Genomic DNA, 111,191 nt, shown 5'->3' with positions numbered 1-111,191 from the left:
GCGGCGTTCACCGGGCGCGGCACCCGGACCAGCAGGACGCCGAGCAGCATGAAGACGGCGTACGTCAGGCCGTGCACCAGGAACGCCATGGCGATCCCGGAGCTGTCGGTGCCGAAGGACTCCAGCATCTGCGCCGACCACGGGGAGGCGATGAGGGCGCCGCCGCCGAAGCCCATGATGGCGATGCCGGTGGCCATGCCGGGCCGGTCCGGGAACCATTTGATCAGGGTGGACACCGGTGAGATGTAGCCGATGCCGAGGCCGATCCCGCCGAGGAAGCCGTAGCCGAGGACGATCAGCCAGTACTGCTCGACGGCGGCGCCGAGCGCGGCGAGCAGGAAGCCGGAGGAGAAGCAGACCAGGGCGACCGTCATCGCCCAGCGCGGCCCGTTGCGCTCCACCAGCGTGCCGCCGAACGCGGCGGACAGGCCGAGCATGACGATACCGAGCTGGAAGGGCAGCGCGCTCTGGGTGCCGCTGAGGCCGAGGGCCGACTCCAGCGGGGGTTTGAACACGCTCCAGGCGTAGGCCTGGCCGATGGACAGATGGACCGAGAGTGCGGCGGGCGGAACCAGCCAGCGGCTCCATCCCGCGGGTGCCATGGGGGGACTCATGATCCCGCACGGTAGGCAGCGCCGGGGTGGTTGAGAAGTCAACGGGTCGACCGTATGCGGTGAACGGTGTCCGGGACGCGACGAACGGTCGGTCGGCCGCGCGCCGTTGGGGACGAGAGCCACGCGGCGTCGGCGACGAAGGGCGTGCGCGCACTCTTGCTGACCCCCTATCCATACTGTAGACAATATTCAGTCGACGAGCTTCGATTCGTCCCCTCCCGTTTCTTCAGCACAGCCACCTCCGCGGTACTCCCTCGACCGAACGGAGCGTTCCGAAGTGAAAGTTGCAGTCCTCGGCGCCGGTGCCATCGGCGCCTACGTCGGAGCCGCGCTGCATCGCGCGGGTGCCGACGTGCACCTGATCGCCCGTGGACCGCACCTCGCGGCCATGAGGCAGCACGGGGTGCGGGTGCTCAGCCCGCGCGGCGACTTCACCGCCCGCGCCCACGCCACCGACGACCCGGCCGAGGTCGGCCCGGTCGACTACGTCTTCCTGGGCCTGAAGGCCAACGCGTACGCGGCGTGCGGGCCGCTGATCGCGCCGCTGCTGCACGAGCGCACGGCGGTCGTGGCCGCCCAGAACGGCATCCCCTGGTGGTACTTCCACCGGCACGGCGGCCCCTACGACGGGCACCGCCTCGAAAGCGTGGACCCGGGCGGCGCGGTCAGCGCCGTGCTCGCGCCCGAACGGGCCGTCGGCTGCGTCGTGTACGCCGCCACCGAACTCGAAGGACCCGGCGTCGTACGGCACTTGGAGGGCACCCGGTTCTCCGTCGGCGAGCCCGACCGGAGCGTGTCCCGGCGCTGTCTCGCCTTCAGCGAGGCCATGGTCGCCGGCGGCCTGAAGTGCCCGGTCGAACCCGACCTGCGCAACGACATCTGGCTCAAGCTGCTCGGCAACATCTCCTTCAACCCGATCAGCGCGCTCGCCCGCGCCACCATGCGGCAGATGTGCCTGCACGGCGGCACCCGCAAGGTCATCGAGACCATGATGACCGAGACGCTGGCCGTCGCCACGGCCCTGGGCTGCGAGGTCGGCGTCTCCATCGAGCGCCGGCTCGCGGGCGCCGAGAGGGTCGGCGACCACCGCACCTCCACGCTCCAGGACCTGGAGCGCGGCAAGCCGCTCGAACTCGACGTCCTCCTCGCGGCGGTCGTCGAACTGGCGGAGATCACCGGCGTGCAGGTGCCCACCCTGCGCACCGTGCACGCCATCTCGGACCTGCTCGCGCTGAGGAGCGCCGCATGAACGAACGCCGTAAGAAGGACCGGGGCCGCAGGAACTACACCCGGCTGACCCACCCCCTGGTGCGCGACTCCCGGGACGAGCCGTTCCGGCGGGCGACCTGGGACGAGGCCCTCGACCGGGCGGCCCGCGGCATCGAGCGCAACCGGGGCGCGTTCGGCATGTTCTCCTGCGCCCGCGCCACCAACGAGATGAACTACGTGGCGCAGAAGTTCGCCCGCGTCGTCATGGGCACCAACAACGTCGACTCCTGCAACCGCACCTGTCACGCGCCCAGCGTGGCGGGCCTGTCGGCGGCCTTCGGGTCGGGCGGCGGCACTTCCTCGTACGAGGAGATCGAGCACACCGACGTCATCGTGATGTGGGGCTCCAACGCCCGCTTCGCGCACCCGATCTTCTTCCAGCACGTGCTGAAGGGCATCCGCAACGGCGCCCGGATGTACGCGCTCGACCCGCGCCGCACCTCCACCGCCGAGTGGGCGGAGAGCTGGCTCGGCCTGAACGTCGGCACCGACATCCCGATGGCCCACGCGATCGGCCGCGAGATCATCCACGCGGGCCTCGCCAACGAGGCGTTCATCGCCCGGGCGACGACCGGCTTCGAGGAGTACAAGGCGCTCGTCGAACCGTGGACGCTGTCCCTCGCGGAGAAGGTGACGGGCGTCCCGGCCGCCGCCATCCGGCAGGTCGCGCACGCCTACGCCCGCGCCGAACGCGCCCAGCTGTGCTGGACGCTCGGCATCACCGAGCACCACAACGGCACCGACAACGTCCGCGCGTTGATCAACCTGTCCCTGCTCACCGGGCACGTCGGCCGCTACGGCAGCGGACTCCAGCCGCTGCGCGGGCAGAACAACGTGCAGGGCGGCGGCGACATGGGCGCCATCCCCAACCGGCTGCCCGGCTTCCAGGACATCCTCGACCCCGGCACCCGCGCGAAGTTCGAGTCCGCCTGGGACACCGTGATCCAGCCCCACTACGGCCTGAACCTCACCGAGATGTTCGAGGCGATGGAGGACGGTGGGCTGCGGGCCGTCTACTGCGTCGGCGAGAACCCCGCCCAGTCCGAGGCCGACAGCGAGCAGGCCGTACGGCGGCTGCGGCAGCTGGACTTCCTCGTCGTCCAGGACATCTTCCTGACGCGGACGGCCGAGCTGGCGGACGTCGTCCTCCCCGCCACCGCCGGGTGGGCCGAGACCGAGGGCACCACCACCAACAGCGAGCGCCGGGTCCAGCGGGTGCGCCGGGCCGTCACCCCGCCCGGGGAGGCCCGCGAGGACATCGACATCATCTGCGACCTCGCGGGCCGGCTCGGCCACGACTGGAAGTACGCCGACTCCGAGGCCGTCTGGAACGAGCTGCGGTCCGTGTCGCCGGACCACCACGGGATGACGTACGGGCGGCTGGAGGAGCACCAGGGCATCCAGTGGCCCTGCCCCAGCACCGACGGACTCGAACCGCCGTATCTGCACGGCCGGTTGTGGGCGGACGACCCGGCGGCGCGCGGCGCTCCGGCGCCGTTCGGGATCGTCCAGCACGATCCGCCGGTCGACCTGACCGACGAGCGGTACCCGATCCGGCTCACCACCGGGCGCCGGCTCGACTCCTACAACACCGGGGTGCAGAGCGGCAGTTTCGCCTCCCCGCTGCGGCGCGGCGAGTTCGTGGAGATCAGCCCGGAGGACGCCGAGCGGTACGGGGTCGTCGTCGGGGAGAAGGTCCAGGTGACCTCGCGGCGCGGCAGCGTCGTCGCGCCGGTGTGGGTGGACCCGGCACTGCGGCCCGGCCTGGCCTTCATGACCATGCACTTCCCCGACGAGGTGGACACCAACCAGCTGACGATCGAGGCGAACTGCCCGATCGCGGGGACGGCGGAGTTCAAGGCGTCGGCGATCCGGATCGAGAAGCTCCCCGTCGCGACCATCGTGAGGTGACGTAAGTGGACCTGCACTTCGGCGACAGCAAACCCACGGACGACGAACGGGCGGCCGTGGACGCCCTCCTCGGCCCTCCGGAGTCCTCGTGGGAGGGCGCCGACCGTTCCGACGCCGACCTGAGGTGGGCGCGCGGCGGCCGCGCCGCCCGGGACCGCCGTGACCTGCTGCTGCCGGGGCTGCACGCCCTCAACGACCGGATCGGCTGGATCAGCGAGGGCGCCCTCGACTACCTGTGCCGGCGGCTGACGGTGCCGCCGGCGGAGGCGTACGGCGTCGCCACCTTCTACGCCCTGTTCTCCGTCAGGCCGCGCCCCGCCACCGTGCTGCACGTGTGCACGGACCTGGCGTGCGCGGCGGCCGGCGCGGGCGGGCTGTGCGCCGGGATCGAGGGGCGGCTCAGGCCGGGCAGCGGCGTGAGCGTGCAGCGCAGCCCCTGCCTCGGCCTGTGCGAACGGGCCCCCGCCGCCCTCGCGGTGAAGGCCGGCGATCCGGTGCGTACGGCGGTGTCGGCACCGGCGACCGTGGAGGACGCCGTGCTCGCCGCGAGCGCGCCGGACTCGGCTCCCGCGGAGCCGCCCGCGGCGATGGCGGTCCCGCAGGCCGGGGACCCCTCGCTGACGCTGCTGCGGCGCGTCGGCGTCGTCGACCCGTCCTCGCTGGACGACTACCGGGTCCACGGCGGGTACACCGCGCTGCGCCGGGCCTTCGAGCTCGGCCCCGCCGGGGTGATCCGCGAGGTCACCGACTCCGGCCTGGTCGGCCGCGGCGGCGCCGCCTTCCCCACCGGCCGCAAATGGCAGGCCACGGCGTCCCAGCCCGACCATCCGCACTACCTGGTCTGCAACGCCGACGAGTCCGAGCCCGGCACCTTCAAGGACCGGGTGCTGATGGAGGGCGACCCGTACGCGCTGGTCGAGGCCATGACGATCGCCGGGTACGCGACGGGCGCCCACCGGGGCTACCTGTATCTGCGCGGCGAGTACCCGCGCGCGCTGCGTCGGCTGGAGCACGCGATCGCGCAGGCCCGGGCGCGCGGCTTCCTCGGCGACGACGTCCTCGGCCAGGGGTACGCCTTCGACATCGAGATCCGGCGGGGCGCGGGCGCCTACATCTGCGGCGAGGAGACCGCGCTGTTCAACTCCATCGAGGGCTACCGGGGCGAGCCGCGCTCCAAGCCGCCGTTCCCCGTGGAGAAGGGGCTGTTCGGCAAGCCGACGGTGGAGAACAACGTCGAGACGCTGGTCAACGTCCTGCCGATCCTGACGATGGGCGCCCCGGCGTACGCGGCCGTCGGCACCGCGCGGTCCACCGGGCCCAAGCTGTACTGCGTGTCCGGCAGCGTGGACCGTCCCGGCGTCTACGAGCTCCCCTTCGGCGCGACCCTCGGCGAGCTGCTTCGGCTGGCGGGCGTCCGGGACGGGCTGCGGGCGGTGCTGCTGGGCGGCGCGGCGGGCGGTTTCGTCCGGGCCGACGAGATGGACATCCCGCTCACCTTCGAGGGCACCCGCGAGGCCGGCACCACGCTCGGCTCGGGGGTGGTCCTGGCCTTCGACGGCACGGTGCCGCTGCCCCGGCTGCTGCTGCGCATCGCCGAGTTCTTCCGCGACGAGTCGTGCGGGCAGTGCGTGCCCTGCCGGGTCGGGACGGTCCGGCAGGAGGAGGCGCTGCACCGGATCGCCGAGCGTACCGGCGCGGCGGCGGCCGACGACATCGCCCTGCTCCGGGAGGTCGGCCGCGCCATGCGGGACGCCTCCATCTGCGGTCTGGGGCAGACCGCGTGGAACGCCGTGGAATCCGCGATCGACCGACTGGGGGCCTACGCATGACCGCGATACCGCTGGGAGTGCCGCGCCGGCTGGTGGAGTTCACCCTGGACGGGCGGGAGGCCCGGGTGCCGGAGGGCTCCACGATCCTCGACGCCTGCCGGGCCGCCGGGAAGGACATCCCGACCCTGTGCGAGGGCGACACGCTGCGGCCCAAGAACGCCTGCCGGGTGTGCGTCGTGGAGGTCGAGGGGTCCAGGACCCTGGTGCCGGCCTGCTCCCGCACGGCCGAGCCGGGCATGGAGGTCCGCACCGGCACCGAGCGCGCCCGGCACAGCCGCAAGGTCGTCCTGGAGCTGCTCGCCTCGTCCGTGGACCTGTCGACCACACCGCGCGTCGCCGGATGGCTCAAGGAGTACGAGGCGAAACCGGACCGGTTCGGCCCGGAGGCCGCCCGGCTGAACGAGGAGCCGAGGGTCGACAACGAGCTCTATGTGCGCGACTACGACAAATGCATCCTCTGCTACAAGTGCGTGGACGCCTGTGGCGACCAGTGGCAGAACACCTTCGCGATCTCCGTCGCCGGACGCGGCTTCGACGCGCGGATCGCCGTCGAGCACGACGCCCCGCTCACCGACTCGGCGTGCGTGTACTGCGGCAACTGCATCGAGGTGTGCCCGACGGGTGCCCTGTCGTTCAAGTCGGAGTTCGACATGCGCGCGGCGGGTACCTGGGACGAGTCGGCTCAGACCGAGACGACCACCGTGTGCGCGTACTGCGGTGTGGGCTGCAACCTCACGCTCCATGTGCAGGACAATGAGATCGTGAAGGTCACCTCGCCGTACGACAACCCGGTGACCCACGGCAACCTGTGCATCAAGGGCCGCTTCGGCTACCAGCACGTCCAGAACCGGGACTGACGGGACTGATCGAGACATGGGACGAGTCACGGAACGACGCAAGGTGATCCGGATCAGGGACGGGGCGGTCTCCACCCGGCCGGACACCCTCGTCGCGGAGGAGCCGCTGGAGATCCGGCTGAACGGCAAGCCGCTCGCCATCACCATGCGCACCCCCGGCGACGACTTCGCGCTGGCCGCCGGGTTCCTGGTGAGCGAGGGCGTCCTCGCCGAGCAGGCGGACCTGCGGAACATCGTGTACTGCGCGGGCGCGACCGCGGACGGGTCCAACACGTACAACGTGGTGGACGTGCAGACCGCGCCGGACGTGACCGTCCCCGACATCACCCTCGAACGGAACGTCTACACCACCTCGTCCTGCGGGCTGTGCGGCAAGGCGAGCCTGGACGCGGTCCGTACGACGGCCCGCTGGCCCATCGCCGACACTCCCCCGGTCCGCGTCGACCCCGATCTGCTCGCGGGCCTCCCCGACCGGCTCCGCGCGGCCCAGCGGGTCTTCGACCGGACCGGGGGTCTGCACGCGGCGGCCCTGTTCTCCGAGGAGGGCGAACTGCTCGACGTCCGTGAGGACGTGGGCCGGCACAACGCGGTCGACAAGCTCGTCGGCCGGGCCCTGCAGAACGGGGACCTGCCGCTGTCCCGGGCGATCCTGCTGGTGTCCGGGCGGGCCAGCTTCGAGCTGGCGCAGAAGGCCGTGATGGCGGGCATCCCCGTCCTCGCGGCGGTCTCGGCGCCGTCGTCGCTCGCGGTCGATCTGGCCGCGGAGACCGGGCTGACCCTGGTGGGCTTCCTGCGGGGCAGCTCGATGAACGTGTACGCGGGGGACCACCGGCTCGCCCTGCGGACCGCGGCCGCCCGAGGCTGACCGGCCCCCGCGACACGGCGGCGGGGCCCCGGCCGGCGGGGAGCGCCCCCTGCGCCGTCCCCGGGGCCCCGCCGTGGACCGCACCCCGTGGGCCGGGGCGCCCCGGCCCACTCCCGGCTCAGCCCTGACGTGTCCCGGTACCGACCGCGGTGCGTGACGCCCCGGCCGGCCCGTGCCCGCCGACCGGGCCGCCGTCGCCGGCCGCGTCCTCGGCCTCCGGGTCGTGGGAGCGGCGCTTGGCGATGACCGCGCACACCATCAGCTGCATCTGGTGGAAGAGCATCAGCGGCAGCACGGCCAGGGAGGCGTGCGCGCCGAACAGGACGCTGGCCATCGGCAGCCCGGAGGCCAGGGACTTCTTGGAGCCGGCGAACTGGATGGCGATACGGTCCGCGCGGCCGAAGCCCAGCGCCTTGGCGCCGTACCAGGTCAGGGCGAGCATCACGGCCAGCAGCACGGCCTCGACGGCGAGCAGGCCGGCCAGCCGGCCGGGGCTGACCTGGTGCCAGATGCCCTGGACCATGCCCTCGCTGAAGGCGGTGTAGACGACGAGCAGTATGGAGCCGCGGTCGACGAGCCCGAGGACCTTGCGGTGCCGGGCGACGAAGCCGCCGATCCAGCGGCGCAGCAGCTGTCCGGCGACGAACGGCACGAGCAGTTGCAGCACGATCTTGACCACCGAGTCGGCGGAGAAGCCGCCGCCGTCGCCGCCGAGCACGGCCGCCGCGAGCAGCGGGGTGACGACGATGCCCACCAGCGAGGAGAAGGAGCCCGCGCAGATCGCCGCCGGGACGTTGCCGCGGGCCATCGAGGTGAAGGCGATGGACGACTGGATGGTGGACGGGACCAGGGTGAGGAAGAGCAGCCCCTGGTAGAGCGGGTCGGTGAGGATCACCGGGACGAGTCCGCGGGCCGCCAGCCCCAGCAGCGGGAAGACCACGAACGTGCAGGCGAGGACGGTGACGTGGAGCCGCCAGTGCTTGAGTCCGTCGAGGGCCTCACGGGTGGACAGCCGGGCGCCGTAGAGGAAGAACAGGAAGGCGATGGCGGCCGTGGAGGCGCCCGAGGCCACATCCGCGGCCGTCCCGCGCGCCGGGAGCAGGGCGGCGATGCCGACCGTCCCGAGCAGCAGCAGGATGTACGGGTCGATCGGCATCCACCGCGGCCAGTGCAGGCGTTTCACTGTGCTCCACTACTTCGCTCGTCGCTTCGCCGTACGTCGTGTACGTCGTGTTCCCGGCACGGACGTGCCCTCTCCATCGTCCTCCGGCACGCTGCGATCGGGAATCCGGTACACCGCTCTGACTGTCATCACGATCCGCGATGACCGGACTAGGCTGGGCAGCGTGTACGACCCCTCCCAGCTGCGTACGTTCCTCGCGGTGGCGCAGACGCTGAGTTTCACGCGGGCGGCCCGCCGGCTCGGGCTGCGCCAGTCGACCGTCAGCCAGCACGTACGGCGGCTGGAGGCCGCGACGGGGCGGCCGCTGTTCGTCCGGGACACGCACTCGGTGGAGCTGACCGAGGACGGCGAGGCGATGCTCGGCTTCGCGCGGCGCATCCTCGCGGTGCACGAGCAGGCGACGGCGTTCTTCACCGGGACGCGGCTGCGCGGGCGGCTGCGCTTCGGGGCGTCCGAGGACTTCGTCCTGACCCGGCTGCCGGAGATCCTGGAGGGCTTCCGCTACGAGCACCCCGAGGTCGATCTGGAGCTGACGGTCGAGCTGTCGGGGACGCTGCACGAGCAGCTGGCCGCGGGGAAGCTGGACCTGGTGCTGGCCAAGCGGCGGCCGGAGGGCCCGCGCGGCGAGACCGTCTGGCACGACCGGCTGGTGTGGATCGGCGCGGAGCGGCTGCGGCTGGAGCCGGACCGGCCGGTGCCGCTGATCGTGTACCCGCCGCCCGGGATCAGCCGGGCGATGGCGCTGGAGGCCCTGGAGCGGCAGGGCCGGCAGTGGCGGATCGTGTGCACGAGCGGCAGCCTCAACGGCCTGATCGCGGCGGCCCGGGCCGGGCTCGGGGTGATGGCGCACTCCCGCGGCCTGATCCCGCCGGGTCTGGTGCGGGTGCCCGAGCGGGCCGGTCTGCCCGAGCTGGGCCGGGTGGACTTCGTCCTGATGCACGGGCCGCGGCGGACGGCGGCCCAGTCGGCGGCGGACGCGCTGGCGGGCGCGATCCTGGCGGGTGGGGACCGGCTGCACCGGCGCTGAGCGCCGCGTGGGGGTGACGGGTTCGGGGCCGTGTGCGCTGAGGGGAGAGAGAGGACGTCCGGCGGGCACCGCCTCAAGATCGACTGGGCCTTCGCCCGGTAAGTGAGTCGGTCGGATTTGGTGGAGATTACGGGCCCGGAACTTACTCAACCGTCAGTTTTGTGTCCGCCGCTGTCCGATGTGAGCGCATTTTCCGTCGCTGACCTGTGCAAACTTGAGCACCCGTCGATTTTCGGCCCCCTCCCGCCCGCATGACGGGTGGGGTAGCTTTCACGCCCTGTGCAGAGCGTCAGCCGATGCATTCGGAGCTTGGAGCGGGGTTTGCGCGAGTTCACCAACCCTCCGTTGGCGTTGGCACCGCCGGTGGGCGGCCTGGCCGACGTCGTCTTCGAGCATGCCCAGGAGGATCCCCTGTACGTGGTCCTCGGCCGCAAGGACGAGGACGGTCGGTGGCAGGACGTCACCGCCGCCGACTTCCGTGACGAGGTGCTGGCCCTCGCCAAGGGGCTGCTCGCCCGCGGCATCCGCTTCGGCGACCGCGTCGCGATCATGTCCCGCACCCGCTACGAGTGGACCCTGTTCGACTTCGCGCTGTGGACCATCGGCGCCCAGGTCGTCCCGATCTATCCGACCTCCTCGGCCGAGCAGTGCTTCTGGATGCTGTACGACGCCGAGTGCACGGCGGCGATCGTGGAGCACGAGGACCACGCGATGACGATCGCCACCGTCATCGGCCGCCTGCCCCGGCTGCACGAGATGTGGCAGCTCGACGCGGGAGCCGTGCAGGAGCTGTACGACGCGGGCGCCCACCTCGACGACGAGGTCGTGCACCGGCACCGGCAGGCGGTCACCCCCGAGTCCATCGCGACGGTGATCTACACGTCCGGCACGACGGGCCGCCCCAAGGGCTGCGTCATCTCGCACGGCAACCTGATGTACGAGGCCGACACGGTCATCGAGCGCTGGGAGCCGGTGTTCCACTCGAAGAAGGGCGACGAGGCGGCGACCCTGCTGTTCCTGCCGCTCGCGCACGTCTTCGGGCGGATGGTGGAGGTCGCCGCGATCCGCGGCCGGGTGCGGTTCGGGCACCAGCCGCAGATGCACGCGGCGGCGCTGCTGCCCGACCTCGCCGCGTTCAGGCCCACGTTCTTCCTCGCCGTGCCGTACATCTTCGAGAAGGTCTTCAACGCCGCCCGGCGCAAGGCCGAGAAGGAGGGCAAGGCCGGCGCCTTCGAGAAGGCCGTCGACGTGGCCGTGAAGTACGCCGACGCCGTCGAGGCGAAGGCGTGGGGCGTCGGGCCGGGGCCCTCGGCGGGCCTGCGCGTCCAGCACCAGCTCTTCGACAAGCTCGCGTACTCCAAGATGCGGGCGGCGATGGGCGGACGCATCCGGCACGCCATGTCGGGCGGCTCGGCGATGGACCGGCGGCTCGGGCTGTTCTTCGCGGGCGCGGGCATCCAGATCTACGAGGGCTACGGCCTCACCGAGTCCACGGCGGCCGCCACCGCCAACCCGCCCGGACGCACCCGGTACGGCACGGTCGGCCAGCCCATCCCGGGCGTCACCGTGCACATCGCCGACGACGGCGAGATCTGGCTGAACGGCGGCAACGTCTTCCTCGGCTACCTCAACAACCAGAAGGCCACCGACCAGACGCTGCACGACGGCTGGCTCGCCACCGGCGACCTGGGCACCCTCGACGAGGACGGCTACCTCACCATCACCGGCCGCAAGAAGGAGATCCTGGTGACCTCCGGCGGCAAGAGCGTCTCGCCGGGCGTCCTGGAGGAGCGGGTGCGCGACCACCCGCTCGTCGCGCAGTGCATCGTCGTCGGCAACGACCGCCCGTACGTCGCCGCGCTGGTCACCCTCGACCAGGAGGCCGTCGAGCACTGGCTGACGATGCGCGGCAAGCGCCCGATGGCACCGGCGGAGCTGGTCCGCGACCCGGATCTGGAGACCGAGGTGCGGCGCGCGGTCGTCGCCGCGAACACGCTGGTCTCCCAGGCCGAGTCGATCCGCACGTTCCGGATACTCGCCCAGCCGTTCACCGAGGAGCACGGGCTGCTCACCCCGTCGCTGAAGCTGAAGCGCAAGGCGATCGAGGGCGCGTACGCCAACGAGGTGGAGGCGCTGTACCAGGCGTGAGCGCCGGGTTTTTCTCCGGTCAGGAATGCGTGACGGCCCGTGATCGTTGACGATGGGAGTCCAACCTGTCGGCAACCGTAAGGATCAAGAGCTCGTGAGCAGCAAGGTCCCCCCGATCATCCTCAACAACGGCGTCGAGATGCCCCAGCTGGGCTTCGGCGTCTGGCAGGTGCCGGACGACGAGGCCGAGCGGGCGGTCGCGGTCGCGCTGGAGGCCGGGTACCGCAGCATCGACACAGCGGCGATCTACGGCAACGAGACGGGCACCGGCAAGGCCGTCGCCGCCTCCGGCATCCCCCGCGAGGACGTCTTCGTCACCACCAAGGTGTGGAACAGCGACCACGGCTACGACTCCACCCTGCGCGCCTTCGACGCGTCGCTGGAGAAGCTGGGCCTGGACTACGTCGACCTGTACCTCATCCACTGGCCCACGCCGGCGCGCGGGACGTACGTGGACACCTACAAGGCGTTCGAGAAGCTGCTCGCCGACCAGCGGGTCCGCGCGATCGGCGTGTCCAACTTCCTCCCGGAGCACCTGGAGCGGCTGCTCGAGGAGACCTCGGTCGTCCCCGCGGTCAACCAGATCGAGCTGCACCCGCATCTTCAGCAGCACGCCGCGCGCGCGTTCCACGCCGAGCACGGCATCGCCACGGAGGCGTGGTCGCCGCTCGGTTCGGGCAAGGGGCTGCTGGAGGTCCCGGCGATCGTCGCGATCGCGCAGAAGCACGGCCGGACCCCGGCCCAGGTCGTGCTGCGCTGGCATCTGCAGCTCGGCAACGTGGTGATCCCGAAGTCCGTGACGCCGTCGCGGATCAAGGAGAACATCGAGGTGTTCGACTTCAGCCTCGACGACGAGGACCTCGCCGCGATCAGCGCGCTGAACGAGGACCGGCGGCTCGGCCCGGACCCGGCCGAGTTCAACGCCGCCTGAGGCGCCCGCCGCCCGGGGCTTCACCGTGGACGGCCCGGCCGCCGCTCGCCCGTCGCGAGCGGTGGCCGGGCCGTTCCGCGTTCCCTGTCAGGTCAGTTGGGCTGCCCCAGCGGCCGGACGACGACGGTGTTGACGTCCACGCCCTCGGGCTGCCGGACGGCCCACACCACCGAGTCCGCGATCTGGTCCGCGGTCAGCAGGTGCCCCGGCGGCAGACTGCCGAGGCCGTCCCAGAACGGCGTCTCGACGCGGCCCGGCGCGACGAGCGTGACACCGACCCCCCATTCGGTGACCTCGCGCCGGGTGTTCTCGGCGAGCCCGGTGACCGCCCACTTCGTCGCGCCGTACAGGTTGCCGGCCGTCGGCACGAACCCGGCGACGCTGCCGACCAGCACGATCCGGCCCCGGCTCTCCTTGAGGGCGTCGATCGAGGCGCGGATCAGCAGGGCCGGGCCGAGGACGTTGGTCAGCACCATCTCGGGCCAGCCGGCCGGGTCGCCCTGGGCGACCGAGTCGTGCGTGGCGAAACCGGCGTTGGCGACGACCGTGTCCAGCCGGCCGAACGCCTTGAGCGTGGCGTCCACGGCGGCCTGGACGTCCTCGTAGCGGGCGGAGTCGCCGACGAGGGTCAGCAGGTGATCGGGCCGCCCCACCTCGTCGGCGAACCGCCGCAGGCGCTCCTCCCCGCGGCCGGTGACGGCGACCCGGTGCCCGGCGTCCAGCAGACGGCGTGCGACGGCGGCGCCGATGCCGCTGCCGCCGCCGGTGATCAGTGCGGCCGGAGAGTCGGTCATGGTGGTCCCCCTGGAAGTCGGTGCGTGGACGAGGGGGAGTCCATCACTTGAAGCGCTCTCGAAGTCAAGTAGCCACTCCCGAAGGAGACTTCACGGCACGCGGACAGCCGTGAACACGGTCTGCGCCGCCAGCACGAACACATCCGGGCGGTGGTGGACGCTTGCCTCGTCCCCGGGGTCGAGGAGCCGGTCGAGGGTGGCGCGGTCGTCGGCGTCCAGCCGGTCGCCCAGGACCTCGCGGGTGCGGGTGAGGGTGTCGACGGCGTACGCGCGGGCGCGGTCCGTGGTCGGCGCGGGCAGGTCCAGGAGGAAGGTGCGGGTGCCGCTGGGGCGCAGTCCGGCGGCGGAAAGCAGCGCCGTCCAGTCCTCCGTCTCGGCGACGGAACCGGGCAGCTCGGCCCGCATCCGCGCGAACCACTCCGCCTCCACCACGTCGAGGCGCGCCTGGAGCCCGGGGCGCCCGAACCCGATGTCGCGCGGCAGGAACCGGGTGGGCAGACCGCCCTCCTGCAGGGCCAGGGTGCCGCCGAAGGAGAGCCGCTCGGCGAAGGCGGCCAGCGCGGCCCGCTGGTCACCCAGATGATGCAGACTGCGCCCCGCCCACAGCAGATCGGCCGGATAGTCCAAGTCGCCCAGCACTCCCGGGAGTTCCCCGGTCAGCGTGTCGAAGCGATCGGCGACCCCGAACCGCTCGGCCCTCTCCCGCGCCCGGTCCAGCAGGGGCCGCGAGGCGTCGACCGCGACGATCCGGGCGCCCGGGAAGGTGTCGGCCAGCAGACAGGACACGACCCCCGGCCCACTGCCCGCGTCGACGACGAGCCCCGGCTCGGTCTGCCGCTTGGCGAGCCACGCCAGGGCGTGCTCGTACAGAGGCGTGAACAACTCGGCCTGGGCCTCCAGCCGCGGCCCCATCTCGCCCCAGTCGATCTCGGTGTGCTCGTGATGATGCGCCATGCCCCTCAGCCTCCCCTGTCCACCCCCACGAGCGCGCGCGGACGCACCGCCCCCGCGCGACAGCCCTCGGGGTGCCGGCCGGAAGGGCTCACCCCGGTCTGCGGAACGCCGCGATCGTGAAGACCGGGTCCGGCCGGGGGTGGTCCTGGTCGGGGAGGGCGGCGAGGCGGGCGGCGAAGGTGTCGGAGAGGGGGTCGCCGGGCGGGAGGGTGCCGAACCAGCCGCGGCGCAGGTCGGCCACCGTGCGGCGGGGGCTGCGGCCCTGGCCGTGGCCGGTGAAGCGGGACCGGCCGGCGGGGAGCAGGCCGTGGTCGAGGGCGTAGGAGGACACCTGGTCGGCGGCGTCCATGGCCGGGCGGTGGGGGCGGGAGGCGAGGACGGCGTCGATGTCGCTGCCCACGTTGTGCGCGGCGGCCTTGTCGACGGTGGTGACGTACACCCCGCCCGGCCGCAGGACGCGGGCGCACTCGCCGACCAGGGTGCGGACGTCCTCGAGGGTCGCCGCCAGGTGTAACAGCCACACGCTGCTGACGGCGTCGAAGGCGCCGTCCCGGAACGGCAGTCTGCGGGCGTCGGCGAGGAGTATCGAGCCGGGCAGCCGGGCCGCGGCCCGCCGCGCCATGCCGAGGGTCAGGTCGACCCCGGTCACCGCGAGGCCGTCCGCGGCCGCGAGCCGCCGGGTGACGATGCCGGTGCCGCAGGCCACGTCGAGCAGCCGCCGGGTGCCCTCGGGGAGGAAGCCCAGCACGGCTTCGGCCGCCGCCGCGGCCCGGGCCTCACCGCCGCGCGAGGCGTCGTAGCGCTCCGCTTCCTTGTCGTAGTCGAGCACGGCCGTCACTGCGCGCCGTGGACGGCGGCCAGGGTCTCGATCCGGCGGGCGAGCGTGAAGTCCTTCTCGGTCACGCCGCCGACGGTGTGGGTGTTCACGGTGAGCGACACCTTGTTGTAGCCGAGGGTCAGGTCGGAGTGGTGGTCCAGCTCCTCCTGCACCTGGGCGATGTGCACGACCATCGCGGTGGCGGCGAAGTGCGAGGCCAGCCGGTAGGACCGGGCGATGCGGTCGCCGTCCCGGGACCAGCCGGGCAGCTCGGAGAGCCGGTCCTCGATCTCCTTCTGCGACAGCGGTTCGGCAGCCATGGCCTCGCTCCTTCCAGCGCACGGGAGGGTTCGCCCTCAGCCTGCCACAGCGCGGGGCGGTCGGTCCTGGTCACCGGCGGGCCCGCCTCGGCTACGGTCGTGCCATGACCACCCTCCCGTCCGGCCCGGCCGCCCCCGCCGACCGGGGCGTGGGCCCCCTGCTGCGGGCCTGGCGCGAGCGGCGCCGGGTCACCCAGCTGGAGTTGGCGCTGCGCGCCGGCTCCTCGGCACGGCACATCAGCTTCGTCGAGACGGGCCGCTCCCGGCCCAGCGAGGAGATGGTGCTGCGGCTCGCCGAGCACCTGGACGTGCCGGTGCGCGAGCGCAACGCGCTGCTGCTGGCCGCCGGCTACGCCCCCCGCTATCCGGAGACCCCGCTGGACGACCCGGCCCTGGACGCGCTGCGCGCCGGCTTGGAGCGCCTGATCCAGGGCTACGAGCCCTACCCGGCGCTCGTGGTGGACGCGCTGTACGACGTGCACGCGGCCAACCGGGGGGTGCTGATGCTCCTCGACGGCGTCCCCGGGCACCTGCTGGAGCCCCCTCTGAACGCGATGCGGCTGACCCTGCACCCCGAGGGTCTGGCGCCGCGCATCGTCAATCTGCCCGAGTGGCGGGGGCACCTCCTCGCGCAGATGGAACGGCAGATCGCGCTGCGCCGCTCCGAGCCGCTGCGCCGGCTGTACGAGGAGGTCGCCGCGTACCCGGTGCCCGAGGGGCCGCCCGGGGAACAGGCTCCGGCGGACCCGGTGGCGTACTTCGCGCTGCCGATGCGGATCGCGCACGAGGGCCGCGTGCTGTCGTTCACGTCCTCCATCGCCACCTTCAACACCCCGATGGACGTGACCGTCGCCGAGCTGGCCATCGAGACGCTGCTCCCGGCCGACCCGGCGACGGTCAAGTACCTTCAGTCGCTCGCCTCCTGACGCAGCCTCAGCGCCGCGTACTGCAGCGCGGCGAACCCGGCGACGACGGCCGCCTGGAGCACGGTCCACACGGCGCCCGCGGTGGTCGGCGTCAGCCACAGCGCGAGGGCGGCGACGCTGAGCACCGCCCAGGCGAGGTTGGCCTCGACGACGGCCCGGACCCCGAGGGCGGCCGGGCGGGCCCGCGCGGCGAGCAGCGCCACCCCGCCCGCGTACACCGTGAGGAGGGCGCCGAGGGCGAGCAGCAGCCCCTGGCCGACGCCGAGGAGACGGCCGAGGGGGCCGGAGGCCATGAGGTAGGCGAGCCCGTTCGCGCCGGTCACCACGGCGTCCAGGGCCAGGAAGCGGCGCAGGGCGGTGTGCGGGTGGGAGGTCCGGGCGAGCGCGGTGAGCGAGGTGGCGGACATGACGAGATCACCCTCCGTCGGGTCGAGTGGCACTGCGGGGTCCGGGTCCCGGGCCGGAGTGCGCCGGCCCGGAACCCGGTGCCCCCACGGTCCCGCGCGGCGCCCGGCCCGTCGATTACCTGCCGGGTCATGGCGTCCCGTACCTGCCGGGTCACGGCGTCCGGCGGCCGAACCCCCGCGCCGCGCCCGCTCGTGGCAGACTGCACCCGTTGATTCCGGCGCGTGGGGAGGCGTGGCGTGAGTGAGCGGCGTCCCGCTCCGACCGTGGGCCAGGTGGTGCTCGGCAAACGCCTTCAGGAGTTGCGGGAGGCGGCCGGACTCGGCCGTGACGAGGCGGCGCGGTCCCTGCGGGTGGCGGCGGCGACCGTCCGCCGGATGGAGACCGCCGAGGTCGCGCTGAAGATCCCGTACGTGCAGGTGCTCCTGGAGACGTACGGCGTGCCCGAGGACGAGGCCGCCGCGTTCCTGTCGCTGGCCGAGGAGGCCAACGAGCCCGGCTGGTGGCAGCGGTTCCACGACGTGCTGCCGGACTGGTTCAGCCTGTACGTGAGCCTGGAGGGCGCCGCCCGCATCATCCGCTCCTACGAGCCGCACTTCGTGCCGGGCCTGCTGCAGACCGAGGCGTACGCGCGTGACGTGATGATGAACGGGACGATCGCGCAGAAGGGCCCCGAGGCCATCGAACGGCATGTGTCGCTGCGGATGGAGCGGCAGCGGCTGCTGGAGCGCCCCGACCCGCCCCACCTGTGGGTGATCATGGACGAGACGGTGCTGCAGCGGCCGGTCGGCGACACCTCCGAGGTGATGCGCGACCAGGTCGACAAGCTGCTGGAGTTCGCCGAGCGCGACCGGGTGACCCTGCAGATCGCCGAGTTCGCGTCGGGCCCGCACCCCGGGACGTACGCGCCGTTCTCGCTGTTCCGCTTCGCTGAGCCGGAGCTGCCGGACATGGTCACCACCGAGTACCTGTCCGGCGCGCTCTACCTGGACTCACGAGAAGAGGTCGCCGCGCACCTGGAGGTCCTCGACCACATGTCCACGACCGCCGCGTCGGCCGAGCGCACCAAGAAACTCCTGCGGAACTTCCGCGAGGAGTACTGAGGGACATCCGAGAGACAGAGGTCGTCTTCCCCGTCCGTCGAGCGTCCGAGGAGAGCACCGCATGTCCGCACCCGAGTCCGCGCCCACCCGCGTCGACACCAGCCGGCCGCATCCGGCCCGCGTCTACGACTGGTGGCTGGGCGGCAAGGACAACTACCCGGTCGACGAGGAACTGGCCCGCCGGATCCTCGCCGTGGATCCCACGGTCGTCCGGGGCGCCCGCGCCAACCGCCGCTTCATGCACCGGGCGGTGCGCACGGTCGCGGAGGCCGGGGTGCGCCAGTTCCTGGACGTCGGCACCGGCATACCGACCGAGCCGAACCTGCACCAGGTGGCGCAGGGCGTCGCCCCCGACGCCCGGGTGGTGTACGCGGACAACGACCCGATCGTGCTGCGGCACGCGGAGGCCCTGCTGCACGGCTCGCCGCAGGGTGCCACGGCCTACGTCCACGCGGACGTCCGTGACGTCGACACCCTGCTGGCCCGCGCGGACGAGACCCTGGACCTGACCGCGCCGGTCGCGCTGTCGCTGGTCGCGCTCACCCACTACCTGGACGACGACCCGGCGGGCGACGACGTGTACGGCCTGCTGGAGCGGTACGTCGCCGCGCTCGCCCCCGGCAGCCATCTGATCCTGTCCCAGGTCACCGCCGACCTCAGCCCGCAGGCCGTCGGGCAGGCGGCGGAGAACTTCCGGCGCGGCGGCCAGCCCTTCCACCCGCGCCCCCTCGCCGCGTTCCTCCGCTTCTTCGACGGTCTGGACCTGCTCGGCCCCGGCGTCGTCCCCGTCCACGGCTGGCGTCCCGAGCCGCAGGACGTGGCCGCGCAGGCGGAGGGGATCGTGCCGGTGTACGCGGGGGTCGCCCGCAAGCCCTGACCCGTACGGGCGCCGTGAACAGGTGCGCTCCCCCGCCCCGCCCTAGGTTCGTACACCAGGGCAAGCAAGGGAGCGCCTGTGACCGACACCGCGATATCGCCCGCGCCGTCCGGGGCGCCGGGACCGGCACCGCCGCCGGACGGCCGGCTCCGGGACCCGTATGTGCGCGGCGTGCTCCTGGAGCGGTACCGGGAGGCCAGGCGGCGGCTGCGGGATCCGGTGTTCGCCTGGGCGGACGTCCAGGGCGACCCGGAGCGCCGCCGCCGGTACCAGCGGGCGCGCGGCACGGGCGGGCTGGTGCGGGTGGAGTGGGACGAGGCCGTCGAGCTGGTCGCGGCGGCGTACGTCCACACCCTCGGGGCGTACGGCCCCGACCGGATCGCCGGGCTGTTCCCGGCCGACGCGCCGGGCGCCCGCCTCCACACGCTGATCGGCGCCCCGGTGCTGGTGTCCGAGGAGCCCGCGCGGGGGGACGACTGGGCGGACGCGGCGTATCTGCTGGTGTGGGGCGGGGACCTGCCGGTGGCCCGGGCCGGGGACGCGCGGCGGCTGGCGCGGGCCCGCTACCGGGGGCAGAAGGTCGTGGCCGTCGGCCCCGACGCGCGGGCGGGCGGCACACGGCTCGCCGACGAGGTGCTGCACCCGCACCCCGGCACGGACGGCGCGCTGGCCCTGGCGATGGGCCATGTCGTCCTCAAGGAGTTCTTCGCCGACCGCGCGTCGCCGTTCTTCGCGGAGCACGCGCGCCGTTCCACGGATCTGCCGTTCCTGGTCACGCTGGAGGAGCGCGCCGACGGGACGTACGCGCCCGGCACCTTCCTGCGCGCGGCCGACCTGGGACGCCGGGGCGAGCACGCCGGGAGCCGGGCGGTCGTACTGGACGAGGCCACCGGCCGCGCGGCCGTCCCGGAACCGGGGTTCACCGCCCCGGTGTTGAGCCTGTACGGCCGTGAAGTGGCGGCCGGGGCCGAGGTCCTGCTCCCCCACTTCGACGCCGTCGGCCGAGCGGGGGCCGTCCGCCGGGGTGTCCCGGTGACGCGGCTCGGCGGTGCGAGCGGGCCGCTGGTGACGACCGTGTTCGACCTGCTCCTCGCCCGCTACGGCGTGGCCCGCCCCGAACTGCCGGGCCACTGGCCGCAGTCGTACGCCGACGCGGACACCCCGGGCACACCCGCCTGGCAGGAGACGCACACGTCGGTACCGGCCGCCACGTGTGTGCGGGTCGCCCGCGAGTTCGCGCGCACGGCGGAACGGTCGCGGGGCCGCTGCGCGATCCTGACGGGTGACGGTACCCGCCGCCCGTTCCACGCGGACACCCTCCACCGCACGCTCCGCGCCCTGCTCGCCCTCACCGGCTGCCCGGACGCCTCACCGGCACCCTCGGAGGGGTCACCGCCGGTGCGCCGGATGGACCCGGCGACGTACTGGTACCTGCACACCGGCCGCCGGCGGCACGAGTCCCGCCCGACCGACGTCCTCGCCTCCCCCCTCGGCCGGGGCCGGCTCACCGGCCTGACGGGCGTGGACTGCCTCGCACTGGCGGCACGGACGGGCTGGGCACCGGTGTACCCGTCCTTCGACCGCAACCCCCTGGACCTCGGCGGCACGTTCGGCGACGCGGTGTCCCGAGCGGTCGCCGACCTCCGCACCGGCGCCCTGGGTCTCGCCTGCGAGAACCCGGACGCCCCGGAGAACTGGCCGCGGGTGCTGACGCTGGCCGGCTCCGAGTCGCTGGGTCCGGTGGGCGAGGACGGAATCCGGTGCCTGCTGGGGACCGGGGCGGGGGCGGCCGAGGGGATACGCCCGCGGGACGTGACCCGGTGCGAGCCCGCGCCCGAGGGCAAGCTCGATCTGCTGGTGTCCCTGGGTGGCGCCGAGAGCGCGGACTCCTGTCCGGCGGACGTCGTGCTGCCCACCGTCGGGGGGCAACCGGGCCGGGACCGCGCCGAGTTCGACACGTACACCGCGCTGGCCGAGCGGATCGGCGCCCTGGCCGTCGGGCACCTCGGCGTCCGCGAGGACCTGGTGGCGACCCCGCTCCCGCACGGCGACGCCACCGCGCCGCCCGGGACCGTCCTGGACTGGCGGCACGGCGCCTGCACACCGGTACCGGGGCGGACCATGCCCCAACTGACCGTCGTGACACGGGACTACACGGCGGTCGGCACCGAGTTCGCCGCGCCCGCACCCGATGGCGAGCCCTCCCGCATCGGCCTGCGGCACCTCTTCCTGGACCACGACTGGGCCCATGAGCTGGGCGAGTCCCTGCCCGTGTACCGGCCTCCCCTGGACGTGCACGGCCTGCTCGGCACCGCGCGGCTCGGTCCCGGCGGGCAGCCGGAGGTACCGGTCCGCCGTCTCACGCCGCACGAGCTGTGGTCCGTCCACTCCGCCCACCCGGACGACCTGTTCCTGCCGGCCCTGATGAGCGGCGGCGGACACCTGTGGCTGTCCCCCGAGGACGCCGAGGCGATCGGCGTCACCGACGGTGACCTGGTGGAGGCCGTCGGCCCCGAGGGCGTGACCTCGGCGCGGGCGGCCGTCTCGTCCCGGATGCCGGCGGGGACCGTCTACACGCGCCGCGCGTCACACACCGGCGCCCCAGGGAGCCGGGCGGCCGCCGGTCACCTCCTCAAGCCGACCCGCCTCCTCGGCGGCCACGGCGGCCTCGGCGGCCTCGCAGGAGGTACGGGCGACGAGGTGACCGTCGTCCGCCGCCCCGGTCAGGAGGTCGAGTAGCGATGCGCCCCATGGCAAGGATCGCGACGGTCATCAACCTCGACACCTGTCCCGGCTGCCCCGCCTGCGCGGCGTCCCACCCGCCCGTGGAGGCCGTCCGGCACGGCGGCTGGGAGCTGACCCGGCGCGGCAGACTCCGGCTGCGCAACGGCGGCGGACGGCTGCGCGAACTCACCGGCGCCTTCCCCCGCCCCGCCGAACTCCCGCCTCACCGGCGCCCCGACCGGTCGCGGACGTACGGCGACCACCCGGTGGCCATGGCACGCCTCGCGTTCGAGCAGACGTTCCGGGCCTCTCTCCGCCCGTCCTGCGTGGACTGCCTCAACCCGCCCTGCGGCGAGGCGTGTTCGCCGGACGGGACCGGGTGCGCGTACGCCTCGGAGACCTGCGTGGGCGGAGTGCCGTACCGCGGGGTGATGCTGTACGACGCCGACAAGGTGCGGGCCGCGGCATCGACGGCTCGCGAACAGGACGTGTATCAGGCCCAGTTGGGCCTGTTCCTCGATCCTGAGGACGCGCGGGTGCGCGTGGCCTGCGAGCGGACCGGAGTCACGGCCGACTGGCTCGAGGCGGCGCGCCGCTCCCCCGTACGCGCGTTGATCAGCACCTACCGGGTGGCTCTCCCGCCGCACCCGGAGGACCGGACGCTGCCGATGGTCTGGTACGTCCCGCCGCTGTCGCCCGTCGTCGACGCCCTCGCGAAGAGCGGCCCGGACGGCTGCGGCCAGGTGCGGAGCCCCTTCGGTGCCGTCGACGGGCTGCGCATCCCGCTGGAGCGACTGGCGGACGTGTTCACCGCCGGTGACGTCGGCCCCGTCCGGTCGGCGCTGCGGCGGCTCACCGCGATGCGGTCCCATATGCGGGCGGTCGGCCTCGGGGAGGAACCGGACCCGTCGGTGCCGGCCTCCGTGGGCCTGGGCGCCTACGCGCTGGAGGAGCTGTACCGGCTGCTCGCGACCGCCACGGACGACGAACGGACCGTGGTACCGGGGGCGCAGTCCCCCGCCGTCATCCGCACGACCCGCACACCCGAGGCCGAGGAGATCTGATGTCCTCCTACGAGGTGCTGTACCAGGCGGCCGCGCTCTGCCTGACCTACCCGGACGACGACTTCCGGGCACGGCTGCCCCTCTTGCGTGAAGCCGCCCCGCAGCTGCGCGCGTTCACCGACCACGCGGCGGTCACGCCGCCACGGGAGCTGGCCGCGCACTACGTCGACGTGTTCGACCTGGAGCACGGGCACAGCCTCTATCTGACGTGGTGGCGCGACGGGGACGCCCGGCGGCGCGGCATCTCGCTGGAGCGCCTGAAGGAGCTCTACCACGCCAACGGGCTGGAGTTCACCGGCGAGGAGCTGCCGGACTTCCTGCCCGCCGTGCTGGAGTTCTCGTCCCGCACCGGCACCGACGACCTCCTGCGGGAGCACCGGGACTGCCTGGAGCGGCTGCGCGCCCGGCTCACCGAGGCCGGCACGCCGTACGCGACCGTCCTGGACGCGGTCTGCGCCACCCTGCCGACCGCGCCGACCGCCGGCCGTCCCTAGGACGGACCCTTCCCGTCCCTGTCATCGTCGACGATCTCCGCGTCGACCACGCCGTCGTCCTCCTGCGGCGGGCTCTGGTCCGCGCCGGGGCCGGGGGTGCCGTGGGCGGACGTCTGCGCGGACTGGGCGTACATCGCCTGGCCCATCTTCTGGCTGACCGTGGCGAGTCTCTCGACGCCGGTGCGCAGGGCGTTCGTGTCGGCGTTCCGCTCCAGCAGCTCCTTGACCTCGGTGATGGCCGGTTCGACCTCCGCGCGGATCTCGGCGGGGATCCGGTCCTCGTTCTCCCGCAGGAACTTCTCGGTCTGGTAGACGAGTTGCTCGGCCTGGTTCCTGGTCTCGGCCGCTTCCCGGCGTCTGCGGTCCTCCTCCGCGTACTGCTCGGCCTCCCGCATCATGCGGTCGATGTCGTCCTTGGGCAGCGCCGAGCCGCCGGTCACGGTCATCTTCTGTTCGCGGCCCGTCGCCAGGTCCTTGGCGGAGACGTGCATGATGCCGTTGGCGTCGATGTCGAAGGCCACCTCGATCTGTGGGACGCCGCGCGGGGCCGGGGGGAGCCCGGTGAGGTCGAAGACGCCGAGCTTCTTGTTGTAGGCGGCGATCTCGCGTTCGCCCTGGTAGACCTGGATGCCGACGGACGGCTGGTTGTCGGCGGCGGTGGTGAAGATCTCCGAACGCCGGGTCGGGATCGTCGTGTTGCGTTCGATGAGCTTCGTCATGATGCCGCCCTTGGTCTCGATGCCCAGGGACAGCGGGGTGACGTCGAGCAGCAGGACGTCCTTGACGTCGCCGCGGATGACGCCGGCCTGGAGGGCCGCGCCGACGGCGACGACCTCGTCGGGGTTGACGCCCTTGTGCGGGTCCTTGCCGGTGAGGTCCCTGACCAGGTCGGTGACGGCCGGCATCCGGGTGGAGCCGCCGACGAGGATGACGTGGTCGACGGCGGACAGCTTGATGCCGGCGTCCTTGACGGCCTGGTGGAAGGGGGTCTTGCAGCGGTCCAGGAGGTCCGCGGTGAGCTCCTGGAACTGGGCGCGGGTCAGTTTTTCGTCGAGGTGCAGGGGGCCGTCGGCGGTCGCGGTGACGTACGGCAGGTTGATCGTCGTCTCGGTGGAGCTGGACAGTTCGATCTTGGCTTTCTCGGCGCCCTCGCGCAGCCGCTGGACGGCCATCTTGTCGCCGCCGAGGTCGATGCCGTTCTCGCTCTTGAACTTCTTCACCAGGTACTCGACGATCCGCTGGTCCCAGTCGTCGCCGCCGAGGTGGGTGTCGCCGTTGGTGGCCTTGACCTCGATGACGCCGTCGCCGATCTCCAGGAGGGAGACGTCGAAGGTGCCGCCGCCGAGGTCGAAGACCAGGACGGTCTGCTCCTCGCCCCGGTCGAGGCCGTAGGCGAGGGCGGCGGCTGTCGGCTCGTTGATGATCCGCAGGACGTTCAGGCCGGCGATCTCCCCGGCCTCCTTGGTGGCCTGCCGCTGGGAGTCGTCGAAGTAGGCGGGCACGGTGATCACCGCGTCGGTGACGTCCTCGCCGAGGTAGGACTCGGCGTCCCGCTTCAGTTTCTGCAGGACGCGGGCGGACAGCTCCTGCGCCCGGTACCGGGTGCCGTCGATGTCGCCGTGCTCGGGGAAGCGCCAGGCGGTGTCGCCCATGTGCCGCTTCACGGAGCGGGCGGTGCGGTCGACGTTGGTCACCGCCTGCCGTTTGGCCACCTCGCCGACGAGGACGTCGCCGTTCTTGGCGAAGGCCACGACCGAGGGAGTGGTACGGGCCCCCTCGGCGTTGGCGACGACCGTGGGTTCGCCGCCCTCCAGGACGGCGACCACCGAGTTCGTGGTCCCGAGATCGATCCCGACCGCGCGTGCCATCGCTGTCCCCTTCCGCCCGGAAGCCCCCTGAACTCCAGCACAGGACGCGAGCGGGTCCTTGTCAATGGGACGGGGACCCGGGCGGAAGGGCGCCGCACAGCACTGAGCGGGCGCTCAGCGCGGGGTCAGGCGAGCTTGGCGGACAGCGTGATCGTCGTGCCGGTCAGCGCCTGGCTCACCGGGCAGTTGGCCTTGGCATCCTCGGCGGCGGCGACGAAGGCGTCGTTGTCGATGCCCGGCACGGTGCCCTCGACGGTGAGGTGGATGCCGGTGATGCCCTCACCGGGCTGGAAGCTGACGTCCGCCGAGGTGACGAGCTTGGTGGGCGGGGTGCCCGCACCGTTCAGGGCGTGCGAGAGGGCCATCGAGAAGCAGCTGGAGTGAGCGGCGGCGATCAGCTCCTCCGGGCTGGTCTTGCCGTTCGCGTCCTGCGAGCGGGAGGCCCACGTGACCGGCTGCGCCGCGATGGCACCGGAGGAGTCGAAGTTGACGACACCGCTGCCCTCGGTCAGGTTGCCTTCCCAGACGGTGTGTGCGGAGCGCGTGGTAGCCACGGTTCTTCCTTTCGCGTGTGGGCCCGTTCTCGCAGGGCCCGTGCCCCCCATCCGATCACACTCCGGCTCAACTCACCCGGAAGACCGGCCCACGTGGGGTGAACGGCAGCCGACGCCCCGGCGGGATCAGGTACGCGTGCTCGCGCCGCACCCGCAGCACGTCGCAGTCGGCGTCGGTGATGACGAGCACGGGGGCGCCGGGCGGGAAGTCGTCGGCGCGCTCCAGCAGGTCGACGCCGGGCTGCAGGACCGTGCCGCCCCGGCCGCGCACCCGGACCCGTCCCGCGATGTCGGTCACCGCGAGGTAGCCGGCGTCGTACGGACCGGCGTCGCAGAAGACGACCCGTGCCGCGGGGACGTCCCGCGCCTCGGCGTACGAGGCGATCGCGCCCAGCGCCTTGCCGAGCAGCCCGGCACTCATGGAGCCGGAGGTGTCGAGGACGACGCCGAAGGTGCAGCGGGCGACCTCCTCGGGCGGGAACCAGCGCCCCGCGCGCGGGATGTCCGGGGTGGACGCCTGCCGGCGGGCGGGGCGGGCGTAGCTGCGCAGCGGCTCCGGACGGGGCACGAACTCGTCGAACCAGCGGGCGAGCCGGGCGTCCCAGGGCAGCGGCGGGTGGCTGAGGGCGCGGATCTCCTGGACGAGGTCGCCGGGCAGGAAGCCGCGTTCCTGGCGCTGGTGCAGGTCGAGGCCCTGGGCGAGGCCCCGCCGGTAGAACTCGTCGAGGTCGCAGTACGCGCCGGGCGGGCCGAGCGGGGCGCCGAGCACATCGCCGGCGCCCTTGCCGCGCAGGGTGGCCAGCCGGCGCGTCCGGCGCGGGTCACCGGCGATCCGGTCGTACACCTCCTCGGCGGACAGGCCGGTGAACCGGGCGTCGTACAGCAGCCCTTCGGGCATCTGGCCGACCTGCATGTCGCGCAGCCAGCCGTTGACGACGTAGTCGCAGGCGACGTTGAACAGGTACGGGTCGCGGGGGCCGCAGCGCTCGCCGTGGCGCAGCGCGGCGTGCAGCATCTCGTGGGCGAGGATGAACCGCCACTCCTCGTCCTCGAACGTCCGCAGCGGGTTGACGTAGATCTCGCCGGCCTCGGCGTTGACGGCGGCGACGGAGACGCCGTGCGCGCGGGCGAGTTCGGCGTCGGCGACCAGCTTGATGCCGGCCGCGAGGCCGCCGAGCAGCGGGTAGGAGCTGATGAACCACTCCAGGGCCCACTGCCAGGGCCGCTTCTTCACGGGTTCGCCGGCCATGGAGTCGCGGCGGCCGCCCGCCATGTCCATCGCGGTGGACACGGTCCGGGTCAGGGCGGTCGCGAAGGCGAGCTGGTGGTCGGGGGGCGAGCCGAGCCAGCCCTTCCACTCCAGGAGGAGCAGGTCGGGTTCGGGGCCCGCCGTGCCGCAGCGTTCGAAGGCGGGCGGGACGCCGTCGCGGCGCCAGCGGGCGGCCAGCTGCTCCTCGTCGCCGTCGGGGTAGGCCGCCGGAAGGTGCTCGGGCGCGGTGCCGACGGGGAAGCTGAGCAGGAACCGGTTGACGACGACGCAGCGGGCGGCCAGGTCGGCGCGGTCGGGCTGCACCGGTGGGCCCGTCTTCGACGGGACGTGCCCGAAGCCGAGGTGCAGGACGGCGTGCGCGATCGCCCAGGCCCACGCGGCGGGTTCGGCGAACCGGTGCGGGTGGGCGTGCAGAGTGCCGTCGGAGTCGACGCGGACGAGCCCGTCCCGGGGTGCCGGCTCGCACTTCTCTTGACGGCACACCGTGAACTGGACGGCGGCGAGCGCCGGGTTGGCCCGCACCAGACGCAGGCCCTCGGCGAACGCCTCGGCGGCGAGGTCCCGCTTCTTCTCCTTCTGCCTGTCCTGCCGGCGGCTCATCGCCGGGCCTCCACGAGCCGGGGCATGTCCCGGGCGGCCTCCACGAGGAACCAGGACGGCAGGACGGGGTTGCCGTCGGCGTCGGAGGCGATGACGCTCTGGGCGACCTCGACGGAGATCTCGGCGAGCTGCACCAGCAGCGCCTTGGCACGGTAGGCAGTCTGGCGGCCGGCGGCCGGCATGTGGTCCTTGCCGGCGGGCAGTTCCTTGATCAGCCGGCCGCGGAAGGACTCGGCGAGGTAGTAGAGCAGGTCGCGGTCCTGCATCCGGTGCGGCCAGCGGGCGTCGCCCTTGATGATGGCCTCGATGCCGTACTGGCTGCGCACGATCTTGACGTAGCCGCAGAACGCGGTGGCGTGTGTGGGCGTCAGGGTGCCGTGCGCGAGGACCTTCAGGGTCTCCTCGTCGAGGTCGCGCCCGAAGGAGTGCAGGGCGTCGGAGAGCATGTGCCAGGAGCGGGGCGTGGAGAACGGCTCCTCGGTCTTCGGCGGCTTCGACCACAGGTGGTCGGGGCGGTCGGTGAGGTGGTCGAGGATCCACGGGTGGATGCCGTTGCCCGCGGCCCAGGTCAGCCAGTCCTTCGCGGACGCCTCCAGGTGCACATGGGTGAGGCGGTTGACCAGGGCGGACGCGATGGGCCGGGCGAGCGCGTTGTCGGTGGCCCGGTTGCCGGCGCCGATGACGATGGACCCGGCGGGCAGCTCGTAGTCGCCGATACGGCGGTCCAGGATCAGCGAGTAGAACGCCTTCTGCACGTCCGGGGTGGCCGCGTTCAGCTCGTCCAGGAACAGGCAGTACGGCTCGTCGCGGGCGATCGCCTCGGGCGGGCAGAACACCGAGCGCCCGTTACGGATCTGCGGCACGCCGATCAGGTCCTCCGGCGCCAGCTGGGTGCCCAGCAGGCTCACGCACTCCAGGCCGAGGGACTCGGCGAACTCCCTGACCAGGGAGGACTTTCCGATGCCGGGGGCGCCCCAGAGGAAGACGGGCCGCACGGTGGCGAGGCCGAGGAGGAGGTCAGGGATACGGGAGGGCGTGACGGTGACGGCTGCCTGCAAGGCAGGGACTCCTGGGGGGTTCGAGGGATGCGACTCGAACAGTGTGTGGCCGGGCGCCGCCGCACGCAGCCGGTTTTTCAGGCGGCCCGCTCCTGCGGCCGGGTCGCCACCGGCACTTGCGGCCCGTCCGCCTCGCTCAGCCAGCGCCGCAGCACCCGGTGCACGGACTCGGCGCCGACGAGGTCCGTGCCATCCTCGGCGGGCGCGGAGAAGGCGAGCGGCGACAGCAGGAAGGGCTCGCCCTGCGCGCCGCCGAGCCCGCCGTGCGAGCCGATCTGCTCCTCGAAGGCGAGGACCTCGCCGTCGGCCGGGTCGTAGGCGGAGTTGACCATGATGTCGGCGGTGTTCGGGAAGGAGTGCGTGCGGCGCACGGCGTCGGCGGCGTGCGGTCCGAAGACCTCCAGCGGGCCGGGCTCCTCGTCCAGCCGGTCCAGCGGGATCTCGGCGCCGTACGCGCCGAGCACGACGCCGCCGTGCCGCTCGCTGCGCACCAGCAGGAAGCCGACGCCCGGGTGGTTGGCGAGGGTGGTCAGCAGCGCCGGGTGGCGGGCGTCGATCTCCTCCTTGGTCATGCGGTGCGGCACGTCCGGGAAGGAGACCAGGCCGAGGTTGCCGGAGGCCAGCACGATCGGTTCGGAGCGGCGGGGCGGGCGGTGCTGCCCGGCGCCCTCCTCGACGGGTCTGCGGAGCGCGGCGCGTACGGCGGCGCGGGCCTCGGCGCCGCTGTGGGTGCGCCGGGCCCGGCGCGGCACGGGCAGCCCGCAGCCGGCCCGCACCAGGTCGGCGAGGCCGAGGCCGTACCGGGAGCGGAAGGTCTCGCCGGGGCTCTGCCCGTGGTCGGACAGCACGACGATCCGGTACGGGCGCGGGGCGTGCTCGGCGACGCTCTCCAGGAGGGCGAGGGAGCGGTCGAGGCGGGCGAGGACCTTCTCGGCGTCGCCGCTGTGCGGTCCGGAGTGGTGGGCGACCTCGTCGTAGGCGACGAGGTCGGCGTACACGGCGGTGCGGCCGGCGAGCATGTCGCCCATGACGGCGGCGACGACGACGTCCCGTTCGACGACGGTCGCGAAGGCGCGGATGAGCGGGTAGAGGCCGCCGCGGCCGACGCGCGGGCGTTCCTTGCGGACGCGGGACCGGGTGGACTGCCCGATCTCGCGCCCGACCTCGGCGACGAACGACAGGGCGGTGCGCACGGCGTTGGCCGGGTCGGAGAAGTACGCGAAGTAGCCGGAGCGGGAGCGGTTCTCGCGGCTGCGGCGGCGGGTGGCGATGGACAGCACGAGGGCCTGTTCGCCGGCGCCGCCGCTGAACAGGTTGCCGCGGCTGGCGCCGTCGGCGGCGAGCAGGCCGGGGTCGCCGGTGCGGTCGACGGCGCGGCGCTGCAGTTCGGCGGCGCTGGTGGGGCGGTTGCAGACCATGACCTCGCGGCCGGCCTTCTCGTACCAGCGGAACGCGGGGACGTCGAAGGTGCTGCCGTGCAGGATGCCGAGCTGGCTGGCGCCGGTCTGGCTGGACCAGTCGGTGCGCCAGCGGGTGAGCCGGTGGGAGGTGTGGGCGCCGCCCAGCCAGCGGGCGACGGTGGGCATCAGGCCCTTGTCGACGGCCGCGCGCAGCACGTCGTGGCCGACGCCGTCGAGCTGCACGAAGACGGTGCCGGGGCTGGACGGGCCGGGCGGCAGGGTGCGTCTGCGGCGGTCGGCCAGCCGGTACAGGCGCCGCCGGTAGGCGTCGTCGTCCCGGACGGCCAGGGCGGCGCCGGTCGCGGAGGCCACCGCGGACATGACGGCGGCGACGATGACGGCGGTCTCGGGGGCGGCCTCGCTGTCCCCGGAGGGCACCAGGCGCAGGGCGACGCTCAGCAGGACGCCGTTGAGGACGAAGACGAGCAGGCCGAGCACGAGGGCGGGCACGAGCAGCAGGAGGCGGACGAGGAGCGGCCAGAACACGGCCGAGAGGACACCGAAGGCGCCGGCGCCGAGGGCCGCGGTGACCGCGATGTCGGTGGCGCTGTCTCCGTCGGGCGACTGGAGCTGGAAGTCGGGCAGGATGCCGGCGAGCACGAGCATGGTGACGGTGGAGACCGCCCATACGGCGACGCTCCGCCCGATCTGACTGGCGATCCGCCGCCAGCGCCCACCACGCACGTCCAGTCCACCTCACGTCCGGCCCGCCCTGGGCCCCAGACTGACACAACGGCCGTACGGCCTCGGGAGTTCCCAGGTCAGCGCCGGTGCGCGGGCTCAGCGCCCGTCGTAGCCGGCGGTCGGCATGGAGAGTCTGCGGTGCACGCGGGCCTTCATCTGGGCGTCGTACGACGGCTCCGCGCCGCCGACCGTCTCCACCCGGACCCCGCGCCGGGCGCACTCGGCGGTGAACTCCTCGACGGAGGACAGGGCGCTCTCCAGGACACGGCGGCTGGGCGCCACGAACAGGTCGAGGCCGGGGCGCACGCCCTCCCAGAGCACGCTGTGGTCGGTGCGGAGCCGGCGGACCAGCAGCTCGCGCGCCACGACGTAGCCGTGCTGGGCGGCCCAGTGGGCGCACATGGCGTGCTGGCTGCGGGAGTCCACCAGGAAGGGGTCGGCGTCCAGCTCCTCGAGCGGCGTCAGACTGGCGATCGCCGTGACCCGCACCGCGGTCGACCCCATGGGCGTCCCCCCTCACCTCCGGGTTTCGCCGCCGACCCTACTCCAGCCCGTACGCTTCGGGGAGGCGCACGAAGGAGGCAAAGAGGTGCCGGTGGAGATCACGTGGTGGGGGCACGCCACCTGCACGGTCGAGGACGCGAACATACGCGTGCTCACCGACCCTCTGTTCGCACGCCGGCTCGCGCATCTGCGCAGGCGCCGGGGCGCGCTGCCGCCGCCGGGCGCCTGGCGCGCGGACCTCGCGCTGGTCTCCCATCTGCACGCCGACCACCTCCATCTGCCGTCGCTGTCCCGGCTGGCGCCCGGCACCCGGGTGCTCGTGCCCCGGGGCGCCCCCCGTGCGGTGCCCGGTCTGCGCCGGCTCCGGCATCTGCGGCTGACCGAGATGGCCCCCGGGGACGTGACGGGCGTCGGTGCCCTGGCCGTACGGGCGGTGTCCGCGCGGCACGACGGGCGGCGGCTGCCGGTCGGCCCGCACCGCTCGCCGGCCCTCGGCTATGTCGTCGAGGGTGAGGCGCGGACGTACTTCGCCGGGGACACCGGGCTGTTCGAGACGATGGCGAAGGAGGTCGGCCCGGTCGACGTGGCGCTGCTGCCGGTCGGCGGGTGGGGGCCGTTCCTGGGCGACGGGCATCTGGACGCCGGGCGCGCGGCCGAGGCCCTGGCGCTGCTCGGGCCGCGCAGCGCGGTCCCGGTGCACTACGGCACGTACTGGCCGATCGGCATGGACGCCGTGCGCCCCCACGAGTTCCACACGCCGGGTGAGGAGTTCGCGCGGCTCGCGGCGGAGCGCGCGCCCGGCGTATCGGTGCACCGGCTGGCGCACGGCGAGAGCGTGCGCCCGGAGGTGTCCCGGTGACGTTCCTGGGCGCTGTCACGACGACCGTGGCACCCGGCTCGGCGCAGCAGGCGCTGGGCTATCCCTCCCTGTTCCTGCTCGTGCTGGTCGGGGCGCTGGTGCCGGTCGTGCCGACGGGCGCGCTGGTGAGTTCGGCGGCCGTGGTGGCGTTCCACCAGGCGTCGCCGGTGTCGCTGGCCCTGGTGTTCGTGACGGCGTCGACGGCGGCGTTCCTCGGGGACGCGACGCTGTACTGGCTGGGGCGGCGCGGCATGGGCTCGAAGAACGGCTCGCGCTGGCTGGAGGCGATCCGTTCGCGGGCCCCGGAGGACCGGCTGGAGCAGTCCCAGCGCAAGCTCGCCGAGCACGACGTGGCGGTGCTGGTGCTGTCCCGGCTGGTGCCGGCGGGCCGGCTGCCGGTGATGCTGGCGTGCCTGCTCGCCGAGTGGCCGATCCGGCGGTTCGCGCGCGGCAACCTCCCGGCGTGCGTGGCCTGGGCGGTGACGTACCAGCTCATCGGGATCCTCGGCGGTTCGCTGTTCCCCGAGCCGTGGGAGGGCGTGGTCGCGGCGGTCGCGCTGACCCTGCTGATCAGCGCGGCGCCCAGTGTCTGGAAGCGGCTGCGGTCGGCGGGCTGAGGTCGCGCCTGCCGGCCGCCCCGGTCGCCTCACCCGTGGGACTCGCCGTGCGCCTCGGCCGTACGCCGTCCGGCGGGCTGCCGCTCCAGGACGCGTGAGCCTCCCACCGGCAGGTCCCACAGGTCCGCCCGGTCCCGGCCGGCCCGCTCCCAGGCGGCACGCACGCGCGTGAGCGGCTCAAGGACGGGCTCCGCCGACAGCACGAACGTGCCCCAGTGCATCGGCGCCATCCGGCGGGCGCCCAGGTCCTCGGCGGCGCGGACCGCCTCCTCGGGGTCGCAGTGCACGTCGCTCAGCCACCAGCGCGGCTCATAGGCGCCGATCGGGAGGAGGGCGAGGTCGATGCCGGGGTAGCGCTCACCGATGCGGCCGAACCAGTGCCCGTAGCCGGTGTCCCCGGCGAAGTACACGCGCTGACCGTCGGGCGCGGTGAGCACCCAGCCGCCCCACAGGCTGCGGCAGGTGTCGAGCAGGGTCCGCTTGGACCAGTGGTGGGCGGGCACGAAGTCGAGGCGGACGCCGGACAGTTCGGCCGCCTCCCACCAGTCCAGTTCGGTGACCCGGGTGAACCGGCGGCGCCGGAACCAGGGGCCGAGCCCGGCCGGTACGAACACGGGGGTGTCGCGCGGGAGACGGCGCAGGGTGGGGGCGTCCAGGTGGTCGTAGTGGTTGTGGCTGATGACGACCGCGTCGACGCGCGGAAGCGTGTCCCAGGGGATGCCGACGGGGGTGACGCGGGCCGGGGTGCCGAGGATGCGGCGCGACCAGACCGGGTCGGTCAGGACGGTCAGGCCGCCGATCCGTACGACCCAACTGGCGTGCCCCGCCCAGGAGACGGCGACCGTGCGGGCGTCGACGCGGGGCAGCGGGGCCGGGGCGTAGGGCAGCCGGGGCACGTCGGCGAGGCCGTCCCGTCCGGGCCGGATCGCGCCCTCGCGGGCGAAGCGGGCGAAGGCCCGCAGGCCGGGCAGGGGGGCGGTGAGCCGGTCGTGGAAGGTGCGGGGCCACACCCGGCGCTCGGCGAGCGGGCGGGGCGCGGCCGGCCGGAGAAATGGGGAGGCGGCGGGGGAGGCTTGGGCGGCGGGCGGAGCCGGGGCGGTGGACCGCTTCAGGGGCGTACGCGAGGGGGTGGGGGTGGCCGAGTCGGACTGCTGCGTCATCGAGGGGTCTCCCATCGCTCGGCGTCGTCACGGAGTTCGTCGAAGACCGACTTCAGGTGGGTCAACGCGCTTCGCACGTGCGGCAGTTCCAACGGCGCGGGGGACGTGAGGCATTCCGCGCGCTCCTCGTCGGTGCCGTCGAGGAGCGCTCCCGTGGACAGCCGGACGCGCAGTTCGCCGAGGTCGTCGCCGAAGCGGTGGCCGCCGGGCGCGGGCATGCCGAGCCGGCCGGCGAGGAAGTCCTCCAGGTCCTGCGCGTCCCCCACGTCGTGCCCGGACAGCCCGGCGCGCAGCGGCCCGAGGTCGACGTAGAGGTGCCGTCCTGCCTGCGGGGGGCGGGCGACGGCACCGGCGTCCACGGCGGCCGCGTACGCGGCGGAGGCGAGCCGCGCGTGCAGCCGTACGGTCGCGGTGACGCGGGCGGTGACCGGCTCGGGCTCGGCCAGGGCGTACCCGGCGGCGAGCGCGACCGGGGCCGCCACGCGGGCGCCGAGGGCGGTGAGCACGTCGAGCACACGCGCGTGCAGGCCGTCACCGGCGGCGCCGGCCGGGAAGCGGGCGACGGCCGCGGGCCAGCCGGTGGGGAGGTGGGCGCCGGCCAGGTCGGTGACGACGGTGACCTGCTCGGGGAGCATCTCGGCGGGGCTGAGCAGCACGGTCTCGTGGGGGGCGTGCACGGTGTCGCGCCAGGTCTCGTCGCTGACCAGGTGCAGCCCCTCGCCTGCGGCTGCCTCCAGGGTCTCGTGCAGCACCTCGGGCGGGGCGACGGTGGCGGCCGGGTCGTCGGCGGGCGACAGCACCAGCAGCCGGGGGTCCCCGCCCTCCGCGCGGACCCGGCGGACGGTCTCCAGGAGGGCGTACGGGTCGGGGACGCCGCCGGACTCGGCGGGGGTCGGCACATGGAAGACGGGCCGGCCCAGCAGGCGTGCGTACGGCGCCCACCAGGCCGCGCAGGGCCGGGGCACCAGGACGTCACCGCCGAGCGCGGCGGTCAGCGCCAGCAGCAGGGCGGGGGCACCGGGGGCGGCGACGGCCTGCTCGGGGGCGGTCGGGAGACCCCGCCGGTCCCAGTAGCCGCAGGCGGCCTCCAGGAGCGCGGCACCGCCGCCCACGGGCTCGCTCGCGGTCCGGCCCGCCGCGGCGGCGAGCACACCGGCCAGTTCGGGCAGGACGGGCAGCCCGTCGTCGGGCAGGGGCGGCCCGAAGCGGACGGGGCCGTGGCCCTCCATGTCCGTCCGGCGCATCCGTACCTCCGTGCTGTGCCAGCCGCCGTATGAGCCGCACGGTGTGTCGTGTACCCGTCGCGCTCTGCGTACCCATCGTCATCCGTTCCATGACCGCCGGCGGGCGTCGTTCGTGTCACCGGCGGCCTCGGGTGACCGCGGGGTCACGGCCGCGGTCCGGCCGGTGTCCTGCGGCGCAGCCGGTACACCGCGCCGCCGGCGGCACCGGCGATGAGGACGCCGCCGCAGACCAGGGCGGGCACGGAGTCGGTGAAGACCCCGCCCTGCCCGGCCTTCACCCCGCCCGGGACGGCCGGGTCGACGGGGAGGGCGGACGTCTCACAGGGCGAGGGCTCGGGCGGCCGGGTCTTGCCGCCTTTGTCACCCTTGTCGCCCTTCCACTCGCCGGAGGCCTCGGCCCGCGGCCGGCTCTGCGACCCCCCGCCGTCCCCCCACTGCCCGGAGCCACCGCCCCAGGACGGCTCGGTACACCCGCCGCCCTTGCCGCCCTTGCCGGTCTCGCGAGGCGCGACGAGCGTGGAGGCGGCGTCGCCCTCCCCCTCGCTCCCCGCCGCCAGGGTGTCGGCCTCGGCCACGCCGGCCACGGTGAGGGGCGCGCTCCACTCGGCCCCCGCGGCCCCGGCCGCCGCCGGGCAGGTGCCGTCGACGGTCCAGCCGGACTCGGGCCCGTCCGCGTCCGGGTCGTCCTCGAAGTTCTCGGCCGGGGAGACCTGCGCGGCCCCCCGGTAGACGGGCCCGCCGCCCCCGCCCTTTGCCTCACCGACCTTCTGGAGCTGCACGGTGCCGTCCTCGAACGCCTGGGACACGGCGTCGAGCGTGGCGGGCGCGACGCCCTCGACGGGATCGCAGGTGACCGACACGGTGACGGACTCGCCGGGCGTGACGGAGGCGGGCCCGACCTCCGCCGTCGGATCCGCGACGGCGGCCTGGGCCCCGGCGCCCAGTGCGGCACCGGCCAGTGCGGCGACGGACAGGGCGCGGACGGTGCGGCGCATGGGGTGGACTCCTTCGGCCGACGACTGCGGGCTACGGGCACGCATGCCCTTCAGCCATGACAGCCCGCCCCTCCCACGGCCGCGCGCGGCCGGACCCCATTCGCGGGACGGGGGGCGGCCGAGCGGGTGATGTGACGGGAATGGGGGTGGGGAGGGGGTAGAGCCCGGCTGGCGAGGACACCTAGAACGCTTCTTGCGTATCGATGGCGGAAGGGGGGACCTCTGCGGGCAGGGTGAGAGTCCCCGGCATACGCAGCACCACGAGGAACCCGTAGTCAGCACGGGCGAGCGTATGGAGTACGTGGTGGTCGAACCGTGCGGCGCCTCGGCCCTCTTCCAAGCCGCCGATGTCCGCTCTCGGACCCCTCAAATCGGTGCCGCCGACCTGGCGGAACGTCTGGGGACCGACCTTCCTGATCTCCTTGCCGCCATTACGCCCGCGAGACGCCCGGTGCCTACGGCGGTGTCCTCCGGAGCGGCTTCCAGCTGGCCTGACATGTTCCAGCGCGGGCCGTTTCCAGATGATCCAGAAGAAACGCCCTGGACGTCTGGACCGTCCTACCGGGTCGGTCGTGTTTCGACATAGGCGATAGGTACACCGGCCCGGTCGGAGAACTCCAGCCTGCCTGGTTGTGTGTTAGGCACGCTCAGCACCGTGGTACCACGCACGAACTGGCCTGGTTGGGGATCCGGCACGCTGCTCAGGTCATCAGCGTTGAGCCCGAGATTTTCGCACTCAACTCCGACCGTGATGGCGAGGCTCTTCACCTCCCCGTCCTCCCCGAGCCAGTCCGGCTGGGAGAACGGGTACGTGTCAAGCTCTGACGAACCCGTGTTCTTGATCTTGAACTCCAAGCACACGAACTGCTCGCCTGGGTCCGCTGTGACAGTGCCCGTGTTCGGATCGGTAACCGAGGTGGCCGCCTCAAGGCCAGCCAGAGTGACCTCTGCGGAGCCTGACGGAATGTCCAGCACCTCACTGGCACTCAACTCCACAGATATTGTCTCTCCCGGCACAAGTGAGGGCGTTGAAGACGCCGGCTGTGGCGTCGCCACGGGCGACTGCTCACCCGCTTGCCGCCGGCCTTCGTCGCTTCCCCCGCTTTCACCGTCGCTGCAGCTGGCAATAGACGCCGTCACCATGCAGCACGCGAGAAGGCAACCGGCAGAGCGTCTCCCCCTGGCAATACGCTTCTTCATGGCCCACTCCCTATCCGCGAGCAGCACCCTTCCTCAGAATGCACCCTCACCAGCAAGGGCGCCCGCTCACTCGAACGTGTAGCCGCGAGCAGGACGCCGGGGCAACGGATGCTGAAGTAGACGCGATGTGAGGCGCCAACCAGGCCAGAGAACCAGAGGTGTGGAAGGGACCTGCGGGTGCTGGCATGCGTGCTGCTCAGGACGCGGCCGGGCGCGGCGTGCGGGTGCCGCCAAGGTTCGGGGATGTGGGGTCCCCGGGGGCTGGGTCAGAAGTCGTCGTCGTTCAGGACCTGGTCGCGGACGCGGGTGCAGCAGCGGGTGATCAGGCGGGAGACGTGCATCTGGGAGATGCCGAGTTGTTCGGCGATGCGGCTCTGGGTCATGTCGCCGAAGAACCGCATGTAGAGGATCGCCCGTTCCCGCTCGGGGAGGGCCGCCAGGCGGGGGGCGACGGCCTCGCGGTCCACGACCGTGTCGAGGGCGGGGTCGACGGAGCCCAGCGCGTCGCTGAGGGAGTAGCCGTCGTCGCTGCCGGGCAGCTCGGCGTCCAGGGACAGCGCGGTGAAGCTCTCCAGCGCCTCCAGGCCGGCGCGGACGTCGGCCTCGCTCAGGTCGGCGTGCGCGGCGATCTCGGCGACGCTCGGGCGGTGGCCGGAGACGGTCTGCAGGTCCTGTACGGCGAACCGGACGCGGTTGCGCAGGTCCTGCACGCGGCGCGGCACGTGCAGCGTCCACATGTGGTCGCGGAAGTGCCGCTTGATCTCACCGGTGATGGTGGGCACGGCGTAGCTCTCGAAGGCGTTGCCGAGCTCGGGGTCGTACCGGTCGACGGCCTTGACCAGGCCGAGCGCGGCGACCTGGCGCAGGTCGTCCTGGCTCTCGCCGCGGCTGCGGAAGCGGCCGGCCAGCCGGTCGGCCATGGGCAGCCACGCCTCCACGATCCGCCCGCGCAGCGCGTCGCGCTCCGGGCCGTCGGGCAGCGCGGCCAGCGTGCGGAAGTCGGCGGCGGTGTCGGGTGCGTCGTCGTGCGGGTGCTTCCGGGATTTCACTGTGGGCATGACGCCTGGCAACTCCCTCGGTCAGGTGCTCGGATGGGACGGTCACCGCGGGAGAACGCCGAGCGCTCCGGTCTGGGGCACACCCGTCCGGGACGCACCGGTCCCGCGGACGTGCCTCCTGTCCGAAGCACTGTTCGTCCGCCTGCCCTCCATCGGGGTGCCCAAACTCCCGGCGCAGGTTTTCCGCCCGGGTCCGGGGTCACCCGTAGCGGAGCCGCGTCGTCCCCGGAGTCCCCTGGAGGTCCCGCATGAGCACCACCGTCGCCGACCACATCCTCGAGCGTCTGCGTGCCTGGGGGGTGGAGCATGTCTTCGGCTATCCCGGCGACGGCATCAACGGCCTGCTCGCCGCCTGGGGCCGCGCCGAGAACCGGCCGCGGTTCGTGCAGTCCCGGCACGAGGAGATGTCCGCGTTCCAGGCGGTCGGCTACGCCAAGTTCAGCGGCCGGGTCGGTGTCTGCGCGGCGACGTCCGGGCCGGGCGCGATCCATCTCCTGAACGGCCTGTACGACGCCAAGCTGGACCATGTGCCGGTCGTGGCCATCGTCGGCCAGACGCACCGCACCGCGATGGGCGGGTCGTACCAGCAGGAGGTCGATCTGCACACGCTGTTCAAGGACGTCGCCTCGGACTTCGTGGAGACGGTGACGGTCCCGGAGCAGTTGCCGAACGTCCTGGACCGGGCGATCCGCACGGCGTACGCGCGCCGCGCCCCCACCGCGATCATCATCCCCGGGGACGTCCAGGAGCTCGAATACTCCGCTCCCACGCACGCGTTCAAGATGGTGCCGTCCAGCCTGGAGTCCGGTTCCTGGACGACCGTCCCCTCCGAGGACTCCGTCCGGCAGGCGGCCGAGATCCTCAACTCCGGTGACAAGGTGGCCATCCTGGTCGGCCAGGGCGCGGCGGGCGCGCGGGCCGAGGTGGAGCGGATGGCGGAGCTGCTGGGCGCCGGCGTCGCGAAGGCGCTGCTCGGCAAGGACGTCCTGAGCGACGAACTGCCGTACGTCACCGGCTCGATCGGCCTGCTGGGCACGCGTCCGTCGTACGAGCTGATGCGGGACTGCGACACGCTGCTGACGATCGGTTCGTCCTTCCCGTACTCGCAGTTCCTGCCGGAGTTCGGCAAGGCGCGGGGCGTGCAGATCGACATCGACCCGCACATGGTCGGGATGCGTTACCCGTACGAGGTGAACCTGATCGGTGACGCGAAGGCCACGCTGGAGCGGCTGATCCCGCTGATCCGGTCGGAGGAGCGCGGCCGCGAGTGGTTCGAGACGGTGTGCGACAACGTGACGCGCTGGCACGAGGTGATGGAGCGGCGGGCCGCGCTGTCGGCCGACCCGGTCAACCCGGAGTACGTCACCCGCGCGCTGGACCCGCTGCTGCCCGCCGACGCGATCGTCACCTCGGACTCGGGTTCGACGTCCAACTGGTACGCCCGGCACCTGACGTTCCGGCCGGGGATGCGGGGTTCGCTGTCGGGGACGCTGGCGACGATGGGCTGCGGGGTGCCGTACGCGATCGGCGCCAAGTTCGCCCACCCCGACCGCCCGGCGATCGCGCTCGTCGGGGACGGGGCGATGCAGATGAACGGGCTCTCGGAGCTGATCACGGCCGCGAAGTACCGGGACCTGTGGGAGGACCCGCGGCTGGTGGTGGCCGTCTACAACAACCGGGACCTGAACCAGGTGACCTGGGAGATGCGCGCGATGGGCGGCGCCCCGTCCTTCCTGCCGTCCCAGGAACTGCCCGACGTGCGGTACGCCGACTTCGCGCGCTCCCTCGGTCTGACGGGCGTCCGCGTGGAGAAGCCCGAGGACGTCGAGCCGGCCTGGCGTGCCGCGCTGGCCGCGGACGGCCCCGCGGTCGTGGAGTTCGTGACGGACCCGGCCGTACCGCCGATCCCGCCGCACGCCACGTGGGAGCAGATGGAGGCGACGGCGTCGGCGATCCTCAAGGGCGACGCGGACCGCGGCGCGATGGTGAAGCAGGGCTTCAAGGCGAAGCTGCAGGAGTTCCTGCCGGGGCGGGAACGCGAGGACAAGGGCGACTGACGCCCGCGACGGCCGGTCCCGGTCAGTCCCCGGGGGTGGCCGCCCGTTCCGTGACCAGGCCCCGGGCCTCCGACGGGAGGGGTTCGGGGTCCTCCGGCAGGAGCAGGTCCTCGTAGCGTCCGAGCGCCAGCATCACGCAGAGCATCAGGATCGGCAGCAGCACGGCGAGCAGTGCCATGACAGGGTCCTTCCCCAGAACGTCGCGCGGGGGGTGACTCGGGGGGTGAGACGTCCGAGTCACCCCGGTTCCGGTCCGCAAACCCCTGTGTCGGCCTCCGGCGGACGGGTACGCGGTGCGCAGCCCCGAAGGATGTGGAGGGAGTCATGCAGCGAGGCAGCGACCGGCTGAGCGTTCACCGTGACGACGAGATGAAGCACGAACTACAGGGGTTGCTGCGGTCCGGGCACCCCACCCGGGCCGAGGAGTGGCACGACCCGGAACCGTCCGCCGAGGACGATCCGCTGGTCGCGGGCGGCCCGGTGACCCCGGGGTCCTCGGCGGCGTCCCTGGAGACCGTCCGGCTGGAGCTGGCGCGGATCCTCGGCCGGCATTCCTTCCCGGCCGGCCCGCGGGAGCTGGCGGGCGAGCTGCGGCGCTCCCACGCGCCGGACGCCCTGGCCGACCCCGTGGAACGCCTGCCGCGCTCCGAGCGGTACGCCAACGTGCAGCAACTGGCCGAGGCGCTGACGGGCGGCGGACGCGGCGGGGGACGTTAGGGCGTGTCCGCAGGCCGGCGCTGAGATCCCGCGCCGCCGGCCGCCCGTGCCGCGGCCCGGGTGGCCCGGGCACGTGTGCGCACCGCGTCCGCGTCCGGTGGCCGTGGGACCGCACGACCGCGCCCCCGCGCAGCGCTCGCCCGCCGGCATCGGCAGAGCCGCCCCGAACGAGTGAACGACATTCGAGAACGTGGAGACATCATGCGGATCGCATTTCTCACGGCCCCCGAGGGCGTCGAGCAGGTCGAGCTGACCGAACCCTGGCAGGCCGCGAAGGACGCCGGTCATGAGCCGGTGCTCGTGTCGACCGAGTCCGGCGAGGTCCAGGCCTTCAACCATCTCGACAAGGCGGACACGTTCCCCGTGCAGGAGGTCGTCGGGGACACGTCGGCCGGTGACTTCGGCGGGCTCGTCCTGCCCGGCGGGGTCGCCAACCCGGACTTCCTGCGGATGGACGAGAAGGCCGTCGCCTTCGTCAAGGACTTCTTCGACCGGGGCCTGCCGGTCGCCGCGATCTGTCACGCCCCGTGGACGCTGGTGGAGGCGGACGTCGTACGCGGCCGCGTCCTGACGTCGTGGCCGAGCCTGAAGACGGACATCCGCAACGCGGGCGGGACCTGGGTCGACGAGCAGGTGCAGGTCTGCGACCACGCGCCGAGCAAGCTGGTCACCAGCCGGAAGCCGGACGACCTGAAGGCGTTCTGCCAGACGTACCTCGAGGTGTTCGCCACCGAGGCGAAGCAGGCCGCCTAGATGTAGTGACCTGCGGACGCGCCGGGCCGGGACCACACGTCCTGGCCCGGCGCGTCCGTGTGCTCAGCCGCTCCCGGCGGCGCCGGACGCCTCCGGCGAGCCGCTGGCGGCGTCCCGGTCACGGGCGCCCTCACGGGTCCGGCCGGCCGCCACGAGACGGCCGGGATTGCGGCGCAGGTACTCGCCCTCCAGCTGTGCCATGCGTTCGTTGTGGGCCCGCAGCGCGTCGTTCGAGCCGTACAGCAGCGTGTCGTGGCGCGTCCGGTGGATGTTCTCCAGCTCCTTCATGAGCTGCTGATCGTCCAGCCGGCCGGGGTCGACTCCGGTCATCGTGGTGCCCCGCTCGTCGTGTTCAACCATGCCGTCCGGGTACCCGCCCGCAGAGCACACAGCCCCCGAGAGGCGCACGGGAGACAGTCATGGACCTCGCCTTTCTGCATCCACTGTACGAAGCCCCCGGCCCCTGGGCCTCCGTGTACGTCGGCACGTCCCGGCATACGGAGGACACGCCGCACGAACGCCGGCTGACGGCACAGGCCCTGGCCGCCGAGCTGGAGGAGCAGGGCTGCGACCCCCCGACCTGCGCGGCCGTACGCGGTGCGCTGGAGGCGCTGGAGCACTCGTCGGAGCCGAACGGCCGGGCGATCTTCGCCCACGCGGGTGAGGTGGTGCTGCAGCCGTCGCTGGCCCGGCCGCCGCGGCGCGACAGCGCCCACTGGGCGCCGCTGCCGCACACCGCTCCCCTGCTGGAGCTGGCCGGCGAGGACCCGGTCTGCGTGGTCGCCTACGTCGACCGCAAGGGCGCGGACTTCGAGCTGCGGGACGCCCTGGGCGGACGGGACGCCGGCTCGGTGACGGGCCGCGAGCACCCCATCCACCGGACCGCGTCGTCCGACTGGTCCGAGCGGCACTTCCAGCTGAAGGTGGAGAACACCTGGGAGCACAACGCGGCCGAGGTCGCCGACGCGCTCTTCGTCTGCCAGGAGGAGACCGGCGCCGACCTGGTGATCCTCGTAGGGGACGACCGGGAGCGGCGGGCCGTGCACGAGCGGATGCCGCAGCGGCTGCGGGACGCGGTCGTCGAGGCCCCGCACGGCTCCGGCAGCCGGCTGCTCGGGGAGGACGTGGCGCGGATCCGCGAGGAGCACGTTCGCGGCCGGGCGGACACCGAGATGGACCGCTTCCTGGCGGCCCGCACCCCGGACGGCGAGGGCCGCGCCGGGGCGGTGGAAGGCGTGCCCGCGCTGGTCGAGGCCGCCCGCGAGCACCGGATCGACGAACTGCTGATCCGTCCGGACGGGCCGGACGGGCACCGCGAGGTGTGGATCGGCGAGGACCCCGACCAGGTGGCGGTGCGCCGCACGGAGCTGAGGATCCTCGGCGAGCAGAACTCCTGGCCGGCCCGCGCCGACGACGCGCTAATCCGTTCCGCGGTCGCCACGGGCGCCGCCGCCGTGTCGGTCGCGCCGGCCGACGGCGCGGCGCGGGAGGAGGCCCCGGCGGGCGGGCTCGGCGCCCTGCTCCGCTGGGCCTGAGACCTCCAGGCGGGCCCGCTCCGGGGGGCGACCTCGGGCAGCGAACCCGCTCCCCCAGGCCGCCCTCGGCTAGCGGACCCGCTCCACGCGGCGCTCGTCCCAGACCGGTTCCGGTGTCTCGCGGACGCGTCCGTCGCTGCCGAAGACCAGGTAGCGGTCGAAGGAGCGGGCGAACCAGCGGTCATGGGTGACCGCCAGCACGGTGCCCTCGAACGCCTCCAGCCCCTCCTGGAGCGCCTCGGCGGACTCCAGGTCGAGGTTGTCGGTGGGCTCGTCGAGCAGCAGGGCCGTGACTCCCTCCAGCTCCAGCAGCAGGATCTGGAAGCGGGCCTGCTGGCCGCCGGAGAGCCGGTCGAAGGTCTGCTCGGCCTGCTGGGTCAGCTCGTAGCGGCGCAGCCGGGACATGGCGGCGCCCCGGTCCTGGGCGTGCTCCTTCCACAGGATGTCGAGCAGGGTGCGGCCCATCAGCTCGGGGTGGGCGTGGGTCTGGGCGAAGTGCCCGGGGACCACGCGCGCGCCGAGCTTCCAGCTTCCGGTGTGGGCGACCCCCTCCCCCGCCAGCAGGCGCAGGAAGTGGGACTTGCCGGAGCCGTTCGAGCCGAGGACGGCGACGCGTTCGCCGTAGAACACCTCCAGCGAGAACGGCTTCATCAGGCCGGTCAGTTCCAGGTTCTCGCAGGTGACGGCACGGACACCGGTGCGGCCGCCCTTGAGGCGCATCCGGATGTCCTGTTCGCGGGGCGGCTCGGGCGGCGGTCCGGCCTCCTCGAACTTGCGCAGCCGGGTCTGCGCGGCCCGGTAGCGGGACGCCATGTCGGGGCTGTTCTCGGCGGCCTGACGGAGGGTCAGCACCAGCTTCTTCAGCTGGGCGTGCTTCTCGTCCCAGCGTTTGCGCAGCTCCTCGAAGCGGGCGAAGCGCCGGCGGCGGGCCTCGTGGTAGGTCGCGAAGCCGCCGCCGTGCACCCAGGCGTCCGCGCCGGCCGGGGAGGGCTCCACCGAGACGATCTTCTCGGCGGCGCGGGCGAGCAGTTCACGGTCGTGGGAGACGAACAGGACCGTCTTGCGGGTCTCCTTCAGCCGCTCCTCCAGCCAGCGCTTGCCGGGCACGTCGAGGTAGTTGTCCGGCTCGTCCAGCAGCAGGACCTCGTCGGTGCCGCGCAGCAGCGCCTCCAGCACGAGTCGCTTCTGCTCACCGCCGGACAGGGTCCGCACCTGCCGCCACTGCGCCTTCTCGTACGGCACGCCGAGCGCGGCCATGGTGCACATGTCCCACAGGGTCTCGGCCTCGTAGCCGCGGGCCTCCGCCCAGTCCGACAGCGCCTGGGCGTACCGGAGCTGTGCGGCCTCGTCGTCGACCGTCATGATCGCGTGCTCGGCCGCGTCGACGGCCCGCGCGGCCTCCCGGATCCGGGGCGGCGCCACCGAGACCAGCAGGTCGCGTACGGTCGTCTCGTCGCGTACGGAGCCGACGAACTGGCGCATCACGCCGAGCCCGCCGCTCACGGTGACGGTGCCCCCGTGCGGTTTCAGCTCGCCGGAGATCAGCCGGAGCAGGGTGGTCTTGCCGGCGCCGTTCGGCCCGACCAGCGCCACGGCGGCGCCCTCTCCCACCCGGAACGAGACGTCGCCGAGCAGCGTCCTCCCGTCGGGGAGGTGGTACTCGAGGTGCGCGGCTTCCAGATGTCCCATGAGGCCGCATTCTGCGGGGCGGCCGGGAGCGCGGGCAAACGCTTATCGCGTGGTCCGGCGCCGGGACCCCTACGGCTCCTCGTCGACGGGATGTGCCGTGGGCCCGCCCTCGCCGGCCGGGGCCACGACCGCGCCCGCCCAGGACAGCGCCTTCCAGCCCTCGTCGGGGGCGCCCTCGAGGATCACGACGCCGGTGTTCCGCAGCGGGTGGGCCGCGGCGAAGGCGACGTCGACGTTGGCGGCGCGGGCCGCGATCCACATGCGGATGGCGGCGCCGTGGCTGACCATGGCGACCGTGCCGGCCCCGCTCTCCGCGGCCTCGGCGATCACCGCGTCGTAGCGTCCGAGCGCCTCGTCGCCGCTCTCGCCGCCCGGCATCCGCAGGGACGTCTCCCCGGCGGCCCACGCGAACACGGTCCGCATGTACGGCTCGGCCTCCTCGGAGTGCCCGTCCAGCAGCTCCAGGTCGCCGGCGGACACCTCGCGGATGCCGTCGCGCACCCGGACCTCCAGGCCCCGGGCGGCGGCGAGCGGCGCGGCGGTGGCCTGGGTGCGGATCAGGGTGGAGGCGTAGACCGCCTCGATGTCCTCGCCGGCCAGCGCGTCGGGCAGGGCGGCCGCCTGCTGTTCGCCGAGCGCCGTCAGCGACGCGCCCGGGGGTGCCGTGTCGAGGAGGAAGTCCACGTTGGCGGTGGTCTGGCCGTGGCGGACGAGCAGCAGGCGCATGGACGGGTTCCTTCGTGTGTCGCTCCGCGTGGGCCGGACAGCCTGGGGCCGGTTCAGGGTACCCAGGGCTGTATGAAGCCAGACGTCGACCTCACCGTCCCCCTGCCCGGCCGGCACGCGCTGCGCGACCGGTTCCTCGCGCTCGACTCCCGGCTGTTCGAGTTCGCGGCCGAGCGGAACTGGCCGTTCGCCGAGCCCGTCCTGCCGAGACTGAGCCGGAGCGCCAACCACGGGGTGCTGTGGTTCGCGGCGGCCGCCGCCCTCGCCGCCTCCCGTTCGCCCCGGGGCCGCCGGGCCGCGGCGCGCGGACTCGCCTCGCTGGGACTGGCGTCGCTGACCATCAACACGCTCGGCAAGCGGTCGGTGCGCCGGCCCAGGCCGAAGCTGGACGCGGTGCCGCGGGTGCGGCGGCTGAAGCGGCAGCCGATCACCACGTCGTTCCCGTCGGGCCACGCGGCGTCGGCGGCGGCGTTCGCGACGGGGGTCGCCCTGGAGTCGCCGAAGTGGGGTCTGGCCGTGGCGCCGGTGGCCTGGTCGGTGGCGTTGTCCCGGGTCTACACGGGCGTGCACTTCCCGAGCGACGTGCTGGTGGGCGCGGCGTTCGGGGCGGGCGCCGCGTTCGCCGTACGGGGGCTGGTGCCGGCCCGTGAGCCGCGCGTCCCGCCGGCCCGGCCGCGCGCGGACGTGCCCGCGCTGGTGGAGGGGGACGGCCTGGTGATGGTCGTCAACAAGGGCTCGGGCACCCCGGACCGGGCGCGCGCGCTGCTGGACCTGCTGCCGCGCGCCGAGGTCGTGGAGTGCGAACCGCGCGACCTGGGCGCCGAGTTGGAGCGGGCCGCCGGGCACGCCCGGGTGCTCGGGGTGTGCGGGGGCGACGGGTCGGTGAACGCGGCGGCCGAGGTGGCGCTGCGGCACGGACTGCCGCTGGCGGTGCTGCCCGGCGGCACCCTGAACCACTTCGCGCTGGACCTGGGCGTGGAGGACGAGGCCGATCTGGGCCGGGCCGTGCTGCGCGGCGAGGCGGTGCGGGTGGACGTGGGACGGTTCCGGACGCCGGGGCGGCAGGGGGTGTTCCTCAACACGTGCAGCCTGGGCGTGTACCCGGAACTGGTGCGGGAGCGGGACCGGTTCGCGCCCGCGGTCGGCGACTGGCCCGCCGGGGTGCTCGCGGCGGCCCGTGTGCTGCGCCGGGACCGGCACCCGCTGCGGGCGCGGGCGGCGGGCGGTGCTCACCCGCTGTGGCTGCTGTTCGCCGGGAACGGCACGTACCACCGGGTGGGCCTCGCGCCGGCGCGCCGCGTGGACCTGGCCGACGGCGTCCTCGATGTCCGGGTCGTGCACGGCGGACGCCGTCCGGCGCTGCGGCTGCTCGCCGCCGCCGTCGCCGGCCCGCTGAGCCGCTCCCCGGTCCACGCGGCCGTCCAGGTCGGCCGGCTGCGGCTGTCCGGTCTGGAGCCGGGCACGCTGCTGGCGTACGACGGTGAAGTCACCGAGGTGGAGGGCGAGCTGACGCTGGAGAAGCTGCCGGAGGCGCTGACGGTGTACCGCCCGCTGCCGGGATCCTGAACCCCCTCCGCCGATCACCCCTCGTCCCGCATGGTGATACATGGATATCACCATGCGGGACGACGGCGTACGGTGACGCGTACCGACCGGCGCGGCGGTGCGCCGCCCCGGTACGCCGACACGAGGGGACCAGCCATGCCCGAGAGCCCGTCACGGACGCGGGAGACCGCCGTCTACACCCATGGACATCACGAGTCCGTCCTGCGCTCGCACACCTGGCGCACGGCCGCCAACTCGGCGGCCTATCTGCTCGGGCACCTGAAGCCGCACATGCGGATCCTGGACATCGGCTGCGGCCCGGGCACGATCACCGCCGACCTGGCGGCCCTGGTCCCGGACGGGCAGGTCACCGGGGTCGACCGGGAGCCGGGCGTCCTGGAGCAGGCGCGCGCCACCGCCGCCGAACGGGGCCTGCAGAACGTGGAGTTCGCGGTCGGGGACGTGCACGCCCTGGACTTCCCGGACGACACGTTCTGCGTGGTCCACGCGCACCAGGTGCTCCAGCACGTGGGCGACCCGGTGGCGGCCCTGCGCGAGATGCGGCGGGTCACCCGGCCGAACGGCCTCATCGCGGTACGGGACTCCGACTACGCGGCGATGACCTGGTACCCGGCGTCCGCCGGCATGGACGCCTGGCTGGACCTGTACCGCAGGGTCGCCCGCGCCAACGGCGGCGAGCCCGACGCCGGGCGCCGGCTGAAGGCCTGGGCGCGGACCGCCGGGCTCACGGACGTCACCTGCACGTCGGGCACGTGGACGTTCGCCACGCCCGAGGAGCGGGCCTGGTGGAGCGGGCTGTGGGCGGACCGCACGGTGGCCTCCGCCTACGCGGACCGCGCCACCGGGGGCGGCCACGCGACGGCGGACGAGCTGCGGGAGGTCGCGGAGGCCTGGCGGGAGTGGGGGCGTCAGGAGGACGGCTGGTTCAGCGTCCTGCACGGGGAGATCCTGTGCCGGAAGGACGCCTGAGGTCCGCCTGAGCCTGCGGGAACCCCCGGAACGGCTCACTCCCGGGGCAGCAGGGGCCCCAGCGGCCCGAGGTCCAGGTTGAGGTCCTCGGGCCGCAGTCCGTAGCGGTCCCGCAGCTCGGCCATGCGGTCCTCCAGGAGCATCAGCGTCAGGCCGATGCGCTCCTCCTGCTCCTCGCTGAGGCCGCCCTCGTCGAAGCGGCGCACCGCCTGCCGTTCCATGAGCTGGCGCAGCAACTCCACGACGGTCAGCACGAGTTTGACCAGGTCGCGTTCGACGGTGTCGGGTTCGAGGTCGAGCCGGTTGCGTCGTTCGGTCATGGCGAGTCCCCCCAGGGCGACGGGACCTGCTCGTTGACGGAGCTGATCAGCGCGTTCAGGTCGATGCGGACGAGGTCGACGTCGGCGATGCGCAGCGTGATGTCCCCCTTGACGACGACACCGCCGGCGAGCAGCCGGTCGAGCAGGTCCACGAGGGCGATCTCCCGCCGTTCGACGACGGTCACGACTGCACCCCCGGATCCTCGGAGAACTCCCCGGCGAAGGAGTAGGCCGCCCAGGGCCCGGTGAGTTCGACCCGGATGCCGGGCACGTCGTCCTTCTCCCGGTCCACCAGCTCCACGAACTCCTCCGAGGCGGCGCGGGTCACCAGATAGGCGGCGTTGAGCACGTTCTGGCCGCTGGCGCCGGACAGCGCCGCGTTCTGCGGGGCGTGCATCCGGGAGTCCTCGGCGAACGCCGAGAGCGTCGCGTGCAGCCGGTCGGAGAACTCCGAGGCCCTCTGCCACACGTCGTCGTGCGCGCGGGTCTGGTCGCGGCGGCGGCGCAGATAGTCGCGCCCCGACACGGGCTTCGCGGCGGGCCGGCCGGCCTCGGTGTCGTCGGCGGACTCGGGCGGCTTCTCGACGTACACCTTCACGCCCCACTCCACCCGGCCCGACAGCCGGTCCAGGACCCGTCGCAGCTCCTCCTCGCGGGCCTCGATCATGCTGCGGACGCCGCTGTCGTCCCGGAAGACGGTCGCCAGGCGCAGCGGCAGCGGGCTGGTGACGGCCGTGAGGGCGTCGATGACCTGCTGGTGCGCGCGGGCGGTCGCCGTGAGCCAGTCGAGGTCCTCCAGGTTGGCGCGCAGCGCCTCCTCGGTGAACTCGTGCTCGGGCACGGTGCTGACGACGGCGACCAGCCCGTGGTGGGTGAGCCGCTTCGGCGGAGCCCCCGAGACCCCCGACAGCTGGCGCTGCAGGGGGGACTCGTAGGGGTGGCAGACGGCGTACACATAGCGCAGACCGCTCATGGGGCCTCCTCCCGCTGGGGCCTGGCCGGCTCCAGCTGGGCCAGTCGCTCACGCAACTCGGCGTTCTCACGGGCGAGTTCGTTGTGCCGGGCGCGGGAGGACAACGCGGGGTCGTCCTCCCACCAGTCGATGCCCATCTCCTTGGCCTTGTCGACGGAGGCGACGATCAGCCGCAGCTTGATCGTGAGCAGCTCGATGTCGAGCAGGTTGATCCGGATGTCGCCCGCGATCACCACACCCTTGTCGAGCACCCGCTCGAGGATGTCCGCGAGGTTGGCTCCGCCGCCCTGGCCGTACGGGTCGGGGAGCCGGCTCGGCGTGGTCATCGCCGGCTCCTGCCGGCCGCGGGCTCTTCCTCGTCCTCGAACTCTTCCTCGTCCTCCGGCTCGGCCTCCTCGTCGTACTCGGCCTCCGGCTCCTCCTCGTCCTCGTAGCCGTCCTTGGGCTCGTCCTCGTCCTCGTAGGCGTCCTCGGGCTCGTCGTCGTCCTCGGGAGCCTCGTCGTCCTCGGGCTGGTCCTCGTACTCGGCCTCCGGCTCCTCCTCGTCGGCCGGCTCGCCGTCCTCGGAGTCCTCGGAGTCCTCGTCGTACGCCTCGGGCTCGTCGCCCTCGCCCTCGGACTCGTCGCGGGCCTCGTCGTCCTCGCGCTCCTGCTCCTCCTCCTCGACCGCGTCCTCATGGCTGCGGACGACCTCGCCGTCGCGGATCTCACCGCGCCAGCCGTCCTCCGCCTCACCCTTGAGGGTGATGAAGCGGACGTAGTTCTTCAGGTCGAGCCGGACCCGGCGGCCCTGGGCGCGCCAGATGTTGCCGGTCTTCTCGAAGAACCCGGAGGGGTAGTACTCGATCACCAGCAGGACGCGGGTGAGGTTCTCGCCGAGCTCGTGGAAGGAGACGACGCCCCGGGTGGTGCCCTTGGCGCCCTCCGAGCTCCAGGAGATCTTCTGGTCCGGCACCTGCTCGGTGGTCTGCGCCTTCCAGCTGCGGCTGGACCACCAGATCTTCGCCTGCCAGTCGGAGGTGGTGTCGTCGGCGCGGTTCGCGCTCTTGACGCCCTTCGCGAAGGTGCTGAAGTCCTGGTACTGGGTCCACTGGTCGTAGGCGGTCCGCAGCGGCACACCGACGTCGACGTACTCGATGATGACGGTGGGCTTGTTGCCGGCCTTCTTGCCCTTGCCCTTGCCGCCCTTGCTGCCGAGGTTCTTGAACGCGCCGACCACGCTGTCCTTGGCGCGGCCCGCGCCGAGCTCCAGCGCGCTGCGGACGGGGCCCTTGCCCTCGGCGAGCTTCTTGCCGCCGTCCAGGGCCAGTTTGGCGAAGCCGGGGCTGTTGCCCTCGGCGATGTCGTTGAGCTTGCCGGTGGCCTCGCCGAGCTTGCGGCCGGTGCCGGCGAGCAGGCGCTGGGCCTGGGCGGCGAGGTAGTCCTGCACCTCGCTCTTGAGCCGGTCGGCGGCCTCGCTGTGCGCGAGGTCGGACAGCGGCTGCTTCTTCGCCGCCCCGCCGGCCGCGGAGCCGAGTGTCTCGGTCATGCTCCGTCACCACCCTGGGACCGTCGCGAGCCGCCCGTCGCCCTGCGGGACGCGGACCGCGCGGAGCCGGTCTTCTTCGCCGCCGTCTTCTTCGCGGGGGCGGTCTTCTTGGCCGCCGTCTTCTTGGCGGGGGCCTTCTTCGCCGTCTTCTTCGCCGGGGCCTTCTTCGCCGCCTTCCCGGCCGGGGCCCGCTCCTCGCGGTCCCCGCCGCCGGAGTCCTCGGCGTCGTCGGCGTCGTCGTCGGCGCGCGGCTCGTCGTCCTCGGGCGCCTCGTCCTCGTCCTCGTCGTAGGCGTCCTCGTCACGCGCGTCGTCGGACCCGCCGCCCGCCAGCTGTTCGCGCACCTCTGCGGTCCGGCCGTGCAGCCGGTCGGCGAGCGCCGCGATCTGCCGCTCGACGAGAGCCCCTGAGGCGGCCTTGCCGACCCCGCTCAGATCCTGCCGCAGCTGGTCGCCGAGCTCCTTGAACTGCGGATTGCCCGCCAGTTGCGTGGTGACCAGCTCGGCCAGCGCCTTCGGCGTGAGGTTCAGCTTCTTGCCGGCGACGAGACCGCCCACCGCCAAGGCCATCTTGGCCTTCTTCGTCCGTCCTAGGACGTATCCGGCCCCTATCGCGAGGCCCAGTCCAACTCGGTTCATCATGCCGTCCTGTCACCGTTCCCGTAGCCTGCGCGCATTCCCGTGTCGAGCCGGTCGAGCAGCTCGTCCTCGCGGCGGTCGAACTCCTCCTCGTCGATCTCGCCGGCGGTCAACTGCTCCTCCAGCCGCGCCAGTTCGGCGCGCACGGCACTGGGGTCGTAGTAGAGGCGCTCGGCCTCCTCCAGCACCTTCTTGATGACCCAGCCGCTGCCGCGCGCCGGGGCGAACGGCAGCAGCAGGATCTCTCCGAGCAGTCCCATGACTCACTCCCTGGCGACCTCGCCGGCCGCGCCGCTGCCGGCGGTCTCCGCGAGACCGGAGTCGCCCGGACCCGGCTCGACGAAGCTGTACGGCGGCAGCGGGCCGTTGAGCCGCACCTCGAGGTGCGGATGGCCCTTGCGCAGCTGCTCCACGGCGGCCAGGAACGCGTCCGCCTCGTCGCGGGCGACCAGGAACGACACGTTGGCGAGCCAGCCCGAGGAGTCGGCGCCCACGCTGACGTCGGCGGCGGCCGGCTCCAGCGTGTGCCGGACGTCGGTGGCGTCCTGGGCCTCCTGCGCCTTGACGGCCGCGGCGACCATCTCGCCGAGCCGCAGCCGGTCGTCGTAACTTCCGCCGCCCGCCTTCCGGTTGGCCTCCGTCATGGCCCGCAGCTCGGGGTTCTCCGACAGGACGCGGTGCAGGACCGCGTCCTCCACGTGGTTGGCCTTGACGTTGTACTCGTCCTTGCCCTCCAGGGCCGCCAGCCGCTCCGCGTAGTGGTCGGCGCGGTCGGCGAGCACGGACAGGACCGTGTCGTCGTCGGGCGAGACGCTGCCGAACCGCATCGGCAGCACACACCCCGCGGCGCCCGCCTCGGCGAGCACGTTGGAGTGCGCGAGCAGCTCCCGGCGCTTGGGACGCAGCCCCTCCGGGGCGTCGCTGACGAGGGCGGCGATACGGCCCTGCGTCAGGACGCGCACGGGGCGCGCCGGGTCGCCGACACCGCCCATGTCCTCGGGGAGGGCGGGGTGCGAGCTCGCGGTGATGCCGTAGACGTACGTGCTCACTCCTGCTCCTCCTTCCGGCGCGAGGAGGCCGTGGACTTGCGCGTGCGCCGCGGGCGCTCCTCGTCGCTGTCCTCCCGCGCCTGCTTGAAGGCGTCGGAGATGGTCTCGGCGGCTCCGGAGAGCGCGCCCTTGGACTTGCCCCGCGCGCCGGACTCGGTGACCTCACCGACGATCTCCGGCAGTCCGGGGCTCTTGTTCGGGCCCGACTCCAGGTCGAGCCGGTTGCACGCCTCGGCGAAGCGCAGGTACGTGTCGACGCTGGCCACGACGACACGCACGTCGATCTTCAGGATCTCGATGCCGACCAGGGATACCCGGATGAACGCGTCGATGACGAGTCCCCTGTCCAGAACAAGCTCAAGTACGTCATAGAGGCCGCTGCTGCCGCCTCCGCCGCCGGTCTGCTGTGCCGGGACAACGGTCATGCGGAACGTTCCTCCTTGTCTCGGGGACGGTGTGCCGGGTGTGGGGGCGCGGGCCTAGCGGCCGCGCCGGGCGTCGGAACGCCCCCGCTCGTACCGGCCCAGACGCCGGTATCCGGTGAGCTGCCCCTCGGAGTCCAGTTCGACCTGGTAGCTCGCCATGAGGCTCATCGTGTCGGGGACGCGGGACAGTTCCAGGACCTCGACCTCGAGGGTCCAGCCGTCCTCCGTGCGATCGAAGGACGTCACGGTCTCCGCTTCCATGCCGGTGAGCTCGGCGAGCTGGGCCCGCGCCTCGCGCAGGATCTCCATAGGGGTCGGTCCCTTGCCGGTCCCGTCCGTCTGTCGTCTGGATGACTTGGATGTGTTCTGTGAATCATTCATGGGCGCCTCCTACGCCGTGTGGCCCGGAAAGCGCCCCGTAAACCGCCGACTTGCGTCCGGTGACGGGTGGCGTCCGTTCAGTCGCGCAGGGTCGCGAGGCGGCGGCGGGCCGGCCCGAGGGCGCGGGCCCGGCCGAGTCCCGCCCAGGGGTCCGTCGCGGCCTGCTCGACGGCGTCGGCGATGCTCCAGCGGCGTGCGTGCAGCTCCGGGTCGTCGACGGCGTCCCAGGTCACCGGGGTGGCGACGGGGGCGCCGGGCAGGGCGCGGACGGTGTAGGGGGCGACGGCGGTCTGGGCGTAGGCGTTGCGCTGGACGTCCAGGTAGAGGCGGTCGCCGCGGTCCTTCTTGCGGGCGGCGGTGGTCAGCCGGTCCGGGTGGGCCTCGGCCAGCGTCCCGGCGACCTCGTGCGCGAAGTCCCGGACGGCGTCGAAGTCGTCCCGGCCGTCGAGGGGGACGACGACGTGCAGGCCGCGCGAGCCGGTCGTCATGGGCGCCGACGGGAGTTCCAGTTCGTCCAGGAGTTCATGGAGCCGCCGCGCGGCCTCTCTGACGTGTTCGAAGTCGTCCCCCGCCGGGTCGAGGTCGAAGACCAGCCGGTCCGGGTGGTCGAGGCCGCCCGTCGTGCCGGTGCGGGACAGCCAGCGGTGCAGGGTCAGACACGCCTGGTCGGCGAGGAACACGAGGGTGGCCGTGTCGTCGCAGACGGTGTGCGTGACGGTGCCGTCCTCCTTGGGGACCTCGACCCGGGTGATCCAGTCCGGGTAGTGCTCCGGGGTGTTCTTCTGCATGAACGTGGGGCCGTCGAGGCCGTCGGGGTGCCGCTCCAGCATCAGCGGGCGGCCGCGCAGGTGCGGCAGCATGTGGGGCGCGATCGCCCGGTGGTAGTCGACGAGGTCGCCCTTGGTGTACTCCTTCGCTCGCCCGCCGCCGGGGAAGAGCACCTTGCCGACCCGCTTGACCTGGACGGTGCGGCGGCCCGCGCGGACCGTCGTGGCGCCGTCGCCGCCGGTCACCGTACGACCGCCTCCTCGACGAGCAGCTTGACGGCGGAGGCGATGGACGCGGCGTCGATGCCGGCGGCGTGCAGCTGCTCGTCGGGGGAGGCCGAGCCCGGCATCATCCGCACGGCCAGGCGCACCAGCCGGGGCACGGGGCGCCCGTCGGTGAAGGCGTCGAGGACGGCGTCGCCGAGCCCGCCCTCCTCGTGGTGGTCCTCCACGGTGACCAGGCAGCCGGTCTCCTCGGCCGCCCGGCGCAGGGTCTCGCGGTCGACGGGCTTGACCGAGTACAGGTCGACGACCCGGACGTCGATGCCGTCGCGGGCCAGTGCGTCGGCGGCGGCGAGCGCCTCGTGGACGGTGACACCGGCCGCGACCAGGGTCAGCCTGTCCTGCTCGCCGGAGCGCAGCACCTTGCTGCCGCCGACCGGGAACTCCTCGTCGGGGCCGTACAGGACGGGGTCGGCGCCGCGCGAGGTGCGCAGGTAGCGCACGCCGTCGAGGTCCGCCATGGCCGCGACGAGTTTGGCGGTCTGGTTGGCGTCGCAGGGGTACAGCACGGTCGAGCCGTACACGGACCGCATCATCGCCAGGTCCTCCAGGCCCATCTGGCTCGGGCCGTCCTGCCCGATGGCGACGCCCGCGTGGGAGCCGGCCAGGTTGATCCCGGCGCCGCTGACCGCGGCCATGCGCACGAAGTCGTGGGCGCGGGTCAGGAAGGCCGCGAACGTCGACGCGTACGGCACCCAGCCGCGGGTCGAGAGGCCCACGGCGGCGGCGACGAGCTGCTGTTCGGCGATGTAGCACTCGAAGAACCGCTCGGGGTGTTCCTTGGCGAAGAACTCGGCGCGCGTGGAGTCGCTGACCTCGCCGTCGAGGGCGACGACGTCGCCGCGGCCGGAGCCGAGCGCGGCGAGGGCGTGGCCGTAGGCGTCGCGGGTGGCGACCTTCTCGCCCCGGTCCCAGCGGGGCAGGTCGGCGTCCCCGGACGGCACGGGGCGCGGCTGGCCGGAGGTGAGCGGTTCGTGGACGTGGAAGGTGCGGTCGCGGCGGCCGCCGAGCTCGGCGATGGCCTCGTCGGCCTCCGGGAGCGGCTTGCCGTGCAGGCCCTCGCGGTCCTGGACGGACGCGACGCCCTTGCCCTTGAGGGTGCGGGCGAGGACGACGGTGGGCTGTCCGGTGGTGGAGCGGGCCTCGCCGTAGGCGCGGTCGATGGCGTCCACGTCGTGGCCGTCGATCTCGATGGTGTGCCAGCCGAACGCCTGGAAGCGGCGGGCGTAGGCGTCGAGGTCGTGGCCGTGCCGGGTGGGGCCGCGCTGCCCGAGCCGGTTCACGTCGACGATCGCGGTGAGGTTGTCCAGGCCCTCGAAGGCGGCGTGCTCGGCGGCCTCCCACACGGAACCCTCGGCGAGTTCGCTGTCGCCGCACAGCACCCAGACGCGGTAGCCGGTGCGGTCCAGGCGCCGTCCCGCGAGGGCGACGCCGACGCCGATCGGCAGGCCCTGCCCGAGCGATCCGGTGGCGGTCTCCACGTAGGGCAGCCGGCGCGGCGTGGGGTGTCCTTCGAGGCGGCTGCCGAGCTTGCGGAACGTGAGGAGTTCCCCGTCCTCGATGGCCCCGGCGGCCTTGTAGGCGGAGTACAGCAGCGGCGACGCGTGGCCCTTGGACAGGATGAAGCGGTCGTTGCCGGGGTGTTCGGGCCGGTCCATGTCGTAGCGCAGGTGGTTGGCGAACAGGACGGCCACCAGGTCGGCCGCGGACATCGACGACGTCGGATGCCCCGAGCCCGCGGCGGCGGAGGCGCGCACGCTGTCCACGCGCAACTGCTGGCCGAGCTCGACGAGTTCATCGGTGTTCATGGGTCCCCTTCCGGGAGGTCGAGGCGGTGGACTTCTTGCGGTGCTGCGCCTTCTCCTCGCGCTGCTCCGGGCGTTCGGGGCGCTTCACCGGGCCCGGGGGTTCGGGGTGCCGGACGGCGTCGGGATCCCGCATGGGGTCGGACTCCCCGGACGTCTCCTTCGCCGGTTCGTCGCGGTCCGGCGCCTTCACCCCGTCCGGGCCGCCGGGCATGCGGACCAGCTCCGGTGAGGCGGTGTCGAGCGGCACCGACCACGAGCGCACGAGGCCCAACTGCACGGCCTGGCGCGGCAGTACGGCGTCCAGCACCCAGTCGGCGGCGACCCGCACCCGGTTGCCGGGCATCGCGGCGAGGTGGTATCCGCGGGTGACGGCGCCCGCCACCGGCCCGGACAGGTGCACGCCGAGCGGGTTGGCGGCCGCCTTCACACCGCCGAGGTCGACGACGAAGCCCAGGTCGCGGTGGCGGTAGGCGCGCTGCTCCCCCATACCGAGGGACGCGGCGACGTTGTGGGCGACGGTCCTGCCCTGCCGCCAGGCGTGCTGCGCGGTCATCGGCGTGTACGAGCCGGGCTTCTCCAGGTCGGGTACGGCGGCCGCGTCCCCGGCGGCGAACAGCTCGGCGCGGCCCGGCACCTGGAGGTGCGGGTCGACGAGCAGCCGGCCGCGTTCCAGGGGCAGTTCGAGGGCGGCGGCGAGGGGGTCGGGCCGTACGCCGACGCACCAGACCAGGGAGCGGGTGGGCACGAACTCGCCGTCGGTCAGCAGGACCCCGTCGTGGGTGGCCTCCTTGACGGAGGTGCCCATCCGCACGTCGACGCCGCGTTGCCGCAGCACCTCGTCGGCGGTGCGGGCGAGCCGTTCGTCCAGCTCCGGCAGGACGCGGTCGGCGATGTCGAGCAGCATCCAGCGCGGGCGCATCCCGGCGCGCAGCGGGTGCTTGCGCACCTGGGCGTCGGTGAACAGCTGGCCGTGCGCGGCGACCTCGGTGCCGGTGTATCCGGCGCCGACCACGACGAAGGTGCAGCGGGCCTGGCAGCGCGCGGGGTCGTCGCCCGCGGCGGCGAGTTCCATCTGCCGGGTGACGTGGTCGCGCAGGTACAGCGCCTCGGGCAGGCTGCGGAAGCCGTGGGCGTGCTCGGCGACGCCCGGGATGGGCAGCAGCTTGTTGACGCTGCCCGCGGCGAGCACGAGCCGGTCGTAGGAGAGGGTGCCGGCCCCGCCCTCCGGATCGGTGTAGCGCACGGTGCGGCCGTCGAGGTCGATGCCGTCGGCCTCGCCGAGCACCAGCCGGACGTGCGGCAGGGTGCCGGAGAGGGAGACGGTGACCCGGCGGGGCTCCAGGATGCCGGCGGCGACCTGGGGCAGCAGGGGCAGGTACAGGAAGTAGTCGGTCGGGTTGAGCAGGGTGATGTCGGCCTGGTGCCGGGTGAGCCGGGACAGAGTGCGGGCGGCACGGTACCCGGCGAATCCGGCGCCGACGATCACGATGCGGGGTCGACTCACGGTGGGCCTCCGGCCTTGTCGATCGCGTGTCGCATACCTCGGGAGCCTTCCGCGTCCCCCTGCCCCGTGCCCCCAAACGTCGGCACCGACTCACCCGGCCGGGCGGCTACCGGTGCTCGTGGGGGGCGGCCGGTGCCTGGCCGGCGGTGGGCGGGGCGGACGGCTTCGGCGGGTACGGCGTGCCGTCCATGGCGGTCCCCCGGGCCGCGGTCGTGTCGCCGTGCCCCCGGGACGGGCGGGCCGCCGCGCGCAGGGCGTAGGCCACCGCGCCGAGGACCACCGCGGTGATCAGCGCGGCGGCCCAGCCGGGCAGCCCGGCGGCGAGGCCGAGGCCCAGGGCCAGCGCGAGGGCCGCTCCGGCGTACAGCGCGGCGGCGCCCGATCCTGCGTAGAGCGCGGCGCGGCGGCGCTGCCGGCGCGTCTGCTCGCGCAGTTCGTCGCGCACGGTCTCCCGTGCCACCTGCGCCAGTTCGTCGACCAGGTGCTTGTCCAGATGCTCAAGATGATCCAAGCGGTCCATGGCCGGCGGGTACCCGGACGGACCGTCGGGTAACGGGGAGTGAGGGGATCGCGTGAAGCGATCACCGGCGGAGGGGGCTCCCCACTAGGCTTTTCGGCATGGAGATTCTGGGAGCCACGCTGCGCGTGTGCGTCGACGACCTGGAGGCCGCGGTCCCCTTCTACGAACGCCTCGCCGGCGGCACGGCCCTGCGCTTCGAGCGCGGCGGTGTGCAGGTGGCCGCGGTCGGGTGCTTCCTCCTGATGAGCGGGCCGCGGGCGGAGCTGGAGGTGCTGCGCAAGGTCGCGGCGACGATCGCGGTCTCCGACGTCGAGGAGGCCCAGAAGGTGCTGAGCGAGATGGGCGCGCACATCGTGGCGGGCCCGGTCCCCACGCCGGTGGGCCGCAACCTCATCGCGATGCACCCGGACGGGGCGATCTACGAGTACGCGGACCGCAGGACCTGAGCGGGCCGCGCGGCACGGTCAGCGCGGGCCGCGCATCTCCGTGGTGATCGCCCAGCGTTCGTGGTCCCGCCACGCGCCGTCGATGAAGAGCATGTCCGGCGAGTAGCCCTCCAGCCGGAACCCGCAGGCGCGGGCGAGCCCGATGGAGGCGGCGTTGCCGGGCTGCACGTTGATCTCCAGCCGGTGCAGGCCCATCATCCCAAAGGCGTGGTCGACGACGAGGTCCAGGCCCTCCCGCATGAGGCCGCGCCCGGCGGCGTGCGCGAAGGCGCCGTAGCCGAGGGCGCCGCTGCAGAAGGCGCCCTGCACGATGTTGTTGATGTTGATGTAGCCGGCGAGGGCGCCGCCGTCGTCCTTGGCGCAGACCAGGAAGCCGGCCTTGGTGCGGTCCTCGATCAGCCGTCCCGCGTACGCGGTGTACGCGGCGGCGGTGTCGGGCGGGAAGAGCCAGGGCCGGTGCAGTTCCCTGCTCTCGCGGGCGCGCGCGGTGAACTCGGCGCCGTCCTCGTAGGTGAAGTGGCGTATGCCCACACGGGGGCCCTCGGCGAGGTAGGGGGAGGCGGGGTGGTGCGGCATCCGGTCAGCCTACGTCCCGTCAACGGCGCCGGCGTGCCAGTGAGAGGGCGCCGACGAGCGCGCCGAGGACGCCCATGCCGAGCAGGGCGACCCACAGGGGCATGGTCACCACGGGGACCAGCAGCCGGATCTCGGTGTCCTCGGTGTTCTCGAAGATGAAGACGAGGGCGAGGGCGAGCAGCACCAGCGCGGCGATCCGGCGGGGGGTCAGCGCTCCCGCCAGGCCGCCCCGCCGGTCGTCCGCGCTCGGTGCGCGGCGGGACGTCTTCGGGGCCATGCCTCCAGCATGCTCCCGGGCCCGGGTCCCCGCACGACGAGCGGCCGCGGCGTACAGGTGCGGTCACACGCCGTGACCGGCGGTCAGCGCAGCGCGGGTTCGTCCAGCGTCAAGGTGCCCGCGTCGGCGTCGAGTTCGGCGCCGAGCCCGAAGGGGATGGTGAGCGCGCCCGCGCCGTGCCCGAACCCGAACTCCTCCGCGACGGGCACGCCGAGCCCGCCCAGCCGGTCCTCCAGCACGGCGCGCACCTCCTCGTAGGGCCCGCACTCCTCCCACGAACCGAGCAGGATGCCGCGCACCCCGTCGAGCAGGCCCGCGCGCAGGAGTTGGGTGAGGGCCCGGTCGAGCCGGTACGGCTCCTCCCCGACGTCCTCCAGGCAGAGCAGGCCGCCGTCCGCCGAGGTACGGGCGTGCGGGGTGCCCAGTTCGGAGGTGAGCAGGGTGAGGCAGCCGCCGAGGGTGACGCCGTGGGCCCGGCCCGGTACGAGCGCGGAGCCGCCGGAGGCGATGACCCGCACCGTCTCGGGTGCGAAGAGGGTGGCCCGCAGATGGTCCCGGGCCCGGGCGTGCTGGATGAAGTCGACGCCGGCGGCCATCGGGCCGTGCAGGGTGGCGAGTCCCAGCCGCACGGCGAACGCCTCGTGGAGCGCGGTGATGTCGCTGAACCCGACGAACACCTTCGGTCCGGCCGCCGCCATGGCGTCCCAGTCGAGCAGGTCGACCATGCGCTGGGCGCCGTACCCGCCGCGCGCGCAGAGCACGGCGTCGACGGACGGGTCGCACCAGGCGCGCTGGAGGTCGGCGGCCCGGTCGGCGTCGGTGGCCGCGAGATAGCCGAACCGCTCGTGCCGGCCGCGAACGTACGGGGCCACCACCGGGTCGAGGTCCCAGCCGCGCAGCACGTCGAGGCCGGCCTCGATCCGCTCGTCGGGCACCGGCCCGCTGGGCGCGACGACGGCCACGCGGGCACCGGCGGCGAGCCGGGCCGGCCGGCGCAACGGCTTCAGGGGCGGGGTCACTTGCCGAGCTCCAGGGTGGGGACGCCGGGCGGGTCGAAGCCGAAGACCTGGGCGTACAGGGACAGTTCGGCTTCCAGGGCCCGGACCATGGTGTCCGCGCGGCGGAACCCGTGGCCCTCCCCCTCGAAGGCGAGGTAGGCGTGCGGCACGTCCCGGCCCTCCAGCCGGGCGAGGAACCGTTCGCACTGGGCGGGCGGGCAGATGACGTCGTCCAGGCCCTGGAGCAGCAGGAAGGGCGCGGTGAGCCGGTCGGCGCGGGTGACGGGTGAGCGGTCCTCGTACCGGCCGGGCACCTCGGCGAGCGGTCCGACGAGGCTCTCCAGGTACTGCGACTCGAAGTCGTGGGTCTCCCCGGTTCCCCAGCCGGTCAGGTCGAGGATCGGGTAGATGATCGTGCCGCAGGCGTAGACGTCGGTGCTCGTCAGCGACGCGGCCGTGGTCCAGCCGCCCGCGCTGCCGCCGCGGATGGCGAGCCGGTCGCGGTCGGCGGTGCCCTCGTCGGCGAGGGCGAGCGCGACGGCCGCGCAGTCCTCGACGTCGACGACGCCCCACTGCTCGCGGAGCCGTTCGCGGTAGGCCCGGCCGTACCCGGTGGAGCCGCCGTAGTTGACCTCGGCGACGCCGATGCCGCGCGAGGTGAAGTAGGCGACGGTCAGGTCGAGGACGAGGGGCGAGCGGGAGGTGGGGCCGCCGTGCGCCCAGACGACGTACGGCGGCAGCGTGCCGTCGGGGGCCGCGCAGTCCGGGTGCCGGGGCGGGTAGACGTGCGCGTGGATGTCCTCGCCGGAGGGGCCGGTGAAGGTGCGGACTTGCGGTTCCGGGTAGTGGGCGGGGTCCACGGCGTCCCGGTGGGCGGCGCCGATCACCCGGCAGTGGCCGGTGCGGGTGTCCAGTTCGACGACCTCGTGCGCGGTGAGCGGGCCGGCGCCGACGGCCACGATCCGCTCGCCGTGGACGGCGAGGGTCGGCGCGAACTCGGTCCAGGGGCCGGGCGCGTCGACGATCTCGCCGGTCTCCGGGTCCAGGACGCCCAGGCGCAGGGCGCCGCGGCCGTGCAGGACGGCGACGAGGCCGCTGTCGAGCGGGGCGGACCAGCGCAGGCCGAGCTGCCACAGCGGCCCGCCGAACTCCTCCTCGCGCGGGCACAGGGGTTCGCCGTCGCGGTACAGGTTCCACCAGCCGCCGGCGTCGCTGGTGTGCAGCAGCCGGCCGTCGGGCGTCCAGTCGGCCTGGGCGACGGACTCCTCGGGGCCGCCCGCGACGCTCCGGGTGTTCTCGAACGTCCCGTCGGCGGTGATGTCCGCGACGAGCAGTTCCGTGCCGTCCCAGGGCATCCGGGGGTGGTCCCAGGCCAGCCAGGCGGCCCGCCGTCCGTCCGGTGAGATCCGCGCCCCGGTGACGAACCGGTGCCGCCCGTCGGTGAGTTCGCGTACGGCGTCCCGGTCGTCCGCCGCGGAGCCGTCGAGCGGGACGGCGGCCAGGACGCGCCGCACATCGGTGGGCGCCTCCCCGGTGAACTCCTCCAGCACGCACCACACTTCGCCGAGGTCGGCCCGCACCAGCGGCTCCGCCCAGCGCAGTCCGCCGCCCACCGGGGACACCGGGGTGAGCGGGCGCGGCTCGGCGCCCTCCTCGTACCGGTAGAGCCGCTGGTCGGCGAAGTTCACGAAGACGACGAGCGGCCCGCCGTCGGTGCTCACGCCGGCCCACGGCTGCCCGCCGTACTCCATGACGCGGCTGCGCACGTTCCACGGCGGGGGCAGCACCGACTCCTCGTGCCCGTCGGCGCGGCGGCGCACGAGGGTGCGCCGGCCGCCCTCGGCGGGCCGCGGTTCCGTCCACCAGGCCTCGTCACCGACGAAGCCCACGAAGTCGGGCCGCCCGTCGTGCGCGGCGGCGAGGCCCGCGTCGATCGGCGAGGGCCATGATCCGTACGCCAGAGTCCGCACTGTCTCCCCCAGATCGTCTAAGCCGTGCGCAGGAACCGGTCGAGCACCCGGACGCCGAAGTGCAGGGCCTCGACGGGCACCCGTTCGTCGACGCCGTGGAACATGGCCGAGTAATCGAAGCCCTCCGGCAGCTTCAGCGGCGAGAAACCGTAGCCGGTGATGCCGAGCCGGGAGAACTGCTTGGCGTCCGTGCCGCCCGCCATGCAGTACGGCACGGTGTGCCCCTCGGGCGCGAACTCCTCGACGGTGGCCCGCATCAGGGCGTACGTCGGCGAGTCCAGGGGGGACTGGAGGGCGACCTCCCGGTGGTGGAACTCCCAGTCCACGTCGGGTCCGGTGAGTTCGTCGAGGGTGGCGCGGAACTCGTCCTCGTGGCCCGGCAGGAACCGTCCGTCCACGAACGCCGTGGCCTGGCCCGGGATGACGTTGACCTTGTAACCGGCCTCCAGCATCGTCGGGTTGGCGCTGTTGCGGACGGTCGCCTCGACGAGCTTGGCGGCGGGGCCGAGCTTCTCCAGCAGGCCGTCCACGTCGTCCAGGCTCGTGTCCAGGCCGTACAGCTCCGCGAGTTCGGTGAGGGCGCCGCGCACGGTCGGGGTCAGCCGCACCGGCCACTCGTGGTCGCCGATCCGGGTGATGGCGGCGGCGAGCCGGGTCACCGCGTTCTCCCGGTTGACCCGGGAGCCGTGGCCGGCCCGGCCGTGGGCGGTGAGCCGCAGCCAGCCGGTGCCGCGCTCGCCGGCCGAGATCGGGTAGATCTGGCGGCCCGAGCCGTCGTGGAAGGTGAACGCGCCGGACTCGCTGATGCCCTCGGTGCAGCCCTCGAACAGGGCGGCGTGCCGGTCGGCGAGGAAGCCGGAGCCGTCCTCGGCGCTGGCCTCCTCGTCGGCGGTGAACGCGATCACGATGTCCCGGCGGGGCCGCACGCCCTGGCGCGCCCAGGCCCGTACGACGGACAGGATCATCGCGTCCATGTTCTTCATGTCGACGGCGCCCCGGCCCCAGACGACACCGTCGCGGACCTCGCCGGAGAACGGGTGCACGCTCCACTCGGAGGCCTCGGCGGGCACGACGTCCAGGTGCCCGTGGACGAGCAGGGCGTCCGCCGAGGGGTCGGTGCCCTCGATACGGGCGACCACGTTCGTGCGGCCGGGCGTGCGCTCCAGCAGCGTGGTCTCCAGGCCCGCCTCCGCGAGCCGGGCCGCCGCGTACTCGGCGGCGGGCCGCTCCTGGCAGTCGCCGCCGCCCCGGTTGGTGGTGTCGACGCGGATGAGGTCGGACGTGAACGCCACCACCTCCTCGAGTGCCTGCTCGTCAGCCATACTGCTCCTCCACCGCGGCCGAGACGATCGTGGTGACCGCCTTGAAGGTCCGGATTGCCTCGTACATGCGCTCGCTGGTGTACGCCACCTTGCGCTCCCCGATCCGTGCGACGCCGGGGACGACGGTCGCCGCCATCGCCAGGTGCTCGGCGTCGAACTCGACGGCCACCGTGTGCGGCCCGGCCTGCACGGGCTCCCCGCGGACCGCGAGGGCGGCGGCGTCCCTGGCCGCCGCGCGGATGTCGGCGGCGGTCCTGGCCGGAGTGCGGCACACGGCCGCGTACCGGGAGACGTGGTCCTTGACGGCGACCTTCAGCGCCTCGGGCGCGTAGCCGAGGGCGTCCTCGCAGGCCAGGTCGTCGCCGGTGACGAGGACGACGGGGACGCCGTACTCGGCGACGACGTGCGCGTTCAGCAGACCCTCGCTCGCCCGGACGTCGTCCAGCCAGACCCCGGTGATCTGGTTGGCGAGGTAGGTGTGGGCGAGGACGCCCTCCATGCCGGCGCCCGTGTGGTAGCCGATGAACGCGATCCCGTCGACGTCCCCGTGCTGGACGCCCTCCACCATCGACAGCGCCTTGTGCCGTCCGGTCAGCATCTCGGCCCGTTCATCGAGCCGTTCGAGCAGCAGGTTGCGCATGCTCCAGTGGGCCTCGTTGACGAGGACGGAGTCGGCACCGCCGTCGAAGAAGCCGCGCACGGCCGCGTCCACGTCCGAGGTGAACATCCCCCGGCACCGCTCCCACTGCGGTGTCCCCGGCAGAACGTCCCCCGGCCAGGTCACGCCGGTCGCGCCCTCCATGTCGGCGCTGATGAGGATCTTCATGGGGCGCCACGTTACGCGCCCCTGTCAGAACCCGCCACGACCGGTCCCACGCCCTGCGCGCACCCCCGGCGCGGGCGGCGGCTGGGCACACGGGTGAGACATCGCGCGCGAGTCCGGCAAAGACCGGGCGGGCCCGGCCGTTCCCTGTTTCATGAGGTCAGGCACGACCGAAGTGAGGCAGCATGGCCGAAGCCAGTACGGGCACCCCGCAGCCGGACTCGTTGAAGCCCGACGCGATCGGGTTCCTCGACGCGCTCGTCATCGGGCTCAACGCGACGTCGCCCGCGTACTCGCTGGCCGCGGTGATCGGCCCGATCGTGGCGCTGGTGGGGGTGTACGCGCCCGGCGTGATGCTGGCGGCGTTCGTGCCGATGCTGCTGATCGCGTCGGCGTTCTACTACCTCAACAAGGTCGACCAGGACTGCGGCACGACCTTCTCCTGGGTGACCCGCGCGATGGGGCCGTGGGCGGGCTGGCTCGGCGGCTGGGCCATCACCATGACCGGTGTCCTGGTCGTCGGCTCGCTGGCGGACGTGGCGGTGACGTTCGCGCTGCTCGCCTTCGGCCTGGACAGCTGGGCCGACAACGAGTGGGTGCGGCAGATCCTCACCGTGGTGCTCATCCTGGTGATGACGGCGGTGTGCGTCATCGGCACCGAGGTGTCGGCGCGGGTGCAGAACGCGCTGATCCTCGCCCAGGTCGCCTGCCTCCTCGCGTTCGCGGTCGTGGCGCTCTACCGGGTGTACGCCGGCACCGGGGACCTCGACGCGGTGAAGCCCGCGATCCACTGGCTGGACCCGTTCGGCGCGGGCGGCGCGCCGCTGACGGCGGGGCTGCTGCTGGGCGTGTTCATCTACTGGGGCTGGGAGTCGGCGGTGAACCTCACCGAGGAGACCGAGAACTCGGCGACCGCCCCCGGTCAGGCGGCCGTGTGGTCGACGGTCATCCTGCTGGTCACGTATGTGGCGGTGGCCATCGCGGTCGTGGCCTACGCCGGTCCGGCGTTCCTGTCGGAGAACGCCGACGAGGAGGAGTTCATCTTCGCCCTCCTCGCGGGCAAGGTGATGGGCGGCTGGGACTGGGTGGTGCTGCTGGCGGTGTCCACGTCCGGTCTGGCGTCCACGCAGACCACGATCATCCCGGCCTCGCGCACCGCGCTGTCCATGGCCCGCCGGTACGCCCTGCCGGCCCACTTCGGGCACATCCACCACCGGTTCCGCACGCCCGACGTGAGCACCTGGTGGGTGGCGGGCATCGCCATCGCCTGGTACCTGGTGGTCCGGCAGATCAGCGAGAACGCCCTGTTCGACTCGCTCACCGCGCTGTCCCTGCTGATCGCCTTCTACTACGCGCTCACCGGCCTCGCGTGCGCCGTCTACTACCGGCGTCACCTCACCGAGAGCGTCCGCAACTTCCTGCTGATCGGCTTCGGCCCGGTCGTCGGCGCCGGGCTGCTGGCCTGGCTGCTCGTCGAGTCGGTCGCCGACATGTCCGACCCCGCCAACTCCTACAGCGGCGTCTCCTGGTTCGGGCTCGGCCCGCCGCTGGTCATCGGCATCGGCATCACCCTCGCGGGCGTGGTGCTGATGGTGGTGTGGCGGCTGATGGCCCCGGCGTTCTGGGAGGAGCGCCCCGACGTGGCCGACCCCGACCTCGTGCACGGCAAGGAGTCCTGACATGCCCGTGGTGTGCGGTTACGACGAGTCCCCGGGCGCGGTCCGCGCGCTCTCCGTCGCCGTGGAGGTGGCGGCCGCGTTCGGCGACACCCTCGTGCTGGTCTACGGGGCGGCGGCGCCGGGTTCGCTCGGCGAGGAGTACGCCGCGCACCGGGACGCCCTGCGGGAGACCGGCCGGACGGCCCTGGAGCACGCCGTCGACGTCGCCGGGAAGGCGGGGGTGGCGGCGACCGTGGAGGTCATCGACCAGAAGCCGGCGGAGGCGCTGCTCGACGCCGCGTCCCGGCACGGGGCACGCTGCATCGTCGTGGGCACCTGGGGCGAGAGCCCGCTGCGGGGCGCCCTGCTGGGCTCCACCCCGCACAAGCTCCTGCACCTGTCGTACCTTCCGGTGCTCTGCGTGCCGACGGCTGCCTAAGGCCGTCGCCCCGCCACGATCCACGTCGACGGCAGTTCGATCCGGGTGCCGTCGGGGCCGTGTTCGGTGGTGGCCAGCGGCAGCGTGCCGCTCGCGAGCACGTCGAGGCCGGCCGAGCGCAGATACCCGGTCAGCGCGTCGTCGCTCACCTCGCCCGGGGCGATGCCGTGCCGCAGGACGGGGGCCAGCTTGGGCGGCGGCCCGGCGGGGCCCTGTGCCAGGCCCATGAGGACGCGCTTGGCGGCCTCGGAGGGTTCGACGAGGAGGACCCGGCCGCGCTCACCGGCCAGCGTGGCGAGCGCGTCCGCCATCGCCTGCCGGTCGCCGGGCTCGGCCTGGTGCAGGACACCGCGCACATAGAGGTTGGCGTCGCCGAACTCGGCGTGCAGCGTCTGGACCTCCGCCTTGTCCACGACGTCGAGCAGCCGGTACGCCGCCTGCCCGGCCGGGTCGGCCCGGCGGGCGTGGTCGAGGGCCGCGGCGGAGAGGTCGGCGCCGACGACGCGCGGGAAGCGGTCGGCGAGGAAACGGGTCTGGGTGCCGTTGCCGCAGCCCAGGTCGATCATCACCAGGTCGGGTGCGGTCAGGTGCGGTTCCAGCAGGGGCAGATGGCGGGCCGCGGTCAGCGCGGGCTCCGCGTCCCAGAACACGGCGCCCCGCTCCTCGGGCGCCTCGCTCCAGAAGCCCTCCCAGGCGTCCCGGTACCGACTCGTCACGCTCATGACCGACTCCCCCTGGAACACGACCGGCGACCACCTAAGGGCGGATCCGGTCTATCGCGGCCGGGCCGGTGCCGACAAGCGCCCGGCGCACACCTTCACGCGTCTCGTCCGCAACCTCCGCCGGACGTCAGCGGCCGGGGAGCGTCAGCTCGAACCAGACGGTCTTGCCGGTGCCCGTACGGCTCGCTCCCCAGGCGCGGGCGAGCGCGCTCACGACGAGCAGCCCTCGCCCGGCGTCGTCCTCGGGGCCGGTGTCCAGCAGGGTGGGCAGCTCGTGGCCGTCGTCGTCCACCTCGCACAGCAGCGTCTCGCCCCGGACGAGCCGCAGTTCCACGGGGCGGTCGCGGGAGTGCCGCACGGCGTTGGTGACGAGTTCGCTCACCAGCAGTTCGGCGGTTCCGGCGAGCCGGGTCAGGCCCCAGGCGCGCAGTCGCTCGCGCACGAGGGCGCGGGCGCGGCCCGCCTCGGCCGGGTCACGGGCGAGGCGGTGCACGGCGACGTCGGCGGGGGCGATGCCGTTGAGGCGGGCCATGAGCAGGGCGACGTCGTCCTTACGGCCGTCGCGGGGGTTGAGGGCGCGGATGATCGTGTCGCACGCCTCGTCCATGGACGCGGCCGGGTGGGCGGCGGATGCGCACAGGACGGCGAGCCTGACACCGATGTCTTCGCCGCGCAGCTCGACCAGGCCGTCGGTGCACATGACGATCCGGTCGCCGGGCTCGACGCGTACGCGGACCTCCTCGAAGGGCACGCCGCCGACGCCGATCGGCGCGCCCGTGGGCAGGTCGAGCAGTTCGCCGTGCCCGCTGTCGGCGCGGACCAGGACGGGCGGGATGTGACCGGCGTTGGCGAGGAGCAGCTCACCCGCGAGGGGGTCGTAGACGACGTACAGGCAGGTCGCGAGGTAGTTGTCGCCGAGGCGCTGGGCGAGGTCGTCGAGGTTGCGCAGCAGCTGGGCGGGCGGCAGGTCCAGGGCGGCCATGGTCTGTACGGCCGTGCGCAACTGGCCCATCATGGCGGCGGAGTTGAGGCCGTGGCCCATGACGTCGCCGACGACGAGGGCGGTCCGGGCGCCGGGCAGCTTGACCGAGTCGAACCAGTCGCCGCCGACCCGTCCGAGCAGCGTGCCCGGCAGATACCGGGTGGTGATGTCGCAGCCCGCCATGCGCCGGGGGATCTGCGGCAGCATGCTGTCCTGGAGGGTCTCGGCGACGCTCTCCTGGTAGGTGTACATACGGGCGTTGTCGAGTACGAGGCCCGCTCGGGCGGCGAGTTCGGCGCCGGTGACGCGGTCCATGTCGTTGAACTCGACGCGCTCGGGGTGGCGCAGCAGGATCATGAAGCCGAGGACGACGTTGCGGGCCTTGAGCGGGACGACCAGCATCGAGCGGCCGGTGATCAGCGGGCGGATGTCGCGCTTCTCGAACTGGGACGCGATGGCGTGGCCCATCTCGGGGCTGATCCGCGGGACGAGCACGGGCTCGCCGGTGGTCATGCACTGGAAGAACGGGGTGTGGGCCGGAAAGGGCATGGCCTCGCCGACCGGGACGACGTCGTCCCAGCGGCCGGGTTCGTCGGTGTGTTCGAGGGCGACGCGGTGCCACATCGTGGTGGTGTCGGGCACCCCGTCGGGGAACCCCTCGCCGGCGACGACCTGTTCGCGCAGATAGGTGCCGGCGACGTCGGTGAACCGGGGTACGACGGCCTTGCTGACCTCGACGATGGTGCGCGCCAGGTCGAGGGAGGTGCCGATGCGTCCGCTGACCTCGTTGAGGAACTCCAGGCGCTCGCGTACGGCGGCGTACTCCAGGTCCTCACCTTCGTCGGGGTCGTCGGCCGGCGCCGGTAAGCCGTGGGCGGCGGCCCGGGCGGCCCGCTCCCGGCGGGCGCGGCGCTCCACCCGCCGGGGCACGCCCCAGTCGGGGGTGACGGGGACCCGGTCGTGCTGGCTGAACTCCAGGACGGGGTAGCCGAGTTCGAGGATCTGGCCGACGATCCGGGCGCTCTCGTCGACGCTCATGCTGGGCAGGATCTCGGGGAGCTTGGAGGCGAGCTCCTCGGCGCCGGGGAAGTCGGTGTGCAGGGCGAAGGCGGGCGCGACCCGGTCGAAGCCGGGGTCCTCTCCCCCGGCTTCCCGCTGGAGCCGGCCGACGTCGGCGCCGAGGACGAGCAGCCGCTCGGGGCCGGGACCCACCAGCGGGTAGGCCCACCACAGGACGTCGACGCGGTCCCGCTCGGGCACGGTCAGCCGGGCCCGGCCCGCGGCGGGGTAGTACAGCCGTCCGTCGAGGGACGTCTCCAGGTCGTGCCCCGGGTCGTCGTAGGCGCCGTACGGCCCGTACGGCGAGAGGTCGTCGTCCTCGGGCAGGGCCCCCGACACCGGCAGGAGATCGACGGCGGGGTGCCCGATCGCCTCCTCCTTGGTGGCGCCGAACAGGCGGCGCGCGCCGGAGCTCCAGTGGGAGACGAGCCCCGCGCGGTCGACCACCACCACGGCGAGCGGGATGCGTCCGGTCGCGGCGTGCTCCGTCGCCGTGCCGTCCCTTTCGGTGCCACGGTCCATGGCCCAGGCCCTCTCTCCCCACGGTCCGCAAGATCTGCGCGCCCCCACCACCGTACGGGTCCCCGCCTCGGGGATGTGTGGCAATAGGGGAATTGATGTACCGGGTTCACAACGGCGCGCGCGGGGGCGGAAAGATCCGGCCGCGCCCCTTTCCCGCAGGACAGCGCCGGGTCGTGCGGCGGGGTCAGTCCTCGTGCCCGAGCTGGAGGTCGCGTTCCGTGCGCCCGCCGCGGGCGACCTGGAGCACGGTGGCGACCGGCGGGTAACCGGCGGCGATGACCGTGTACTCGCCGGAGGAGAGGTCGGTGAACCGGAAGGTGCCGTCGGGTCCGGTGGTGAGGGTGTCGACGACGTTCCCGGCCGCGTCGAGGAGGGTGACGCGGGCGTCCTCCACGGGGCGTCCGCCGCCCGCCCGGACGGTGCCGCGCAGGGCGGCGCCGCCCGCGAGTTCGATGTCCTGCCGGGTCTCGCGGGCCGCCTTGACGGTGACCGGGACGGCGGCGGGCCGGAACGCGGTCGAACTGGCGGCGAGGGTGTACTCCCCGGCGATCAGTTCGGTGATGACGTAGCCGCTGTCGCGTTCGCTGCGGGTGGTGGCGACGACCTCGCCGCGGACGTCGGTGAGGGTGACGGTGGCGTCCACGGGGGTGCCGTCGGGGCTGAGCACGCGTCCGGCGAGGCGCCCCGCGCCGCCGAGCAGGATGTCGAGGTCGACGGGGCGCTCGCCGACGGTGACGGAGACGGCCTGCGGCTGGTGCCCGCCGGCGGCGGCGATCATCACGTACGCCCCGGGGCCGGGGGCGGCGAGCGCGAACCGTCCGTCCTCCGCGCTGGTGGCGCGGCCGACCTGTTGTCCGGCGACGTCGATGAGGGTCAGCGCGGCGCGGGGCACGACGGTGCCGTCGGCGTGCTGGACGGCTCCGCGGACGGCGAGCGGCGTGCCGTGCGGCGAGCGGGCCTGCGGGACGGAGGCGGGCGGGGCGGTGGTGCCGGTCTCCTCGGTGGGGGCGTTGTGGGTCACCAGGGGTTTCTCCTTGAGGAAGAAGGCGATGAGCAGGCCCAGCACGAGCACCGGGACGAGGTACAGGAAGATCCTCGGCATGGCGTCGGCGTACGCCTGGATGTAGGCGTCGCGCAGCGCCGGGGGCAGGGTGTGGACGAGCTGCGGGGTGATGGCCTCGGCGTCGGGCAGGTCCGTGGAGGCGGGGAGCCGGTCGGCGAGGGCGTCGGTGAGCCGGCCGGCGAAGAGGGTGCCGAAGACGGCGGCGCCGACGCTGCCGCCGATCTGCCGGAAGTAGTTGTTGGCGCTGGTGGCCGTGCCGAGGTCGGCCGGGCGCACGGAGTTCTGCACGGCGAGGACGAGGACCGGCATCACCATGCCGATGCCGGCGCCGAGCACGGCCATCCAGACGCTGTAGTGCAGCCGGGGCGTGTCGGTCTCCAGCCGGGACAGCAGCCACATGCCGGCGGCCGCGAGGGCGCTGCCGAGGAGGGGGTAGATCCGGTAGCGGCCGGTGCGGGTGATGAGCTGGCCGCAGACGATGGAGGCGCCGACGATGCCGCCCATCATGGGCAGCATGAGCAGCCCGGACTCGGTGGCGGTGGCGCCGTCGACCATCTGCAGGAAGGTCGGCAGGTAGCTGGCGGCGCCGAACAGCGCGACGCCGATCACGAGGCCCACCAGGGCGGTGACGTTGAAGACGGAGTCCCGGAACAGCCGTAGCGGGATGAGGGGTTCGGCGGCGAAGCGCTCGGCGACGAGGAACAGGAGCGAGGCGAGTGCCGCTCCGGCGCCGAGGCCGAGGATGACGCGGGAGTCCCAGGCGTGTTCGGTGCCGCCCCAGCTGGTCAGCAGGACCAGGCAGGTGGAGGCGGCGGCGAGCAGCAGGGCGCCGACGACGTCGAGCCGGGCCCGGCCCCGGGGCTTGGGGAGCTTCAGCACGACGGCGACGACGGCGAGGGTGACCAGGCCGAAGGGGACGTTGATGTAGAAGCACCAGCGCCAGGAGAGGTGGTCGGTGAAGTAGCCGCCGAGCAGCGGTCCGGCGACGGAGGCGAGGCCGAACGCGGCGCCGATCAGGCCCATGAAGCGGCCCCGCTCCCGGGCGGGCACGATGTCGGCGATGATCGCCTGGACGCCGATCATGAGTCCGCCGGCGCCGACGCCCTGGATGGCCCGGTAGGCGATCAGCTGGTCCATGGTGCCGGCCCGGCCGGCGAGCGCGGAGCCGATGACGAAGACGACGATGGCGAACTGGAAGACGCCCTTGCGGCCGAACAGGTCGCCGAGCTTGCCGTAGATCGGCAGGCCGACGGTGGCGGTGAGCAGGTAGGCGGTGATCGCCCAGGACATCCGGTCGAGGCCGTGCAGCTCGCCGACGATCTTCGGCAGGGCGGTGGCGACGATCATCTGCTCCAGCGCGGCCAGCAGCAGCGCGAGCATCAGGGCGAAGAACACCAACCGCACCCGGCGCGGCGGCAGTTCGCCGGTGGCGCCGGAGGCGGGAGGCGGGACGTCCGGGGGTGCGGCGACCGGTTCGTCCTGTACCAGAGTGCTCCCGCCCACGTACCCGCTCCCCTCGTCGCACTGCCGCACCATGTCCGCGTGAGCGAACAACTACGGGCAAGCGCGACGAGTTACGGAACCAGGTCGGTCGCGGAAGAGAACCACTCGATCCGGTGAGGACGGCAACGGCCGCCGGGCTCCGGTGGGTTGAAGCGCCCGGGTGCTACCGGATTTCATCGGCAGTGCATCGGCGTTCACGCCGGTGGTGAAGCCGATCTCGTGGCTGCGGCGCGGAGTGCCGCGGTGTCGTTCCGGCGGAGCCGGACTGTGCTGTGGCGGTGAGTTGGAGAACGGGTGTTCCCAGCGACGGCACGTGTGATCGTTCGTACGGTCACCGTATGCAGCTTCGGTACGCCTTCAGGTTGTACCCGGAGTCCGGCCAGCGCACCGCGCTGGCACGGGCGTTCGGGTGCGCCCGTGTCGTGTTCAACGACGCGGTACGCGCCCGTGAGCAGGCCCGCGCGGCCAGGGAACCGTCCCGACCGCGGCCGCCCTGTCCCGGCAACTGATCACCCAGGCCAAGGACACCCCCCAGCGTTCCTGGCTGGGCGAGGTCTCTGCGGTCGTCCTGCAGCAGTCCCTGCGGGATGCCGAGGCCGCGTACAGGAACTTCTTCGCTTCTCTCAAGGGCGAGCGCAAGGGCAAGAAGGCGGGTGCGCCCCGGTTCAAGTCCCGCAAGGACGCGCGGCAGGCGATCCGGTTCACCGCGAACGCCCGCTGGAAGATCACCGGCCGGGGGCGGCTGTCGCTGCCGAAGATCGGGGAGATCAAGGTCAAGTGGTCGCGGGAGTTGCCCGTGACGCCGTCGAGCGTGACGGTGATCAAGGACGCGGCCGGAAGGTACTTCGCCAGCTTCGTCATCGGCACCGGCCCCAAAACCGACCAGGAGCGCTGGGACGAGCCGGAGCCGGATGCCGCGATCGGCATCGACCTGGGCCTGACCCACTTCGCGGTCCTCTCGAACGGCACGAAGATCGTTTCCCCGCGGTTTTTGCGCCGGGCGGAGAAGAAGCTGAAGAAGGCGCAGCGGGAGTTGTCGCGTAAGCAGAGGGGATCGAGGAACCGGGAGAAGGCCCGTCTGAAGGTTGCCCGTGCCCATGCCGATGTGGCCGATCCGCGCAAGGAGTTTCACCACCAGCTCTCCACGAAGCTGATCCGCGAGAACCAAACGGTCGCGGTGGAGGACCTGGCGGTGTGTGGGCTCGCGCGCGGCAGACTGGCCAAGAGCCTGCACGATGCGGGCTGGTCCCAGTTCGTGTCCATGCTCGAGTACAAGGCACAGCGGTATGGGCGCACCTTCGTGAAGGTCGGCCGGTTCGAGCCGACCAGTCAGGTGTGCTCCGCCTGCGGCCACCGGGACGGGCCCAAGCCGTTGGACGTACGGGAGTGGGCCTGTCCCTCCTGCGGCACCTGGCACGATCGGGACCACAACGCCGCGAAGAACGTGAAAGCGGCCGCCGGACTGGCGGTATCAGCCTGCGGAGCGCAGGTAAGACCAGACCCTGTTCTGGCACAGCGCGATGAAACAGGAAGTCACGGAATCCCGCCCGAGACCTGTGCCGCGTAGCGGCGCAGCAACGGGCGGGACGGCCCGAATCTCCCTCTTCAGAAGGGAGTACAAGTCAATTCTCCACCTCGGCGGCGAGGTTGGCGAGCAGCGCGTCGTAGATCCGGCCGAGGCCCTTGGGCGCGAAGGTGCGCTCGAAGAAGCCGCCGATGCCGCCGGCGCCCTGCCAGGTGCTGGTGACGACGACCCGGGAGCGTCCCTCGCCGGCCGGGGTGACCCGCCAGGTGGTGACCATGGAGGAGTTGCGGTCCTTCTCGACGAGCTCGCCGTCGGTGGGCTCGGTGACGTCCAGGAGGCAGTCGCGGACGCGCTTGCTGGTGGCCTGGAGCTTCCAGTGGACGAGGGTGCCCTCGCCGTCGCCGCCCTCGCGCACCTCGTACTCGCTGAAGTGCTCGGGCAGCAGCTTGCGCCGGGTGCCGGTGTAGTCGGCGAGGGCGTCGAACACCTTCTCCGCGTCCGCCGCGACGACCCGCTCCGTAGTGGCCTCGACCTGCGCCATCGACTTCCTCCAGGACCTGAGTTCTCGGGGTTGGGGCAAGCCAACCACCCCGGTGGCACCCCGCCCAAATCGGGGTGCCGAACGGCTCACGGAACCGGTCGCGAGGCGATCGGAAACGAAGAACGGCGGGGGGTAGCACGATCAAGGGAACATGTGTTCTATTCTGGGGGCAGTGCTACCGAGGAGGCACCATGCGCTGGGAGAACCTCGCCCTGGAGACGGACCACAGCCGGGCCGACACCGGTCTGTTCGGCGCGGACGCCGTGGTCACCCGCACCTTCGACACGCCCGAGTTCGCCGGGATCACGTTCCACGAGATCCGGGCCCGCTCGATCGTGAACCGGGTGCCGGGCGCCTCGCGCATGCCCTTCGAGTGGACGGTGAACCCGTACCGGGGCTGCTCGCACGCGTGCGTGTACTGCTTCGCCCGCAAGACCCACAGCTATCTCGACCTGGACACGGGACTCGGCTTCGACTCCCAGATCGTGGTGAAGGTGAACGCGCCGGAGCTGGTGCGCCGGCAGCTGGCCTCCCGCCGCTGGCAGGGCGACCACATAGCGATGGGCACCAACGTCGACTGCTACCAGCGGGCCGAGGGCCGCTACCGCCTGATGCCGGGCATCCTGGCGGCCCTGCGCGACCACGCCAACCCCTACTCGATCCTGACCAAGGGGACGTTGATCCTGCGCGACCTCGACCTGCTGAGGCAGTCCGCCGAGGTCACGGACGTGGGCGTGTCCGTCTCCGTCGGCTTCGTCGACCGCGAGCTGTGGCGGACCGTGGAGCCGGGCACGCCCGCTCCCGAGCGGCGGCTGGACGTCGTACGGACGCTGACCGAGCACGGGCTGGGGTGCGGGGTGCTGATGGCGCCGGTCATCCCGTTCCTCGGCGACCAGCCGGCGCAGCTGCGGGCCACCGTGCGGGCGATCGCCGCGTCCGGCGCCACCTCGGTCACGCCGCTGGTGCTGCATCTGCGGCCCGGGGCGCGCGAGTGGTTCATGGCGTGGCTCGGCCGCGAGCACCCGCATCTGGTGCGCCGCTACGAGCGGCTGTACGCGGACGGCGCCTACGCGCCGAAGTGGTACCAGCGCCGGATCACCCGTCAGGTGCACGAGCTGGCCCAGGAGTACGGCATCGGGCCCGCCCGCCCCGGGATGCCCCGCCGTATCCCCGAACCCGTTCCCGAGCCGGAGCCCGGACCCACCCAGCTCACGCTGCTGTAGAGGATTCCGGCGGCATCGGAGGGCATCTCGCGACCCGATCGGGTCACATCCGGGCAGAACCCGTTCCTCCGGGCGCCCGTTCCGGGACGGATGCGGCACGGGCCGTGGCACGCGCGGCCCGTGCCGCATCCGTCCTGGGAGGACCCCTTGGGAAAACGCGCAACCGTACTGTGCGGCGCCGCACTCGTCGTGGCCGGGACCATCACCGCCGTCCCCGCCGAGGCGAGCGCCCCGCCCGCCGCCGCGAAGGCCGCTCCCCTCGCCTGGAAGAAGTGCGGCACCGCCAAGTACCCGACGCTCCAGTGCGCCTCGCTGAAGGTGCCGCTGGACCACGCGGCCCCGAAGGGCCGCACGATCACGCTGGCGCTGTCCCGCGTCCCGCACACCGCGAAGACGTACCAGGGCCCGCTGCTGGTCAACCCCGGCGGGCCGGGCGGCAGCGGACTCGCGCTGGCCGGCTACGTCGCCTCGGCCCTGCCCAAGGCGGTGGCGGCTCAGTACGACGTCATCGGCTTCGACCCGCGCGGCGTCGGCATGAGCCGCCCGGCGCTGGACTGCCGCCCCACGCACTTCGCGCCCGTGCGCCCGGACTCCGTGCCGAGCACACCGTGGGGGGAGCGGGCCAACCTGCTGCGCGCCAAGGAGTTCGCCCTGGCGTGCGGTGAGAAGTACGGCGACGTGCTGCCGTACATCGACACGGTCAGCGCCGCGCGCGACCTGGACCTGATCCGCGCCGCCCTGGGCGCGCCCCGCGTCAGCTACTTCGGTTACTCGTACGGCACCTACCTCGGCGCGGTCTACGCCAAGCTGTTCCCGCAGCGGGTGCGGCGGGCGGTGCTGGACTCCGTCGTGGACCCCACCGGTGTCTGGTACGACGACAACCTCGCCCAGGACATCGCCTTCGACGACCGGCACCGCGCCTTCCTGGCCTGGGTCGCCCGGCACGACGGGACGTACCGGCTCGGTACGGACCCGGCCCGCGTCGAGCAACGCTGGTACGCCCTGCGGACGGCGCTGGCGCGGACCCCGGCCGGCGGCACAGTGGGCCCGTCCGAACTGGAGGACACCTTCCTGCCCGGCGGCTACTACGACGGCTACTGGCCGCAGCTCGCCCAGGCGTTCGCGGCGTACGTGAACGACCGGGACGACGGCCCGCTCGTCGAGGCGTACCGGCGGTTCGGCGCGCCGGACGAGGGCTCCGGGAACGGCTACAGCGTCTACGCGGCCGTGCAGTGCCGTGACGCCGCCTGGCCGCGCGACTGGCACCGCTGGCGGGCGGACAACTGGGCCGCGCACGCCAAGGCACCGTTCATGACATGGAACAACGCCTGGTACAACGCGCCGTGCGCGTTCTGGCCGACGAAGACGCTGAAGCCGGTGGACGTGACCAACGCGAAGGCGCCGCCCGTGCTGCTCTTCCAGGCGACCGGCGACGCGGCCACCCCGTACCAGGGGGCCGTCACCGTCCACCGGCGGCTGACCGGCTCCCGTCTGGTCGTCGAGCAGGGCGGCGGCAACCACGCCGTCACCCTCGGCGGCAACAGCTGTCTGGACCGGCACCTGGCCGCCTACCTGGCCGACGGCACCCTGCCGCGCGGCTCCGGTGACGTCGCCGCGACGTGCGCGGCGTCCCCCGCCCCGAAGCCGGCGACCGCCAAGACGACGAAGTCGACGGCCCGCGGCACCGAACTGCACGACCTGGTCGGCTTCCGCCCCTGACCCCTGGGGCCCCCGGATTAATGGGAGGCCGGGCGGGCCGGCCGGTGCCTAGAGTGCCGGGCATGGACGATCACCGCTTGACCATCCGGCCCATGGCCCCGGACGACTGCGACCGGGTCGCCGAGATCCGGGTGGGCGGCTGGCGCGCCGCCTACCCGGGGATGGTGCCGCAGACCTACCTGGACGCCATGGACGTGGCCCGGGAGGCCGAGCGGCGCCGCGCCCATCTAGCGGGCGCAGGCGAGGCGGTGGTGAACCTGGTGGCGGAGGAGGACGGCCGGGTCGTCGGCTGGGGCTGCCACGGCCCCTACCGCGACCACGACGGCACCCGCCCCGAGGCCGCCGAGCTGTACGCGCTGTACGTGGACCCGGCCCGGATCGGCACCGGGGCGGGCCGCGCCCTCCTCGCGGAGTCGGTACGCCGGTGCGCGCTCGACGGGCACCGGCGCATGCTGCTGTGGGTGCTGAGGGACAACGCCCGGGCCCGGCGCTTCTACGCGCGGGCGGGGTTCGCGCCGGACGGTGCCGAGGAGCCCTTCGAGGTGGGCGGGGTGATGATGCCCGAGGTGCGGTACGCCCGCGCGCTCACGCCCGGCTGACGGCCGGCCGCACGGTCACCGCCGGCGCGGGATGCGGCCCAGGGCCCGCACCGCCGCCTCCGCCAGGGCCGGGTGGGCCAGCGCCTCGTTCAGGACACGCCGGGCCCGGTCGTCGCCGAGCGCGCCCAGCCCGTCGACGCAGGCGAGGGCCACCCGGCGGTACGGGTCGTGCGGGCGCAGCCGCCGCTCCAGCGTGGTGATGAGGGCGGGCACCGCCTCGGGGGCGCGCAGCTCGACCAGCAGCCGGACCGGGTGCAGCGCGTAGGCGACCCGCAGCTCGTTGGTGGCGAGGGCGGCCGCGGCGCGGGCGGTACGGGGGTCGCCGAGCCGGGCGAGGGCGTGCGCGGCGGAGGCGCAGCGCTGCGGGTCCCGGTGGTTCAGCAGCAGCACGAGGGATTCGAACGCCCGCCGGTCCCCGGCGAGTCCGAGCCGGAACGCGGCCAACTCCCGTGCCCACAGCGGCTGCCCGGGCGCGGTCAGCACCTCCGCCAGTTCGTCGAGGTCGCCGGTGGCCACGAGGCGGTCGTACGCGGGTGTCGCTCCGGACTCCTGCCGTAAGCGCTCCGTGAGTGATCGCAACTCTTCGCTCATGGGAAGAGGTTAGGGGCGCGGGCGGGGGCGCGGGACCTACATCACAAACCCGGGGGGTGGCGCGCTCGTTACCCGCGGGTTAATCTCAGACGAGCGAGTTACCCACTCGCACCCCCTCGCGGCGGCCTGGTGACGCAGCCCTCGCGAGAGCAGTCGGTTCGGTACCCAGGTACCTCAGTACGACTCGGCCACGGGACAGGGCCGGTCGGTCATCACCGCTCCTCGGACGTGTGCACGTCCGCAGCGACGGCCCCGGGCGTGTGCGCTCGCAGCCCGGCAACACCCGCACTCCTTCCGCATCCGGTGCGTCCGGACGCGTCTCCCAGTCGTCACCCTCATTCCTGGAGTCCCGCGATGGCCACTCCCCTGTCCGACACCTCCCTGTCCCCCCTCAAGACCGTCGCCGTGGTCGGCCTCGGCACGATGGGCACCGGCATCACCGAAGTCCTCGCCAAGGCGGGCCGCCAGGTCGTCGGCATCGACATCAGCGAGGCCGCGGCCGCCCAGGCCGTCACCGCCCTGGAGTCCTCCACCGCCCGTGCCGTGGAGCGGGGCCGGCTGACCGAGCAGGAGCGCGCGGCCGCCCTCGCCCGCGTCCGCACCTCCACCGACCTGCGGGCCGCGGCCGACGCGGACCTGGTCATCGAGGTCGCCCCGGAGTCGTACGAGATCAAGCACCAGATCTTCCGGGAGCTGGACGGCATCGTCCGCCCGGAGACGATCCTCGCGACCGGCACCAACGCCCTGTCGGTGACCCGGCTCGCGGCCGACTCGGCCCGCCCCGAGCGCGTCCTCGGCCTGCACTTCTTCAACCCGGCGCCGGCCATGAAGCTCGTCGAGGTGGTCTCCTCGGTGCTGACCGCGCCGACCGCCGTCTCCGCGGTCACCAACCTCGCCCTGGACCTCGGCAAGGAGCCCGTCGCCGTCGGCGACCGGCCCGGATTCGTCGCCGACGGCCTGCTGTTCGGCTACCTCAACCAGGCCGCCGCGATGTACGAGGCGAAGTACGCCTCCCGCGAGGACATCGACGCCGCGATGCGGCTGGGCTGCGGGCTGCCCATGGGGCCGCTCGCCCTGCTCGACCTCATCGGCATCGACACCGCCCGCACGGTCCTGGACGCCATGTACGCCGAGTCCCGCGACCGGCTGCACGCCCCCGCCCCGATCCTCAAGCAGCTCAGCGAGGCGGGCCTGACGGGCCGTAAGTCGGGCCGCGGCTTCTACACGTACGAGGCCCCCGGCAGCGCCACCGTCGTGCGGGACGCGCTGACGCCGCTGGACGGCGCCTCCCTGACGCCGGGCCGGACGGTCCGTTCCGTCGGCGTGGCCGGCTCCGGCACCATGGCGTCCGGCATCGCCGAGGTCTTCGCCAAGGCCGGGTACGACGTCGTCCTCGCCGCCCGCAGCGAGGAGAAGGCGCAGGCCGCGAAGGCCCGTATCGGCAAGTCGCTGTCGCGGTCCGTGGACAAGGGCCGGCTGACCGCCGAGGCGGCCGCGGGGACCCTGGACCGGATCACCGCGGCCGGCAGCTACGACGCGTTCGCCGACGTCGACCTGGCCGTGGAGGCCGTCGCCGAGGACCTGGACGTCAAGCGGCAGCTGTTCGCGACGCTGGACAAGGTCTGCAAGCCGGGCGCGGTGCTCGCCACCACGACCTCCTCGCTGCCCGTCGTCGCCTGCGCCCGGGCCACCTCGCGTCCGCAGGACGTGATCGGCATGCACTTCTTCAACCCCGCGCCGGCCATGAAGCTGGTCGAGGTCGTCCGCACGGTCCTGACCGGCGACGACGTGCACGCCACGGTCCGCGAGGTCTGCGCGAAGATCAGGAAGCACGCCGTGGACTGCGGCGACCGGGCCGGGTTCATCGTGAACGCCCTGCTGTTCCCGTACCTCAACAACGCGATCAAGATGGTGCAGGAGCACTACGCGTCCCTGGACGACATCGACGCCGCGATGAAGCTGGGCGGCGGCTACCCGATGGGCCCGTTCGAGCTGCTGGACGTCGTCGGGCTGGACGTCTCGCTGGCCATCGAGAAGGTCCTGCACCGCGAGTTCCGCGACCCGGGCCTCGCTCCGGCGCCCCTGCTGGAGCACCTGGTGGCCGCGGGCTGCCTCGGCCGCAAGACCGGCCGCGGCTTCCGCGAATATGCCCGCCGCTGACGGCATCGGCGACTGGTTCCGAGGCGACCGCGACTGGGGCGGACTGCTCGATCCGGCCGGAGGACCCCCGCCCGCCCAGAGCGGGGGAAACCCCGTACACGCGCATCGAGCTGCGGACATGCAGTACGTTCGGGTCATGTCCCAGCCCGCCAGGTCCTCACGTACACCAGCCACGCCCGACGCGCCGGAGAGTGCCGCGGGCGGCCGCGCGGCCGCCCAACGGCTCAAGATGCGCCGCGAACTGGCGGCCGCGGCCATGGAGCTGTTCGCGACCAAGGGATACGAGGCGACCACGGTCGACGAGATCGCGGCCGCGGCCGGGGTCGCCCGCCGCACCTTCTTCCGCCACTTCCGCTCCAAGGAAGAGGCGATCTTCCCGGACCACGACGACACCCTGGTCCGCGCCGAGGCGGTACTGAACGCCGCCCCGCCGCACGAGCACCCGCTCGACACGGTGTGCCGGGGCATCAAGGAGGTCATGCGGATGTACGCGGCCCGGCCGGAGATCTCGGTCGCCCGCTACAAGCTGACCCGCGAGGTGCCCACCCTGCGGGAGGCGGAGATCGCCTCGGTGGCCCGCTACGAGCGCCTGTTCACCCGCTACCTCCTCGGCCACTTCGACGAGCACGCGCACGACGACGACGCCAACGACGACCCGCTGCTCGCGGAGGTCGCGGCGTCGGCGGTGGTCACCGCCCACAACCACGTGCTGCGGCGCTGGCTGCGGGCCGGCGGGCAGGGCGACGTGGAGGCGCAGCTCGACCACGCCTTCGCGATCGTGCGCCGCACGTTCGGCACGGGGATCGGCGCGGGCCGGGACACCACCCCGCGCACCACGACCGCCTCGGTGGCCACCGAGGGCGAGGTCCTGGTGACGGTGGCGCGGACCGACGCGCCGCTGGACGAGGTCATGCGCACCATCGAACAGGCCCTCAAGGAGCGCTGAGGCACCTGACGGGAGTGGGTTCGGCCACTCCCCCGCTGTGACGACGGCCACCCGCCCGGGTGGCCGTTTTGGCATGTCAGGGGCCCTTTTCGAAGGGCTTGCCGACCCCGTTCGATCGATCATCGCTCATTTGTTACGTAAAGATTTCATCTGAGGGCAACTTCTGGCACGCAGTGCCTTGCCGGATGACACGGCGTGCCATACGTTGAAGGAGTCCGGGCGGCCGGCGTGCAGAGACCATGCGTACGCCGGCTGTCCCCGCAAGCCCCTCCCGGGGCCTGCGCGCCCGGCGCCTGCGTCACAGGCAACCTCCCGCGCCACCATGCGCTGCCGAACAGCACCACCGGCCGAACCGACGGCACCCCCGAAAAAAACCCTCAGCAGCACCGACGTAACCCTCAGCGCCCCTCCCTCAGGGCGCTCACCGCCGGAGGCAACACCGTGACCACGAAGGACATCCTGGCCGCGATCCAGTCGCCCGACTCCACGTCGGAGGACTTCGCCGCCCTCCCGCTCCCCGACTCGTACCGCGCGATCACCGTGCACAAGGACGAGACGGAGATGTTCGCCGGCCTGACGACCCGCGACAAGGACCCGCGCAAGTCGCTCCACCTCGACGAGGTGCCCCTGCCCGAGCTCGGCCCGGGCGAGGCCCTGGTGGCCGTCATGGCCTCGTCGGTCAACTACAACTCGGTGTGGACGTCGATCTTCGAGCCGCTGTCCACCTTCGGCTTCCTGGAGCGCTACGGCCGCACCAGCGACCTGGCCAAGCGCCACGACCTGCCGTACCACATCATCGGCTCCGACCTCGCGGGCGTCGTGCTGCGCACCGGCCCGGGCGTCAACTCCTGGAAGCCCGGCGACGAGGTCGTCGCGCACTGCCTCTCCGTCGAGCTGGAGTCGTCCGACGGGCACAACGACACGATGCTCGACCCCGAGCAGCGCATCTGGGGCTTCGAGACGAACTTCGGCGGCCTCGCCGAGATCGCCCTCGTCAAGTCCAACCAGCTCATGCCCAAGCCGGACCACCTCAGCTGGGAGGAGGCCGCCGCCCCGGGCCTGGTGAACTCCACCGCCTACCGCCAGCTGGTCTCCCGCAACGGCGCCGGCATGAAGCAGGGCGACAACGTCCTGATCTGGGGCGCGAGCGGCGGACTCGGCTCGTACGCCACGCAGTTCGCCCTCGCCGGCGGCGCCAACCCGATCTGTGTCGTCTCCTCGCCGCAGAAGGCGGAGATCTGCCGCTCGATGGGCGCCGAGGCGATCATCGACCGCAACGCCGAGGGCTACAAGTTCTGGAAGGACGAGAACACCCAGGACCCCAAGGAGTGGAAGCGCTTCGGCAAGCGCATCCGCGAGCTCACCGGCGGCGAGGACATCGACATCGTCTTCGAGCACCCCGGCCGTGAGACCTTCGGCGCCTCGGTCTTCGTCACCCGCAAGGGCGGCACCATCACCACCTGCGCCTCCACCTCGGGCTATATGCACCAGTACGACAACCGCTACCTGTGGATGTCGCTGAAGCGCATCATCGGCTCGCACTTCGCCAACTACCGCGAGGCCTGGGAGGCCAACCGGCTCATCGCGAAGGGCAAGATCCACCCGACCCTGTCGAAGGTGTACTCCCTGGAGGACACCGGCCAGGCCGCTTACGACGTGCACCGCAACCTGCACCAGGGCAAGGTCGGCGTGCTGTGCCTCGCCCCCGAGGAGGGCCTGGGCGTGCGCGACCAGGAGCTGCGCGCCAAGCACCTCGACTCCATCAACCGCTTCCGGAACATCTGAGGGCCGGGGGATGACAGAGCGTCAGAAGGACCGTCCGTGGCTCATGCGGACGTACGCCGGCCACTCGACGGCCGAGGCGTCCAACGAGCTGTACCGGCGCAACCTCGCCAAGGGGCAGACCGGTCTGTCGGTCGCGTTCGACCTGCCCACGCAGACCGGGTACGACTCCGACCACATCCTCGCCCGCGGCGAGGTCGGCCGGGTCGGCGTGCCGATCGCGCACCTCGGTGACATGCGCCGGCTGTTCCAGGACATCCCCCTGGAGCAGATGAACACCTCGATGACGATCAACGCCACCGCCATGTGGCTGCTGGCGCTCTACCAGGTCGTCGCCGAGGAGCAGGGCGCGGACATCACCAGGCTCCAGGGCACGACCCAGAACGACATCGTCAAGGAGTACCTGTCCCGGGGGACGCACGTCTTCCCACCGGGGCCCTCGCTCCGCCTGACGACGGACATGATCGCGTACACGGTCTCCCACATCCCGAAGTGGAACCCGATCAACATCTGCAGCTACCACCTGCAGGAGGCGGGCGCCACGCCGGTCCAGGAGATCGCGTACGCGATGTCCACCGCCATCGCCGTCCTCGACGCCGTGCGCGACTCGGGGCAGGTCCCCGAGGAGAAGTTCGGGGACGTCGTGGCCCGGATCTCCTTCTTCGTGAACGCGGGCGTCCGCTTCATCGAGGAGATGTGCAAGATGCGGGCGTTCGGCCGCATCTGGGACCGGATCACCCGCGAGCGGTACGGGATCGAGAACCCCAAGCAGCGGCGCTTCCGCTACGGCGTCCAGGTCAACTCCCTGGGGCTGACGGAGGCGCAGCCGGAGAACAACGTCCAGCGGATCGTGCTGGAGATGCTGGCCGTCACCCTCTCCAAGGACGCCCGCGCGCGTGCCGTGCAGCTGCCCGCCTGGAACGAGGCCCTCGGCCTGCCCCGCCCCTGGGACCAGCAGTGGTCGCTGCGCATCCAGCAGGTCCTCGCCCACGAGAGCGACCTGCTGGAGTACGAGGACATCTTCGAGGGCTCGCACGTCATCGAGGCGAAGGTCGCCGCGCTGGTCGAGGAGTCGTTCGCCGAGATCGAGCGGATCCAGGAGATGGGCGGCGCGATGGCGGCCGTCGAGTCCGGCTACCTGAAGTCGCAGCTCGTGGCCTCGCACGCCGAGCGCCGGGGCCGGATCGAGTCCGGCCAGGAGAAGATCGTCGGCGTCAACATCTTCGAGACGACCGAGCCGAACCCGCTCACCGCCGACCTGGACACCGCGATCCAGACGGTCGACCCGGCCGTCGAGGCCCGTGTCATCGCCTCCCTCCAGCACTGGCGGGACACGCGGTACCAGCCGCCCTTCAACCACCCGCGCCCCTGCAAGGCGCTGGAGCGGCTGAAGGAGGCCGCGAAGGGCACCGACAACCTCATGGAGGCCACCCTGGAGTGCGCCCGCGCCGGCGTCACGACCGGCGAGTGGGCCGGGGCGCTGCGCGAGGTGTTCGGTGAGTTCCGCGCCCCGACCGGGGTCTCCTCGGCGCCGGTCGCGATCCCGGCCGAGGAGGGCTCGGCCCTGTCCCAGGTGCGCCGCAAGGTGGAGCTGACGGCGAAGGACATGGGCGTGGGCAAGCTGCGCTTCCTGGTCGGCAAGCCCGGCCTGGACGGGCACTCCAACGGCGCCGAGCAGATCGCCGTGCGCGCCCGCGACGCCGGCTTCGAGGTGGTGTACCAGGGCATCCGGCTGACGCCGGAGCAGATCGTGGACGCGGCGCTCGCCGAGGACGTGCACGCGGTGGGCCTGTCGATCCTGTCCGGCTCGCACGCGCAGCTGGTCCCGGACGTCCTGGAACGCCTCCGTGTGGCCGGTGCCACAGATATACCCGTGATCGCCGGTGGCATCATCCCGAATGGTGACGCCGAGCAGCTGAAGGAAGCCGGAGTGGCCGCCGTCTTCACCCCGAAGGACTTCGACATCACCGGGATCATCGGCCGCATCGTCGACGAGATCCGGAAAGCGAACAAGCTCGACCCCCTGGAGGTCCCCGCATGACGACCGTCAACCGCCTTCGCCCCCGCCGCTCCTGTCTGGCGGTACCGGGAAGCAACCCGCGCTTCCTGGAGAAGGCGCAGGGCCTCCCCGCCGACCAGGTCTTCCTGGACCTCGAGGACGCCTGCGCGCCGCTCGCCAAGCCCGAGGCACGGCACACCATCGTCAAGTTCCTCAACGAGGGCGACTGGACGGGCAAGACGCGCGTCGTCCGCGTCAACGACTGGACGACCGAGTGGACGTACCGGGACGTCGTCACGGTCGTCGAGGGCGCCGGCCAGAACCTCGACTGCATCATGCTGCCGAAGGTGCAGACGGCCCAGCAGGTCGTCGCGCTGGACCTCCTCCTCACCCAGATCGAGAAGACCATGGGCTTCGAGGTCGGCAAGATCGGCATCGAGGCGCAGATCGAGAACGCGCAGGGCCTGAACAACGTCAACGAGATCGCCCAGGCCTCGCAGCGCCTGGAGACCATCATCTTCGGCCCGGCCGACTTCATGGCGTCCATCAACATGAAGTCCCTCGTCGTGGGCGAGCAGCCGCCCGGCTACCCGGCGGACGCCTACCACTACATCCTGATGAAGATCCTGATGGCCGCCCGCGCCAACGACCTCCAGGCGATCGACGGCCCCTACCTGCAGATCCGCAACGTCGATGGCTACCGCGAGGTCGCCCAGCGCGCCGCCGCGCTCGGCTTCGACGGCAAGTGGGTGCTGCACCCGGGCCAGGTCGAGGCGTCCAACGAGATCTTCTCGCCCTCGCAGGAGGACTACGACCACGCCGAGCTGATCCTGGACGCGTACGACTACTACACGTCCGAGGCGGGCGGCAAGAAGGGCTCCGCGATGCTCGGCGACGAGATGATCGACGAGGCCAGCCGCAAGATGGCCCTGGTCATCGCGGGCAAGGGACGCGCCGCCGGCATGGAGCGCACGTCGAAGTTCGAGATCCCGGAGGCCTGACCGTCATGCAGTTCGGACGCACCTACGAGGAGTTCGAGGTCGGGGCGACGTACAAGCACTGGCCGGGGAAGACGGTCACGGAGTACGACGACCACCTGTTCTGTCTCCTCACGATGAACCACCACCCGCTCCACATGGACACGAACTATGCGGAGAAGACGACGGACTTCGGCAGGAACGTCGTCGTAGGCAACTACATCTACTCCCTGCTGCTCGGCATGTCGGTGCCGGACATCTCCGGCAAGGCGATCGCCAACCTGGAGATCGAGTCGCTGAAGCACGTGGCGCCGACCTTCCACGGCGACACCATCTACGGCCAGACGACCGTGCTCGACAAGTGGCCGTCGAAGTCGAAGAACGACCGCGGCATCGTCCACGTCGAGACCCGGGGCTACAAGCAGGACGGCACGCTGGTCTGCGTGTTCCGCCGCAAGGTGATGGTGCCGACCGAGACGTACATCAAGGAGCGCGGCGGCGAGCAGCCGGGCCGCCCCGAGCTGAAGGAACAGGGGAAGTAAGCGATGGCCCGTCTCGCCCAGACCGCCGGTCTGACCGACGTCCAGCAGGAGATCCTCTCCACCGTCCGCGACTTCGTGGACAAGGAGATCATCCCGGTCGCCACCGAGCTGGAGCACCGTGACGAGTACCCGCAGCAGATCGTCGACGGTCTGAAGGAGCTCGGCCTCTTCGGCCTGATGATCCCCGAGGAGTACGGGGGTCTGGGCGAGTCGCTCCTGACGTACGCGCTGTGCGTGGAGGAGATCGCCCGCGGCTGGATGTCGGTGTCCGGCATCATCAACACGCACTTCATCGTGGCGTACATGCTGAAGCAGCACGGCACGCAGGAGCAGAAGGAGCACTTCCTTCCGCGCATGGCGGCCGGCGACATCCGCGGCGCCTTCTCGATGTCGGAGCCGGGCCTCGGCTCCGATGTGTCCGCGATCACGTCGAAGGCGGTGAAGGACGGCGACGAGTACGTCCTCAACGGCCAGAAGATGTGGCTGACGAACGGCGGGACGTCGTCTCTGGTCGCCGTGCTGGTCCGAAGTGACGAAGGACACCCCGAGGGCACCGCGCCCCACAAGTCGATGACGACGTTCCTCGTGGAGAAGGAGCCCGGCTTCGGCGAGGTCCGCCCGGGACTCACCATCCCCGGCAAGATCGACAAGATGGGCTACAAGGGCGTCGACACGACCGAGCTCATCATGGACGGCCTGCGCATTCCGGCCGATCGGGTGCTCGGCGGCGTCACCGGCCGAGGTTTTTACCAAATGATGGACGGCGTCGAGGTCGGCCGCGTCAATGTGGCCGCGCGTGGCTGCGGTGTCGCTCAGCGTGCCTTCGAACTGGGCGTCCAGTACGCCCAGCAGCGTCACACTTTCGGCAAGCCGATCGCCCAGCACCAGGCCATCCAGTTCAAGCTGGCCGAGATGGCTACCAAGGTGGAGGCCGCGCATGCCATGATGGTGAACGCGGCACGCAAAAAGGACTCCGGCGAGCGAAACGACCTCGAAGCAGGGATGGCGAAGTACCTCGCCTCCGAGTACTGCAAGGAAGTCGTGGAGGACGCCTTCCGGATCCACGGCGGCTACGGCTTCTCCAAGGAGTACGAGATCGAGCGCCTCTACCGTGAGGCCCCGATGCTGCTCATCGGTGAAGGTACCGCCGAGATCCAGAAAATGATCATCGGTCGCAGGCTGCTCGAAGAGTATCGGTTCCAGGGATAGATTGTCCGAGTTCGGGGTGTTTTCTTCGAGAAGAAGATCACACCCCGTGCATACTCTTCAGCCGCCGACTCGGCTTCCTGGCTTGCCCAGTTGTGGGCCGCGACCGGTACGATCCCCGGAAAGCCGCCGTCCCCCGTTGAAGCGCGGCATCATCCGCTACGAAGGTCATCCATGCCCCACAGCCAAACCTCTGCACCACGCGACAGCCGGGCCGGCGTACGCCTCGCGCGCGGAGCATCGCCGTGGCTTCTCCCGACCGTCGCCACCGCAGCCCTCAGCCTGGCCCGCGCACGCCGCTCCGGCGCCGCCAAGGCCGTGGCCGTACCCGCCACCGCTCTGGCGGCGGGCATGCTGTGGTTCTTCCGCGACCCCGAGCGCGAGATCGCCCAGGGCCGGGTCATCTCCCCGGCCGACGGTGTGGTGCAGAGCATCATGCCGTGGAAGGACGGCCGCACCCGCGTCGCGATCTTCATGAGCCCGCTCAACGTCCACGTCAACCGGGCGCCGCTCTCCGGCACGGTGACGTCAGTCGAGCACATCCCGGGCGGGTTCGTGCCGGCGTTCAACAAGGAGAGCGAGAACAACGAGCGCGTAGTCTGGCATTTCGACACCGAACTCGGCGACATCGAGATGATCCAGATCGCCGGCGCCGTGGCCCGTCGCATCGTCCCCTACATCCCGCAGGGCACGAAGGTCGAGCAGGGCGACCGCATCGGTCTGATCCGCTTCGGCTCCCGTGTCGACATCTACCTGCCGGAAGGCGTGGAGGTCGCGGTCGAGGTCGGGCAGAAGACCGTGGCTGGGGTGACTCGCATTGACCGTGATTGATCCAGAGACACAGCCGGGCTGGGTGCCGGGCGCGGACGAGGTCGACGAAGAGGAGGAGATGCCGCTCTCCCTCCGCCTGTCGATAGCGGACACCCTCACCCTCGGCAACGCGACGTGCGGCTTCATGGCGGTGTACTTCACCACCACCGGCATCCTGATCCCGCACCTCACGGGCAGCCAGGAGTCCGGCATGGCCCGCCACAGCGCGGCCACGGCGGTCATCCTGATGCTCTGCGCGGCGGTCTTCGACCTGTTCGACGGACTGGTCGCCCGCAAGCTCCGCTCGTCCCCGATGGGCGCCGAGCTGGACAACCTGTCCGACCTGATCAGCTTCGGCCTGGCCCCGGCGTACTTCGTCCTGGTCTACGGCATGGTCGCCGACGACGCGCACCAGAGAGTGGCCGCGGTCGGGGCGATCGTGGTCCTGCTGGCGGTCGTGCTGCGGCTGGCGCGCTTCTCCTGCGTCTCCGTCCCCAACGGGATGTTCCAGGGGATGCCGTCGCCGTTCGGCGCGCTGACGGTGGTCTCGATCGTCCTGCTGGAGCTGCCCTTCGTGGCGACGCTCCTGGCGATCCTGGGCACGGCCTGGCTGATGGTGAGCCGGGTCGAGTACCCGAAGCCGCGCGGCCGCCTCGCGATCGCGATGCTGTCCTGGATCGTGGTGTCCATGGGTCTGCTCGCCGCCTGGGCGTTCGACGCCCCGAGCGGTCAGCTGCTCCTCCAGACGGGCTGCGCGCTCCAGCTGGTGACCGGCGCGGTGATCCCGCTGTTCGCCACGGCCCGCCGGGTGAACAACTTCCGCGACAACCGGCGCGAGGCACGCGCGGCCCAGCTGCCGTAGCGATCCGCCTCCTGTGACGGAAAGGGCCCCGGACCGACCGGTCCGGGGCCCTTTCGCGTGCCCGGGGGCTCGCCTCGGGATCGGTCAGGTCAGGAAGTCCCGTCCGATGCGTTCCGCGACCCGCTCCAGGATCGGCCCGGCGTCCGCGACGCACACCGCCACGTCCGGCTCCTCCTCCGTCAGCGGGTACGCCCGCCGGATGCCGGCCCGGCCCAGCGCCTCGGGCGCGAGCGCGAGACGCCCGCACACGGCGACCACCTCCTTGCCGGCCGCGCGGGCCGCCGACGCGACCCCGGCCGGGGCCTTGCCGTGCAGGGTCTGCTCGTCCAGGGAGCCCTCGCCGGTGATCACCAGGTCGGCGCGCTCCACGGCGGGCACGAAGCCCAGGACGTCGAGCATGACCTCGATGCCGGCCCGGAAGCGGGCTCCGAGCAGCAGGGCGCCGTACCCGATGCCGCCGGCGGCTCCGGCGCCCGGCGCCGAGGCGTGCCGGGCGGCCCGGGGGCCGACGGCGCTCTCCAGGACCTTGGCGTAGTGCGTGAGGGCCGCGTCCAGCGCGGCCACGTCGTCCGGGGACGCGCCCTTCTGCGGGCCGTACACCGCCGGGGCGCCCTTCGGGCCGGTCAGCGGGTTGTCCACGTCGCTGGCGAGTACCAGGTCGACCTCGGCGAGGCGGGGGTCCAGCCCCGACAGGTCGGCGGTGGCCAGTTCGGCGAGGCCGCCCCCGCCGGGTGCCACCGGCTCACCGTCCGCGTCGAGCAGACGGGCGCCGAGCGCGCTCAGCATCCCGGCCCCGCCGTCCGTGGTGGCGCTGCCGCCGACGCCGAAGACGAGGGTGCGGGCACCGGCGTCGAGGGCCGCCCGCAGCAGCTCGCCGGAGCCGTACGTGGACGCCGTGAGCGGGGCGAGGACGCCCGCGGGCAGCCGCTGCAGGCCGCTGGCCTCCGCCATCTCCACGACCGCGGTGTCGCCGCGCAGCGCGAACGCCGCCGTCACCTCGTCGCCAAGCGGCCCGGAGACCCGTACCTCGCGGCGCTCGAAACCGGCCGCGACCGCCGCGTCGACGGTGCCGTCACCGCCGTCGGCGACCGGCATCGCCTCGACCTCCACACCCGGGGCGGCCCGGCGCAGACCGGCGGTGACCCGCTCGGCGACCTCCACGGCCGTGAGCGACCCCTTGAACTTGTCCGCGGCGATGAGCACGCGCTGTGTCACCTGTATCCCCTTGCTCTCCGGGCCCCGCACACGTCGGGGCCAGTCGCGCCGCTGCGACCTTAACCGGCGGCACCCCGGACCCGCCATGCCCCGCCCGGGGCGTGGGACGGCCCGGCGCGTGCGGGCGCGTGGGCGCGTGGGCCGCCGGAATCGGGTACACCGGTCCTATGACCCTTGTGGGCACGGATGCCGAGCTCGCCGACCGCGTCCTCGGCGGCTGGCTGGGCCGGATCGCGGGCAACATGCTCGGCAAGCCGGTCGAGCAGGGCGACCTGTGGACGCGCGACCGGATCGACCGCTATCTGCGCAGGGCCGCGGCCCTGCCGCTCACCGACTATCTGCCCGAGCCGGCCGACGAGGAGGACGGGCGCTCGCTGCGCCCCGAGTGGCGCGACTGCGTGCGCGGCCGGATCCACGGCAGCTGCCGCGACGACGACGTCGACTACGCGATCCTCGGCCTCGACCTGCTGGAGCGGCACGGCTTCGGGTTCAGCACCGAGCAGGTCGGCGACCTGTGGCTGCTGCGGCTGCCGTATCTGCAGACGTTCACGGCGGAGCGGGCCGCGTACCGCAATCTGGCGAACGGTCTCAAGCCGCCGCTCACCGCCACCTTCGACAACCCCCACCAGGAGTGGATCGGCGCCCTCATCCGCGCCGACGTCTACGGCTGGACCTCCCCGGGCGTCCCCGCGCGTGCCGCGTCCCTCGCCCGCCGGGACGCGGTGCTCTCGCACACCGGGAACGGGGTGTACGGGGCGATGTGGGCGGCGGCCCTGATCGCGGCGGCGTTCACGGCGTCCACGATCCGCGAGGCCGTCGACCGGGCGCTCACCGTGATCCCGGCGAGCAGCCGGCTCGCGCGGACCGTGCGCCGGGTGGCGACCCTCCACGAGACACGGATGTCCTGGGAGGACACGCTGAGCACCGTGATGGAGGAGACGGCGGGCCTGGGCTGGATCCACACGGTCCCGAACGCGGCCGTCCTCACGGCGGGGCTGCTGTACGGCGACGGCGACTTCACCCGCACGATCACGCTCACCGTGCGCGGGGGCCTGGACACCGACTCCAACGGGGCGACGGCCGGGTCGGTGGCGGGGGTGCTGAGCGGTGCCGCGGCGATCCCGGCGCAGTGGACGGAGCCGCTGGAGGACACGGTGCGCAGCGCGGTCTTCGGGTTCGACGGCGCCCGGATCAGCGAGCTGGCGGAGCGGACGGTGCGGCTGGCGGAGCTGGGGGCGTAGCCGGGTGCGCGTTCGACGGCCGCCCGGCTGGTTACCCTGCATGGATGACCTCGACGCCCGACTTCGCCGCGTACATCGCGAGTCTCCCCCGCATCCTCGCGGGCGCCGCCGCCCTCTTCCGTGACGCCGCGGGACGGGTGCTGCTCGTGGAGCCGAACTACCGCGAGGGCTGGGCGCTGCCCGGCGGCACGATCGAGTCCGACGACGGCGAGACGCCCCGCCAGGGCGCGCGGCGCGAGACGCTCGAGGAGATCGGCCTGGACCGCACGCTCGGCCGGCTGCTCGCGGTGGACTGGGTGCACGGCGCGGGACGTCCGCCGCTGGTGGCGTACCTGTTCGACGGCGGTGTGCTCACCGAGGACGAGCTGAAGGCGATCCGGTTGCAGGAAGAGGAGCTGCTCTCCTGGCGGCTGGTCCCCCGCGAGGAGCTGACCGGTCTTCTGCCGGGCTCCCTGGGCCGCCGGGTGCTGGCCGCGCTGGACGCCCTGGCGGAGGGCACGGGTCCGGTGGAGCTGGAGAACGGGCACCCGGTGACCTGACCCGGCCGGGGTCAGCCCTCGAAGTGACGGGGCCTGGGTCCGGCGGGTCAGCCCTCGACGTCCCGGGGCCGGACGTCCACCTCGCGCAGCGCCTCGTCGCGCTCGGCGACCCGCGCCTCGGTGCGGTGACCGCGCTGGACGTAGTCGCGCAGCACGAGTTCCACGGCGTCCTTGGGGCTGCCGACGCCCGCGAGGACCATGGCCTCCACGACGAGTTCGGCATCGAGCGAGACGGTGACCTTGGCCATGCGGGCACGCTAGCACCGGGCGGCCCGGCGTACGCGATGCTTGCTCGAATATCCATTCGCCGCGCTCCCGCCGCCCGTCCTACCCTCGGCCGCATGACCAAGCCCCTCGTGGCCCTGCTCAGCGGTGCCGGCATCTCGACCGACTCGGGCATCCCCGACTACCGCGGGCCGAACGGCCTGTGGCGGCGCGACCCGGACGCCGAGAAGCTCGTGACGTACGAGTACTACATGGCGGACCCGGACGTCCGGCGCCGGTCCTGGCTGCTGCGGCGGGAGAACCACGCGCGGCGCCCCGAGCCCAACGCGGCGCACCACGCGGTCGCCGAGCTGGAGCGCTCGGGGGTGCCGGTGCGGGTGCTCACACAGAACGTGGACGGGCTGCACCAGCAGGCCGGCCTGCCCGCCCGCAAGGTCCTGGAGCTGCACGGCACGGAACGGCAGGTGGTGTGCACCAAGTGCCACGCCCGCTCCCCCATGGCGGACGCCCTGGCCCGGGTCGACGCCGGCGAGGACGACCCGCCGTGCCTGGAGTGCGGCGGCGTCCTGAAGTCCGCGACGGTGATGTTCGGCGAACGGCTCGACCCGGAGGTCCTCGGCCAGGCGGTCGCGATCACCAAGGCCTGCCAGGTCTTCATCGCGGTCGGCTCCAGCCTCCAGGTCCAGCCCGCCGCCGGCCTGGCAGGCGTCGCCGCGGACCACGGCGCCCGCCTGATCATCGTCAACGCCGAACCGACCCCGTACGACGACCTGGCCGACGAGGTCGTCCGCGAACCGATCGGGACGGCGTTGCCGGAGCTGCTGCGGCGGATCGGCAAGGACGCCTGAGGCACGCCCTCAGAACAGGGCCGCCCCGCTCTCGAACGCCAGGAGGCGCTGCTTGCGGGGGAGGCCGCCGCCGTAGCCGGTGAGGGATCCGGAGGCGCCCACCACTCGGTGGCAGGGGACGATGATGCCGATCGGGTTTCTGCCGTTGGCGAGGCCGACGGCTCGGGAGGCGCCCGGCTTGCCCAGGGCGTCGGCGAGTTGGCCGTAGGTGCGGGTCTCGCCGTAGGGGATGGTGCGCAGGGCGTCCCAGACGCTGCGCTGGAACGGGGTGCCCGCCAGGCGCAGGGGGAGGGTGAACTCCCGCAGCGTGCCCGCGAAGTACGCCTCGAGTTGTTCCTCGGCCCGGGCGAAGGGGGTCGCGTCGCGGGGGCCGAAGGTCTCCTCGGCGGGGCGGTGGCGCTGGTCGGTCATGTAGAGGCCGCACAGGACGCCGTCGTCGGCGACGAGGGTGAGCGGGCCGTACGGGCTGTCGATGACGGTGTGCTGTCGCACCGGTTTCTCCTTATGCGGGGAGGACGTTGATGGGGTGGCTGTCCGTCGCCCACAGGTACTGGACGGCGTAGGCCCGCCAGGGGCGCCAGGCGGTGGCGCGGGCGGTGAGGGCCGCCGGGGTGGACGGCAGGCCCAGTTCGCGGGCGGCGCGGCGGACGCCGAGGTCGGTGGGGAGGAAGGCGTCGGGGTCGCCGAGGGCGCGCATCGCGATGACGTCGGCCGTCCAGGGGCCGAAGCCCGGCAGGGACAGCAGCTTCGCCCGCGTCTCGGGCCGGTCGCTGTCGGGGCCGAGGCGGAGGTCACCGTCGGCGAGCCGGTGGACCAGGGTCGTCAGCGTGGTGCGGCGGCTGCGGGGCATCGCCAGGGCCTCGGGGTCCACCGAGGCCAGGGCCGCGGGCTCCGGGAAGAGGTGGGTGAGACCGCCCTCGGGGTCGTCCACCGGTTCGCCGTGCGCGGTGACCAGGCGGGCCGCGTGGGTGCGGGCGGCCGCCGTGGAGACCTGCTGCCCGAGCACGGCCCGTACGGCGAACTCGGCCTCGTCGACCGTGCGCGGGACCCGGCGTCCGGGGGCCTTGTCGACCAGCGGCGCGAGCACCGGGTCGGTGCGCAGCTGGTCGTCGACGGCGACCGGGTCGGCGTCGAGGTCGAGCAGCCGCCGGCACCGGCTGGTCGCGACGGTGAGATCGCGCAGGTCACTGAGGGTGAGACGGCAGGCGATGTGGTCGGGGCGCGGGCTCAGCGCCACGATGCCGTGCCCGTACGGCAGCCGGAGCGTGCGCCGGTACGCGCCGTCCCGCCACTCCTCGACGCCGGGCACGGCGGTCGCCGCGAGATGCCCGAAGAGGTTGTCGGGGTTGAGAGGGGCGCGGAACGGCAGGCGCAGGGTGAGGGCGCCCGCGGTGCCGCTCTCGGCGGAACGGGGTGCCCGGGCACGCAGGTCGGTCGGGGCGAGGGCGAAGACCTCGCGGACGGTGTCGTTGAAGGTGCGCACGGAGGCGAAGCCGGCCGCGAAGGCGATGTCCGCCATGGGCAGGGAGGTGGTCTCGATGAGGAGCCGCGCGGTCTGGGCGCGCTGGGCGCGGGCCAGGGCGAGCGGGCCGGCGCCGAGCTCGGCGAGGAGCTGGCGTTCGATCTGCCGGGTGCTGTAGCCGAGGCGCGCGGCGAGGCCGGGGACGCCCTCGCGGTCCACCACCCCGTCGGCGATCAGCCGCATCGCGCGGGCCACGACGTCGGCGCGCTGGTTCCACTCGGGGGAACCAGGACTGGTGTCGGGGCGGCACCGCTTGCAGGCGCGGAAGCCGGCCTGCTGGCAGGCGGCGGCACTCGGGAAGAAGCGCATGTTCGCGGGCCTGGGCGGGACCGCGGGGCAGCTGGGCCGGCAGTAGATCCCGGTCGTGACGACCGCCGTGAAGAACCATCCGTCGAAGCGGGCGTCCTTCGACCGTACGGCGCGCACGCAGCGCTCGACGTCGGTGTGCATCCCCTGGCTCATGCGTCCAGCATCGGGGACCGGGCCGGGTGAGCGCTGGCGAGAATCCGACGCGGACGTCGGCCGGCCTGGGCGGCGGCGGATCGCCTCGCGGCTCAGCGTGCCTCAGGGGGACGCGGGGGCGGCGCTCGGGCCGATGCCGCTCAGGCGCTCGATGCGGCCGCCCAGCCGGGGCCGCAGCCGCTCCAGCACGGCCGGCTCGGCGCTGACCACCCACCGGGTGCCGACCAGATACGTGCCGCCGTAGACGGCGGCCGCGTCCAGCCAGTCCCGCTTCAGCTTCTCCTTCGGGAACGTCGTGACGAGGTAGTCGCCGTGCTTCGTCCGGCAGACGCCCTCGCGCAGCTCGTCGGCCTCGGTCCTGATCTTCACCTGGCACCCGGTGAGGCCGGCGATCACCTCGACCTTCGCCGGGGCCACCACCCCGGCCTCGGCGGCGGAGATCTTCGGCGGGCCGCTCGACGCGGCGGCGGGACCGGTGCCGCCGCCGCACGCGGTCGTCAGGAGCAGGGGGGCCGCCAGTCCGGCGACGATCGCGGCCCGGCGGCGCGCACCGGCTCCCCGGGTGCCGCCTCCTCGGTTCCTCACGGGTGCCTGGTGTGCCTGGTGCGTCTCCACGGCAGGGGGTACGGATCAGCCGCGGACGGTGTTCACGCCTCCAGCCGCCGGGCGAACACCTCGTACGCGGCCGTGTCGAACAGCACGAACCGCACTTCCTCGACGGCGGTCTCCGCCGCCCTGACGGTCTCCAGCGCGATCCGCGCGCCGTCGTCCATGGGCCAGCCGTAGACGCCGGTGGAGATGGCGGGGAAGGCGACGGTGCGGGCGCCGAGTTCGTCGGCGACGCGCAGCGACTCGCGGTAGCAGGAGGCCAGCAGGCCGGAGCGGTCCTCGCCGGACGACCAGACCGGGCCGACCGTGTGGATCACCCAGCGCGCCGGGAGCTTCCCCGCCGTGGTGGCGACCGCCTGCCCGGTGCGCAGGCCCTTGCCGTACCGGGACGCCCGCAGCGCGCGGCACTCGGCGAGGATCTCGGGGCCGCCGCGCCGGTGGATGGCGCCGTCCACGCCGCCTCCGCCGAGCAGGGAGGAGTTCGCGGCGTTGACGATCGCGTCGGCCTCCTCGCGGGTGATGTCGCCCTGTACGAGTCCGATGGCGGGCATGCTCTGTTCCTCACAGACGTGCTGGTCAGGGCTCCTGGCGCAGGCGGCGCCAGACCGCCTTGGCCGCGTTGTGCCCCGCCATGCCGTGTACGCCCGGGCCGGGCGGGGTCGCGGACGAGCACAGGTAGATCGCGGGGTGCGGGGTGCGGTACGGGAACAGCGACAGCTTGGGGCGCAGCAGGAGCTGGAGTCCGGAGGCGGCGCCGGTGCCGATGTCGCCGCCGACGTAGTTGGCGTTGCGGGCGGCGAGTTCGGCGGGGCCGGCCGTGGCGCGGGCGAGGACCCGGTCGCGGAACCCGGGGGCGTAGCGCTCCAGTTGGCGTTCCAGGGCGTCCGTGAGGTCGCCGGTCCAGCCGTTGGGGACATGGCCGTACGCCCAGAAGACGTGCTTGCCGTCGGGGGCGCGGGTGGGGTCGGCGACGCTGGGCTGCACGGTGATCAGGAACGGGCGGTCGGGCGCGTGTCCCTCGCGTGACGCGGCCCGCAGCGCCGCCCCGATCTCCGCGCTGTCCGCGCCGATCTGCACGGTGCCGGCCCGCCGGGCCTCCGGGGCGGTCCAGGGCACCGGGCCGTCCAGCGCGTAGTCGATCTTGAAGACGCCGGAGCCGTACCGGTAGTCGTCGTAGTAGCCGCCGAAGCCGGCGATCCGGGCCAGCGCGGTCGGCGAGGTGTCGAAGACGTACGCCCGCGCGGGCGGCAGGTCGTCGAGCCGCTTCACCTCGTAGTCGGTGTGCACGGCGCCGCCGAGGTCCTTCAGGTAGGCGGTGAGGGCGTCGGAGATCGCCTGGGAGCCGCCCCGGGCGACGGGCCAGCCGCGGGCGTGCGCGGCGAGGGCGAAGACCAGGCCGATGGCGCCGGTCGCGAAGCCGCTCAGCGGGGCCATCACATGCGCCACCAGGCCGGAGAACAGGGCGCGCGCCCGCTCGTCGCGGAAGCGGCGCATCAGCCAGGTCGACGGGGGCAGCCCGGTCAGGCCGAACCGGGCGAGGGTCACCGGGTCGCGGGGCAGCGCGGTGAGGGGCAGCGACATGAAGTCCCGTGCCAGCGTGTCCCACTTGGACAGGAACGGGGCGACCAGCCGGCGGTACGTCCCCGCGTCGCGCGGCCCGAAGGAGGCGGCCGTCTCGGCGACGGACCGGGACAGCACGGCGGCGGTGCCGTCGGCGAAGGGGTGGGCCATCGGCAGGTCCGCGTGCAGCCACTCGAGGCCGTGGCGGTCGAGCGGCATCGCCCGGAAGGCGGGCGAGTTGATGCCGAGGGGGTGCGCGGCGGAGCACGGGTCGTGCCGGAAGCCGGGCAGCGTCAGCTCCTCCGTGCGGGCCCCGCCGCCGACGGTGTCCCGGGCCTCGAACACGGCCACGGAGAAGCCGCGGCGGGCCAGCTCCACGGCGGCGGTCAGGCCGTTCGGTCCCGCACCCACCACGACTGCGTCGAGCATCGACGGCACCTTCGGACCCCTTCGTCAGGCGGCGGCCTAGAGGGATCAGGATAAGCCGGGCCTTCGCGGCCCCACCTCCGCTCCCCCACGTCCCCCACGTCCCCCACGGCGGACTCTATTCCTACGCCTCTTGCGCCTCCTACCCCTCTTGCGCCTCTTGCGCGTCCTATGCCGCGCTGCGCGCTTCGCCGGACAGGAGTCCCGCGACCCGCCGGGCGGTGGCCTCGTCGCGGGCCGCCGTGAACGGCAGGGCGTTGCCCCCGGTGATACGGAACGGCTCGCCCGTGTGGCTCAGGTGGGCGCCGCCCGCCTCCTGTACGAGCAGCAGTCCGGCCGCGTGGTCCCAGGCCGCCTCCCATCCGAAGGCGACGGCGTCCAAGTCGCCCCGGGCGACCGCAAGATACTCCAGGCCCGCCGATCCGCACGGGCGCGGGGCGACGCCGTCGGTCCACAGTCCGAGGAGGGACCGCTTCTGCTCGTCGGTGGTGAAGTCGGGGTGGGAGGTGGCGACCCGCAGGTCGCGGGCGGGGTCCGGGGACCCGGCGCGCAGCCGCTCGCCGTCGAGGAAGGCGCCCCGGCCGCGGACGGCGGTGGCCAGCCGGTCGAGGGCGGGCGCGTACGTCCAGGAGGCGAGCACCTCGCCGCGTACGGCGAGGGCGACCAGGGTGCAGAAGCCGGTGTCGCCGTGCACGAACTGGCGGGTTCCGTCGACGGGGTCGACGATCCACACCGGGGCGTCGCCGCGGATCGCCTCGTACACGGACGGGTCGGCGTGCACCGCCTCCTCGCCGACGACGACCGAGCCGGGCAGGAGGGCGCCGAGGGCGTCCGTGAGGTACCGCTCGGCGAGCCGGTCGGCGTCGGTCACCAGGTCGTGCGGCCCGCTCTTGCGGTCGACCTCGTGGTCGGCGAGCCGGCGGAAACGGGGCATGATCTCGGCGGCCGCCGCCTTGCGGACGGCGTCCTCCACGTCGGTGCTGTGCCGGGCGAGAAACTCTTCGATGGTTTCGTTGTCTTCGATCACCCGTCCATGGAAACACGCGGCACTGACAACGCCCGCCCGCCGGGTGACCTGCGGACGGCCTCCCGGTGAACTCGCGGGGCGGAGATCATCCGTGGTCCGTCAGCGTCCGACGGCGTACCCCTGCATGCCGCGCGGGTTCGCCGCGGCCGACAGGACGCCGGTCGCGGGGTCGCGGGCGACCGCGCACAGGCGGCCCTCCGACCAGGCGTCGCCGACCGTGACGTCGTGGCCGCGCCGCCGCAGCCCGTCGACCACCGCGGGGTCGGTGCGGGCCTCCACGGTGACGCTCCCGGGCCGGCTGCCGCGCGGGTGGAACGATCCGGGGAAGCTGTCGTTGTGCCAGTTCGGGGCGTCGATCGCGCCCTGGAGGTCGGGGCCGCCGCGGACCGGGCCGCGCAGGGCGACGGCGAGGAAGAAGTGCAGCTGCCACTGGTCCTGCTGGTCGCCACCAGGGGTACCGAAGGCCAGCACGGGCACGCCGTCGCGCAGCGCGATGCTGGGGGTGAGCGTGGTGCGGGGGCGCCGGCCTGGGGTCAGGGAGCTCGGCAGGCCCTCCTCCAGCCAGGTCATCTGCAGGCGTGTCCCGAGCGGGAAGCCGAGTTCGGGCACGACGGGGTTCGACTGGAGCCAGCCGCCGCTCGGGGTGGCCGCCACCATGTTGCCCCACCGGTCGACGACGTCGAGGTGGCAGGTGTCGCCGCGTGTGGTGCCGTCGGCGGCCACCTCGGGTTCGGCCGGCACCGGGGACAGGGGCGACGTGGCGACCGTCGGCTCCCCCGCGCCAGGCACGTTGCCGGGTGTGGCGACGGCGGCGCCCCGCGCGTGGGCGCCGAGCCTTGGCGTGCGGCCGCCGGGGCTGCCGGGGCGCAGTTCGAAGGAGGCCGTGTCGCCTACCAGCCGGCGCCGTTCGGCGTTGTACGCGTCGGACAGCAGGTCGGCGAGCGGCACCTCGGCGGCGTCGCCGTACCAGGCCTCCCGGTCGGCCATGGCCAGCTTGCAGTTCTCGATCAGCAGGTGGACGTAGTCGGCGGACCCGTACGGGGGCAGCTCGTCCGGGAGCAGGGCGAGCTGCTGGAGGAGGACCGGGCCCTGCGTCCAGGGCCCGGCCTTGCACAGGGTCCAGCCGTTCCAGTCGTACGTCGCCGGCGCCTCGTAGGTCGCGGACCAGGCGGCGAGGTCGGCGGCGGTGAGGGTGCCGGTGTGGCGTTCGCCGCTGGTGTCGAGGGTGGGCCGGTGCGCCTGCCGGACCAGTGCCTCGGCGATGAACCCGGTACGCCACACCTCGCGCGCCGCCTCGATCAGCGCGACGCGGTCGCCGGCGCCGGCGATCTCGTCGAGGAGGCGTTTCCAGGTGGCGGCGAGCGCCGGGTTGCGGAAGAGCGTGCCGGGGCGGGGCGGCTCGCCGTCCGGCAGGTACACCTCGGCGGAGGAGGTCCACTCGGTCTCGAACAGCTCCCGCACGGTCTCGACCGTCTCGCCGACGCGCTCCACGGGCGCGTGCCCGTGTTCGGCGTAGTGGATGGCGTACTGCAGGACGTCGGCGGGCGCGAGCGTGCCGTGGTCGCGGAGCAGGACCATCCAGGCGTCGAAGGCGCCGGGGACGGCGGCGGCCAGCGGGCCGGTGCCGGGGACGAGGTCCAGGCCGAGGCCCCGGTAGTGGGTGACGGTCGCGCCCGCGGGGGCGACGCCCTGGCCGCACAGCACCCGCACCTCGCCGCCCGCCGGGGCGAGGAGGATGGGCACCTCGCCGGCCGGCCCGTTCAGGTGCGGTTCGACGACGTGCAGGACGAACGCGCCCGCCACGGCGGCGTCGTAGGCGTTGCCGCCGCGCTCCAGGACCGCCATCGCGGACTGCGAGGCCAGCCAGTGGGTGGAGGACACCATGCCGAAGGTGCCCTGGAGGGTGGGACGGGTGGTGAACATGGCCGGGCGTCACCTCGCGGTCGGGCGGACGGGTCCGTCCGATCTTCCGTGACCACCTGTTCGATGTTCAACCGTCCATGGGGGCGTGGTGCGAGGGTGCCGTGAAGGTGTGGAGGCCGGCCGGCGTCACGCGGTGGAGGTGACGACGACGACCTTGCCGTGCACCGCGCCCTCGGCGGCCCGTGCGTGCAGGTTCGGCAGCCCGGCCAGCGGCACCCGCTCGGCGACGTCCACGCGCAGCTCGCCTCGGTCGATCATCCCGGCCAGGCGCTCCAGCTGTCCGGTGTCGCTGCGGACGAACAGGTCGACGCCCCGCACACCGCGCTCCTCGTCGCCCGGTGCGGGCATCCACACGGTGGTGTTGACGAGGGCCCCGCCGGGGCGGACCAGGGTGACCAGCGCCGCCAGGTCGGCCGGTTCGACCGGGGCGAGGTTGAGCGCGAGGTCGACCGGTTCCGTCACCGCCGAGGTGACGCCGGTGATGGTGTGGTCGACGATCTCGTCGGCGCCCGCGGAGGCGACCGCCTCGGCGCTGCGCGGGCCGGCCGTGGCGATGACGTGGGCGCCGGCGTTCTTCGCCAGCTGTACCGCGTAGCCGCCGACGGCGCCGCCCGCCCCGTTGATCAGGACGCGTTGCCCGGCCGTCAGCCCGCCGTGGTCGAACAGGGCCTGGTACGCGGTGAGGCCCACGACCGGAAGGGCGGCGGCGTCCGCCAGGGGGACGCTCTTCGGTGCCGGCGCGAGGACGTCCGCCGGTGCGAGGACGTACTCGGCGGCGGCTCCGGCGCCGTCCATCGGCAGGAAGCCGACGACCTCGTCGCCGACCGTGAGGCCGTCCACCCCCTCGCCCAGCGCGTCGACCGTGCCGGCGACGTCGATGCCGGGGGTGTGGGGCAGCTCCACCGGGATGGGGCCGCGCATGAAGCCGGCGCGGATGTTGGCGTCGACGGGGTTGAAGGAGGTCGCGGCGACGCGGACGCGGGCCTGGCCGGGGCCGGGGACGGGCTGCTCCACGTCCTCGTGGCGCAGGACGCCGGGCTCGCCGTACTCGTGGAAACGCACTGCCTTCATCACGGTTCTCACCTTCGTCGTGATCTTCGATCGTGAAGGTTGCTTCGAATTCGAAGTAACTGGCGTCGACGCTACACCTGCTTCGAATTCGAAGCAAGTGAGGGTGAGCAGTAGACTCCGGCCATGCCTGATTCGCCGCCGTCACTCGACCCCGTGCAGCTCGGCACCTACTTCGACCTCATCGAGGTGACCAGCCTGCTGCGGCACGCTGTCGAGCAGCAGTTGCGGGAGAGCGGCGGGCTCAGTTACGTGCAGTTCCAGCTGCTGGCCCGGCTCGGGGACGCGCCCACGGGCAGTCACCGCATGACCGACCTGGCCGACGGCGTCGTCTACAGCCGCAGCGGCCTGACGTACCAGGTGGGTCTGCTGGAGAGGGAGGGCCTGGTCGTCCGCGCCCCCTCACCGGACGACGAGCGCAGCATCACCGTGACCCTCACCGACGCCGGGCGCGAGCTGCTCGCGAAGGTGCTGCCGGGGCACATCGAGGTGGTCAGCGGGCTGCTGTTCGCGCCGCTCTCGGCCGACGACGTCAGGACGCTCGCCGGCCTGCTGCGGCCGGTGCGCGACCACATGCGGGCGACCCCGCCCCGCTCGGCCGCTTCACGCCGCCGCAAGAGCGAGGCCTGAACCCGTACCCGCAGGGGCGGGCCTGAGCCCTCCACGCGGCGCGCGGACGGTCAGCCCTTTCCGGAGGCGCGGGACGAGGGCGGCGGGAAGGCGTGGAGGCCGAGGATCTCGGGGCAGGGGGCGACGCCGGGGCCGCCCGCCCGGACCCAGGCGATGACGTCCTCGGTGGCGTCGGGGTCGTTGACGAGGCCGAGCCAGACCGGGCGGGCGCCCGCCGCCCGTGCCGCGGCGGAGGGCTGGACGACGACCACATTGGCGTGGTCGCAGACGTCGAGGCAGTCGGAGACACGCACCGGAACGCTCTCCCTCAGCCGGGCGGTCTGGCGCTCGTGGTCGACACCGGTCACCTTCGGGCTGCCGCAGCAGCAGTCCCGGCAGAGCACGACCCGGCAGGGCGCGGCCGGGGGACGCCGGTCCGCGGGCGGCGGCTCGGACGACGGCTGGGGCGGGGGCGGGAGCACGGGCATGGCTGCCTTCGGGTCGGGGCTCGTACGCGGAGCCGGCCTGTGGACGTCCTCCCCGCCCGGGGGCGCGGAGGTGCCGGCAGGTCTTCGGACTCGGGTTCGTCCCGGCGGGGCGCCTTCCCGGTCTCCCAGTGGCGTGCCTGCCCCGCCCGTCCCCCTCACCGCTGCGCGTCAGTTCCGGATTCGCACCGGATTCCCTGGCCCCGGAGAAGGGGCGCGACCAGCTCGGCGAGGCTATCAAGTCGGGGTGCGCGGACGCCCGTTCGGCGTGCTCGAGCGGGCCTCGCAAGGGCGCGGAGACGCAGGTCACAATCTGGAAGAGGGCAAGGTCACAGCCGTGCCCCCTGCTGCTCCTTTGGCGATCTGACCTAGCATCCGAGCATGACGGTCCTGCCTGACGACGGGCTCTCGCTGGCCGCCGAGTTCCCTGACGCAACCCATGAGCAGTGGCGACACCTGGTGGAAGGTGTGCTGCGCAAGGCGGGCAAGGATGTGTCGGGTACGGCTGCCGAGGACGCCCTGTCCACCGCACTCGAGGACGGGATGCGCTCCCGCCCCCTGTACACCGCGCGTGACGCCGCGCCCGACCCCGGCTTGCCCGGCTTCGCCCCGTTCGTCCGGGGCGGTCGCCCCGAGGGCAACACGGCCGGCGGCTGGGACGTACGGCAGCGGCACACCACGGCCGCGGACGGCGTGGTGCTGGCGGACCTGGAGAACGGCGTCACCTCGCTCTGGCTGGTCCTCGGCGAGGCCGGCATCCCGGTCTCCTCCCTCCGCGGCGCCCTCGACGGCGTCTACCTCGACCTCGCCCCGGTCGTCCTGGACGCGGGCGCCGACACGGAGGCCGCCGCGCACGCCCTGCTCGCCCTGTACGACGAGCGTGGCGTCGCGAAGGACGCGGCGCGCGGCAACCTCGGCGCCGACCCGCTCGGCCACGAGGCCCGCACCGGCACGTCCCTGCCGTTCGCGCCGGCCGCCGCGCTGGCCCGGCGGTGCGCCGAGGAGTACCCCGGGCTCAGGGCCCTGACCGTGGACGCGCTGCCGTACCACGAGGCCGGCGGCTCGGCCGCGCAGGAGCTCGGCGCCTCCCTGGCGACCGGTGTGGCGTATCTGCGGGAGCTGACCGAGGCCGGGCTGACGGTCGAACAGGCCGCCGCGCAGCTGGAGTTCCGCTACGCGGCCACCGCCGACCAGTTCCTCACCATCGCCAAGCTGCGGGCGGCGCGCCGCCTGTGGGCCCGGGTGACCGAGGTGTCCGGGGCGACCTCCGCCCAGGTGCAGCACGCCGTCACCTCGCCGGTGATGATGACGCGCCGCGACCCGTGGGTGAACATGCTGCGCACCACGGTCGCCACGCTCGCGGCCGGTGTCGGCGGCGCCGACTCGGTGACGGTGCTGCCCTTCGACCACGCGCTGGGCCTGCCCGACGCGTTCGCGCGGCGCATCGCCCGCAACACCTCGACCATCCTCATCGAGGAGTCCCACCTGGCCCGGGTCATCGACCCGGCGGGCGGCTCCTGGTACGTGGAGCGGCTCACGGACGAACTGGCCCACGCGGGCTGGGAGTTCTTCCAGCGGATCGAGCGGGCGGGCGGCCAGGCCGCCGCCCTGCGCTCGGGGCGGCTGGGCGACGACCTCGCCGCCACCTGGGAGGCCCGCACCGGAAAGCTGGCCAAGCGCCGCGAACCGGTCACCGGCGTCAGCGAGTTCCCGAACCTCGCCGAGCAGCCCGTGGTGCGCGAGCCCGCGCCCGAGCCGCCGTCCGGGGGCCTGCCGCGCGTGCGGCGCGACGAGACGTACGAGGCGCTGCGCGCCCGCTCCGACGCGCACCTCGCGGCGACCGGCGCCCGGCCCCGGATCTACCTGGCCGCGCTCGGCCCGGCCGCCGCCCACACCGCGCGGCTGACCTTCGCCTCCAACCTCTTCCAGGCCGGCGGCATCGAGCCCGTCACCGAGGGCACCTTCGAGGAGAGCGGCGCCACCGAGGCGTGCCTGTGCTCCAGCGACGCCGTGTACGAGGAGCAGGCCGCCGAGGTCGCCGGACGGCTGAAGGCGGCCGGTGCCGCGCACGTGTTCCTCGCCGGGCGGCCCGGGGACCACCCCGGCGTCGACGGCCATGTCTTCGCGGGCTGTGACGCCGTCGCCGTCCTGTCCGCCACCCTCGACCGCATGGGAGTGTCCTGATGGGAATCCCCGACTTCACCGGGATCGAACTGGGGACCCCGGCCGCGGCGGGCGGCTCCGACGAGTGGCGTACGGCCGTCAAGCAGGCCACCGGCGGGGACGATCCGTCGTGGGAGACGCCGGAGGGCATCGCGGTCAAGCCGCTGTACACCGGGCGTGACCTGGAGGGCCTGGACTTCCTGGGCACCTACCCGGGTGTGGCGCCGTATCTGCGCGGCCCGTACCCGACGATGTACGTCAACCAGCCCTGGACGATCCGCCAGTACGCGGGCTTCTCCACCGCCGAGGAGTCCAACGCGTTCTACCGGCGCAATCTGGCGGCCGGCCAGAAGGGCCTGTCGGTCGCCTTCGACCTGCCGACGCACCGCGGCTACGACAGCGACCACCCTCGGGTGACCGGCGACGTCGGCATGGCGGGCGTGGCGATCGACTCGATCTACGACATGCGGCAGCTGTTCGACGGGATCCCGCTGGACAAGATGACGGTGTCGATGACGATGAACGGCGCGGTGCTGCCCGTGCTCGCGCTGTACATCGTGGCGGCGGAGGAGCAGGGCGTACCGCCCGAGAAGCTGGCCGGGACCATTCAGAACGACATTCTGAAGGAGTTCATGGTCCGCAACACCTACATCTATCCGCCGAAGCCGTCGATGCGGATCATCTCCGACATCTTCGCGTACACCTCGCAGCGGATGCCCCGCTACAACTCGATCTCCATCTCCGGCTACCACATTCAGGAGGCCGGGGCGACGGCCGACCTGGAGCTGGCGTACACGCTCGCGGACGGCGTCGAGTACATCCGGGCCGGACGGGAAGCGGGCCTGGACGTCGACGCGTTCGCGCCCCGGCTGTCGTTCTTCTGGGCGATCGGCATGAACTTCTTCATGGAGGTCGCCAAGCTGCGCGCCGCGCGCCTGCTGTGGGCGAAGCTGGTGAAGCAGTTCGACCCGAAGAACTCCAAGTCGCTGTCGCTGCGCACCCATTCGCAGACGTCGGGCTGGTCGCTGACCGCGCAGGACGTGTTCAACAACGTCACGCGCACCTGTGTCGAGGCGATGGCGGCGACGCAGGGGCACACGCAGTCGCTGCACACCAACGCGCTCGACGAGGCGCTGGCCCTGCCGACCGACTTCTCGGCGCGCATCGCCCGCAACACCCAGCTGCTGCTCCAGCAGGAGTCGGGCACCACCCGGGTCATCGACCCGTGGGGCGGCAGCGCCTACGTGGAGAAGCTGACGTACGACCTCGCGCGCCGCGCCTGGCAGCACATCCAGGAGGTCGAGGCGGCCGGCGGCATGGCCAAGGCGATCGACGCCGGCATCCCCAAGCTGCGCATCGAGGAGGCGGCGGCCCGCACCCAGGCGCGCATCGACTCCGGGCGCCAGCCGGTCATCGGCGTCAACAAGTACCGCGTCGACAGCGACGAGCAGATCGACGTGCTGAAGGTCGACAACTCCTCGGTGCGCGCGCAGCAGATCGCCAAGCTGCGGCGGCTGCGCGAGGAGCGTGACGAGACGGCCTGCCGGGACGCGCTGGACGCGCTCACCCGGGCCGCCGACGGCGAGGGCAACCTGCTGGAGCTGGCCGTGGACGCGGCCCGCGCGAAGGCCACCGTCGGCGAGATCTCCGACGCCCTGGAGAAGGTGTACGGGCGGCACGCGAGCCAGATCCGTACCATCACCGGCGTGTACCGCAACGAAGCCGGGGAGTCGCCCGCCGTGGACCGCACCCGCACCCTCGTGTCCGACTTCGAGGAGGCCGAGGGCCGCCGCCCGCGCATCCTGGTCGCGAAGATGGGCCAGGACGGCCACGACCGCGGCCAGAAGGTCATCGCGACGGCGTTCGCCGACCTCGGTTTCGACGTCGACGTCGGCCCGCTGTTCCAGACGCCCGCCGAGGTGGCCCGGCAGGCCGTCGAGGCGGACGTGCACATCGTCGGGGTGTCGTCGCTGGCGGCCGGGCATCTCACCCTCGTCCCGGCCCTCAAGGAGGCGCTGGCCGAGGAGGGCCGCGAGGACATCATGATCGTGGTCGGCGGGGTCATCCCGCCGCAGGACGTCGCGACGCTGCTCGAGATGGGCGCGGCGGCGGTCTTCCCGCCCGGCACGGTCATCCCGGACGCGGCGTACGACCTGGTGCGGCGGCTGGCGGACGGACTCGGGCACGAGCTGTGATCGATGTCGACGCGTATGTGAAGGGCGTGCTCGACGGGAAGCGGGCGATCGTCGCACGCGCCATCACCCTCGTCGAGTCGACGCGGCCGCAGCACCGGGTGCTGGCGCAGCGGCTGCTGACCGAGCTGCTGCCGCACAGCGGGCGGGCGCGGCGGATCGGGGTCAGCGGGGTGCCGGGCGTCGGCAAGTCCACGTTCATCGACGCGTTCGGGACGATGCTGACGGGTCTCGGGCACCGGGTGGCGGTGCTGGCGGTCGATCCGTCGTCCAGCAGGACGGGCGGGTCGATCCTGGGCGACAAGACGCGGATGGAGCGGCTGGCGGTCGATCCGGCGGCGTTCATCCGCCCCTCCCCCACGGCCGGGACGCTCGGCGGGGTCGCCAAGGCCACCCGGGAGTCCATCGTGGTGATGGAGGCCGCGGGCTACGACGTGGTGCTGGTGGAGACGGTCGGTGTGGGCCAGTCGGAGACGGCCGTGGCGAACATGGTCGACTCCTTCCTGCTGCTGACGCTGGCCCGCACCGGCGACCAGCTGCAGGGCATCAAGAAGGGCGTGCTGGAGCTGGCCGACGTCCTCGCCGTGAACAAGGCGGACGGCCCGCACGAGCGGGACGCGAAGGCGGCCGCGCGTGAACTGGCGGGCGCGCTGCGTCTGATGCACGGCAAGGACGCCGTCTGGACGCCGCCCGTGCTGCACTGCAGCGGGCGGGAGTCGATCGGTCTGGACGCCGTGTGGGAGCGTCTGGAGCAGCACCGGGCGCTGCTGGACTCCACGGGCCGGCTCGCCGCGAAGCGGCGGGACCAGCAGGTCGACTGGACGTGGACCATGGTCCGCGACGAGCTGCTGGGCCGGCTGCACGCGGACCCGGCGGTCCGGTCCCTGGCGCCCGTGCTGGAACAGCGGGTCAGGGACGGCGAGTTGACGGCGACGCTGGCCGCCGAGCGGATTCTCGCGGCCTTCGAGGGCGGCGCGGGGCCTCAAGAGGCGCCGCGCGGCGCGACGAGCCCCGACTCGTAGGCGAACACGACGAGTTGGGCGCGGTCGCGGGCGCCCAGCTTGGTCATGGCCCGGCTGATGTGGGTCTTCGCGGTGAACGGGCTGATCACCATGTGCGCGGCGATCTCCTCGTTGGTCAGGCCGCGCGCCGGATCGCCTCCGCCCTGCTCGCCGAGAACCTGCTCCCGGCCGGCGCCCAGCGGTTCCGCGCGGTGCGCAGCCTGGTGGGCCGTACGCTCGCGCGGACCGTCCGCCGGCCCGCCCGGCCGGGCGCGTCCCTGGTGCTGCTCGACACGGTCGACGCGGGCGAGGCACCCGCGTGGGCGGACGGCTCCCCGGTCGGCGTGGCGTACGCGGCGCTGCTGCGGGCCGCCATGTCCGGGGCCGCCCTGCTCGGCGCCGACGACCACGACGCCGTGGAGGCCGTCCTGCTGGACTGGGACGGCTCCCATCCGCCGCTCGCCCCGGACGGCTTCCCGGACCGGCGTGAGCGGCCCGGGGCGCGGCTGGTGCTGCTGGCCGCCCTGGCGCCGTACCGGATCACCGAGGAGGACGTGGCGGCGTGGCGCCGGCCGGAGCACACCGACCACTGCCTGGTGCACCTGATCGCCTACGGGGCCTTCATCGCCGTGGACCGTATCGAAAGCTCCCTTTCCGCCCGAACCACCCTGGAGAGGCCGTAACACGCCCAGGACGCCCGGCGTTCGCGCTTGTTCCGTAATGGCGTCGGCACGGAGCGAGTTGACCCTTCCGCCTCACGGAGAGTCGTGTGACACTGGCGTCCCGTCCGCTGTGCGGACCCCCTCCGCACCGTCCCCCACGAAAAGTGCGCCGTGCGTTCACTTCCCTTGCCGCTCGCTCTCACCGCGCGCCTGTCGCCCGTCGTCGTGCTCGCCACGGCGGGCTGGGCGCTGTCGTCCGGACCCGACGCGACGCCGGCCCCCGAGGACCGTACGGCGGCGCAGCGGACCGAGGAGGAGACGCCGGACGCGCCCGCGACGGCCGCCGTGTCCAAGACGTACACCGCCGCGCCCTCGCCGTGCGGCAGCCTCTCCGCGAAGTCGGTCAAGGCGCTGGTGCCGGGGGCGAAGACGGTCGGCAAGGAGATACCGTCGACCGACAAGACGCTGCGCCGCACCTGCTCCTGGAACGCCCTCAAGGGGTACGAGTACCGCTGGCTGGACGTGTCGATCGAGATCCAGGAGTCGGAGGACGCGGCGGCGGACTCCTACAAGGGGCGGATCGCCGACCGCAGCGGCGGTGGCGCGGTCCCGGGCGTCGGGGACTCGGGCTACTCCGTCGTGAACCTCACCACCGAGGACAAGCAGCAGACCCGCGAGGGCGTGGTGATCGTCCGGACGTCCAACGCGCTGGTCTCCGTCACCTACAGCGGCAGCGACTTCGAGTCGAAGAAGGCACCCGCCACCGACGAGATCAACAAGGGCGCCATCAAGGCCGCCAAGGAGGCCGTGGCCTCGCTGGAGGACGGCCCCAAGGGCTGACCGTCCTCCGGCGCCGGGCCCGTCAGGCCTCGGCGGGCTCCTTGCGGCCGCCCATCAGCAGCACGTACAGCACGAGCGAGGTGGCCAGGCCCACCGCCCAGCCGTAGTCGGCGAGCGGTTTGAGGAACGGGATCAGGCCGTCGGCCGGGAAGGGCCCGTTCCGGCTGCCGTCGGCGCCCACCCCCGAGTACGAGCCGCCGACCGCGAGGACGCCGCCCACCAGGAAGGCGGCGATGGCCCGCCCGTTCCAGCCGGACGAGTACCAGTAGCGTCCGCCGGGGG

The 111,191-nt window shown here is 73.1% G+C and carries 104 protein-coding genes, 3 pseudogenes and 1 riboswitch (2 of these 108 cut by a window edge); of the genes and pseudogenes, 47 read left to right on the top strand and 60 right to left on the bottom strand.

What is annotated here, in order from left to right; all coding sequences use genetic code 11:
* Positions 1-614, bottom strand: the start of a protein-coding gene (locus F8R89_RS29125) for an OFA family MFS transporter (protein ID WP_151786731.1). Its footprint begins 712 nt before the window's first position; only the first 614 of its 1,326 coding nucleotides appear in the window; the start codon lies at positions 612-614; its stop codon lies off the left edge, out of view.
* 277 nt (positions 615-891) lie between these two features.
* Here F8R89_RS29125 and F8R89_RS29120 point away from each other — a divergent pair, with 277 nt between their 5' ends.
* Genes F8R89_RS29120 through fdhD form a run of 5 tightly spaced genes read left to right on the top strand, consistent with a single transcriptional unit; the run spans position 892 to position 7,345 of the window.
* Positions 892-1,863, top strand: a complete 972-nt coding sequence (locus F8R89_RS29120) for a 2-dehydropantoate 2-reductase (protein WP_151786730.1) — start codon at positions 892-894, stop codon at positions 1,861-1,863.
* A complete protein-coding gene (locus tag F8R89_RS29115; protein ID WP_151786729.1) occupies positions 1,860-3,794 on the top strand; it encodes a molybdopterin oxidoreductase family protein in 1,935 nt (644 codons plus the stop codon). The genes F8R89_RS29120 and F8R89_RS29115 overlap by 4 nt, the downstream gene beginning before the upstream one ends.
* 5 nt (positions 3,795-3,799) lie before the next feature.
* The gene (locus F8R89_RS29110; protein ID WP_151786728.1) at positions 3,800-5,623 is read left to right on the top strand and encodes an NADH-ubiquinone oxidoreductase-F iron-sulfur binding region domain-containing protein; all 1,824 of its coding nucleotides are present in this window, start codon (positions 3,800-3,802) and stop codon (positions 5,621-5,623) included.
* Positions 5,620-6,480, top strand: coding sequence for a 2Fe-2S iron-sulfur cluster-binding protein (locus F8R89_RS29105; RefSeq protein WP_151786727.1), 861 nt, complete (start codon positions 5,620-5,622; stop codon positions 6,478-6,480). The genes F8R89_RS29110 and F8R89_RS29105 overlap by 4 nt, the downstream gene beginning before the upstream one ends.
* 16 nt (positions 6,481-6,496) lie before the next feature.
* Positions 6,497-7,345, top strand: a complete 849-nt coding sequence (fdhD, locus tag F8R89_RS29100; protein ID WP_151786726.1) for a formate dehydrogenase accessory sulfurtransferase FdhD — start codon at positions 6,497-6,499, stop codon at positions 7,343-7,345.
* 118 nt (positions 7,346-7,463) lie between these two features.
* On the opposite strand, the gene F8R89_RS29095 is transcribed toward fdhD, so the two are convergent.
* Complete coding sequence (locus F8R89_RS29095; RefSeq protein ID WP_151786725.1) at positions 7,464-8,528, bottom strand: bile acid:sodium symporter family protein; 1,065 nt, start codon at positions 8,526-8,528, stop codon at positions 7,464-7,466.
* A 163-nt stretch (positions 8,529-8,691) separates the two neighbouring features.
* Between F8R89_RS29095 and F8R89_RS29090 the strand changes: the two genes are divergently transcribed.
* The 3 genes from F8R89_RS29090 to F8R89_RS29080 all read left to right on the top strand — a co-directional run bounded on the left by F8R89_RS29090 (position 8,692) and on the right by F8R89_RS29080 (position 12,634).
* A complete protein-coding gene (locus F8R89_RS29090) occupies positions 8,692-9,555 on the top strand; it encodes a LysR substrate-binding domain-containing protein (protein WP_151786724.1) in 864 nt (287 codons plus the stop codon).
* A gap of 321 nt (positions 9,556-9,876) precedes the next feature.
* Positions 9,877-11,703 (top strand): AMP-dependent synthetase/ligase, encoded by a 1,827-nt coding sequence (locus tag F8R89_RS29085; RefSeq protein WP_151786723.1) that lies wholly within the window; start codon positions 9,877-9,879, stop codon positions 11,701-11,703.
* A 94-nt stretch (positions 11,704-11,797) separates the two neighbouring features.
* A complete protein-coding gene (locus F8R89_RS29080; protein ID WP_151786722.1) occupies positions 11,798-12,634 on the top strand; it encodes an aldo/keto reductase in 837 nt (278 codons plus the stop codon).
* A 92-nt stretch (positions 12,635-12,726) separates the two neighbouring features.
* Here the strand turns inward: F8R89_RS29080 and F8R89_RS29075 are convergent, their stop codons facing one another.
* The 4 genes from F8R89_RS29075 to F8R89_RS29060 form a co-directional block, all read right to left on the bottom strand.
* A complete protein-coding gene (locus tag F8R89_RS29075) occupies positions 12,727-13,428 on the bottom strand; it encodes an SDR family oxidoreductase (protein ID WP_151786721.1) in 702 nt (233 codons plus the stop codon).
* Positions 13,429-13,518: 90 nt separating this feature from the next.
* A complete protein-coding gene (locus F8R89_RS29070) occupies positions 13,519-14,382 on the bottom strand; it encodes a class I SAM-dependent methyltransferase (RefSeq protein WP_151786720.1) in 864 nt (287 codons plus the stop codon).
* An 88-nt stretch (positions 14,383-14,470) separates the two neighbouring features.
* Complete coding sequence (locus F8R89_RS29065) at positions 14,471-15,211, bottom strand: class I SAM-dependent methyltransferase (RefSeq protein WP_151786719.1); 741 nt, start codon at positions 15,209-15,211, stop codon at positions 14,471-14,473.
* A 5-nt stretch (positions 15,212-15,216) separates the two neighbouring features.
* Positions 15,217-15,519: a 4a-hydroxytetrahydrobiopterin dehydratase gene (locus F8R89_RS29060; protein ID WP_151786718.1), complete on the bottom strand. Its 303-nt coding sequence runs from the start codon at positions 15,517-15,519 to the stop codon at positions 15,217-15,219.
* Between the two features lie 104 nt (positions 15,520-15,623).
* On the opposite strand from F8R89_RS29060, the gene F8R89_RS29055 reads away from it, so the two are divergent.
* Positions 15,624-16,445, top strand: a complete 822-nt coding sequence (locus F8R89_RS29055; protein ID WP_151786717.1) for a helix-turn-helix domain-containing protein — start codon at positions 15,624-15,626, stop codon at positions 16,443-16,445.
* On the opposite strand, the gene F8R89_RS29050 is transcribed toward F8R89_RS29055, so the two are convergent.
* Positions 16,427-16,852: a hypothetical protein gene (locus tag F8R89_RS29050; protein WP_151786716.1), complete on the bottom strand. Its 426-nt coding sequence runs from the start codon at positions 16,850-16,852 to the stop codon at positions 16,427-16,429. The two genes, F8R89_RS29055 and F8R89_RS29050, sit on opposite strands and share 19 nt — an antisense overlap.
* 237 nt (positions 16,853-17,089) lie before the next feature.
* Between F8R89_RS29050 and F8R89_RS29045 the strand changes: the two genes are divergently transcribed.
* The 5 genes from F8R89_RS29045 to narJ all read left to right on the top strand — a co-directional run bounded on the left by F8R89_RS29045 (position 17,090) and on the right by narJ (position 23,112).
* On the top strand, positions 17,090-17,953 hold the full coding sequence (locus F8R89_RS29045) for a helix-turn-helix domain-containing protein (protein WP_151786715.1): 864 nt from the start codon (positions 17,090-17,092) through the stop codon (positions 17,951-17,953).
* Between the two features lie 61 nt (positions 17,954-18,014).
* Complete coding sequence (locus tag F8R89_RS29040; RefSeq protein ID WP_151786714.1) at positions 18,015-18,830, top strand: SAM-dependent methyltransferase; 816 nt, start codon at positions 18,015-18,017, stop codon at positions 18,828-18,830.
* A gap of 93 nt (positions 18,831-18,923) precedes the next feature.
* Positions 18,924-21,569 (top strand): molybdopterin-dependent oxidoreductase, encoded by a 2,646-nt coding sequence (locus F8R89_RS29035; protein ID WP_225994663.1) that lies wholly within the window; start codon positions 18,924-18,926, stop codon positions 21,567-21,569.
* A gap of 11 nt (positions 21,570-21,580) precedes the next feature.
* Positions 21,581-22,618, top strand: coding sequence for a hypothetical protein (locus tag F8R89_RS37375; protein ID WP_413251274.1), 1,038 nt, complete (start codon positions 21,581-21,583; stop codon positions 22,616-22,618).
* Complete coding sequence (narJ, locus tag F8R89_RS29025) at positions 22,618-23,112, top strand: nitrate reductase molybdenum cofactor assembly chaperone (protein ID WP_151786711.1); 495 nt, start codon at positions 22,618-22,620, stop codon at positions 23,110-23,112. The genes F8R89_RS37375 and narJ overlap by 1 nt, the downstream gene beginning before the upstream one ends.
* On the opposite strand, the gene dnaK is transcribed toward narJ, so the two are convergent.
* From dnaK to F8R89_RS28995, 6 genes are all read right to left on the bottom strand, one after another.
* A complete protein-coding gene (gene dnaK, locus F8R89_RS29020; protein ID WP_151786710.1) occupies positions 23,109-24,980 on the bottom strand; it encodes a molecular chaperone DnaK in 1,872 nt (623 codons plus the stop codon). The two genes, narJ and dnaK, sit on opposite strands and share 4 nt — an antisense overlap.
* A 125-nt stretch (positions 24,981-25,105) precedes the next feature.
* Positions 25,106-25,534 (bottom strand): OsmC family protein, encoded by a 429-nt coding sequence (locus F8R89_RS29015; protein ID WP_151786709.1) that lies wholly within the window; start codon positions 25,532-25,534, stop codon positions 25,106-25,108.
* Positions 25,535-25,601: 67 nt separating this feature from the next.
* On the bottom strand, positions 25,602-27,404 hold the full coding sequence (locus tag F8R89_RS29010; RefSeq protein WP_151786708.1) for a DUF2201 family putative metallopeptidase: 1,803 nt from the start codon (positions 27,402-27,404) through the stop codon (positions 25,602-25,604).
* Positions 27,401-28,462, bottom strand: a complete 1,062-nt coding sequence (locus tag F8R89_RS29005; RefSeq protein ID WP_151786707.1) for an ATP-binding protein — start codon at positions 28,460-28,462, stop codon at positions 27,401-27,403. The genes F8R89_RS29010 and F8R89_RS29005 overlap by 4 nt, the downstream gene beginning before the upstream one ends.
* A 77-nt stretch (positions 28,463-28,539) precedes the next feature.
* A complete protein-coding gene (locus F8R89_RS29000) occupies positions 28,540-30,606 on the bottom strand; it encodes a phage holin family protein (RefSeq protein ID WP_151786706.1) in 2,067 nt (688 codons plus the stop codon).
* A gap of 96 nt (positions 30,607-30,702) precedes the next feature.
* On the bottom strand, positions 30,703-31,110 hold the full coding sequence (locus F8R89_RS28995; RefSeq protein ID WP_151786705.1) for a hypothetical protein: 408 nt from the start codon (positions 31,108-31,110) through the stop codon (positions 30,703-30,705).
* Positions 31,111-31,195: 85 nt separating this feature from the next.
* Between F8R89_RS28995 and F8R89_RS28990 the strand changes: the two genes are divergently transcribed.
* Both F8R89_RS28990 and F8R89_RS28985 read left to right on the top strand, forming a co-directional pair.
* Positions 31,196-31,969 carry an MBL fold metallo-hydrolase gene (locus F8R89_RS28990; protein ID WP_151786704.1) on the top strand — a complete coding sequence of 258 codons (774 nt, stop codon included), beginning with the start codon at positions 31,196-31,198 and terminating at the stop codon, positions 31,967-31,969.
* Positions 31,966-32,586, top strand: coding sequence for a DedA family protein (locus tag F8R89_RS28985; RefSeq protein WP_151786703.1), 621 nt, complete (start codon positions 31,966-31,968; stop codon positions 32,584-32,586). Before F8R89_RS28990 ends, F8R89_RS28985 begins: the two co-directional genes overlap by 4 nt.
* 29 nt (positions 32,587-32,615) lie before the next feature.
* Here the strand turns inward: F8R89_RS28985 and F8R89_RS28980 are convergent, their stop codons facing one another.
* The 5 genes from F8R89_RS28980 to F8R89_RS28955 all read right to left on the bottom strand — a co-directional run bounded on the left by F8R89_RS28980 (position 32,616) and on the right by F8R89_RS28955 (position 38,243).
* Positions 32,616-33,746 carry an MBL fold metallo-hydrolase gene (locus tag F8R89_RS28980; RefSeq protein ID WP_151786702.1) on the bottom strand — a complete coding sequence of 377 codons (1,131 nt, stop codon included), beginning with the start codon at positions 33,744-33,746 and terminating at the stop codon, positions 32,616-32,618.
* A complete protein-coding gene (locus tag F8R89_RS28975; protein ID WP_151786701.1) occupies positions 33,743-34,990 on the bottom strand; it encodes an aminotransferase class I/II-fold pyridoxal phosphate-dependent enzyme in 1,248 nt (415 codons plus the stop codon). The genes F8R89_RS28980 and F8R89_RS28975 overlap by 4 nt, the downstream gene beginning before the upstream one ends.
* A 143-nt stretch (positions 34,991-35,133) precedes the next feature.
* Positions 35,134-35,985, bottom strand: a complete 852-nt coding sequence (locus F8R89_RS28970) for a hypothetical protein (protein WP_151786700.1) — start codon at positions 35,983-35,985, stop codon at positions 35,134-35,136.
* A 558-nt stretch (positions 35,986-36,543) separates the two neighbouring features.
* Positions 36,544-37,185: a hypothetical protein gene (locus F8R89_RS28960; RefSeq protein ID WP_151786699.1), complete on the bottom strand. Its 642-nt coding sequence runs from the start codon at positions 37,183-37,185 to the stop codon at positions 36,544-36,546.
* A 266-nt stretch (positions 37,186-37,451) separates the two neighbouring features.
* Positions 37,452-38,243, bottom strand: coding sequence for an RNA polymerase sigma factor SigF (locus F8R89_RS28955; RefSeq protein ID WP_151786698.1), 792 nt, complete (start codon positions 38,241-38,243; stop codon positions 37,452-37,454).
* Between the two features lie 248 nt (positions 38,244-38,491).
* Here F8R89_RS28955 and F8R89_RS28950 point away from each other — a divergent pair, with 248 nt between their 5' ends.
* A complete protein-coding gene (locus F8R89_RS28950) occupies positions 38,492-40,300 on the top strand; it encodes a thiamine pyrophosphate-requiring protein (protein WP_151786697.1) in 1,809 nt (602 codons plus the stop codon).
* Positions 40,301-40,322: 22 nt separating this feature from the next.
* Here F8R89_RS28950 and F8R89_RS36345 read toward each other — a convergent pair whose 3' ends face one another.
* Positions 40,323-40,478 (bottom strand): hypothetical protein, encoded by a 156-nt coding sequence (locus F8R89_RS36345; RefSeq protein ID WP_192806263.1) that lies wholly within the window; start codon positions 40,476-40,478, stop codon positions 40,323-40,325.
* Positions 40,479-40,624: 146 nt separating this feature from the next.
* Between F8R89_RS36345 and F8R89_RS28945 the strand changes: the two genes are divergently transcribed.
* Both F8R89_RS28945 and F8R89_RS28940 read left to right on the top strand, forming a co-directional pair.
* Positions 40,625-41,017 carry a DUF2795 domain-containing protein gene (locus tag F8R89_RS28945; RefSeq protein ID WP_151786696.1) on the top strand — a complete coding sequence of 131 codons (393 nt, stop codon included), beginning with the start codon at positions 40,625-40,627 and terminating at the stop codon, positions 41,015-41,017.
* 201 nt (positions 41,018-41,218) lie between these two features.
* The gene (locus F8R89_RS28940) at positions 41,219-41,770 is read left to right on the top strand and encodes a type 1 glutamine amidotransferase domain-containing protein (protein WP_151786695.1); all 552 of its coding nucleotides are present in this window, start codon (positions 41,219-41,221) and stop codon (positions 41,768-41,770) included.
* A gap of 63 nt (positions 41,771-41,833) precedes the next feature.
* Here F8R89_RS28940 and F8R89_RS28935 read toward each other — a convergent pair whose 3' ends face one another.
* Positions 41,834-42,130, bottom strand: a complete 297-nt coding sequence (locus F8R89_RS28935; RefSeq protein WP_151786694.1) for a DUF6158 family protein — start codon at positions 42,128-42,130, stop codon at positions 41,834-41,836.
* A 59-nt stretch (positions 42,131-42,189) separates the two neighbouring features.
* Here F8R89_RS28935 and F8R89_RS28930 point away from each other — a divergent pair, with 59 nt between their 5' ends.
* Positions 42,190-43,305, top strand: coding sequence for a Vms1/Ankzf1 family peptidyl-tRNA hydrolase (locus F8R89_RS28930; RefSeq protein ID WP_151786693.1), 1,116 nt, complete (start codon positions 42,190-42,192; stop codon positions 43,303-43,305).
* A gap of 69 nt (positions 43,306-43,374) precedes the next feature.
* Here the strand turns inward: F8R89_RS28930 and F8R89_RS28925 are convergent, their stop codons facing one another.
* Together F8R89_RS28925 and F8R89_RS28920 are read right to left on the bottom strand one after the other, a co-directional pair.
* Positions 43,375-44,994, bottom strand: coding sequence for an ABC-F family ATP-binding cassette domain-containing protein (locus F8R89_RS28925; RefSeq protein ID WP_151786692.1), 1,620 nt, complete (start codon positions 44,992-44,994; stop codon positions 43,375-43,377).
* Positions 44,995-45,063: 69 nt separating this feature from the next.
* The gene (locus tag F8R89_RS28920; protein ID WP_151786691.1) at positions 45,064-45,720 is read right to left on the bottom strand and encodes a histidine phosphatase family protein; all 657 of its coding nucleotides are present in this window, start codon (positions 45,718-45,720) and stop codon (positions 45,064-45,066) included.
* A gap of 72 nt (positions 45,721-45,792) precedes the next feature.
* Here F8R89_RS28920 and F8R89_RS28915 point away from each other — a divergent pair, with 72 nt between their 5' ends.
* Positions 45,793-47,286 carry a bifunctional phosphatase PAP2/diacylglycerol kinase family protein gene (locus F8R89_RS28915; protein WP_151786690.1) on the top strand — a complete coding sequence of 498 codons (1,494 nt, stop codon included), beginning with the start codon at positions 45,793-45,795 and terminating at the stop codon, positions 47,284-47,286.
* A gap of 135 nt (positions 47,287-47,421) precedes the next feature.
* Positions 47,422-48,255, top strand: a complete 834-nt coding sequence (locus F8R89_RS28910; RefSeq protein ID WP_151786689.1) for a class I SAM-dependent methyltransferase — start codon at positions 47,422-47,424, stop codon at positions 48,253-48,255.
* Positions 48,256-48,290: 35 nt separating this feature from the next.
* Here the strand turns inward: F8R89_RS28910 and F8R89_RS28905 are convergent, their stop codons facing one another.
* From F8R89_RS28905 to F8R89_RS28840, 14 genes are all read right to left on the bottom strand, one after another.
* Positions 48,291-48,575, bottom strand: coding sequence for a gas vesicle protein K (locus F8R89_RS28905; RefSeq protein WP_062667130.1), 285 nt, complete (start codon positions 48,573-48,575; stop codon positions 48,291-48,293).
* The gene (locus F8R89_RS28900; protein WP_062667128.1) at positions 48,572-48,760 is read right to left on the bottom strand and encodes a gas vesicle protein; all 189 of its coding nucleotides are present in this window, start codon (positions 48,758-48,760) and stop codon (positions 48,572-48,574) included. Before F8R89_RS28900 ends, F8R89_RS28905 begins: the two co-directional genes overlap by 4 nt.
* Positions 48,757-49,548: a GvpL/GvpF family gas vesicle protein gene (locus F8R89_RS28895; RefSeq protein ID WP_151786688.1), complete on the bottom strand. Its 792-nt coding sequence runs from the start codon at positions 49,546-49,548 to the stop codon at positions 48,757-48,759. The genes F8R89_RS28900 and F8R89_RS28895 overlap by 4 nt, the downstream gene beginning before the upstream one ends.
* Positions 49,545-49,874: a gas vesicle protein gene (locus F8R89_RS28890; RefSeq protein WP_115505629.1), complete on the bottom strand. Its 330-nt coding sequence runs from the start codon at positions 49,872-49,874 to the stop codon at positions 49,545-49,547. Before F8R89_RS28890 ends, F8R89_RS28895 begins: the two co-directional genes overlap by 4 nt.
* Entirely contained in the window at positions 49,871-51,076 is a 1,206-nt protein-coding gene (locus F8R89_RS28885; protein WP_151786687.1) for an SRPBCC family protein, read from the bottom strand. Before F8R89_RS28885 ends, F8R89_RS28890 begins: the two co-directional genes overlap by 4 nt.
* Positions 51,073-51,714, bottom strand: a complete 642-nt coding sequence (locus F8R89_RS28880) for a DNA primase (RefSeq protein WP_192806399.1) — start codon at positions 51,712-51,714, stop codon at positions 51,073-51,075. Before F8R89_RS28880 ends, F8R89_RS28885 begins: the two co-directional genes overlap by 4 nt.
* Complete coding sequence (locus F8R89_RS28875) at positions 51,714-51,974, bottom strand: gas vesicle protein GvpG (RefSeq protein ID WP_151786685.1); 261 nt, start codon at positions 51,972-51,974, stop codon at positions 51,714-51,716. The genes F8R89_RS28880 and F8R89_RS28875 overlap by 1 nt, the downstream gene beginning before the upstream one ends.
* A 3-nt stretch (positions 51,975-51,977) precedes the next feature.
* Positions 51,978-52,763 carry a GvpL/GvpF family gas vesicle protein gene (locus F8R89_RS28870; protein WP_151786684.1) on the bottom strand — a complete coding sequence of 262 codons (786 nt, stop codon included), beginning with the start codon at positions 52,761-52,763 and terminating at the stop codon, positions 51,978-51,980.
* Entirely contained in the window at positions 52,760-53,188 is a 429-nt protein-coding gene (locus F8R89_RS28865) for a gas vesicle structural protein GvpA (protein WP_151786683.1), read from the bottom strand. The genes F8R89_RS28870 and F8R89_RS28865 overlap by 4 nt, the downstream gene beginning before the upstream one ends.
* Before the next feature lie 54 nt (positions 53,189-53,242).
* Positions 53,243-53,569 (bottom strand): gas vesicle protein, encoded by a 327-nt coding sequence (locus tag F8R89_RS28860; protein ID WP_151786682.1) that lies wholly within the window; start codon positions 53,567-53,569, stop codon positions 53,243-53,245.
* Between the two features lie 77 nt (positions 53,570-53,646).
* The gene (ligD, locus tag F8R89_RS28855; RefSeq protein WP_151786681.1) at positions 53,647-54,582 is read right to left on the bottom strand and encodes a non-homologous end-joining DNA ligase; all 936 of its coding nucleotides are present in this window, start codon (positions 54,580-54,582) and stop codon (positions 53,647-53,649) included.
* On the bottom strand, positions 54,579-56,426 hold the full coding sequence (locus F8R89_RS28850; RefSeq protein WP_151786680.1) for a transketolase: 1,848 nt from the start codon (positions 56,424-56,426) through the stop codon (positions 54,579-54,581). Before F8R89_RS28850 ends, ligD begins: the two co-directional genes overlap by 4 nt.
* Complete coding sequence (locus tag F8R89_RS28845; protein ID WP_151786679.1) at positions 56,413-57,930, bottom strand: NAD(P)/FAD-dependent oxidoreductase; 1,518 nt, start codon at positions 57,928-57,930, stop codon at positions 56,413-56,415. The genes F8R89_RS28850 and F8R89_RS28845 overlap by 14 nt, the downstream gene beginning before the upstream one ends.
* A 106-nt stretch (positions 57,931-58,036) precedes the next feature.
* Entirely contained in the window at positions 58,037-58,450 is a 414-nt protein-coding gene (locus F8R89_RS28840) for a phage holin family protein (protein ID WP_151786678.1), read from the bottom strand.
* 98 nt (positions 58,451-58,548) lie between these two features.
* On the opposite strand from F8R89_RS28840, the gene F8R89_RS28835 reads away from it, so the two are divergent.
* The gene (locus tag F8R89_RS28835; protein WP_151786677.1) at positions 58,549-58,896 is read left to right on the top strand and encodes a VOC family protein; all 348 of its coding nucleotides are present in this window, start codon (positions 58,549-58,551) and stop codon (positions 58,894-58,896) included.
* 18 nt (positions 58,897-58,914) lie between these two features.
* Here F8R89_RS28835 and F8R89_RS28830 read toward each other — a convergent pair whose 3' ends face one another.
* The 6 genes from F8R89_RS28830 to F8R89_RS28805 form a co-directional block, all read right to left on the bottom strand.
* Positions 58,915-59,472, bottom strand: a complete 558-nt coding sequence (locus F8R89_RS28830; RefSeq protein ID WP_151786676.1) for a GNAT family N-acetyltransferase — start codon at positions 59,470-59,472, stop codon at positions 58,915-58,917.
* 19 nt (positions 59,473-59,491) lie between these two features.
* Positions 59,492-59,749 carry a LapA family protein gene (locus F8R89_RS28825; protein ID WP_151786675.1) on the bottom strand — a complete coding sequence of 86 codons (258 nt, stop codon included), beginning with the start codon at positions 59,747-59,749 and terminating at the stop codon, positions 59,492-59,494.
* An 83-nt stretch (positions 59,750-59,832) separates the two neighbouring features.
* Positions 59,833-60,756 (bottom strand): S66 peptidase family protein, encoded by a 924-nt coding sequence (locus F8R89_RS28820; protein WP_151788330.1) that lies wholly within the window; start codon positions 60,754-60,756, stop codon positions 59,833-59,835.
* Between the two features lie 8 nt (positions 60,757-60,764).
* The gene (locus tag F8R89_RS28815) at positions 60,765-62,729 is read right to left on the bottom strand and encodes a prolyl oligopeptidase family serine peptidase (RefSeq protein WP_151788329.1); all 1,965 of its coding nucleotides are present in this window, start codon (positions 62,727-62,729) and stop codon (positions 60,765-60,767) included.
* Positions 62,730-62,734: 5 nt separating this feature from the next.
* A complete protein-coding gene (locus F8R89_RS28810; protein WP_151786674.1) occupies positions 62,735-64,039 on the bottom strand; it encodes a M20/M25/M40 family metallo-hydrolase in 1,305 nt (434 codons plus the stop codon).
* Positions 64,032-64,865, bottom strand: coding sequence for a M55 family metallopeptidase (locus F8R89_RS28805; protein ID WP_151786673.1), 834 nt, complete (start codon positions 64,863-64,865; stop codon positions 64,032-64,034). The genes F8R89_RS28810 and F8R89_RS28805 overlap by 8 nt, the downstream gene beginning before the upstream one ends.
* 182 nt (positions 64,866-65,047) lie before the next feature.
* Between F8R89_RS28805 and F8R89_RS28800 the strand changes: the two genes are divergently transcribed.
* Positions 65,048-66,541 (top strand): APC family permease, encoded by a 1,494-nt coding sequence (locus F8R89_RS28800; protein ID WP_151786672.1) that lies wholly within the window; start codon positions 65,048-65,050, stop codon positions 66,539-66,541.
* Between the two features lies 1 nt (position 66,542).
* Entirely contained in the window at positions 66,543-66,959 is a 417-nt protein-coding gene (locus F8R89_RS28795; RefSeq protein ID WP_151786671.1) for a universal stress protein, read from the top strand.
* On the opposite strand, the gene F8R89_RS28790 is transcribed toward F8R89_RS28795, so the two are convergent.
* The 3 genes from F8R89_RS28790 to F8R89_RS28780 all read right to left on the bottom strand — a co-directional run bounded on the left by F8R89_RS28790 (position 66,956) and on the right by F8R89_RS28780 (position 72,810).
* Positions 66,956-67,681, bottom strand: coding sequence for a class I SAM-dependent methyltransferase (locus F8R89_RS28790; protein WP_151786670.1), 726 nt, complete (start codon positions 67,679-67,681; stop codon positions 66,956-66,958). The two genes, F8R89_RS28795 and F8R89_RS28790, sit on opposite strands and share 4 nt — an antisense overlap.
* A gap of 127 nt (positions 67,682-67,808) precedes the next feature.
* Positions 67,809-70,244, bottom strand: coding sequence for a SpoIIE family protein phosphatase (locus F8R89_RS28785; protein ID WP_151786669.1), 2,436 nt, complete (start codon positions 70,242-70,244; stop codon positions 67,809-67,811).
* A 184-nt stretch (positions 70,245-70,428) separates the two neighbouring features.
* Positions 70,429-72,810: an MFS transporter gene (locus F8R89_RS28780; protein WP_192806262.1), complete on the bottom strand. Its 2,382-nt coding sequence runs from the start codon at positions 72,808-72,810 to the stop codon at positions 70,429-70,431.
* 338 nt (positions 72,811-73,148) lie between these two features.
* On the opposite strand from F8R89_RS28780, the pseudogene F8R89_RS28775 reads away from it, so the two are divergent.
* Positions 73,149-74,377, top strand: a pseudogene (locus tag F8R89_RS28775) (RNA-guided endonuclease InsQ/TnpB family protein).
* 55 nt (positions 74,378-74,432) lie between these two features.
* On the opposite strand, the gene F8R89_RS28770 reads toward F8R89_RS28775, so the two are convergent.
* The gene (locus tag F8R89_RS28770; protein ID WP_151786667.1) at positions 74,433-74,876 is read right to left on the bottom strand and encodes an SRPBCC family protein; all 444 of its coding nucleotides are present in this window, start codon (positions 74,874-74,876) and stop codon (positions 74,433-74,435) included.
* A gap of 191 nt (positions 74,877-75,067) precedes the next feature.
* Here F8R89_RS28770 and F8R89_RS28765 point away from each other — a divergent pair, with 191 nt between their 5' ends.
* The 3 genes from F8R89_RS28765 (at position 75,068) to F8R89_RS28755 (ending at position 78,417) form a co-directional block, all read left to right on the top strand.
* Positions 75,068-76,099 carry an Rv2578c family radical SAM protein gene (locus F8R89_RS28765; RefSeq protein ID WP_151786666.1) on the top strand — a complete coding sequence of 344 codons (1,032 nt, stop codon included), beginning with the start codon at positions 75,068-75,070 and terminating at the stop codon, positions 76,097-76,099.
* 147 nt (positions 76,100-76,246) lie between these two features.
* Positions 76,247-77,818: an alpha/beta hydrolase gene (locus F8R89_RS28760; protein WP_192806261.1), complete on the top strand. Its 1,572-nt coding sequence runs from the start codon at positions 76,247-76,249 to the stop codon at positions 77,816-77,818.
* 62 nt (positions 77,819-77,880) lie between these two features.
* Positions 77,881-78,417: a GNAT family N-acetyltransferase gene (locus F8R89_RS28755; protein ID WP_151786664.1), complete on the top strand. Its 537-nt coding sequence runs from the start codon at positions 77,881-77,883 to the stop codon at positions 78,415-78,417.
* A gap of 15 nt (positions 78,418-78,432) precedes the next feature.
* Here the strand turns inward: F8R89_RS28755 and F8R89_RS28750 are convergent, their stop codons facing one another.
* Positions 78,433-79,008: an adenylosuccinate lyase gene (locus F8R89_RS28750; protein WP_151786663.1), complete on the bottom strand. Its 576-nt coding sequence runs from the start codon at positions 79,006-79,008 to the stop codon at positions 78,433-78,435.
* A gap of 354 nt (positions 79,009-79,362) precedes the next feature.
* On the opposite strand from F8R89_RS28750, the gene F8R89_RS28745 reads away from it, so the two are divergent.
* The 9 genes from F8R89_RS28745 to pssA all read left to right on the top strand — a co-directional run bounded on the left by F8R89_RS28745 (position 79,363) and on the right by pssA (position 90,292).
* Positions 79,363-81,168, top strand: a complete 1,806-nt coding sequence (locus F8R89_RS28745) for a 3-hydroxyacyl-CoA dehydrogenase (protein ID WP_151786662.1) — start codon at positions 79,363-79,365, stop codon at positions 81,166-81,168.
* A 136-nt stretch (positions 81,169-81,304) separates the two neighbouring features.
* Positions 81,305-82,114 (top strand): TetR family transcriptional regulator, encoded by an 810-nt coding sequence (locus F8R89_RS28740; protein ID WP_225994525.1) that lies wholly within the window; start codon positions 81,305-81,307, stop codon positions 82,112-82,114.
* A 441-nt stretch (positions 82,115-82,555) separates the two neighbouring features.
* On the top strand, positions 82,556-83,899 hold the full coding sequence (gene ccrA / locus F8R89_RS28735; RefSeq protein WP_151786660.1) for a crotonyl-CoA carboxylase/reductase: 1,344 nt from the start codon (positions 82,556-82,558) through the stop codon (positions 83,897-83,899).
* Between the two features lie 10 nt (positions 83,900-83,909).
* A complete protein-coding gene (locus F8R89_RS28730) occupies positions 83,910-85,937 on the top strand; it encodes a protein meaA (RefSeq protein WP_151786659.1) in 2,028 nt (675 codons plus the stop codon).
* Positions 85,934-86,896, top strand: a complete 963-nt coding sequence (locus F8R89_RS28725; protein ID WP_151786658.1) for an HpcH/HpaI aldolase/citrate lyase family protein — start codon at positions 85,934-85,936, stop codon at positions 86,894-86,896. Before F8R89_RS28730 ends, F8R89_RS28725 begins: the two co-directional genes overlap by 4 nt.
* A 5-nt stretch (positions 86,897-86,901) precedes the next feature.
* Positions 86,902-87,414 (top strand): MaoC family dehydratase, encoded by a 513-nt coding sequence (locus F8R89_RS28720; protein ID WP_151786657.1) that lies wholly within the window; start codon positions 86,902-86,904, stop codon positions 87,412-87,414.
* 3 nt (positions 87,415-87,417) lie between these two features.
* Positions 87,418-88,623 carry an acyl-CoA dehydrogenase family protein gene (locus F8R89_RS28715; protein WP_151786656.1) on the top strand — a complete coding sequence of 402 codons (1,206 nt, stop codon included), beginning with the start codon at positions 87,418-87,420 and terminating at the stop codon, positions 88,621-88,623.
* 171 nt (positions 88,624-88,794) lie between these two features.
* On the top strand, positions 88,795-89,451 hold the full coding sequence (locus tag F8R89_RS28710) for a phosphatidylserine decarboxylase (RefSeq protein ID WP_151786655.1): 657 nt from the start codon (positions 88,795-88,797) through the stop codon (positions 89,449-89,451).
* Positions 89,452-89,473: 22 nt separating this feature from the next.
* Complete coding sequence (gene pssA, locus F8R89_RS28705) at positions 89,474-90,292, top strand: CDP-diacylglycerol--serine O-phosphatidyltransferase (RefSeq protein ID WP_062667064.1); 819 nt, start codon at positions 89,474-89,476, stop codon at positions 90,290-90,292.
* An 84-nt stretch (positions 90,293-90,376) separates the two neighbouring features.
* Here the strand turns inward: pssA and F8R89_RS28700 are convergent, their stop codons facing one another.
* Entirely contained in the window at positions 90,377-91,513 is a 1,137-nt protein-coding gene (locus F8R89_RS28700) for a glycerate kinase (RefSeq protein WP_225994662.1), read from the bottom strand.
* A 161-nt stretch (positions 91,514-91,674) separates the two neighbouring features.
* On the opposite strand from F8R89_RS28700, the gene F8R89_RS28695 reads away from it, so the two are divergent.
* Complete coding sequence (locus F8R89_RS28695; protein ID WP_151786653.1) at positions 91,675-92,748, top strand: ADP-ribosylglycohydrolase family protein; 1,074 nt, start codon at positions 91,675-91,677, stop codon at positions 92,746-92,748.
* Positions 92,749-92,792: 44 nt separating this feature from the next.
* Positions 92,793-93,287 (top strand): NUDIX domain-containing protein, encoded by a 495-nt coding sequence (locus F8R89_RS28690; protein WP_151786652.1) that lies wholly within the window; start codon positions 92,793-92,795, stop codon positions 93,285-93,287.
* A gap of 47 nt (positions 93,288-93,334) precedes the next feature.
* On the opposite strand, the gene F8R89_RS28685 is transcribed toward F8R89_RS28690, so the two are convergent.
* A complete protein-coding gene (locus tag F8R89_RS28685) occupies positions 93,335-93,535 on the bottom strand; it encodes a type II toxin-antitoxin system VapB family antitoxin (protein WP_151786651.1) in 201 nt (66 codons plus the stop codon).
* 93 nt (positions 93,536-93,628) lie between these two features.
* Here F8R89_RS28685 and F8R89_RS28680 point away from each other — a divergent pair, with 93 nt between their 5' ends.
* Positions 93,629-94,360 (top strand): SIR2 family NAD-dependent protein deacylase, encoded by a 732-nt coding sequence (locus tag F8R89_RS28680; protein ID WP_151786650.1) that lies wholly within the window; start codon positions 93,629-93,631, stop codon positions 94,358-94,360.
* 9 nt (positions 94,361-94,369) lie between these two features.
* Here the strand turns inward: F8R89_RS28680 and F8R89_RS28675 are convergent, their stop codons facing one another.
* The 8 genes from F8R89_RS28675 to F8R89_RS28640 form a co-directional block, all read right to left on the bottom strand.
* Entirely contained in the window at positions 94,370-94,852 is a 483-nt protein-coding gene (locus tag F8R89_RS28675) for a methylated-DNA--[protein]-cysteine S-methyltransferase (protein WP_151786649.1), read from the bottom strand.
* 10 nt (positions 94,853-94,862) lie between these two features.
* A complete protein-coding gene (locus tag F8R89_RS28670; protein WP_151788328.1) occupies positions 94,863-96,332 on the bottom strand; it encodes an AlkA N-terminal domain-containing protein in 1,470 nt (489 codons plus the stop codon).
* Between the two features lie 114 nt (positions 96,333-96,446).
* On the bottom strand, positions 96,447-96,929 hold the full coding sequence (locus tag F8R89_RS28665) for a hypothetical protein (RefSeq protein ID WP_225994524.1): 483 nt from the start codon (positions 96,927-96,929) through the stop codon (positions 96,447-96,449).
* Positions 96,930-96,991: 62 nt separating this feature from the next.
* Entirely contained in the window at positions 96,992-97,504 is a 513-nt protein-coding gene (locus F8R89_RS28660) for an O-acetyl-ADP-ribose deacetylase (protein ID WP_151786648.1), read from the bottom strand.
* A gap of 25 nt (positions 97,505-97,529) precedes the next feature.
* Positions 97,530-98,942, bottom strand: coding sequence for a phytoene desaturase family protein (locus F8R89_RS28655; protein WP_151786647.1), 1,413 nt, complete (start codon positions 98,940-98,942; stop codon positions 97,530-97,532).
* 166 nt (positions 98,943-99,108) lie between these two features.
* Complete coding sequence (locus tag F8R89_RS28650) at positions 99,109-99,966, bottom strand: inositol monophosphatase family protein (protein ID WP_151786646.1); 858 nt, start codon at positions 99,964-99,966, stop codon at positions 99,109-99,111.
* 99 nt (positions 99,967-100,065) lie between these two features.
* Entirely contained in the window at positions 100,066-101,889 is a 1,824-nt protein-coding gene (locus tag F8R89_RS28645; protein WP_151786645.1) for a gamma-glutamyltransferase family protein, read from the bottom strand.
* 126 nt (positions 101,890-102,015) lie between these two features.
* Positions 102,016-102,960: an NADP-dependent oxidoreductase gene (locus tag F8R89_RS28640; RefSeq protein WP_151786644.1), complete on the bottom strand. Its 945-nt coding sequence runs from the start codon at positions 102,958-102,960 to the stop codon at positions 102,016-102,018.
* A gap of 123 nt (positions 102,961-103,083) precedes the next feature.
* Here F8R89_RS28640 and F8R89_RS28635 point away from each other — a divergent pair, with 123 nt between their 5' ends.
* Complete coding sequence (locus F8R89_RS28635; protein WP_151786643.1) at positions 103,084-103,587, top strand: MarR family winged helix-turn-helix transcriptional regulator; 504 nt, start codon at positions 103,084-103,086, stop codon at positions 103,585-103,587.
* A gap of 50 nt (positions 103,588-103,637) precedes the next feature.
* On the opposite strand, the gene F8R89_RS28630 is transcribed toward F8R89_RS28635, so the two are convergent.
* Positions 103,638-104,054, bottom strand: coding sequence for a hypothetical protein (locus F8R89_RS28630; RefSeq protein ID WP_225994523.1), 417 nt, complete (start codon positions 104,052-104,054; stop codon positions 103,638-103,640).
* Between the two features lie 57 nt (positions 104,055-104,111).
* Positions 104,112-104,291, bottom strand: a riboswitch (cobalamin riboswitch).
* A 141-nt stretch (positions 104,292-104,432) separates the two neighbouring features.
* Here F8R89_RS28630 and F8R89_RS28625 point away from each other — a divergent pair.
* From F8R89_RS28625 to meaB, 3 genes are read left to right on the top strand one after another with little or no spacing between them, the layout of a single operon-like run.
* A complete protein-coding gene (locus F8R89_RS28625; RefSeq protein ID WP_151786642.1) occupies positions 104,433-106,235 on the top strand; it encodes a methylmalonyl-CoA mutase family protein in 1,803 nt (600 codons plus the stop codon).
* Positions 106,235-108,409, top strand: a complete 2,175-nt coding sequence (gene scpA, locus F8R89_RS28620; RefSeq protein ID WP_151786641.1) for a methylmalonyl-CoA mutase — start codon at positions 106,235-106,237, stop codon at positions 108,407-108,409. The genes F8R89_RS28625 and scpA overlap by 1 nt, the downstream gene beginning before the upstream one ends.
* Positions 108,406-109,428 (top strand): methylmalonyl Co-A mutase-associated GTPase MeaB, encoded by a 1,023-nt coding sequence (gene meaB, locus F8R89_RS28615; protein WP_151786640.1) that lies wholly within the window; start codon positions 108,406-108,408, stop codon positions 109,426-109,428. The genes scpA and meaB overlap by 4 nt, the downstream gene beginning before the upstream one ends.
* Here meaB and F8R89_RS28610 read toward each other — a convergent pair.
* Positions 109,389-109,556, bottom strand: a pseudogene (locus F8R89_RS28610) (response regulator transcription factor); the annotation flags it as partial. The gene meaB and the pseudogene F8R89_RS28610 sit on opposite strands and share 40 nt — an antisense overlap.
* Here F8R89_RS28610 and F8R89_RS28605 point away from each other — a divergent pair.
* Both F8R89_RS28605 and F8R89_RS28600 read left to right on the top strand, forming a co-directional pair.
* Positions 109,557-110,090: pseudogene (locus tag F8R89_RS28605) on the top strand (DNA-binding protein); the annotation flags it as partial.
* A gap of 150 nt (positions 110,091-110,240) precedes the next feature.
* Positions 110,241-110,909, top strand: coding sequence for a hypothetical protein (locus F8R89_RS28600; protein WP_151786639.1), 669 nt, complete (start codon positions 110,241-110,243; stop codon positions 110,907-110,909).
* 22 nt (positions 110,910-110,931) lie between these two features.
* Here F8R89_RS28600 and F8R89_RS28595 read toward each other — a convergent pair whose 3' ends face one another.
* On the bottom strand, positions 110,932-111,191 hold the end of the coding sequence (locus F8R89_RS28595; RefSeq protein ID WP_151786638.1) for an NCS1 family nucleobase:cation symporter-1. It continues 1,288 nt past the right edge of the window; only the last 260 of its 1,548 coding nucleotides appear in the window; its start codon lies off the right edge, out of view; it ends in the stop codon at positions 110,932-110,934.

This window comes from Streptomyces sp. SS1-1 (genome assembly GCF_008973465.1).
In the GTDB taxonomy this organism is placed as follows: Bacteria; Actinomycetota; Actinomycetes; order Streptomycetales; family Streptomycetaceae; genus Streptomyces.
The sequence above is the reverse complement of the archived record's forward strand: the minus strand, read 5'-3'. Positions and strand labels throughout refer to the sequence as shown.

What these genes read in the sequence shown, in the direction of transcription:
- F8R89_RS28785 (WP_151786669.1), bottom strand. Translation starts at nt 70,244, where the DNA reads ATGGACCGTGGCACCGAAAGGGACGGCACGGCGACGGAGCACGCCGCG.
- F8R89_RS37375 (WP_413251274.1), top strand. Translation starts at nt 21,581, where the DNA reads ATGGCAAGGATCGCGACGGTCATCAACCTCGACACCTGTCCCGGCTGC.
- F8R89_RS28690 (WP_151786652.1), top strand. Translation starts at nt 92,793, where the DNA reads ATGACCTCGACGCCCGACTTCGCCGCGTACATCGCGAGTCTCCCCCGC.
- F8R89_RS28930 (WP_151786693.1), top strand. Translation starts at nt 42,190, where the DNA reads ATGGACCTCGCCTTTCTGCATCCACTGTACGAAGCCCCCGGCCCCTGG.
- F8R89_RS29070 (WP_151786720.1), bottom strand. Translation starts at nt 14,382, where the DNA reads ATGGCGCATCATCACGAGCACACCGAGATCGACTGGGGCGAGATGGGG.
- F8R89_RS28875 (WP_151786685.1), bottom strand. Translation starts at nt 51,974, where the DNA reads ATGGGACTGCTCGGAGAGATCCTGCTGCTGCCGTTCGCCCCGGCGCGC.
- F8R89_RS28695 (WP_151786653.1), top strand. Translation starts at nt 91,675, where the DNA reads ATGACCCTTGTGGGCACGGATGCCGAGCTCGCCGACCGCGTCCTCGGC.
- F8R89_RS28925 (WP_151786692.1), bottom strand. Translation starts at nt 44,994, where the DNA reads ATGGGACATCTGGAAGCCGCGCACCTCGAGTACCACCTCCCCGACGGG.
- F8R89_RS28755 (WP_151786664.1), top strand. Translation starts at nt 77,881, where the DNA reads ATGGACGATCACCGCTTGACCATCCGGCCCATGGCCCCGGACGACTGC.
- F8R89_RS28655 (WP_151786647.1), bottom strand. Translation starts at nt 98,942, where the DNA reads ATGCTCGACGCAGTCGTGGTGGGTGCGGGACCGAACGGCCTGACCGCC.
- F8R89_RS36345 (WP_192806263.1), bottom strand. Translation starts at nt 40,478, where the DNA reads ATGGCACTGCTCGCCGTGCTGCTGCCGATCCTGATGCTCTGCGTGATG.
- fdhD (WP_151786726.1), top strand. Translation starts at nt 6,497, where the DNA reads ATGGGACGAGTCACGGAACGACGCAAGGTGATCCGGATCAGGGACGGG.
- F8R89_RS28880 (WP_192806399.1), bottom strand. Translation starts at nt 51,714, where the DNA reads ATGAACCGAGTTGGACTGGGCCTCGCGATAGGGGCCGGATACGTCCTA.
- F8R89_RS29115 (WP_151786729.1), top strand. Translation starts at nt 1,860, where the DNA reads ATGAACGAACGCCGTAAGAAGGACCGGGGCCGCAGGAACTACACCCGG.
- F8R89_RS28865 (WP_151786683.1), bottom strand. Translation starts at nt 53,188, where the DNA reads ATGACCGTTGTCCCGGCACAGCAGACCGGCGGCGGAGGCGGCAGCAGC.
- F8R89_RS29010 (WP_151786708.1), bottom strand. Translation starts at nt 27,404, where the DNA reads ATGAGCCGCCGGCAGGACAGGCAGAAGGAGAAGAAGCGGGACCTCGCC.
- F8R89_RS28680 (WP_151786650.1), top strand. Translation starts at nt 93,629, where the DNA reads ATGACCAAGCCCCTCGTGGCCCTGCTCAGCGGTGCCGGCATCTCGACC.
- F8R89_RS28850 (WP_151786680.1), bottom strand. Translation starts at nt 56,426, where the DNA reads ATGAACACCGATGAACTCGTCGAGCTCGGCCAGCAGTTGCGCGTGGAC.
- F8R89_RS28670 (WP_151788328.1), bottom strand. Translation starts at nt 96,332, where the DNA reads ATGCACACCGACGTCGAGCGCTGCGTGCGCGCCGTACGGTCGAAGGAC.
- F8R89_RS28790 (WP_151786670.1), bottom strand. Translation starts at nt 67,681, where the DNA reads ATGAGCGTGACGAGTCGGTACCGGGACGCCTGGGAGGGCTTCTGGAGC.
- F8R89_RS29075 (WP_151786721.1), bottom strand. Translation starts at nt 13,428, where the DNA reads ATGACCGACTCTCCGGCCGCACTGATCACCGGCGGCGGCAGCGGCATC.
- F8R89_RS29105 (WP_151786727.1), top strand. Translation starts at nt 5,620, where the DNA reads ATGACCGCGATACCGCTGGGAGTGCCGCGCCGGCTGGTGGAGTTCACC.
- F8R89_RS28725 (WP_151786658.1), top strand. Translation starts at nt 85,934, where the DNA reads ATGACGACCGTCAACCGCCTTCGCCCCCGCCGCTCCTGTCTGGCGGTA.
- F8R89_RS28970 (WP_151786700.1), bottom strand. Translation starts at nt 35,985, where the DNA reads ATGCGCCGCACCGTCCGCGCCCTGTCCGTCGCCGCACTGGCCGGTGCC.
- F8R89_RS28710 (WP_151786655.1), top strand. Translation starts at nt 88,795, where the DNA reads ATGCCCCACAGCCAAACCTCTGCACCACGCGACAGCCGGGCCGGCGTA.
- narJ (WP_151786711.1), top strand. Translation starts at nt 22,618, where the DNA reads ATGTCCTCCTACGAGGTGCTGTACCAGGCGGCCGCGCTCTGCCTGACC.
- F8R89_RS28805 (WP_151786673.1), bottom strand. Translation starts at nt 64,865, where the DNA reads ATGAAGATCCTCATCAGCGCCGACATGGAGGGCGCGACCGGCGTGACC.
- F8R89_RS28645 (WP_151786645.1), bottom strand. Translation starts at nt 101,889, where the DNA reads ATGTTCACCACCCGTCCCACCCTCCAGGGCACCTTCGGCATGGTGTCC.
- F8R89_RS28890 (WP_115505629.1), bottom strand. Translation starts at nt 49,874, where the DNA reads ATGACCACGCCGAGCCGGCTCCCCGACCCGTACGGCCAGGGCGGCGGA.
- F8R89_RS28795 (WP_151786671.1), top strand. Translation starts at nt 66,543, where the DNA reads ATGCCCGTGGTGTGCGGTTACGACGAGTCCCCGGGCGCGGTCCGCGCG.
- F8R89_RS29040 (WP_151786714.1), top strand. Translation starts at nt 18,015, where the DNA reads ATGTCCGCACCCGAGTCCGCGCCCACCCGCGTCGACACCAGCCGGCCG.
- F8R89_RS28885 (WP_151786687.1), bottom strand. Translation starts at nt 51,076, where the DNA reads ATGACCGAGACACTCGGCTCCGCGGCCGGCGGGGCGGCGAAGAAGCAG.
- F8R89_RS29055 (WP_151786717.1), top strand. Translation starts at nt 15,624, where the DNA reads ATGACCACCCTCCCGTCCGGCCCGGCCGCCCCCGCCGACCGGGGCGTG.
- F8R89_RS28995 (WP_151786705.1), bottom strand. Translation starts at nt 31,110, where the DNA reads ATGGGGTCGACCGCGGTGCGGGTCACGGCGATCGCCAGTCTGACGCCG.
- F8R89_RS28960 (WP_151786699.1), bottom strand. Translation starts at nt 37,185, where the DNA reads ATGAAGAAGCGTATTGCCAGGGGGAGACGCTCTGCCGGTTGCCTTCTC.
- F8R89_RS28830 (WP_151786676.1), bottom strand. Translation starts at nt 59,472, where the DNA reads ATGCCGCACCACCCCGCCTCCCCCTACCTCGCCGAGGGCCCCCGTGTG.
- F8R89_RS28715 (WP_151786656.1), top strand. Translation starts at nt 87,418, where the DNA reads ATGGCCCGTCTCGCCCAGACCGCCGGTCTGACCGACGTCCAGCAGGAG.
- F8R89_RS28660 (WP_151786648.1), bottom strand. Translation starts at nt 97,504, where the DNA reads ATGCCCGCCATCGGACTCGTACAGGGCGACATCACCCGCGAGGAGGCC.
- F8R89_RS28940 (WP_151786695.1), top strand. Translation starts at nt 41,219, where the DNA reads ATGCGGATCGCATTTCTCACGGCCCCCGAGGGCGTCGAGCAGGTCGAG.
- F8R89_RS28800 (WP_151786672.1), top strand. Translation starts at nt 65,048, where the DNA reads ATGGCCGAAGCCAGTACGGGCACCCCGCAGCCGGACTCGTTGAAGCCC.
- F8R89_RS28840 (WP_151786678.1), bottom strand. Translation starts at nt 58,450, where the DNA reads ATGGACCGCTTGGATCATCTTGAGCATCTGGACAAGCACCTGGTCGAC.
- F8R89_RS28825 (WP_151786675.1), bottom strand. Translation starts at nt 59,749, where the DNA reads ATGGCCCCGAAGACGTCCCGCCGCGCACCGAGCGCGGACGACCGGCGG.
- F8R89_RS28730 (WP_151786659.1), top strand. Translation starts at nt 83,910, where the DNA reads ATGACAGAGCGTCAGAAGGACCGTCCGTGGCTCATGCGGACGTACGCC.
- F8R89_RS28910 (WP_151786689.1), top strand. Translation starts at nt 47,422, where the DNA reads ATGCCCGAGAGCCCGTCACGGACGCGGGAGACCGCCGTCTACACCCAT.
- F8R89_RS28720 (WP_151786657.1), top strand. Translation starts at nt 86,902, where the DNA reads ATGCAGTTCGGACGCACCTACGAGGAGTTCGAGGTCGGGGCGACGTAC.
- F8R89_RS28895 (WP_151786688.1), bottom strand. Translation starts at nt 49,548, where the DNA reads ATGAGCGGTCTGCGCTATGTGTACGCCGTCTGCCACCCCTACGAGTCC.
- F8R89_RS28745 (WP_151786662.1), top strand. Translation starts at nt 79,363, where the DNA reads ATGGCCACTCCCCTGTCCGACACCTCCCTGTCCCCCCTCAAGACCGTC.
- F8R89_RS28950 (WP_151786697.1), top strand. Translation starts at nt 38,492, where the DNA reads ATGAGCACCACCGTCGCCGACCACATCCTCGAGCGTCTGCGTGCCTGG.
- F8R89_RS29050 (WP_151786716.1), bottom strand. Translation starts at nt 16,852, where the DNA reads ATGTCCGCCACCTCGCTCACCGCGCTCGCCCGGACCTCCCACCCGCAC.
- F8R89_RS28740 (WP_225994525.1), top strand. Translation starts at nt 81,305, where the DNA reads ATGTCCCAGCCCGCCAGGTCCTCACGTACACCAGCCACGCCCGACGCG.
- F8R89_RS28835 (WP_151786677.1), top strand. Translation starts at nt 58,549, where the DNA reads ATGGAGATTCTGGGAGCCACGCTGCGCGTGTGCGTCGACGACCTGGAG.
- F8R89_RS29060 (WP_151786718.1), bottom strand. Translation starts at nt 15,519, where the DNA reads ATGGCTGCCGAACCGCTGTCGCAGAAGGAGATCGAGGACCGGCTCTCC.
- F8R89_RS28980 (WP_151786702.1), bottom strand. Translation starts at nt 33,746, where the DNA reads ATGACGCAGCAGTCCGACTCGGCCACCCCCACCCCCTCGCGTACGCCC.
- F8R89_RS28630 (WP_225994523.1), bottom strand. Translation starts at nt 104,054, where the DNA reads ATGCCCGTGCTCCCGCCCCCGCCCCAGCCGTCGTCCGAGCCGCCGCCC.
- F8R89_RS28640 (WP_151786644.1), bottom strand. Translation starts at nt 102,960, where the DNA reads ATGAAGGCAGTGCGTTTCCACGAGTACGGCGAGCCCGGCGTCCTGCGC.
- F8R89_RS28625 (WP_151786642.1), top strand. Translation starts at nt 104,433, where the DNA reads ATGACGGTCCTGCCTGACGACGGGCTCTCGCTGGCCGCCGAGTTCCCT.
- F8R89_RS28945 (WP_151786696.1), top strand. Translation starts at nt 40,625, where the DNA reads ATGCAGCGAGGCAGCGACCGGCTGAGCGTTCACCGTGACGACGAGATG.
- F8R89_RS28635 (WP_151786643.1), top strand. Translation starts at nt 103,084, where the DNA reads ATGCCTGATTCGCCGCCGTCACTCGACCCCGTGCAGCTCGGCACCTAC.
- F8R89_RS28915 (WP_151786690.1), top strand. Translation starts at nt 45,793, where the DNA reads ATGAAGCCAGACGTCGACCTCACCGTCCCCCTGCCCGGCCGGCACGCG.
- F8R89_RS28770 (WP_151786667.1), bottom strand. Translation starts at nt 74,876, where the DNA reads ATGGCGCAGGTCGAGGCCACTACGGAGCGGGTCGTCGCGGCGGACGCG.
- F8R89_RS28935 (WP_151786694.1), bottom strand. Translation starts at nt 42,130, where the DNA reads ATGGTTGAACACGACGAGCGGGGCACCACGATGACCGGAGTCGACCCC.
- F8R89_RS28975 (WP_151786701.1), bottom strand. Translation starts at nt 34,990, where the DNA reads ATGCGCCGGACGGACATGGAGGGCCACGGCCCCGTCCGCTTCGGGCCG.
- dnaK (WP_151786710.1), bottom strand. Translation starts at nt 24,980, where the DNA reads ATGGCACGCGCGGTCGGGATCGATCTCGGGACCACGAACTCGGTGGTC.
- F8R89_RS28810 (WP_151786674.1), bottom strand. Translation starts at nt 64,039, where the DNA reads ATGGCTGACGAGCAGGCACTCGAGGAGGTGGTGGCGTTCACGTCCGAC.
- F8R89_RS28955 (WP_151786698.1), bottom strand. Translation starts at nt 38,243, where the DNA reads ATGCCCACAGTGAAATCCCGGAAGCACCCGCACGACGACGCACCCGAC.
- F8R89_RS28860 (WP_151786682.1), bottom strand. Translation starts at nt 53,569, where the DNA reads ATGAATGATTCACAGAACACATCCAAGTCATCCAGACGACAGACGGAC.
- F8R89_RS28765 (WP_151786666.1), top strand. Translation starts at nt 75,068, where the DNA reads ATGCGCTGGGAGAACCTCGCCCTGGAGACGGACCACAGCCGGGCCGAC.
- F8R89_RS28905 (WP_062667130.1), bottom strand. Translation starts at nt 48,575, where the DNA reads ATGACCGAACGACGCAACCGGCTCGACCTCGAACCCGACACCGTCGAA.
- F8R89_RS28685 (WP_151786651.1), bottom strand. Translation starts at nt 93,535, where the DNA reads ATGGCCAAGGTCACCGTCTCGCTCGATGCCGAACTCGTCGTGGAGGCC.
- F8R89_RS28920 (WP_151786691.1), bottom strand. Translation starts at nt 45,720, where the DNA reads ATGCGCCTGCTGCTCGTCCGCCACGGCCAGACCACCGCCAACGTGGAC.
- scpA (WP_151786641.1), top strand. Translation starts at nt 106,235, where the DNA reads ATGGGAATCCCCGACTTCACCGGGATCGAACTGGGGACCCCGGCCGCG.
- F8R89_RS28750 (WP_151786663.1), bottom strand. Translation starts at nt 79,008, where the DNA reads ATGAGCGAAGAGTTGCGATCACTCACGGAGCGCTTACGGCAGGAGTCC.